This window comes from Pseudaestuariivita rosea (genome assembly GCF_017592335.1).
In the GTDB taxonomy this organism is placed as follows: Bacteria; Pseudomonadota; Alphaproteobacteria; order Rhodobacterales; family Rhodobacteraceae; genus Parasulfitobacter; species Parasulfitobacter rosea.
The window spans coordinates 1-92420 of the sequence record NZ_JACNMP010000013.1 but is presented as its reverse complement, the minus strand read 5'-3'; the positions used below and the strand labels follow the sequence as shown (position 1 = coordinate 92420).

94 protein-coding genes and 3 pseudogenes are annotated in these 92420 nt (G+C 55.5%); 44 read left to right on the top strand and 53 right to left on the bottom strand.

Annotation, left to right across the window (positions count from 1 at the left end; genetic code table 11):
- Positions 1 to 393 precede the first annotated feature (393 nt).
- Positions 394 to 2280 carry a methyl-accepting chemotaxis protein gene (locus tag H7848_RS10880; protein ID WP_208351185.1) on the top strand — a complete coding sequence of 629 codons (1887 nt, stop codon included), beginning with the start codon at positions 394 to 396 and terminating at the stop codon, positions 2278 to 2280.
- Positions 2281 to 2404: 124 nt separating this feature from the next.
- On the opposite strand, the gene H7848_RS19850 is transcribed toward H7848_RS10880, so the two are convergent.
- The 5 genes and pseudogenes from H7848_RS19850 to H7848_RS10860 form a co-directional block, all read right to left on the bottom strand.
- Complete coding sequence (locus tag H7848_RS19850; protein ID WP_237072698.1) at positions 2405 to 2941, bottom strand: hypothetical protein; 537 nt, start codon at positions 2939 to 2941, stop codon at positions 2405 to 2407.
- A 78-nt stretch (positions 2942 to 3019) separates the two neighbouring features.
- Positions 3020 to 3484: pseudogene (locus tag H7848_RS20320) on the bottom strand (TniQ family protein); the annotation flags it as partial.
- Positions 3477 to 4301 (bottom strand): TniB family NTP-binding protein, encoded by an 825-nt coding sequence (locus H7848_RS10870; RefSeq protein WP_208351181.1) that lies wholly within the window; start codon positions 4299 to 4301, stop codon positions 3477 to 3479. The gene H7848_RS10870 and the pseudogene H7848_RS20320, both read right to left, overlap by 8 nt.
- Positions 4302 to 4341: 40 nt before the next feature.
- On the bottom strand, positions 4342 to 5937 hold the full coding sequence (locus H7848_RS10865; RefSeq protein ID WP_208351177.1) for a Mu transposase C-terminal domain-containing protein: 1596 nt from the start codon (positions 5935 to 5937) through the stop codon (positions 4342 to 4344).
- Between the two features lie 157 nt (positions 5938 to 6094).
- Positions 6095 to 6316, bottom strand: coding sequence for a helix-turn-helix domain-containing protein (locus H7848_RS10860; RefSeq protein ID WP_336512086.1), 222 nt, complete (start codon positions 6314 to 6316; stop codon positions 6095 to 6097).
- Positions 6317 to 6670: 354 nt separating this feature from the next.
- On the opposite strand from H7848_RS10860, the gene H7848_RS10855 reads away from it, so the two are divergent.
- The gene (locus H7848_RS10855) at positions 6671 to 7306 is read left to right on the top strand and encodes a hypothetical protein (protein WP_208351168.1); all 636 of its coding nucleotides are present in this window, start codon (positions 6671 to 6673) and stop codon (positions 7304 to 7306) included.
- Positions 7307 to 8094: 788 nt separating this feature from the next.
- A pseudogene (locus H7848_RS10850) lies at positions 8095 to 9534 on the top strand (Tn3 family transposase); the annotation flags it as partial.
- A gap of 179 nt (positions 9535 to 9713) precedes the next feature.
- On the opposite strand, the gene H7848_RS10845 reads toward H7848_RS10850, so the two are convergent.
- The 7 genes from H7848_RS10845 to H7848_RS20315 form a co-directional block, all read right to left on the bottom strand.
- Entirely contained in the window at positions 9714 to 10025 is a 312-nt protein-coding gene (locus H7848_RS10845; protein ID WP_208351167.1) for a hypothetical protein, read from the bottom strand.
- 1 nt (position 10026) lies between these two features.
- Positions 10027 to 11118, bottom strand: a complete 1092-nt coding sequence (locus H7848_RS10840; protein ID WP_208351166.1) for a TniQ family protein — start codon at positions 11116 to 11118, stop codon at positions 10027 to 10029.
- Positions 11118 to 11267, bottom strand: coding sequence for a hypothetical protein (locus tag H7848_RS10835; RefSeq protein WP_208351157.1), 150 nt, complete (start codon positions 11265 to 11267; stop codon positions 11118 to 11120). Before H7848_RS10835 ends, H7848_RS10840 begins: the two co-directional genes overlap by 1 nt.
- A 132-nt stretch (positions 11268 to 11399) precedes the next feature.
- On the bottom strand, positions 11400 to 11984 hold the full coding sequence (locus tag H7848_RS10830; protein WP_208351156.1) for a TniB family NTP-binding protein: 585 nt from the start codon (positions 11982 to 11984) through the stop codon (positions 11400 to 11402).
- Positions 11981 to 12586, bottom strand: a complete 606-nt coding sequence (locus H7848_RS10825; protein WP_208351150.1) for a Mu transposase C-terminal domain-containing protein — start codon at positions 12584 to 12586, stop codon at positions 11981 to 11983. Before H7848_RS10825 ends, H7848_RS10830 begins: the two co-directional genes overlap by 4 nt.
- 180 nt (positions 12587 to 12766) lie before the next feature.
- The gene (locus H7848_RS10820) at positions 12767 to 13351 is read right to left on the bottom strand and encodes a hypothetical protein (RefSeq protein WP_208351143.1); all 585 of its coding nucleotides are present in this window, start codon (positions 13349 to 13351) and stop codon (positions 12767 to 12769) included.
- Positions 13352 to 13748: 397 nt separating this feature from the next.
- The gene (locus H7848_RS20315; protein WP_419555506.1) at positions 13749 to 13970 is read right to left on the bottom strand and encodes a helix-turn-helix domain-containing protein; all 222 of its coding nucleotides are present in this window, start codon (positions 13968 to 13970) and stop codon (positions 13749 to 13751) included.
- A gap of 280 nt (positions 13971 to 14250) precedes the next feature.
- On the opposite strand from H7848_RS20315, the pseudogene H7848_RS19845 reads away from it, so the two are divergent.
- Positions 14251 to 14601 (top strand): annotated as a pseudogene (locus H7848_RS19845) (recombinase family protein); the annotation flags it as partial.
- Here the strand turns inward: H7848_RS19845 and H7848_RS19840 are convergent.
- The 9 genes from H7848_RS19840 to H7848_RS10770 form a co-directional block, all read right to left on the bottom strand.
- On the bottom strand, positions 14524 to 14736 hold the full coding sequence (locus tag H7848_RS19840) for a hypothetical protein (protein WP_237072702.1): 213 nt from the start codon (positions 14734 to 14736) through the stop codon (positions 14524 to 14526). The pseudogene H7848_RS19845 and the gene H7848_RS19840 sit on opposite strands and share 78 nt — an antisense overlap.
- 429 nt (positions 14737 to 15165) lie before the next feature.
- A complete protein-coding gene (locus H7848_RS10805) occupies positions 15166 to 15756 on the bottom strand; it encodes a histidine phosphatase family protein (protein WP_237072697.1) in 591 nt (196 codons plus the stop codon).
- Between the two features lie 13 nt (positions 15757 to 15769).
- On the bottom strand, positions 15770 to 17386 hold the full coding sequence (locus H7848_RS10800) for an MFS transporter (protein ID WP_208351137.1): 1617 nt from the start codon (positions 17384 to 17386) through the stop codon (positions 15770 to 15772).
- Positions 17370 to 17669, bottom strand: coding sequence for a GNAT family N-acetyltransferase (locus tag H7848_RS10795; protein WP_208351135.1), 300 nt, complete (start codon positions 17667 to 17669; stop codon positions 17370 to 17372). Before H7848_RS10795 ends, H7848_RS10800 begins: the two co-directional genes overlap by 17 nt.
- A gap of 72 nt (positions 17670 to 17741) precedes the next feature.
- Positions 17742 to 19442 (bottom strand): amidohydrolase, encoded by a 1701-nt coding sequence (locus H7848_RS10790; RefSeq protein WP_208351132.1) that lies wholly within the window; start codon positions 19440 to 19442, stop codon positions 17742 to 17744.
- Between the two features lie 76 nt (positions 19443 to 19518).
- The gene (locus H7848_RS10785) at positions 19519 to 20226 is read right to left on the bottom strand and encodes a hydrolase (RefSeq protein ID WP_208351129.1); all 708 of its coding nucleotides are present in this window, start codon (positions 20224 to 20226) and stop codon (positions 19519 to 19521) included.
- 25 nt (positions 20227 to 20251) lie between these two features.
- On the bottom strand, positions 20252 to 20497 hold the full coding sequence (locus tag H7848_RS10780; RefSeq protein ID WP_208351126.1) for a DUF1427 family protein: 246 nt from the start codon (positions 20495 to 20497) through the stop codon (positions 20252 to 20254).
- A gap of 96 nt (positions 20498 to 20593) precedes the next feature.
- Entirely contained in the window at positions 20594 to 21220 is a 627-nt protein-coding gene (locus H7848_RS10775) for an alpha/beta hydrolase (protein WP_208351124.1), read from the bottom strand.
- Between the two features lie 4 nt (positions 21221 to 21224).
- Entirely contained in the window at positions 21225 to 22157 is a 933-nt protein-coding gene (locus H7848_RS10770) for a VOC family protein (RefSeq protein ID WP_208351122.1), read from the bottom strand.
- A 106-nt stretch (positions 22158 to 22263) separates the two neighbouring features.
- On the opposite strand from H7848_RS10770, the gene H7848_RS10765 reads away from it, so the two are divergent.
- On the top strand, positions 22264 to 23187 hold the full coding sequence (locus H7848_RS10765) for a LysR family transcriptional regulator (RefSeq protein WP_208351117.1): 924 nt from the start codon (positions 22264 to 22266) through the stop codon (positions 23185 to 23187).
- A 109-nt stretch (positions 23188 to 23296) separates the two neighbouring features.
- On the opposite strand, the gene H7848_RS10760 is transcribed toward H7848_RS10765, so the two are convergent.
- Both H7848_RS10760 and H7848_RS10755 read right to left on the bottom strand, forming a co-directional pair.
- Positions 23297 to 24184 (bottom strand): helix-turn-helix domain-containing protein, encoded by an 888-nt coding sequence (locus H7848_RS10760; protein ID WP_208351114.1) that lies wholly within the window; start codon positions 24182 to 24184, stop codon positions 23297 to 23299.
- 152 nt (positions 24185 to 24336) lie between these two features.
- The gene (locus tag H7848_RS10755) at positions 24337 to 24678 is read right to left on the bottom strand and encodes a hypothetical protein (RefSeq protein ID WP_208351112.1); all 342 of its coding nucleotides are present in this window, start codon (positions 24676 to 24678) and stop codon (positions 24337 to 24339) included.
- Positions 24679 to 25370: 692 nt separating this feature from the next.
- Here H7848_RS10755 and H7848_RS10750 point away from each other — a divergent pair.
- The 6 genes from H7848_RS10750 to H7848_RS20310 all read left to right on the top strand — a co-directional run bounded on the left by H7848_RS10750 (position 25371) and on the right by H7848_RS20310 (position 28427).
- Positions 25371 to 26048, top strand: a complete 678-nt coding sequence (locus tag H7848_RS10750; RefSeq protein WP_208351109.1) for a response regulator — start codon at positions 25371 to 25373, stop codon at positions 26046 to 26048.
- 318 nt (positions 26049 to 26366) lie between these two features.
- Entirely contained in the window at positions 26367 to 27200 is an 834-nt protein-coding gene (locus H7848_RS10745; RefSeq protein WP_237072696.1) for a sensor histidine kinase, read from the top strand.
- Between the two features lie 83 nt (positions 27201 to 27283).
- Positions 27284 to 27421, top strand: coding sequence for a hypothetical protein (locus H7848_RS10740; RefSeq protein ID WP_208351107.1), 138 nt, complete (start codon positions 27284 to 27286; stop codon positions 27419 to 27421).
- Positions 27422 to 27472: 51 nt separating this feature from the next.
- The gene (locus H7848_RS10735; protein WP_208351105.1) at positions 27473 to 27808 is read left to right on the top strand and encodes a NirD/YgiW/YdeI family stress tolerance protein; all 336 of its coding nucleotides are present in this window, start codon (positions 27473 to 27475) and stop codon (positions 27806 to 27808) included.
- A gap of 63 nt (positions 27809 to 27871) precedes the next feature.
- Complete coding sequence (locus H7848_RS20185; protein WP_208351099.1) at positions 27872 to 28087, top strand: exopolysaccharide biosynthesis protein; 216 nt, start codon at positions 27872 to 27874, stop codon at positions 28085 to 28087.
- Between the two features lie 46 nt (positions 28088 to 28133).
- Positions 28134 to 28427, top strand: a complete 294-nt coding sequence (locus tag H7848_RS20310; RefSeq protein ID WP_208351201.1) for an exopolysaccharide biosynthesis protein — start codon at positions 28134 to 28136, stop codon at positions 28425 to 28427.
- 557 nt (positions 28428 to 28984) lie between these two features.
- Here H7848_RS20310 and H7848_RS10720 read toward each other — a convergent pair.
- From H7848_RS10720 to H7848_RS10710, 3 genes are all read right to left on the bottom strand, one after another.
- Positions 28985 to 29392, bottom strand: coding sequence for a hypothetical protein (locus H7848_RS10720; protein WP_208351091.1), 408 nt, complete (start codon positions 29390 to 29392; stop codon positions 28985 to 28987).
- A 728-nt stretch (positions 29393 to 30120) separates the two neighbouring features.
- Positions 30121 to 30789, bottom strand: a complete 669-nt coding sequence (locus tag H7848_RS10715; RefSeq protein ID WP_208351089.1) for an alpha/beta hydrolase — start codon at positions 30787 to 30789, stop codon at positions 30121 to 30123.
- A complete protein-coding gene (locus tag H7848_RS10710) occupies positions 30786 to 31415 on the bottom strand; it encodes a DNA-3-methyladenine glycosylase family protein (protein WP_208351081.1) in 630 nt (209 codons plus the stop codon). Before H7848_RS10710 ends, H7848_RS10715 begins: the two co-directional genes overlap by 4 nt.
- 152 nt (positions 31416 to 31567) lie before the next feature.
- Between H7848_RS10710 and H7848_RS10705 the strand changes: the two genes are divergently transcribed.
- On the top strand, positions 31568 to 32797 hold the full coding sequence (locus H7848_RS10705) for an MFS transporter (protein WP_208351079.1): 1230 nt from the start codon (positions 31568 to 31570) through the stop codon (positions 32795 to 32797).
- A gap of 21 nt (positions 32798 to 32818) precedes the next feature.
- Positions 32819 to 33220 carry a hypothetical protein gene (locus H7848_RS10700; protein WP_208351077.1) on the top strand — a complete coding sequence of 134 codons (402 nt, stop codon included), beginning with the start codon at positions 32819 to 32821 and terminating at the stop codon, positions 33218 to 33220.
- A gap of 2 nt (positions 33221 to 33222) precedes the next feature.
- On the opposite strand, the gene H7848_RS10695 is transcribed toward H7848_RS10700, so the two are convergent.
- The 3 genes from H7848_RS10695 to cysS all read right to left on the bottom strand — a co-directional run bounded on the left by H7848_RS10695 (position 33223) and on the right by cysS (position 37328).
- Entirely contained in the window at positions 33223 to 33987 is a 765-nt protein-coding gene (locus tag H7848_RS10695) for a squalene/phytoene synthase family protein (protein ID WP_208351074.1), read from the bottom strand.
- 43 nt (positions 33988 to 34030) lie between these two features.
- Complete coding sequence (gene cimA / locus H7848_RS10690) at positions 34031 to 35647, bottom strand: citramalate synthase (protein ID WP_208351072.1); 1617 nt, start codon at positions 35645 to 35647, stop codon at positions 34031 to 34033.
- A 199-nt stretch (positions 35648 to 35846) separates the two neighbouring features.
- Complete coding sequence (gene cysS, locus H7848_RS10685; protein WP_208351070.1) at positions 35847 to 37328, bottom strand: cysteine--tRNA ligase; 1482 nt, start codon at positions 37326 to 37328, stop codon at positions 35847 to 35849.
- Between the two features lie 252 nt (positions 37329 to 37580).
- On the opposite strand from cysS, the gene H7848_RS10680 reads away from it, so the two are divergent.
- Together H7848_RS10680 and H7848_RS10675 are read left to right on the top strand one after the other, a co-directional pair.
- A complete protein-coding gene (locus tag H7848_RS10680) occupies positions 37581 to 37949 on the top strand; it encodes a DUF1428 domain-containing protein (protein WP_208351068.1) in 369 nt (122 codons plus the stop codon).
- A gap of 11 nt (positions 37950 to 37960) precedes the next feature.
- Positions 37961 to 38617: a glutathione S-transferase family protein gene (locus H7848_RS10675; RefSeq protein ID WP_208351066.1), complete on the top strand. Its 657-nt coding sequence runs from the start codon at positions 37961 to 37963 to the stop codon at positions 38615 to 38617.
- A 17-nt stretch (positions 38618 to 38634) separates the two neighbouring features.
- On the opposite strand, the gene H7848_RS10670 is transcribed toward H7848_RS10675, so the two are convergent.
- Complete coding sequence (locus tag H7848_RS10670; protein ID WP_208351064.1) at positions 38635 to 39510, bottom strand: hypothetical protein; 876 nt, start codon at positions 39508 to 39510, stop codon at positions 38635 to 38637.
- A 713-nt stretch (positions 39511 to 40223) separates the two neighbouring features.
- Positions 40224 to 42185 (bottom strand): DNA topoisomerase IV subunit B, encoded by a 1962-nt coding sequence (parE, locus tag H7848_RS10660; RefSeq protein ID WP_208351062.1) that lies wholly within the window; start codon positions 42183 to 42185, stop codon positions 40224 to 40226.
- A gap of 118 nt (positions 42186 to 42303) precedes the next feature.
- Here parE and H7848_RS10655 point away from each other — a divergent pair, with 118 nt between their 5' ends.
- From H7848_RS10655 to H7848_RS10645, 3 genes are all read left to right on the top strand, one after another.
- On the top strand, positions 42304 to 42936 hold the full coding sequence (locus H7848_RS10655; RefSeq protein WP_208351060.1) for a ribonuclease HII: 633 nt from the start codon (positions 42304 to 42306) through the stop codon (positions 42934 to 42936).
- 89 nt (positions 42937 to 43025) lie between these two features.
- Positions 43026 to 44141: a site-specific DNA-methyltransferase gene (locus H7848_RS10650; RefSeq protein WP_208351034.1), complete on the top strand. Its 1116-nt coding sequence runs from the start codon at positions 43026 to 43028 to the stop codon at positions 44139 to 44141.
- Between the two features lie 197 nt (positions 44142 to 44338).
- Entirely contained in the window at positions 44339 to 44728 is a 390-nt protein-coding gene (locus H7848_RS10645) for a hypothetical protein (RefSeq protein WP_208351031.1), read from the top strand.
- Positions 44729 to 44846: 118 nt separating this feature from the next.
- Here the strand turns inward: H7848_RS10645 and H7848_RS10640 are convergent, their stop codons facing one another.
- Positions 44847 to 45935, bottom strand: coding sequence for a Gfo/Idh/MocA family protein (locus H7848_RS10640; RefSeq protein WP_336512085.1), 1089 nt, complete (start codon positions 45933 to 45935; stop codon positions 44847 to 44849).
- Positions 45936 to 45950: 15 nt separating this feature from the next.
- Complete coding sequence (locus H7848_RS10635) at positions 45951 to 46649, bottom strand: GntR family transcriptional regulator (protein ID WP_208351026.1); 699 nt, start codon at positions 46647 to 46649, stop codon at positions 45951 to 45953.
- A gap of 99 nt (positions 46650 to 46748) precedes the next feature.
- On the opposite strand from H7848_RS10635, the gene H7848_RS10630 reads away from it, so the two are divergent.
- From H7848_RS10630 to H7848_RS10595, 8 genes are all read left to right on the top strand, one after another.
- Positions 46749 to 47906, top strand: coding sequence for an LLM class flavin-dependent oxidoreductase (locus H7848_RS10630; protein WP_208351014.1), 1158 nt, complete (start codon positions 46749 to 46751; stop codon positions 47904 to 47906).
- Positions 47906 to 48805 (top strand): aldo/keto reductase, encoded by a 900-nt coding sequence (locus H7848_RS10625; RefSeq protein ID WP_208351012.1) that lies wholly within the window; start codon positions 47906 to 47908, stop codon positions 48803 to 48805. Before H7848_RS10630 ends, H7848_RS10625 begins: the two co-directional genes overlap by 1 nt.
- Before the next feature lie 23 nt (positions 48806 to 48828).
- Positions 48829 to 49320 (top strand): flavin reductase family protein, encoded by a 492-nt coding sequence (locus H7848_RS10620; protein ID WP_208351006.1) that lies wholly within the window; start codon positions 48829 to 48831, stop codon positions 49318 to 49320.
- A 50-nt stretch (positions 49321 to 49370) separates the two neighbouring features.
- Positions 49371 to 50015, top strand: coding sequence for a TRAP transporter small permease (locus H7848_RS10615; protein ID WP_208351003.1), 645 nt, complete (start codon positions 49371 to 49373; stop codon positions 50013 to 50015).
- Positions 50015 to 51481 carry a TRAP transporter large permease gene (locus H7848_RS10610; RefSeq protein WP_208351000.1) on the top strand — a complete coding sequence of 489 codons (1467 nt, stop codon included), beginning with the start codon at positions 50015 to 50017 and terminating at the stop codon, positions 51479 to 51481. Before H7848_RS10615 ends, H7848_RS10610 begins: the two co-directional genes overlap by 1 nt.
- Before the next feature lie 23 nt (positions 51482 to 51504).
- The gene (locus H7848_RS10605; RefSeq protein ID WP_208350998.1) at positions 51505 to 52560 is read left to right on the top strand and encodes a TRAP transporter substrate-binding protein; all 1056 of its coding nucleotides are present in this window, start codon (positions 51505 to 51507) and stop codon (positions 52558 to 52560) included.
- A gap of 51 nt (positions 52561 to 52611) precedes the next feature.
- Positions 52612 to 54015: an FAD-binding oxidoreductase gene (locus H7848_RS10600; RefSeq protein ID WP_208350996.1), complete on the top strand. Its 1404-nt coding sequence runs from the start codon at positions 52612 to 52614 to the stop codon at positions 54013 to 54015.
- Between the two features lie 128 nt (positions 54016 to 54143).
- On the top strand, positions 54144 to 54716 hold the full coding sequence (locus tag H7848_RS10595; RefSeq protein WP_208350991.1) for a hypothetical protein: 573 nt from the start codon (positions 54144 to 54146) through the stop codon (positions 54714 to 54716).
- 120 nt (positions 54717 to 54836) lie between these two features.
- Here H7848_RS10595 and H7848_RS10590 read toward each other — a convergent pair whose 3' ends face one another.
- The 11 genes from H7848_RS10590 to aptA all read right to left on the bottom strand — a co-directional run bounded on the left by H7848_RS10590 (position 54837) and on the right by aptA (position 65721).
- A complete protein-coding gene (locus tag H7848_RS10590) occupies positions 54837 to 55817 on the bottom strand; it encodes an ABC transporter substrate-binding protein (protein ID WP_208350989.1) in 981 nt (326 codons plus the stop codon).
- A gap of 15 nt (positions 55818 to 55832) precedes the next feature.
- Positions 55833 to 56669 (bottom strand): ABC transporter permease, encoded by an 837-nt coding sequence (locus H7848_RS10585; protein ID WP_208350983.1) that lies wholly within the window; start codon positions 56667 to 56669, stop codon positions 55833 to 55835.
- Positions 56666 to 57583: an ABC transporter permease gene (locus H7848_RS10580; RefSeq protein WP_208350982.1), complete on the bottom strand. Its 918-nt coding sequence runs from the start codon at positions 57581 to 57583 to the stop codon at positions 56666 to 56668. Before H7848_RS10580 ends, H7848_RS10585 begins: the two co-directional genes overlap by 4 nt.
- Entirely contained in the window at positions 57580 to 58023 is a 444-nt protein-coding gene (locus tag H7848_RS10575; RefSeq protein ID WP_208350974.1) for a GNAT family N-acetyltransferase, read from the bottom strand. Before H7848_RS10575 ends, H7848_RS10580 begins: the two co-directional genes overlap by 4 nt.
- A 228-nt stretch (positions 58024 to 58251) precedes the next feature.
- Entirely contained in the window at positions 58252 to 59025 is a 774-nt protein-coding gene (locus tag H7848_RS10570) for an ABC transporter ATP-binding protein (RefSeq protein WP_208350971.1), read from the bottom strand.
- A complete protein-coding gene (locus H7848_RS10565; protein ID WP_208350970.1) occupies positions 59022 to 59255 on the bottom strand; it encodes a hypothetical protein in 234 nt (77 codons plus the stop codon). The genes H7848_RS10570 and H7848_RS10565 overlap by 4 nt, the downstream gene beginning before the upstream one ends.
- The gene (hydA, locus tag H7848_RS10560; protein ID WP_208350969.1) at positions 59255 to 60718 is read right to left on the bottom strand and encodes a dihydropyrimidinase; all 1464 of its coding nucleotides are present in this window, start codon (positions 60716 to 60718) and stop codon (positions 59255 to 59257) included. Before hydA ends, H7848_RS10565 begins: the two co-directional genes overlap by 1 nt.
- 97 nt (positions 60719 to 60815) lie before the next feature.
- Positions 60816 to 61574: a hypothetical protein gene (locus H7848_RS10555; RefSeq protein ID WP_208350968.1), complete on the bottom strand. Its 759-nt coding sequence runs from the start codon at positions 61572 to 61574 to the stop codon at positions 60816 to 60818.
- Positions 61575 to 61722: 148 nt separating this feature from the next.
- A complete protein-coding gene (locus H7848_RS10550; RefSeq protein WP_208350967.1) occupies positions 61723 to 62973 on the bottom strand; it encodes a Zn-dependent hydrolase in 1251 nt (416 codons plus the stop codon).
- Between the two features lie 18 nt (positions 62974 to 62991).
- Complete coding sequence (locus tag H7848_RS10545) at positions 62992 to 63780, bottom strand: hypothetical protein (protein WP_208350966.1); 789 nt, start codon at positions 63778 to 63780, stop codon at positions 62992 to 62994.
- A 621-nt stretch (positions 63781 to 64401) separates the two neighbouring features.
- On the bottom strand, positions 64402 to 65721 hold the full coding sequence (gene aptA / locus H7848_RS10540; RefSeq protein WP_208350963.1) for an omega-aminotransferase AptA: 1320 nt from the start codon (positions 65719 to 65721) through the stop codon (positions 64402 to 64404).
- Positions 65722 to 65849: 128 nt separating this feature from the next.
- Between aptA and H7848_RS10535 the strand changes: the two genes are divergently transcribed.
- Together H7848_RS10535 and H7848_RS10530 are read left to right on the top strand one after the other, a co-directional pair.
- Complete coding sequence (locus tag H7848_RS10535; RefSeq protein WP_237072695.1) at positions 65850 to 66461, top strand: nucleotidyltransferase family protein; 612 nt, start codon at positions 65850 to 65852, stop codon at positions 66459 to 66461.
- 242 nt (positions 66462 to 66703) lie between these two features.
- The gene (locus H7848_RS10530; RefSeq protein WP_208350959.1) at positions 66704 to 68170 is read left to right on the top strand and encodes a DUF1963 domain-containing protein; all 1467 of its coding nucleotides are present in this window, start codon (positions 66704 to 66706) and stop codon (positions 68168 to 68170) included.
- Positions 68171 to 68246: 76 nt separating this feature from the next.
- Here the strand turns inward: H7848_RS10530 and H7848_RS10525 are convergent, their stop codons facing one another.
- From H7848_RS10525 to H7848_RS10500, 6 genes are all read right to left on the bottom strand, one after another.
- On the bottom strand, positions 68247 to 68843 hold the full coding sequence (locus tag H7848_RS10525) for a hypothetical protein (protein WP_208350958.1): 597 nt from the start codon (positions 68841 to 68843) through the stop codon (positions 68247 to 68249).
- A gap of 219 nt (positions 68844 to 69062) precedes the next feature.
- Positions 69063 to 70160 carry an ABC transporter ATP-binding protein gene (locus H7848_RS10520; RefSeq protein ID WP_208350957.1) on the bottom strand — a complete coding sequence of 366 codons (1098 nt, stop codon included), beginning with the start codon at positions 70158 to 70160 and terminating at the stop codon, positions 69063 to 69065.
- 26 nt (positions 70161 to 70186) lie between these two features.
- Positions 70187 to 71833 carry a beta-galactosidase BglA gene (gene bglA / locus H7848_RS10515; protein ID WP_208350956.1) on the bottom strand — a complete coding sequence of 549 codons (1647 nt, stop codon included), beginning with the start codon at positions 71831 to 71833 and terminating at the stop codon, positions 70187 to 70189.
- A gap of 14 nt (positions 71834 to 71847) precedes the next feature.
- On the bottom strand, positions 71848 to 73068 hold the full coding sequence (locus H7848_RS10510) for a carbohydrate ABC transporter permease (protein WP_208350955.1): 1221 nt from the start codon (positions 73066 to 73068) through the stop codon (positions 71848 to 71850).
- 12 nt (positions 73069 to 73080) lie between these two features.
- Entirely contained in the window at positions 73081 to 74058 is a 978-nt protein-coding gene (locus H7848_RS10505) for a carbohydrate ABC transporter permease (RefSeq protein ID WP_208350954.1), read from the bottom strand.
- 61 nt (positions 74059 to 74119) lie between these two features.
- Positions 74120 to 75475 carry an ABC transporter substrate-binding protein gene (locus H7848_RS10500; protein ID WP_208350951.1) on the bottom strand — a complete coding sequence of 452 codons (1356 nt, stop codon included), beginning with the start codon at positions 75473 to 75475 and terminating at the stop codon, positions 74120 to 74122.
- A gap of 260 nt (positions 75476 to 75735) precedes the next feature.
- Between H7848_RS10500 and H7848_RS10495 the strand changes: the two genes are divergently transcribed.
- From H7848_RS10495 to gluQRS, 12 genes are all read left to right on the top strand, one after another.
- Positions 75736 to 76764: a LacI family DNA-binding transcriptional regulator gene (locus tag H7848_RS10495; RefSeq protein WP_208350949.1), complete on the top strand. Its 1029-nt coding sequence runs from the start codon at positions 75736 to 75738 to the stop codon at positions 76762 to 76764.
- Positions 76765 to 76766: 2 nt separating this feature from the next.
- Entirely contained in the window at positions 76767 to 77750 is a 984-nt protein-coding gene (locus tag H7848_RS10490; protein ID WP_208350941.1) for a glucokinase, read from the top strand.
- A gap of 95 nt (positions 77751 to 77845) precedes the next feature.
- Positions 77846 to 78118 carry an STAS domain-containing protein gene (locus tag H7848_RS10485; protein ID WP_208350939.1) on the top strand — a complete coding sequence of 91 codons (273 nt, stop codon included), beginning with the start codon at positions 77846 to 77848 and terminating at the stop codon, positions 78116 to 78118.
- Positions 78115 to 78483 (top strand): response regulator, encoded by a 369-nt coding sequence (locus H7848_RS10480; RefSeq protein ID WP_208350937.1) that lies wholly within the window; start codon positions 78115 to 78117, stop codon positions 78481 to 78483. The genes H7848_RS10485 and H7848_RS10480 overlap by 4 nt, the downstream gene beginning before the upstream one ends.
- A gap of 13 nt (positions 78484 to 78496) precedes the next feature.
- Positions 78497 to 80590 (top strand): chemotaxis protein CheA, encoded by a 2094-nt coding sequence (locus tag H7848_RS10475; RefSeq protein ID WP_237072694.1) that lies wholly within the window; start codon positions 78497 to 78499, stop codon positions 80588 to 80590.
- 5 nt (positions 80591 to 80595) lie between these two features.
- Entirely contained in the window at positions 80596 to 81063 is a 468-nt protein-coding gene (locus H7848_RS10470) for a chemotaxis protein CheW (RefSeq protein WP_208350935.1), read from the top strand.
- Positions 81064 to 81089: 26 nt separating this feature from the next.
- A complete protein-coding gene (locus tag H7848_RS10465; protein WP_208350933.1) occupies positions 81090 to 81929 on the top strand; it encodes a CheR family methyltransferase in 840 nt (279 codons plus the stop codon).
- A gap of 14 nt (positions 81930 to 81943) precedes the next feature.
- Positions 81944 to 82330 (top strand): response regulator, encoded by a 387-nt coding sequence (locus H7848_RS10460; RefSeq protein ID WP_208350932.1) that lies wholly within the window; start codon positions 81944 to 81946, stop codon positions 82328 to 82330.
- Positions 82330 to 82719 carry a hypothetical protein gene (locus tag H7848_RS10455; RefSeq protein WP_208350931.1) on the top strand — a complete coding sequence of 130 codons (390 nt, stop codon included), beginning with the start codon at positions 82330 to 82332 and terminating at the stop codon, positions 82717 to 82719. Before H7848_RS10460 ends, H7848_RS10455 begins: the two co-directional genes overlap by 1 nt.
- A gap of 93 nt (positions 82720 to 82812) precedes the next feature.
- Positions 82813 to 84168 carry a methylenetetrahydrofolate--tRNA-(uracil(54)-C(5))-methyltransferase (FADH(2)-oxidizing) TrmFO gene (trmFO, locus tag H7848_RS10450; protein WP_208350930.1) on the top strand — a complete coding sequence of 452 codons (1356 nt, stop codon included), beginning with the start codon at positions 82813 to 82815 and terminating at the stop codon, positions 84166 to 84168.
- A gap of 12 nt (positions 84169 to 84180) precedes the next feature.
- Positions 84181 to 84795 (top strand): class I SAM-dependent DNA methyltransferase, encoded by a 615-nt coding sequence (locus tag H7848_RS10445; protein ID WP_208350929.1) that lies wholly within the window; start codon positions 84181 to 84183, stop codon positions 84793 to 84795.
- Entirely contained in the window at positions 84782 to 85669 is an 888-nt protein-coding gene (gene gluQRS / locus H7848_RS10440) for a tRNA glutamyl-Q(34) synthetase GluQRS (protein WP_208350928.1), read from the top strand. Before H7848_RS10445 ends, gluQRS begins: the two co-directional genes overlap by 14 nt.
- On the opposite strand, the gene hisI is transcribed toward gluQRS, so the two are convergent.
- Complete coding sequence (gene hisI, locus H7848_RS10435) at positions 85659 to 86036, bottom strand: phosphoribosyl-AMP cyclohydrolase (protein WP_208350926.1); 378 nt, start codon at positions 86034 to 86036, stop codon at positions 85659 to 85661. The two genes, gluQRS and hisI, sit on opposite strands and share 11 nt — an antisense overlap.
- Before the next feature lie 48 nt (positions 86037 to 86084).
- On the opposite strand from hisI, the gene H7848_RS10430 reads away from it, so the two are divergent.
- Positions 86085 to 86537: an iron-sulfur cluster assembly scaffold protein gene (locus H7848_RS10430; RefSeq protein ID WP_208350924.1), complete on the top strand. Its 453-nt coding sequence runs from the start codon at positions 86085 to 86087 to the stop codon at positions 86535 to 86537.
- 16 nt (positions 86538 to 86553) lie between these two features.
- Here H7848_RS10430 and H7848_RS10425 read toward each other — a convergent pair whose 3' ends face one another.
- Positions 86554 to 87663 carry a DUF6456 domain-containing protein gene (locus H7848_RS10425; RefSeq protein ID WP_208350920.1) on the bottom strand — a complete coding sequence of 370 codons (1110 nt, stop codon included), beginning with the start codon at positions 87661 to 87663 and terminating at the stop codon, positions 86554 to 86556.
- A 223-nt stretch (positions 87664 to 87886) separates the two neighbouring features.
- Between H7848_RS10425 and H7848_RS10420 the strand changes: the two genes are divergently transcribed.
- Positions 87887 to 88165 (top strand): DUF6477 family protein, encoded by a 279-nt coding sequence (locus H7848_RS10420; RefSeq protein WP_208350919.1) that lies wholly within the window; start codon positions 87887 to 87889, stop codon positions 88163 to 88165.
- Here the strand turns inward: H7848_RS10420 and H7848_RS10415 are convergent.
- A complete protein-coding gene (locus H7848_RS10415) occupies positions 88162 to 89703 on the bottom strand; it encodes a trimethylamine methyltransferase family protein (protein WP_208350918.1) in 1542 nt (513 codons plus the stop codon). The two genes, H7848_RS10420 and H7848_RS10415, sit on opposite strands and share 4 nt — an antisense overlap.
- 193 nt (positions 89704 to 89896) lie before the next feature.
- Between H7848_RS10415 and guaA the strand changes: the two genes are divergently transcribed.
- Both guaA and H7848_RS10405 read left to right on the top strand, forming a co-directional pair.
- Positions 89897 to 91459 (top strand): glutamine-hydrolyzing GMP synthase, encoded by a 1563-nt coding sequence (gene guaA, locus H7848_RS10410; protein ID WP_208351195.1) that lies wholly within the window; start codon positions 89897 to 89899, stop codon positions 91457 to 91459.
- A gap of 735 nt (positions 91460 to 92194) precedes the next feature.
- A partial coding sequence (locus tag H7848_RS10405; RefSeq protein WP_208350917.1) for a transposase occupies positions 92195 to 92420 on the top strand: 226 nt, incomplete at its 3' end.

Sequence of the window (92420 nt, the reverse complement as noted above, 5' to 3'; positions counted from 1 at the left end):
AGCAGGCTGAAGCGGCCATCTTCCAGTACATCAACGGCTTCTACAATCCGCGCCGACGGCACTCAGCACTGGGCTGTCGCATTCGAACGGAAGGGGCTTAAACGAGCACTTGGGGCGGCACGAAACCAGGACAGGTCCAGTTTGAGGATGGGACGGTGTGGAACACCGCTGAGATCGCAGCACAGCTTATTGCTGAAAAACGTCTTCATTTTGGTTCCTTCGTCGATAGCGTTCGCCGATAGCTTGACGTCTAAACCCCAAATAAATTGTAAACGTAGATGGACCATTTAGTTCGAATTAAGAATATACAATTTGAATTGTTTACCTCGAATTAAATTCCACTGGCTTAGGCATAGCCTGTGTTCTCTAACTCAGCCAAGCGGGCCCTTCAAAATGCTTAAAAAAGTACAAAATCTCAGCATCTCGCAAAAACTGCTACTGCCAATTCTTACAGCGGTTTTTCTTTTTGACGCGCTTTATACTGTATTCTGGATGAACAGATATGCCAATGAAATGAATGCATCTTTCGAAACTGAACTGGTTTTGTCGAAAACTTTTGCAACAGCTCCGCTGGCGTCGGCAGTTTGGGATTACGAAGAACATCTTGCCGAACAAACCCTGGCTGGATTTGACCAGATGGAGTTCTTTGCCTTCGCCCGGGTTTTATCCGACGGAAATGCATTTGTTGAACGTCTTAAGGGTGAAAATCCGAAAGATGAATGGGAAAGCGGGCTAAGTGCACTGGCTGAGGCGGAGGAGGGTACCGACCGCCTGACCATTGGTGATTATGTCTACACCAAAACCCAGTTGAGGACCGAAGACGATCGCATGGTAGGCGAACTTCTGGTTATTTTTGATCAGACTACGATCAAAGCTGAAATTTTGCTTTCGTACATACAGGCTGCTGTGATTGGCATTGCGGTTTTCGTCGGGATCGGTGGATTGGTTTACCTGATCGCACGATCGGTCACAAAGCCGCTGAACCAAATCGTGCAGGATATTACACGGATACGTGACGGCGATCTTGAATTTTCGATCGAAAGCGCGCGTCGTAATGATGAACTGGGCAGTCTGGGTCGCTCGTTAGAGATATTCCGGGAAAACATCATCGAAAAAGGGCGTCTTCAAAAGCAGGAAGAGGCCGCGAAAAAAGAGCGCGAGGAAACCGAGCGGCGTTTGGCTGAAGAGGAAAAGGCACGTCAACAGGCCGCAATTGAACACGAGCGTGAGACACAGCGCATGAAAGAGCTGGAAGAAGCAGCTTTGGCAGCAGAGCGTCAGGCAGCCGAAGAAGAAAGAAGAGAGCGACTGGCGGAACAGACATTTGTTGTCAACGAACTGGCGAAAGGGCTGAACAAACTTGCGCAGGGTAATCTTCGTGCATGCATAAACGTGCAATTTGCTGATGCGTATGAAAATCTGCGAAACGACTATAACAATGCCGTTCAAACACTTGATAATATTATTAGTTCTATTTCTGATAGTGCTGATAAAATCACACGAAATGCAGGTGAAATATCGGCGGCGGCCAGCGATCTGTCACATCGGACTGAAGCGAGTGCTGCGACCCTAGAAGAAACAGCAAGTGCTTTGGATGAGCTGACTTCATCTGTTCAATCGGCTTCAAATGGCGCCTATGATGCGAACTCTTTGGTTCAAAATACAATTCTTGAGGCTGAAAAGGGCAATGAGATTGTTGGTCAAACGATCAACGCAATGGACAAGATCGAAAAATCGTCTACCGAAATTGCAAAGATTATCAGTGTGATTGATGACATTGCTTTCCAGACCAACCTTTTGGCCTTAAATGCGGGTGTTGAGGCGGCACGCGCAGGCGATGCTGGCCGTGGTTTTGCAGTTGTCGCATCCGAAGTTCGCGCTTTGGCGCAGCGTTCTTCCGATGCTGCCAGAGAAATCAATCAGTTGATCTCATCCAGCGGAAGCCAAGTTCAGAATGGAGTGGAACTGGTAGGGCAAGCAGGTACGGCACTTCAAACGATTGTCAGCGCGATCCGGAAAATATCAAAGAATGTGTCAAATATTGCGACCTCGTCAAAAGAACAGTCGACAGGTATTGCAGAGATAAACACAGCAATGAACCAGCTTGACCAAACGACACAAAGAAATGTCGCCATGTTCGAAGAAACGACCGCGGCAAGTCATGCACTGAACTCAGAGGCCGAAAGACTGTCCGTTCTTATTTCTAGATTTGGTGGAGAGGGTGGTGATTATAGGGGTACAAATCAAGGACCTGTCAAAACTGAAAGACTTGTAGGTTAATATTTAATTAACATAATACCAATTATGCGAAAATATTCCTATATAATTATGTGGTGTTAATGTCCCTTAAAAATGGGACTCCTATTTTGAGACTCAATTTGTAGCTCGAGAGCGATCAAGCTGCTTACGTCGGCAGCGCAAGTCTGGCGATATTGAGGATGTGTCTTTCCAAGCGATTGTAGGAATAATGACGGGACATTAGTTCTCGGATCCGATGTAGTGGCGTCGCGCCGTTCTCAAAACCAAACACATTGGATGCGTCCTCCAGAATACTGATGGCGATAGCCAGCGCTTTGCGGCGCTCGACTAGATGACAGACATGAAATGGATGCTGAAGATGGCGTGTCGCGAAGCCAAGCTTTGTTATCGATGGAAAATAAGTGCTGTTGAACATGTCGATGGGACGCAGATGATTGGGGCTCTCAGCCTGCAGCAACAAGTCGAGCAAGGCAGAGAACTCTGAGAGGATACGCTGCCCTTTTGAACGCCCTGCCCGCCCTTTGACGACATTAAGAAAGAACTGCTCATACTTTGCGATCATGTTCCAGGCCGTGTGCAGAACTGAATCTGCATTCCAATCATGTGCATGTGTGTCGGCAACAAAATCATACCCCAGACGCCCATCGAGCGGCGTATGGCAATGTGGGCAGATCAGTGCCATCTGATCCCGATATAGGGCGTAATCTGGGCTTGGCACAAAATGGTAGCATGTCTGGCAGCGCCCAATTAGTGGTCGCTGGTGAAGCTGACATATGGTGCTGCTGGCTAGCGACCATTCGAGACGCAAAAAGTGATGTCCACCTTCCGCTCTATCCTCTATCAAGCAAAGTGGACACCAGCCAAACTGCAGCTGTTCGTTCGATGTTTCTTCCTTTGTCTCAGGGTTCTTGCCTGCGGCAGTCTGTGCCACAGATCGTGCGCCGATAGATGGAAATTGGGCCTTCAGCGTCATTCCACTCAAGTCGCTCTTAGAAATGCGCAGAGACTCCGAAAGTTTCTTAAGAGCTTCGAGGTCCAATTGAACCGTCAGCCTATCGACGGGATGAGTTGCACTTGACGTGCCACCCTGCCCCCGAACGCCGAAGCAATGCTCCAAAAGCCGATTGGCCGATACCCCATAAACGCTTGCCGAACGGTGCAGAAACGATTTGAGACATTCGCCCTTAATTGGTGCGACCGTGACTGGGAGTGATCGTTCAAGCATATTCTGCGCGTGAGAAATAGTCCCGCCAGAGTTCGTAGGTGATCCGTTCTTCAGCGCTATAGATGGCAAATGCACCCAATCGGGTCAGCACATCCAGCATGTTGCGCGCAGTCCCACCTGTGCGGCGCACGAGTGCTTTGCGCAAACCGTGATCGTCGCACAGATCAGACGTTCGACGGAGCGGACACCAGTGTTGAAAAGCCTCTAAGAACCGCGTGAGTGCAGGATCGGAAGCCTTGAACGGCATGACTTCGATCAATTGCGTGCGATCTGCTAGCTGCGAGTCGTTCATGACGATCGGCCGCAACTCGGGTGGGCCAATCAGCGCAACTTGCATTCCGTATCGCGATGTAGCGGTTCTCACCAGATTCAAAACCGGGCCTTGATGCGACTTTGAAAGACAACTCAACGCTTGCATGTCTTTCAGGATCAGCATGCGGGTTCCAATTCGATCAAGCAGTTTCAGCCATCCCGTGGTATCGGGCGAGGAGCCACCAATGTGATGATGGGGCGCGCCGGTGAATTCACAGACCTCTGCACCTATCTCACGCAAGCTGCCCTTCGATGGAATATGTGCGACGACGATTGAACGTCCGGCTATGCGCTGATCGTTGGCGGGGCAAGCAGGAAAGGCGGATACTAACCGACCAACCATAGATCGAGCGCCCATTCCATTTGGAGCTAACAAGAAACTGATTGGTTTCAGTGGCCAAGCCACATGCGTCACCACTGCCTCGTGGAGCCATTTTTCAACCTGATCCATTGGCTCAATTGGAATATACGGTAACTCACGCAGGTAGGCCACGCGTTCAGACACCCCCTGCCCCGCAACTACCCGCGAACGCGGTGACAGATGCTCAAAGGTCATCGCCCTGCCCCCCAGAGCGCATCAAGTTCAGAGCATTTGGTCTCAGCGCCCCGGTTGAAGATGTACGGACACCCTGATCAGATTTTCTTTGGATACGTTTGCGGCGCTTCGCGTTACCCACAATTTCGTCGCGGAGTTGGTAGTGCCGCAGTAAATCTGCGTCGGACCATCGGTTCGTATTGGTGTCCGTCCAATCACGCAGCAGTGCGTGCTCTGTAAATGAGATTGCCCTGTGAAATCGCTTTTCGCAGGGAACGCTGTCAAACGAGCCGTTGTTACCTTCCACGTAGACCTGACGCACGTCGTCTGGATCATACTTGAAGCGCACTGATTGAACGCCACAGTCGCGCATCTTTTGGAGCGCTTTTGATCGATAGTAGAGGTGATTGAATCTCAAGCCATATTTGGCGATCTTTCGAGTCTCAGAAGGCAAAAAATGACGGTCAAAGGTTTCCATATTCTTGGGCAAGCGTGGTTGCTCTCCCACTTGTTTCCAATATCGCTGCCAACGCCGAAGCGGCGGTTCTCCTAAGCTGCTATGGTCTTCCTTATGATACACATCACATATGTAGCTGGCGAGAAGCCGACGTAGATCATCAAGTGACAGACACGCCTGCTTTCTTGGGTCTCGTGATCCTCGATCTACAACATTTGAACCGGTCGTTCCTGGCAGGCTGTGAAACAAAGAATTGCCAGTACGCATGAAACGTTCGATATGCCCGCCCCATTCAGGACGACGCACTGGACGTCTTAGATGTTCAATCCCGAAATTGGCTAGGCCATTGGTAAAAGCGTTAGATGTCAAATCACCGCCATTGTCTGTATGAACGGCCTCAGGAATGCCAAAGACGGGCCAATGGCCCCGCAGATGCAACGCCTTCAATAGGTGCGATTTTGGACGTACCGCCAAGGAAAACGCCCGCATCAGTGTCTTCGCACTCGGAGGCTCAAATCCTATCAGGAAACCACAGATGACGCGGCTGTAAACGTCGATGCAGTATGTCAGCGTTGGGCGTCCAAGCACTTCGACAACCTCGGGATCGACTGCCATTGCATCAAGACGGGTATGGTCAATCTGCATGACGGCAAGCGGACGTTCCGCAGTATAGTGTTTGTGTATGATTTCGAAGCGTTCCCGCGCAGCGCGTGCGCCTTCCCGCTTTTTGACGACGTCACGCGGCGCGATTTCATTCAGCCGTGCAATAACTGCCTTGCGCGCAACCGGGGAAAGTCCGCGTTTTTGAAATTCTACGTGCACACGGCGGATCAGCTCACCCATGCTTTGCCGTTCTCGTGTCAGAAAGTAGTGCACGATGCAGTACTCCAAAGCGTCTTCATGATCATCGGTAAGAAACCGGCTGAGTGGCTTCCTCCCCCGCTTTTTCGGAACAAGCGCCGAGGCAGACTGGGTGCGTTTCAGATCCGCCACGTATCGAAACAGTGTTGAACGGGAGCAGTTCAGTTCTCGACAAAGGTCCCGTTGCGCCGACCCAGTCAAGGGTTCTCCGCGTACGTATCTCCAGAGCGCGCCAGAGATCTTCGTTGCACGAGCAAGTTCATGTTCAGAAATGGGGTCCAGGATCATGCCAATTTCCTCCTTTGGCAAAACTCCCCTGCCCGCCAAAACAAGCGGCAGTTGACTTTTGGAAGCATTGTGAGATGATCATCCGGAACGGGAACCAACCGCTATCTGATCATCAGATGGGAAGCCTATGTTGACGCATAGGCTTTTTCTTTTGTCGCTAGGACATTTGAACATCCTCCCTTCCCTGGTAGCGCTCGGGAAAGAGTTCGCTGGCACTCTTTCCAAGCTTGTCAGCTATCGCCTGTTCAATGCGTCTGGATCGCCGATCGCCCTTGAAAACGATTGATACGGTTGCGGGGGCCACTTCTTGCTCCGCCGCTATCTGTTTAAATGTGACTCCCCGCTTGGAGAGTTCAGCCCTTATTTCCTCTTTCAGCACCGTGCCACCTCGCCGATTAGACTACTTCAATAGTCACAATTAAGGCGCTGATAATGCAACAATTTATTTCAATACTACACACCTTGCAAAAGAGCTATTTTATAAACGCAACTGATTTCAGTCCAGTCGATCTGTGTGCAATGGCAAGGCCGGCTTAAGCATCAGATTTTCCTAAGTTTCTCAAGATGTGTAGAATGCAGGCGCACGATCTGTACTTTACACAAATCATGGAAATGACGGTAAGATGAAGATGTACCGTGAAAATACGTTCAGTCAGTTGCGGAACCAATGACGCTCGTCGACTGTAACAACGTCCGAATCCTACATGAAGACCGGACCATCAGGGCTGCTTTGATGCGTTCCCGCCCTACCAGCTTGTTGGATTTTCGAGACAGGGCGTTACTTTCGGTCTGTTACGAGGCCGCCTGTCCGATAGAGAAATTGCTTGCCGTGTCGATCGGCGACAACGGCACCATCGTTGCGGCAAAGATAGGCGGTTCGGCCAGGAAGTTAACTTGTCGGAATGTCGTACATGTCGACGGCAAACCGCATATCCTATTTGAATCGTCTGCTAAGCGCCTCTTCGTGTGGCTTAAGAAGTTGCGTGCATCTGGCTGTCTTTTCGGAGCAGACGCCAAAATGTTTCCTGCGTTGCACTCAAACCGCTACGATGTGTTTGATCGATGTATTGGTAGAACAACAGCGGCAGCTATTTTCGATAAGTACTTCTCAGATACTGGAATAAAAGCGCTTGGATTCTCGGGGCTTAGGCGTGCCGGTATCGCCCGCCAGTTGGCATGGGGATTGCATCCTAAAGCAGTGTTCGCCTTGTCAGGCTACGGTCACATCCGCTCGATATATGGGATTGCAGACGAGTATGATCTGCAAATCAAAACCGACGAAGGTAATCCATTCCAAGAGATTTCACCACACTCCTACGTCCTAAATGCGCAGGGTTTTTCGACACGAATCGCGAGTAGGTTGATGTAAAATCAGACATCGAACGGCGGGAAGCGGTCATTTGTTGCGCCCGCGAACCAAAACACGCAAATACCAAAAAGAGGACAACACTGGTTATGCTGGCCGAATGTTGAGCAACGCTCAAGAAAAACTCGATCAATCAAATCTCAAAAAAGCCCTTGACTACTCCTGGATTCGGTCGAGCATCCTCTTTGCCATATGGGGCAACATCCACTCCCGTAAGCCGGTGAGTCTAGCAACGTGGCAATTGCGGAGACGTTTGCCGCTGCCACAGGGACAAGCTACATGACCTTTGACGTTTTCTCGGGCGAGCAATTTCAAATGAGATATCACCTGTCGCCGATCCACAGCAATGCCCAGCAATTCGCTAAATCCTTCGAGCACACCGAGGCTGCCATGAGAGCGATCGCCAAAAGGCCATTCACCAGTTGCTTCATACCAACATTGGCTTAGAAAGTAGTCGTGAAGTGGGCCCGTTAGAAATGAGGAAGCAGATCGATCCGGCGATTTGAATAACCACTCTTCCCAAACGCCCAAGCAACAGTTCTCGTTATCCTCAAAAACGTGCCTGTCAGCGATTTTCGGTATTCGGCCGCCAGTTTCAAAGACTACGGGCTCTTGCCATGGGAAGTCCGGTGGAATCGCAGCCTGAATTTGGTAAGCGTCGAAAGGACCATCTGGGGTCTGCTCCGGTAGAGGGCAGGATCGTACGTTAGCGTCCGCATCAACTCTCGCAGATTGATGTAAGCGACGACTCCGAGCCTATTTTCATATCTCTGAACCAGCGAGAAATATAGGCGTCTGTGCCACTGGAAGCTGCAAAAGCATCGCCGCGTCTGACTATTCCCTTTGAGCCGGAGGCTTGGCTTGCAGATCGGAAGACGCGCCTTGTTGATGGCATGAAGCGTCTCGCCAAAGCCGCCCGCACCGGTGCGATCCCAGGCGGATCAATCGAAAACGGTGTTCTCAAAGTGGACCGGTTGACGGCGGCAACACCAGAGAACGCCCAAGAGTTGGTTCTCGATCTGTACAGCCGCCAGCCTCCAGTGCGGATTACGGACCTGTTGCAGGAGGCGGACGATGATGTCGGGTTCACCGACAGCTTTACACATCTGCGTACTGGCGCGCCATGTAAGGATCGCATTGGTCTTCTGAATGTTCTCCTGGCCGAAGGCGTGAATCTCGGGCTGAGCAAGATGGCCGAAGCCACCAGCTCTCATGATTACTTCCAGCTGTCCCGCCTCTCGCGCTGGCATGTTGAAAGCGATGCCATCAATAAAGCCTTGGCAATGGTCATTGCAGCACAATCAAAACTGCCCATGGCACGGTACTGGGGCGGCGGCGTTACTGCATCGAGCGATGGGCAGTTTTTCCCAGCGGCCCGTCACGGCGAAGCGATGAACCTGATCAATGCAAAATATGGAAACGAACCGGGTTTGAAGGCCTATACCCATGTCTCCGACCAGTTTGGACCGTTTGCTACCCAGAACATTCCGGCTACCGTCAATGAAGCACCCTATATCCTCGACGGGTTGCTGATGAACGAGACGGGTCGTCGGATAAAGGAACAGTACGCCGATACCTGAGGCTTCACCGATCACGTGTTTGCCGTAACTGCATTGCTTTCCTATCGCTTCATTCCCCGCATCCGAGACCTGCCATCAAAGCGGCTCTACCACTTTGATCCAGCGTCAGCACTGCAGGAATTGCGCGGGTTGATTGGTGGCAAGATCAGGGAAAAACTGATCATCAAAAACTGGCCCGATATCTTGCGCTCCGTTGCCACAATGGCAGCAGGCGTCATGCCGCCCAGCCAACTCCTGCGAAAGTTTGCATCATATCCGCGTCAACATGAACTCGCGCTCGCTCTACGCGAGACCGGCAAAATTGAACGGACGTTGTTCATCATCGACTGGTTGCTCGATGCCGATATGCAGCGTCGCGCCCAGATCGGCCTCAACAAAGGTGAAGCGCATCACGCCTTGAAAAACGCTTTGCGCATTGGCCGTCAGGGTGAAATCCGCGACCGGACCGCCGAAGGCCAGCACTATCGCATGGCTGGACTGAACCTACTAGCTGCGATCATCATCTACTGGAATACCAAGCACCTGGGACATGCCGTAGCCGCGCGAAATCGCGCGGGCCTGGACTGCTTACCAGAGCTTCTGTCACACATCTCACCTCTCGGATGGGCACATATTTTGCTCACGGGCGAATACAGGTGGAAAATGCGATGACAATCGACGCTAACGTACGATCCTGCCCCCTACCGGATCAGACCCCTTCTATAGTGTGATCTAGACGAGTATTTTGGGTTAGCATTACGATGAAACAGGCACACTTCAGTTCCAATAAAGGGGGCGAGTTGACGGAAGCTTGCTTGGTGTATCACCATCGGTCCGTTGTTCTACCTTGATTACAAGACTTTTGAAAGACGCGCTGCGACAAGTGGCGCGAATTTAAAACCTGCACCGTTGTCCGACGTGACGATGTACACGTTACGCTCCCTCACAAACTCAGACGCGCAGTTTAGACGCGTCCAATGATTAAATGCGACACGCGAATCAAAAAGTTCGACAAAAGCGGAGTAGTGTTTAACGTAAGCTTCGATAATCTTTGTACCGATTTCCGTCGGGCTGGAAGGTGCGGTTGGGTCGGCAACCTCGTGGCTCAGTGTACCGCAGCCGAGCTTTCCAGGCTGGCCCGCAAGCGGCGGCATACCCCACATGTCACCATGTCCAAGTGATGCCCAAGCAGGCAACGCTCCGGACGATGCAGAAAACAGACGGTGTTCCGCGTACAGCACGTAGCAGCGTACGGCGCGCGGCGCAAGGTCGCGAGCTACTGCACTGAAATCTGAATTGCTCCCTACCCCACCGTTCCTGTTGTAGCCCCTTGATGGCGAACAGATTCACACGGCATTTGAACAGCGCAGCCATCAGTCCATGCGTTTTGCGTCGGACGGCAATGGAAGATGCGCGGTATGGTCTGTCCATGGATGTAATGTTGCCGGGATTGCGGCGCGCCGGGAACGCAGCACTGACGAATAAGTCGATCGGTGCATTGCGATGCCCATCAGCCTTCATCAACATGTTCGCAAAGGCGAAAGCAAAGTCATGGAACTCGCGCTTATTCTTTGCCTTTGATCGTTCCGAAAGACCTCTTTGCAGTGCGTGTTCCAACTGAACTGTGCCATTCCAAGCCACCTGTACCCGCTGGTTGTCTTTGATTTCAAGCACTGTAGTGCCGGACATATCCGGAAGGCCGAGTTGGCTGGCATAGACTGAGCCGCAAGCACTGCAAGTAAGCGATACGATGCGGCCATCAAATGCAAATGCCGGTCCAGCTTCCCGACTGTTGCAAGCTAGGCAATGCGTGGTAAGTGGCCTTCGGTGGACCGTGCAAAAGGTCCTTGTGATCAGCCGCCACGACAGACGAAGAAACTGATCATGTCCATCAAGCTGGTCTCTGAGAAGGCACCTTGGACACCATGCCAACTTCGGCTCCGCGCCAAAGTGATCGCGGCCGTCTATGTTGCACCCCCCTGCCCGCCTGAGCCACTTTGTGTGGATACCAGGCTCCGCACCCTGCAAAGTCATCATCGCCAATCGGCGTTTTTGCGGGTCGAGTGCAGCATTTAGCTGTCCCAGAAAAGGCCCGTCTGCCAGCGCATCCAGATCGGTTGGGATGTTCATGTACTGATCCGAGGATGCGGGCGAAAGCACCGTTCTCAGATATGTGCGGACATCCATTGGCTGTATGGATGCTGCACGATTTATGAACGACGATAGGCTTTCAAGTGCGTATGGCGTCACCCGCATCAGCCCAGGTCTCGGTCGCGGAACGCAACCCACGTTTCCATATCCAAACGCTCACTGCCGGAGGCGACTGCAAAAATGCCAAGACCGATCAATTCCCGCATGACTTCGCGGCAGACGCCATGGGTCTTCCAGACGATGGCCTTACGCAACTTTGGATCACTCGACAGCGCACGGCCTTTTTGAACCGGGCACCATTGCTCAAAGCCCTCAAGAAACTCTATGAAATCATCATCATGGGGCGCCCATGCCCGATACTGTAGATGTATGGATCGTCCAAGCGTTTACTCGTCATCCATTGCCCACCGCCAGATCTGTGGAGCGCCGCTGAGAACGACACGGATATCGTATTTCGAAATCAGATGATGAACGAAGTTCTGGTAAGCGACCATCTGATGTTTCTTGAAATTATAGGTCTGGTGGAAGTCCTCAAGAATGACCACTCTGGTGTTCAATGCGCCAAGCAGATGAAGTGTCTTCTGGAACGAAACCTGTCTTACCATCGGGCCATAGCCAGGGATCGCAAGAGACGCACGGAGTTCGTCGCAGTAGTCAATGATCTCTCCGCTTGGATGAATATGTTCATTAATGACTGGCGCCGAAAGAAGGCCGGTTTCTCCATGCGCCGCCAGCGGGAACTGTCCTGAAAACTCTGCGAGAAGACTGGATAACCCCATTCCTGCCGGACCTGTAAGGAAGACCAGCTTTTCGTCGCTAGGTGTGGGAGCAATCACCATGTCCTTGAGGTGATCTTTGAATGCTCGACGGGCGCTTGTCTCGAAAATCGCGCCAGCCTTGATGAAGTCCAGACGTTCCGGAACAGACGCCTGCGACATGTCCGCGAAGCGTTGCGTAGAGCGACGACTCATTGCTCACCGCCCCTGTTGAAGGCGCTGGCTCTGCGATGAAGATTCCGAATATCTACCCCGGCGCAAAACGACCGATCAAAGGGTTTCTGCGTTGCTCGACGCGGTTTGGCGGCCTCTGCCAGAATCTGCTTCTTGAAGTTGTGGGCCGTTGCCGGGTCTGGCGTTTGAAGGTTCTGATTGAGACGTTCTTTGCGGCGTCTGATTAGCTCTTTCCATTCGTGATGGGCAAGTGGGTAGCGTGGATAATGCTCGGCTCTTGCACCATAATAGATGCGATCATCCGCAGAAAAATGGACAGTTCGAATGTCGGTCGGGTCATATTTGACGGTCACTTTCCGCACACCGCAGTTCTTCATTTTTTGAAGATGTTCGGAGCGATAGAACATCCCAAAGAGTTCCAAACCTTCGCGTTGGATGCCCAAGATCTTGAACGGCAAGAAGTCGAGGCGAAAACGATCAGGTTCTTGAGGTAGTCGTGGCAATAAGCCCTGTTCATGCCAATTTGCAGTCCAAGCGTTCATCGGTGTCGTTTGGATTCGACGATTGCTCCTATGAACGTGCTGCTGCAGGATGAACAGGGTGATGAGTTTCTCAACCTGCAACAGTGTCAGCTGGGCGCGCTGTTCTGAATTGTATGTTCCCTTTTGCTGTACGTTGGAGAAAGTGGTTCCAGGCAGTGTATGGACGAATTTTTGGATCGTACCGATGAACCGCTCGACATGCCCGCCGAGATGAGGCTGGGCGACGGGCCGGAAGACATGTTCGACACCGTATAGAGCAAGTCAACGATTGAATGCTTTCGATTTCAGATCGCTTCCGTTGTCGCTGCTGATAACAAGTGGAAGCCCATGGGCAGGCCATTCCAAGTCAATGCCCATCTGGCGGAGATAGTCAGCCTTTGGAAATACGGCCCTCTGAAACGCCATCATCAGATTTACCGCCGATGGTGCGTCCATAGATAGGTAGATGCCGGTCGGCATTCGCGTAGCAATATCAAGAAGTACGGTGAGATAAGGGCGACCGATTGGATCTTTAGAGATTTGATCGACAACGATGATGTCCAACAGCGTGTGGTCGATCTGAACAACCGCCAACGAGTCCTTTACTTCGTAGCGGCCTCGAATGATCTGGAACGCTTGCCTTGCTGCCGTACTTCCGACGCGTTTTCGTTTGAGGTACCGATCCTGGATGGTTTCGATCCGTCGCTGAATGGTAGACTTGCTGACCTTGTGAAGCCCCCTGCCCTCTAGTTCGGTGTTAATGGAACCCAGAACGCCGCCGACCGATGATCCATTCCGTACCAGGAATTCTTTGCGAAGCACCTGTTGGATTACTTGCTCATGATGCTCGCTGAGCATGATACTCATCGGCTTGCGGCCAGGTTTTGACCGACGCAGAACACTTGCCCGATCATCCGTTCTCGCTAGTGCTAACCATCGATATGCGGTGGATTTTGAGCAGCGGTGATCACGGCAAAAGTCTCGCAATGCCCCGCGGGTGTTGAAACCTGTCTGTAAAAATGGTGCGAGCGCCGCCCGTAGGTCAAAGGCTCGCTGTCACTCTCGTTCTTCACAGGTCTGTATTTTTTGGGTCATGATCGTCTCCTGATGGCAAGGCACGACAAGGGGGCTCGAAAAATCGAGTGTCAGCCTTGACTTTGCGTTTGAGTTGGAGATGATCTTGTTGACGACGAGAAAACCGTCACAAGACCATCTGAAAGCCTATGTGTTACAGCACATGGGCTTTCGTCATTTTAGTGCGTCCTCATAGCATTCCTTCCATGTTCTGATATCGTTCGGGCCAAATGCTGGATGGCACCGTGCCAAGTCGTTCCGCGATGATCAGTTTAATCCGCCTTGATCGCCGCGCACCACGCGCGACATCGGTAACGGCTGTGTGCGACACGCCGACATCGCGAGAAATGGATCGCAAAGATATGCCTGCTTTGTGCAGGTCGCGTTTCAATTTAGTGTAGGCATCCGTCATTGGAACAGCTTTCAAGATTGTGGCGGTATTGAAAGCTGCCATTCAAATCGAGTCAAGTATCTGATTTTATGACAAATTTATAGATTTGTAATTGTCGTTATTCTGAAAAGAGGGCCAATTTCTCGCTATTCTTGCCAGTGCGCACTGTGTTTGTCGTCACAATGGAGTATACCCTTATGGTGCGCCGTGATGTTACATCCCGTAGTGTCACAAATAAGTGGCGCGACGGCATTTGTGACAGTATGTTCCAGATAACCACCCTATTGTTACGGAACAAGAAATGCCTCGCATCGGATATGCCCGCGTCAGTACATCGGGCCAGGACCTCGAAATTCAAATTGAGAAGTTGAAAGCTTGCGGGTGTGAAATCATCCGCTCCGAAACGGGTTCCGGCGCATCGCGCGATGGCAGAACTAAACTTGAAACGATCATGGAGTTCCTGAGAGAAGGTGACGAGCTGGTCGTACATCGTCTTGATCGCCTAGGTCGATCTACCCGCGATGTCCTCAACTTGGTTCACGATCTTGATTCCAAAGGCGCATCGTTGCGCATCCTAGAACCGGAAGTGACGACCGCTGGTGACTTGGGGCGGCTTGTCGTGACCGTTCTTGGCATGGTCGCGGACATGGAATTGAAGTTCATACGGGATCGACAACGTGCCGGCATTGATGCCGCAAGAGATAGAGGTGCCTATAAAGGTAGGAAGAAACAAGTCGACGATGATGAAATTCGGCGACTTGCCAAAGCTGGCCGACCAAAGGCCCAAGATAGCAAGAGATCTTGGTGTTTCCAGAATGACGGTTTATCGGGCGCTGGACCCACGCATAGCGCGCCTGACCACAGACATTCCTACCGCCGAAGCACAGGCCCTGATAGCCGAGCTACAACGCACCGTAGAGGACGACGGGTAGCCTGGCCGGTCAGCCTTTACTTCCACGATGCCTGCTCTCAGCTCTTCGTTTGCCTCGGATGTAATCCTCATCGCGATAGCCAAGCAATGTTTGCGTGCCATCCGGTGCTTCCCGCACAATCTCTCCATCTTCGCGTCGGAAGATAAGATGTAGTCCCGCCTTTTGCCGTGCGCGCACGCAGTGAAGAACTCGCTGCACATGCTCTATTAATGATGCGGCTTTGCGGCAGCGAGAACTGCCGTTCCCTCGAAAGCGTCACACCATCAAACCCTGGGATCAAACACCTAGCTTATTGCGGCCCACTCGTCGGGCATTGGCGTTTGCCCCACGCTGAAACCGCCCTGACCGTCGGGGTGCAGAATGACTGCCTCGCCCTCTGCCAAGCTGACCCCGGCAACGGTCGCGATGTTAGAGCGGTGGGCGATTACGATGCGATTGGTGCCATCGGTCGGGCCGTTTACCAACAGGCCCCGTAGGTAAGCGACCCGGTCCGCTCGCCCGGCATCGTCCGACAACAGGCCCAGAAGTTCCATCCGTTCCTCGACCCGGCCAAAAGCAATTTCGGCCATATCGCGGCAGCGCGCGAATGGGGAGGCGAGAACCTCACCGACCGGTATGCCCTTGGCGCGGAAGGCAGCTCCAATCACTTCCGACTGGCTGACCCCTTCTGCCGACAGCAGGCGTTGGCGGTCGCGCGGCCATTCGATGCGGTCGATGCCGGACCACGTTGTTGCGCCATGGCGAAAATAGATCACCTGACCGCCCGCGCGTAGCCTGTCCAGTGTGTCGGCGCGTGCCGTCCCCGCGACCGGTAAGGCAACAACACTGGCAAGGCCGAGCAGAGCTGTACGCCGTGAGAGTGTTCTGTTGAGCATCATGCAATTCCTTTCACTCGGCAGGGCTGACAAAATGGCGAACCACGGGACCATCGGCGCGCGTATCGAAGGCGTGCAGACGGGTTTGGATATCCGCGTCGTCCTGCGTCACACGCTGGTGCTGCTCCAGATGCTCGGACCAACTGGGCAGATGGAAGGTTTCGATCCACAGGCCCGGCGCCTCCACGCTTTCGTGCACGAACCATTGGGTTGCCCCGTCGCGCAGGCGCTCCTTGGAAAACAGATGCAGCGTCGCAAGGAATTCCGCCGTCTGATCCGCGCGCACCTGATACTCTACCGTGACCATCGCCCGCTTGTCCGCACTTTGCCCTCCGGCCAGCACAGGGGCGGCGGGCCAGAGCGCCGATGGCGTCAGGTCGGATGTTTCCGCCTGCCCCACGGTAAACCCCCGCGTGACCACGATGCCAAGCGCCAGCCCAACGGCCGCGACGATCAGGGCGACCGAAACGGAAGTGGCCGTCGCAACCTGCCCCCAGATCACCGAGCCAAGCGCCATGGAGCCGAAGAACACCATCAGAAACACGGCCAGCCCGCGCGCGCGCACCCAGTTGGGCAGCGCCATCTGCGCCGAGACGTTGAACGAGGTCAGGACTGTGATCCACGACACCCCCCCGACAAAGGCCGCCAGCATCAGCGCGAGCGGCGCCGCCGAGACCGCCATGATCAGCAGCGCGCCAATGGTGCCGAACGTGCCCACCCGCACGGCAATGTCCGAACTCAGCCGTTTTTGCAGGCGTGGCAACAGCAATGCGCCGGTGACGGCGCCGCCGCCGATCAGCGCCATCAGCGTACCATAGAGCTGCGATCCACCGCCCTCGGCCTGCCGCGCGATCAGGGGCAACAGCGACCAATAGGCCGACGCAAAGACAAAGAACGCGCCCGCGCGGATCGCCGTGGCCCGCAACGCCTCGTTGTTGCGCACGTGGCGCAATCCGGTCGCCATGTCGCCCAGGATCGGGCCATGGTACTGGGTGCCCGTCGCCACTGCGGGTTTCCACAGCAGAAGTGCTACGATGATCACGACATGGCTGGCTGCATTCAGCGCAAAGGGCGCGGCCAGACCGACGCTTGCGATCAGAATGCCCGCCACCGCAGGCCCAATGGCGCGGCTGATGTTGATGCCCATGGAATTCAGCGCAATCGCCGGTTTCAGCTTCTCGCGCGGGATCAGTTGCGGCACAATGGCCTGCCACGCGGGCGCCATGAAGGCCGCCCCCGTACCGATGGCCAACGTGAACAGGATCAGCAAAAGCGGCGTCATCGCCTCCAGCCAGACCAGCACGGCCAGCACCGAGATGACGAAGAACAGGATCACATTGATCGTGATCAGCATCCGCCGTTTGTCCAGCCGATCCGCCAACGCGCCAGCGTAGAGCGCGAACAAAAACACCGGCAGCGTTGTCGCCGCCTGCACCAATGTGACGACGGCGGGGCTGGGGCTGAGTGTTGTCATCAGCCAGCCTGCCCCGACATCGTGCATCCAGGTGCCGATATTCGAGATCAGTGTTGCCGTCCAAAGGAGCGCAAAGGCCTTATGACCGAAGGGCGAAAAGGCCCCCGGTGCGGGCGTAGCGGCGGCAGGCGCAGGGGTGCTACCACTGGATGACATCGGCCGTCTCCTCGCGACGTTTCTGGGCATAGCCACGCACAAAGGGGCAAAGTGGTACAATCCGCTGACCTGATGCGCGGGCATCGGCGAACAACCGTTCGGCCAGCGCACCGGCAACACCCATGCCGCGCATGCTGTCGGGCACGCCGGTGTGATCGGCGATGATCAGCGCGTCAGAGACCTTGGAGAGGGTCAGCTCGCCCTCCCCCTCAACACCGTCGATGATGGCGGCATAGCGTGCCTTTGTGTCGGTATCCGTGCGGGTAATGATGATATCGGCCATGGTGTTTCCTTTCAGGTATATCTGCGGGTCTGTAATGCGGCCCGCAGTGTTTATCGGGTCAGTCGTCAATAATCAGGCTGCCGCCCCCGGCGCGCCGAACACAGGCACGGGCGACCAATCCGGCAGTTCCGGTAGTGGTGCGGGCGCGTGGTCAGCAAAGGCCCCTTTGGCATGCACCACCTTGCCGCCTGTGAATGTCAGGTCGGCCTCGATGTTGATGATGTCATCCTCCGGCACGGCAAAGTAATCGCGATCTAGCACGGCGAGGTCAGCGAACTGCCCCGCCTTGATCTGGCCCTTCTTGCGCTGCTCGCGGCTGAACCACGCGCCCGCTGCGGTCCAATGGCGCAGCGCATCATGCCGATCCAGCCGGTTTGCCGCTTGCCAGATGACATCGCCGCCGCGCCCCTTGCCTGAAACGGCCCAGTGGATCGCGAGCCACGGGTTGTAGGAGGACACGCGTGTTGCATCGGTGCCCGCCGCCAGCGGCACGCCAGAGGCCATCATCTTCTTGACCGGCATCACGTCATGCAGTGCGTCCTGCCCATAACGGTCGCGATAGGAGGTGGCCTGAAACGCAATCCGGTTCTGATAGCTGATGCCACCACCCAGCCGCGCGACCCATTCCATCGTCGCCTCGGACACGGTTTCGCCGTGATCGAAGATCCAGTTCAGTTCCTCCAGCCCCTTGTCGCGGCCGACCTCTTCGACAACCTTCAGAAGGCGGTGCGCGCTTTCTTCGTAGGTGCAGTGAAAGCGGATTGGCCAGCAGTTCTCGAACAGGAATTCCAGCACCGGGCGCAGGTCGCCCTCCATCCGCTGGGACAATTCGGGGCGCGGATAGCTGAAATCCTCGAAATCATAGGCCGAGGCCACCAGCATTTCGCCAGCACCCACACATTTCAGGTAATCGTCGCCCTCATCGGGTTTCACGACATCATTCCAACGTTTGAAATCGTCCAGTTCCAGCGTGGGCCGCTGTGCAAACAGCTGATAGCCGATGCGCACGGTTTGCTCGCCGCGATTGTTCAGTTCGGTGATGACGCCATAATCATCGGGATAGTTCAGGAACCCGCCCGCACAATCCAGCGCAGAGGTCAGGCCAAGGCCATTGAGCGCGCGGAAATAGTGCTTGGTCGAGGTGACCTGCTGTTCGAAATCCAGCTTCGGCGCCATGTCCAGAAGCGCATAGAGCGGTTGCGCGTTCGGGCGCGCCATCGCAAGGCCCGTGGGATTGCCCTGATCATCACGCTCCAGACGGCCCGAAACGAAGGGCTCATAGAAATGCTTGTCGATGCCAAGCGCGCGCAAAGCGGCCTTGTTCAGCCAGGCACGGTCATACAGGTGCAGCACATAGACCGGCACATCGGGGGCCACGGCGTTGATCTCGTCAATCGTGGGCAGGCGCTTTTCGGCGAATTGATCCGCCGACCAACCGCCAACCACACGGATCCACTGACCCGCTGGCGTCCGCTGCGCCTGTTGCTTGAGCATCCGCAAACCATCGGCGAGCGAAGGCACATGATCCCACCGCAACTCCATGGCAAAGTTATTGCCTTGCCGGATGATATGCGTGTGACTGTCTATCAAGCCGGGGATCACGCGCTGACCGCCAAGATCAATAACATTTGTGTCGGCGGTCTTCAGGCGAAGGATGTCGGTGTCCGAGCCGACCTCCGCAATCAGACCCCCGTTCAGCGCGACCGCTGTCGCCTCTGGCCGGTCGGGGTCCATCGTGGTGATCTTGCCGTTGAAAAGAATGGTATCGGCCATGGCGTGCTCCGTCGTTCTGGATGAAACTGAAGGGAAACCGCGCCCGCAGGTGGGCGCGATCAAAGGTCGTGGGTGGCTATTCGGCCGCTACGGCGTTGCCTGCTGGCACGGGGGCTTGCACCTCCCCAGTGTGCGTGCTCCGCGACGGGGCCTTGTGCACCATGGTGTAGGCGTAATCGACGCCCATGCCGTAGGCACCCGAATGCTCCTGCACGAGGCCGATCACGGCGTCGTAGGTGTCGCGCCGCGCCCAGTCGCGCTGCCACTCCAGCAGCACCTGCTGCCACGTCACGGGGATCACACCCGCCTGGACCATGCGGTCCATGGCGTAGTTATGCGCGTCCAAGGACGTGCCGCCGGATGCATCGGCGACCATATAGATCTCGTAATCCGTGTCGTTCATGGCGCTGAGCGCGAAGGTCAGGTTGCAGACCTCAGTCCACAGACCGGAAACGATGATCTTTTTGCGCCCTTCCGCGGCTCCCTTGGCCAGTGCATCGCGCACTTTCTGATCGTCCCAGGAGTTCATCGAGGTGCGTTCCAGAAGCGGGGCATCGGGATGCACATCCAGCAGTTCTGGATAGGTGTGTCCCGAGAACGCCTCGGTCTCGACGGTTGTGATGATCGTCGGGATGTCGAAAATCTTGCCCGCCTTGGCCAACGCCACGGTGTTGTTCTTGAGCGTCTGACGGTCGATGGATTGCACGCCGAACGCCATCTGTGGCTGATGATCGATAAAGATCAGCTGGCTGTTTTCAGGGGTGAGGACTTCGGTTTTAGACATGGGTCAGGTCTCCTGTTTCGAGGTTTCAGGTTTTTGGGTTTGAGTCTTCGCGGCGGTGTTCCGCAGTCGAGAAGGTTTTCAGGTGCAAGGCGTCAGCCACCGCACCGCTGTGCCCGCGTAACCACTGCACCGCCGCCTCCCCGGCCAACATGCCAAGCAGGCCAAGCAGGGCGATGATCGGTGGGGCCGGGGATCGGACGGTTAGCAATCCGTAGATTACGCCGACACCGAGGCCAGCGAGCAGTGATATGACATAGGGTTGCCAAGTCATGGTCAGGTCTCCTTGCGATAAAGTCTTCTGCTTTCGTAACCTTTTGCGTTCCAAGCCGATTTCACATCCGGCCTGAAGTTTTTCACATTTGGCAGCTCAGCTACCGACGGGTGCCAGCTTGCGCCCCATCAGTGCGCCAAGGGCTGTGATCTCGGCCTGGCGTAGTTCATGCCCGCCGGGGTGAATCTCGGTCGTGACCTCCGCCCCCTGCGCCTGCGCCCAGTCGATCAGGTACTGCGTCATGGGCCAGGGACAGATCGGATCGTTCTGACCTGCGGTGATCAGAACTTGCCGCCCTTTCAGCCCCGGCTGAGGCGCCGGGTCCCAGGGGATCAGCGGATGCAGCAGGCCCACACGGTCGAACAGATCCGGGCGCGCCATCATCACCGAGGCAAGGATGTTCGCCCCGTTCGAATAGCCAAAGCCATAGACCGGCGCACCGGGGTGTCTTGCCTTCCAGTTGGTCACAAAAGCGGCCATCTTCTCGGTCCGTGCCGCAAGATCGGCCATGTCATAGACACCTTCGCCCGTGCGGCGAAAGAACCGTGCTGCGCCCATCTCGGACACATCCCCGCGGGGCGAGACGATGCCCGCCCCCGGCAACATGTCAGCGGCCAGATCGAAGAACTGGTGTTCGTCCCCGCCCGTGCCGTGAAAGGCAAAGACTAGCGGCGCGCCGGGGGCGGGCGTCTTGCTTTTGGTGATGTAGCTGTCGGTCTCCATCGTCTTATCCTTCAATCGGCTGCAACTGCTTCTCGATCCGCTCGCGGTAGGCGCGATAACGTTCGGGCAATTGCAGGGCCTGACCCAGATGGGCGGTGTCCTCATCCCGGTCGAAACCGGGCTCATTGGTAGCGATCTCGAACAGGATGCCGCCGGGCGTGCGGAAATAGATTGCCCAGAAGTAGTCGCGGTCGATCACCGGCGTGACCTGATAGCCCGTGTCCAACAGTGCCTTGCGCACCTCAAGTTGTGCTGCACGATCCTCGACCGCAAAGGCGATGTGGTGCACCGATCCGGCGCCCTGATAGGCAGAGGCCCCGCCGGGGATTTCCTCCAGATCAATGGTGTCAGCGGCATTGCCGCCCTCGATCCGGTAGCGCGTGACATTTCCGGCGGTCTCGTCCTTCTGGTAGCCCATGAAGCCCAAAAGCTCGCCCGTGGACGCCGCATCGCGCAGGCGGAACCGCGCGCCGTGAAAGCCCAGAATGCCGGTGCCCTCGGGCACATCGCTGCCAGTCCAGGGAGCACGGCCCGCCGGGTCGCTCTCGACCAGGGCAAAACCGTCCCCATCGGGGCCGTCGAACTCCAACCGCGCTTCGCCAAGGAAAGTGTCTTCGCGCAAACCGCCGACATCCAGCATCGACAGGCGGTCCTTCCAATAGGGCAAAGCACCCTTGGGCACCGCAAACTCGGTCACGCCGACCTCACCCGCGCCGCGCTTCCCTTTTGGCATCATGCCGAAGGGGAAATAGGTCATGACAGAACCGGGGGTCCCGATCTCGTCGCAGTAATACAGGTGGTAGGTGCCGGGATCGTCGAAGTTGACGGTCTTCTTGACGTGGCGCAGGCCAAGCGTTTTGGTGAAAAACGCGTTGTTTTCCCGCGCATCTGCCGCCATCGACGTGATATGATGCAAGCCTTTGATGTGCTTGTCCATTTCTTTCGCTCCATCAGATTTTATTCCTTGGACCATAAATGGGGTGCGTATTCCAAAAGAGAATGATAACAGTTAACCATAATCTGTTATAAGCAATGAAATAATTATGCTGCAAGATCTGAAAGCTATCCGCGTGTTCCTGACCGTCGCCGAACATCTGAGCTTTGCGCAAGCGGCAAAGGCATTGGATTTGACGCCCGCCACCGTAACGCGCATCATCGCGCGGCTTGAGGAGGATCTGGGTCACCAATTGCTCTTGCGGACGACCCGGCAGGTCTCTCTGACATCGCAAGGTGCCCGGATCGCAGGGCGTTACGCCCCCGTCATCGCGGAGTTCGACCGCGTTGCGGCGGAGCTGTCCGATGCCGCCAATCCGCTACGCGGCCGGCTGTCGGTCAATGTTCCCATGTCCTTTGGGATGCGGTTGATGCCAGCCCTGATCGAAAGCTTTCGACTTGCCTATCCAACGGTCGATCTTGTCATCCACCTCAGCGATGCACTCACCGACATCCTGACCGAGACCTGCGATCTTGCCGTGCGCATCTCGATGCCACCCAAGGACCAGTCAAGCATCTGGCGCAAAGTCTGCGTGATCCCGCGCACCATGGTGGCCGCGCCAAGCTTCCTTGAGGCGCACGGCCCAATCCCCGCGCCGGAGGCGCTGCCAAGGGCCCTTTGTCTCTCCTACGGGCATGGTCAGCAGGCGGAGACATGGCGGTTGAGCCGTGGCGCCGAGACCCGCCTGTTCAAGGCCGGGGAAAGCATCATCAGCAATAACGGCGAGGTGCTCTATGCCCTCGCCTGTCGTGGTCAGGGGATCACCGTTCTGCCGGACTTTCTGGTGGCCAAGGGATTACGGTCGGGCGCGGTCGTCGCGGTGCTGCCGGATTGGGAGGTGACCCCCCTGTGGCTGTCGCTGTCCTATCCGCCCTATGCGCGACTGCCGCCGCTGGTGTCTGCCTTCACGGACTTTTTTGAAGCGTTTCTCAAGGATTTCGACGGCTTCGATTTCACTGTGGATAACGCCTGACCCCCGCCCGGCCGCCCGCATCTCGTGTCGCTGACACCGTATTCTTTGGGGGTAATCCGGCCAAACAGGGACACGGAGGGTGTCTATGACATGCCTGTCCCCTCAGACCCTAGTTCCGCATCGCCGCAGGTGTCACGCCAAAAACACGGCGGATCACCACGGTCATATGCGCCTGGCTGGAAAAGCCTGCGTCATAGGCGATCTGCGACAGTGGCTCGCGGGTGCCGATGATCAGGTCGCGCGCAAACTCCGCGCGGCGGCGCAGGATGAAGGCGTAGGGCGACTCTCCGATCATGGAGCGGAATACGGATGAAAAGCGCGATGAGGACAGGCAGGCTGTGTCGGCGAGGTCCGCGATGGAGAGGTCGGAGTCGCACAGTCGAGCCTCAATCAGGTCGATAGCGCGGTTGATCTCCATGCGCCGTGCATAGCGCGACCATCGAGCGACTTCGGCGTCAATGTCGCCATCGCGGACCGTCATTTGCGCCATCCCGCGTGCGGCAATGCCCAGAGCGAGCGCCTCAACCGTTAGTCTATCAGTCGGAACGCCGGAGTGGGCAGCCCGCATCAGATGACGAATTCCGGATCTTGCCAATTCAGCCGATACGCCATCTTTACGCCAAAAGTAGGCGGTAAGACGCTCTCTTGGGATTTCTCCCTCTTCCAGCCAACCGTTCCACCGCCTTTCATTCACCTCAACGAGGCAGCCAGGCAGTGGGTTCTGAACGGTCAGACGGTACTCTGTTCCTGCGGGTGCAAACGCTATAGTTTCACCGCTTATGAACTCCGATCTAGTGCGATCTGAGTTGAACGAGAACTCATGCATAGCACCAGCAAGATTAACATCAAGGTGATTGACAGACGTCCTGTTATGCGTGTCGATCGAACCGGGCGGCAGCAGGATCAGCCGGATATCCCCCAAATCGTGCTCATGCGGCATGTTTGGAAAGCCATTCATATACTTCGGTAAAACAGTCTGATCGAATTGGGTCGACATATCGCTCTCTCTCAATTTCGTGTCGCCGCTGGTGTCATTCTCGATAAGCGATCTTCACTGCCAGTTTCCATGACGGTGATACACCCCTCCGATTGGGAGTTGCGAGCGATCCACCACAGCTTTTGCGTGTTTAGTTAACCCCGCCACATCAGCTACAGATTTGTTTCGGCTTCGATATGGTCAGCATACGCCTCTATTTCCTCTGCCAATGTAGTATCGACATGCCTTTCTGCCAAATCCGCAGTATCACGCAGCCCGTGAATAAGGTCAGTGGCCCCCGCGCGAAGCTGGCTTGCGACATCGATTCTGTTGGTATTGGGTTCAGCAAGCGCACAGAGTTTACGCGCGGTATCATGCAGCGCCCCGTGCCATGCGAAGAACCGCGGATCCTGGGCGCGCGCGTCGATCACCAGAAGACGAAAATACAACGACGCACATAGCACAAAATTGCAGTTCAGGTGTTCGCCAAGCGTGGTGGAATAGTCTCCTGGCATGATGGGGGCACTCCGACCTAAGCAGTTTTTTTTAGAATGCAGCGATCAACCGGCGGTTTCTTTCACAATCCTCTCGAAATCACGGTTATTCACAACGTAACGTCACAGACAGCCGTTGCTTGGATCCTATGACCCGATGCAAAGATCTACGCTAACGAGCGCTGGATTGAGATGACGAACAACAATCCAGCCATGAATCTGCTCGACCTATGTCGTTCTGACCAGACACGCGAGGCTATATTGCGCGGATGTTCCATACCCCGGTCCAAACAGCAGGATTGTCCGCCGACGACAAGCGTCACATCGACGTTCACGATATCGCCTCCATCCAGCCTCTTCTCGTTTGGGAAGCCGTGACAGACAACTTGATTGACCGACGTTGGTCTGGCCGCCACATGCAACAAAACCACTGTGTGTGCCGCATAGGTTTTGACAACGGATTTCTGTCCGATCTCACCCATTCGTCGCCTTTCAGGCGGGCAATGGACGAAGCGCTACGCATCACATTCTGCGCACACTCCGATTTGACTTCGGCTTTACATCGTCAAGCTTTGGTCAGGTTACGCAACGACAAAAGCCTTAACTTGTCTCATATCAGCGCGGAACCGTATCCTGGCCTAGCAATCATGCCATCCACAGTTGCCTCGCACTATACAGCTACTGTACCAATTTGTTTGAAGGATCATTTCAAGATGCGCGTCTTGCTTGTTGAAGACCACATGCCTTTGGCGGATGCTGTCAAGGATGCTTTGCAACGTGCTGGCTTCACGGTTGATCATGTCGGCACGGCTGAAGACGCGCGCGAAATAGCAAGATTGGCAGATTACGCTCTGGTGCTTTTGGATCTCGGCCTGCCCGATGACGACGGGTTGCAGCTGTTGCCGGATTTGCGCCGCGATGGGCGGGTGCCGGTCATCGTGCTGACGGCACGGGATCAGTTGACAGACCGTCTGGCGGGCCTGCATGGAGGGGCTGATGATTACGTGGTCAAACCGGTCGAGATGCAGGAACTCGTGGCGCGCTGTCGGGCGGTGTTGCGACGACCGGGAGATCGGTCTGACAGGCTGCTCCGGATCGGGATGCTGGAATTGGATACGGCTGCCCGCAGTGTCACTATGAACGATACGCCCGTGACCCTCGGGCGCCGAGAGGTGGCCGTGTTGGAGCACTTGATGCGGGCGACGGGTCAGGTTGTCGCGCGGCGTGTCCTCGAAGAAGCGATCTATGGCTTCGACGATGAGGTAAGCCCGAATGCACTGGATGCTGCGGTGTCGCGGTTGCGACGCGGTCTTGAAACAGTACAGGGCACACCCCCGATTGTCACGGTGCGAGGGATTGGATGGATGCTTCCGCGAGAAGCCACATCATGAACAAGGACGCGCCCTCCCTCGCGCAACGCCTGACCCGGCGGCTGACGATGATCGCCGCGGCTGTTGTCGTTCTGAATATCGCGATTGTCGGACTCTACTACGGCTCCGACCAGCGGGAATTGGAAAATGAGGCCCTTATCCACGAGATCGAACGGTTGCAGGTATCTATGGACGGCACGTCCGTCCCGCCAGATGCAGACCTGCGATCTCTTTATGCGGACCACCCCGCCGCCTATGCGTTTGCAGTGGTGGATCGCGGCGGCGCGGTTTTGGAGACGACGAATGCCGACCTGATCCCGCCCTTTGCCCGTGATGTCCATGGCGCTGGTTCTGATCATCGCCAGCGCGGTCTTTCTGCGGCGCGGTCTGGTGCCGGTGGCCGCGGCCGCAAGGTGGGCCCGCTCCATAAAGCCCGGTACAGACGTGCCGCCGCCCACCATCGAAAATGCCCCTGCCGAGGTCGCCGATCTGGTGGATGCGACCCAGAGGGCGCTCAACCGGCTGGACCAGGCCCTCGCCAGTGAAAAGCGCAATGCGGCTGAGGCCGCCCACGCCTTGCGCACCCCTGTTGCAGTTCTTGTGGCCCGACTGGACGCGTTGCCACCGGGCGAGACAACAGACCGCCTTCGCTCAGACCTCCTCACCTTGTCACGCACGGTCCAGCAGGTTCTGGCCGCGTCGCGCACGGAGGCCGTGGACGTACCGCAGGACGCAGCGATTGACCTATCCGAAGTGGCCGAAACGGTTGTCGCGGGTCTTGCGCCGTTTGCCCACGCTAGGGGCGTTGATCTTGCGTTGTCATTGCCCGAAAGCCAGGCTCTAGCCAATGCAGACGCAGAAAGCGTCGAGGTCGCGCTGTCAAACCTTGTCGAGAACGCCATTCTGCATGGCGGTCCGGGACCGGTTGAGATCACGGTCGGGCCGGCTCCCGTTATTGTCGTGCGCGATCACGGTCCGGGCGTCTCTAGGGCGTCCACGACCGAGCTGTTCAAACCGTTCTGGCGCGGGCCGGATGCGGCGCCTGGCGGGGCGGGTCTCGGTCTGGCAATCGTGGATCGCCTCCAGCGGGCGCAGGGTGGCAAGATCAAGGTGCAGACCCTGGTAGATGGCGGATGCGCGTTCATTTTGACCTTTCAAGAATTGAACATCTGACAGCCCGTCAGATTGCCGTCAGACGGACCATCCATATCTTCTCTCAGCGGGTCACTAAGACCCATTGAAACAGGAGAAATACAATGAATGATTCTTACAAAGTCGACCTGCGTAAAGCTGGTGCGTGGCTCTCAGGAGAGGTTGAAATCCGCATGCCAAAGGCTTGGCTGGCCATCGCAGGCATTGCCATCGTGGTCCTGTTGATTGTCGCCCTCGATTAGTCACAACGCGACGCCGACCGAACACACCATCTGGAATTCAGGAGAAAAAGAATGAAGCTCTTCGCAAGAACCGCACTGCTTGCAGCCCTTGCAACCACCCCGGCTCTGGCCAATCAGGTCACCGCCATCGCCGATGCGCAACGCGGCACCATGGTGACGGTGCAAGGCACGGTCGAGCGTATTACCGATGAGGACGAATTCCGTCTCGCCGACGCAACCGGCTCTATCCGCATATACGTGGGGCCCAACTGGGTGCCAGCGGACGTGGGCGAGAAGATCACCGTAAACGGGTTTGTCGATGACGACCTTGGCCCCCGTGAAATCTATGCCCGGACGCTCACGCGCGCCGACGGAACGGAGATCACCTTGGACCGCCGCTACGAATAACCAAAAGGGCGGACCATCCATCCGCCGGGCCCGATCCTGTGCGCAGCCACGCACTGGCGCGCAATGGTACGGTTGAACCGTGGCCGAGAGCTGAAGAGGCAGATGTCGGTCGGTGAGATATCCGACCGGCTGAGTCGGCTTGGGCCACTCTCCCTTCTGATGGCGGCAGCCTGTGTCGCCGTCAGCCCCTTTTGGGGCATCCCTTTCGTGACGACGGCCTGCGGGTTGTCGATTGCAGCATTATCGATGCAGCTTTTGCTAGGGCGGCGGACCACATAGTTACCAGCACGCGTCCGTCGCCAGGTGGTTCACATTCAGCGGTTGAATACCGGGTGCGACGCGTCGACGGGGTGGAAGGGTCATCGAAACCGTCTTCAGCCGCCTCTGGGTTTGGCTCACACGCTGCCCGGCGCGCGCCTTACTGCTTTGCACCTGCGTTGCCCTCGGCCTGACAATGTCGTTTCTGGAAATTGTCCCGTTTGCGGGGATGACTTTGGCAGCCGTCGTTCTAATGATAGCAATGGCCCTCACCGCACGCGACGGTCTTGCGGCACTAATTCCAGGGCTAATGGTCTGCGCAATCGCTGGGACAACAGGTACAATGATCGTAGGGAGCTAACGGCAACCTGAACTCAGCAGCTATCTTACAAATAGGTCTGACCCAATCTTGCGGCTTGAAAAAGCACAGATAGGTTGAGCTGAAACGCCATCTGGAGAGCTCAGAGCAGCTCCGCGGCTGAGAAAGAGAAGGTCAAAACTTAGTCGTTTCTCTCACAGGCCAAAACGCCGGTTTCCGGCAAACCCACATAAAGCAGTCGCTGGCGCGAACGCAGCGAAGGTTAGCTTCGTCCCGCATGTAAGACGGCGATCGCCTCATTCTGAAGATCGGCTTTTGAACGCAGAACTGGAAAACGTCCTCTACGCGGAATCTCATCAACAAAAAATACTAAGTTGTTGATTTTGCGAACACTGCGATCTCAACATTAGAGAACTCCGACATATGGCAAGGATACGATACAGACACAACATATGGATTTCAACCCCAAATATGCCCAAACGCCTTTCTGTCACCCTAGCGGACGGTCGTTGGCACCTCAAGCGCACCATCAAGGCGCTTGAGGTGGCCCTTGCCGCCCACCGCCAAACCCTTGCTGTCGCGCGCCAGAAGCTGCGCGGTCAGGCCAGTTGGACACGCGGGTTCTTTTTGATTTCAAGCAACTTAGAGGCGCACATATCAGGAAGTGCGCGGGCCAGCAAAATGCCCCCGGCTGAGAGGGCAATAACTGTCATTGCGTTTCTGACTTTGGCCTTTGACATGGGGTCTCCTCTTGAGTGAGGCCCATACGCTGGCAGATCGGGAAGGGGTTTGTCAACCGGGCCGAAAATGGCCCAAAAGCTGCGCGGCAGGAATTTGGCGATTTTCCTGCCGCGCAGGAAATGGCGGCGAAAATTAAAATTTGCGCGTGCGCATTTTTTCACTTCGCCGTTTCGCTCAACAAAAATATTGAATTTTTTCAATGCCTTGATTTCGTCATTTGACATATTTACCAATTCTGCCGCCGCCGTCGTATCGGCCTTGCCCATCTGCCGCAGCACGTAGGCCGCACCCAGATTACGCCGAAAGCGGGTCGATACCTCACTCACGCCCTGAGAACATCCGACCAGCTCTACGCCGAATGCTTGCCGCGCGAACACAGGTCGGCCAGCGCAGGCACCTTCTTGACGTCATGCAGCCCGAAATAAAGGTTTGTCTCATCCATGGCGACCATGATCGGCCTGCGATGCCGCTCATAGCCGGTCCTTGGACGCGCGGGCTTGTAAGTGCCTCGTACTCAAGACAGTGCAGCAGGGCCATTAGCACAAGCCGTTCGCTGTTGCGTGCGCTGGACGCTTCTAGCACGGCTTTGGTGTAGGTTCTGGGATCGACCTGCATCACGACCCAAACAAATCGAGTTGGCCAACCAGATCTGGTTGGCCATGTCGATCGATCGGCAGGTTTCGATCAGGAACTTGGCAAAGTCGGCCGGCGTATGCTCGCGGGCCGCACGTCCAAGGCGTGTGACCGTCCGTGTGGGCTTTCGGTAGCGGCCAGCGGCGCAGGATGCGACGGCGCACCATGTCGGCCAGTATCTCGTCGATTTGGCTGGGGGTCAGGATGCCCGCCCCACACGATATGTGGATCACTGTATGGATCGCATAGTCTGGCAGGCAGGTCTGATGGACGTGTTTGCGGGCGGTACATGCCAACGGTCTGAACAAGGACGGCCGGCGTGAAATCAAACTGGCCAATCCCGCTGGCTGACCCGCGTTTTCTAAAGATATCCCAGTCTGTCGCGCATGAATGCCAGCGCGACAGACAAACCATCGGGCGCTATTCCGTGCCCAGTTCCCTTCATGATATGGGCGTAAACATCTGAAAAATCGGCGTTTTGCAGGGCTTGGGCGGCCTGAGGCAGGCTTTGTGGCGGAACAACATCGTCCTGGTCGCCATGGACCAGCAGGATCGGCATGCGCACAGTTGTTTCTTCGGGTAATGCTTCAGGATCCAGCAAGCGACCCGAAAACGCCACCAGGCCCGCAATCGCGTCATCACGACGTGGCGCAACATGCAGGGCCATCATTGTGCCCTGGGAAAAGCCGAACAACAGCAGTTGTTCGGGCAGGATATCTTCATCCACCATCACACCATCCAGGAAAGCGTTCAGATCGTCGATTGCGTTGGCCATGCCGGCCTCGGAATCCTCTTGCGACGACCCGTCGATCCAGGGAATGGGAAACCACTGATACCCCATTGGCGCCCCCAGACAGCTTTCCGGCGCATCGGGTGCAATAAAAAGCGTATCAGGCATATGCTCGGCCAATGGATCGGCCAGACCCAAAAGATCGGCACCATTCGCCCCGTATCCGTGTAGAAAGACAACCACAGACCTGATCTGTCCCGACAAAGGCTCACGACGGCCCGATTGCAAAACCCGTGTCATCTGATCCCTTCCCTATTCTTTGCCACGCGGTAGTACGACCAGAGCAAGCGCGCTGCAACCGATCTCCAGGGTGACCAATCCTGCGCCATCTGACGCAGCTCTTTTTCCGTTGGCCGTTCGTCCAGATCGAAAAGCAGACGCGCAGATTCCTGCAGTGCCAGATCACCGGGGGCAAATACGTCAGCATGGCCAAGCGAAAACATCGCATAGATTTCGGCCGTCCAGCGCCCGATCCCGGGGACCTCTATCAGAGTTTTCACAACCTCGTCTGTTTCCCGATGACGTAATTCCTTAAAATCAATGCCGGCTTCAGCCAAGGCTTTGGCATATCGGATTTTTTGCCGACTTAAACCACAGGCCCGCAGATCATCCTCAGACGCCCACATGACCTTGCGGGGACCGGTCAACCGCGCGGCCTTGAGACGGGACCAGATCGCAGTGGCCGCAGCGACTGAGACCTGCTGACTGACAATCGCGCTCAGCAACTGCTGATACCCATCGCTTCGCCGCCTTAGGGGTAAGGGACCGGTTTTTTCCAGGGCGTGCGCAAAACGATCATCGGCTGTCGCCAGCCACTTAGTCCCAAGCGCTACGTCTTCTTCTGTTTCTATGATGTGCAGTGCCATGCAATTCCAACAAAATACCTTTGTTGAATGACTATGGAGAACAAAGGCATGTTACAAGTCTCGCTGCGATAACGATGCGACATTATCGCAAAAACGCGCGTGGTCTGGGACGCAATCTTGTCAATACATCATGAACCTTATACCGGTTTGGCATGTCGACGACCCCATCATCCACCGATCGCCGCGCCTGGCAGAATGTCATAACGCTGGTTGCAGCCCAAGCCATTCTGGGCAGCCAGATCACGATGATATTCGTCATCGGTGGCCTGGCTGGTCAATTGCTGGCACCAAACCCATGTTTGGCAACCTTGCCGATTTCACTGATCGTTTTCGGGTCAATGACCACAGCACCCTGGCTCAGCCAGGTGATGCAGGTCCGCGGCAGACGCACAGGCTTCTTGATTGGCGCAGCCGGTGGCCTGATCGGCAGCGCCGTTTCGGCCTATGGTATTGTGCTGGAGAATTTCTGGATTTTCCTGATCGGCAGTTACATGACCGGCATATATATGTCCGCGCAGGGATTTTATCGCTTTGCCGCTGCTGACACCGCATCAGAAAGCTTTAGACCCAAGGCAATATCCTATGTCATGGCGGGCGGGCTGGTGTCTGCAATCATTGGCCCGCAGATTGTCAGCCTGCTGACCGAAGGGAATGCCGACGCAACACATATGCGCTATTTCAACGTTTACCTGGTGGCCATCCTTTTCAATGCCGTCGGCCTGGTCATTTTCTTCGGTCTTGATATCCCGACGCCACCAAAACCCACATCATCAACACGAGCCGGACGCAGTATTGGCATGCTGCTGCAGGATCCCAAGATTGTTGTCGCTGTGATCTGCGCAATGGTGTCCTTTGCCCTGATGAATCTGGTCATGACGTCGACTCCGTTGGCCGTCGTCGGCTGCGGTTTCACGGAATCTGCGGCGTCGAACGTTGTCATGGGACACGTCCTGGCCATGTTCGCCCCGTCGTTTTTCACAGGTCACCTGATCGCACGCTTTGGGGTGGAAAAGATCATTGCGACGGGGCTGATTATTTTGGCGGCCGCAGGCGCCGTGGCCTTGCAGGGTGTGGAACTGGGCAACTTCTACATTGCGCTGTTTCTCTTGGGGATCGGTTGGAATTTCGGCTTTATTGGCGCGACGGCTATGCTGGCTGATGCACACACCGCCGAAGAACGCGGTCGTGTGCAGGGTATGAATGACATGATCGTGTTTGGATGTGTGACCTTGGCATCGTTATCATCCGGTGGCTTGATGAACTGTTCAGGCGGCGATGTTGTGCAGGGCTGGACAGCAGTTAATCTTGCGATGATCCCGTTTCTGGTATTGGCGGGCGGTGCCTTGATCTGGCTGGTGATGCGCCCCAAGGAAGTGACCTGATTATAAAGCATGGTGGGTTGAATGGAAATATATAGCAAACGATGGATCGCCTGGCTCTGCATCGTCATTGGCAGCGGCATTCTGATCTTCGCATTCTTTGCCCTATCGACCGGCTTTATGAACTTCGGCATGTTTTTCGGATCAGCCGCCGCTTTGCTGGTCGGCATACTTTCTTTGAACAAACCTCTGGTACGCTACGGAAACAAGCAGCTTGAATTCTACAATCTTTACGGAATGCGTATGAGATCCTGGTCGATCGACGATCTGACGGTCGAAGACCAGGGCAAAGACAAAACAATCGTTCTGGTGCGTAAGAAAAACGGTAAAATGAAACGCGTGCTGTCATCGACAAACATCAACTACAATCGGGATCAAGCACGCGATCTGATCAATGCAATCCGCGCCGAAAAGGCCTTTGCCTAAGCTCACCAACGCCCCGTCAAAACCGTCATCAGCAACCGCAGACGGGCAGAAAAATCACTGGACTGCAGTTCCCCCCTGCCAACAACGCCGGGATCCCGTGCAACCTTTGACAAGATAAAATCAGATTTCCATCCGGCATAAAGCGAAGGCCGCGCAGATTTTCCGACAAGAGACCGATTTTGCCGAGCGGTCTTAAGCTTCTGCAGCCCCTTCACGGCAAGCGCCTTCACCGCTTCAGGCCGTCCATCGACCAGCGGCATACGGCCCAATTTCTCAAGCTGCGGTATCGCGACAAACCAGTTCGCCAGCCCGGCGGCATAGGCATAATCGCGCACGACGGTTTCATCCCCCTGCCCCAAAGCCCGTGCGGCCACCCACATCAAATGACCCGAGGTGGCATGGATGTAATCGTCAAAATGCTTCTTGTCTTCAAAGGCATCTTTATAGATGTCCCACCGACGGCCCATGATCAGTTCGTCCAGCAATCCAACAGCTTGGGCGTCCAGTGCAGGTGCCAGCGCATCGACGACCTCGTGCCGCCGGATGGCACCCCCCTGCCCGATTTCTTCCAGTGCGTCGCGCCACCACTGCAAGCGCATCTCGGCGATCATCGGTTCAGCCGTCACCCAAGGCGCGCGCGACACCTCGACATTAAACGCATATAACGGGAACAAGACCCGCCGCGCTGAAACCGGAGCAGCCATTGTTGCCAGAAACCGATCCGGGTCCGCCCGCTCGACCAGCGCAGCGCAGGCTTCAAAGCTCATGCGTCACCTTTATTGTTCCCCAAATACTCAAAATCCGATTGTCTCAACCGGCGCTATCGCGTACCAGCTTCCAGTTGATCGCATCCAACAAAGCCTCAAAAGACGCATCAACGATGTTCGGCGACACACCCACCGTCGACCATCGCCGCCCGGCACTGTCTTCGCTATCAATGATCACCCGCGTCACCGCTTCGGTCCCGCCATCGGTGATCCGCACTTTAAAGTCCACCAGCCGCATGTCATCGATAACATCCTGGTAAGGCCCCAGATCCTTGGCAAGCGCCTTGGCCAGCGCGTTGACGGGTCCCCGATCACTGCCGATCTCATCCATGCTCTCACTGACTGACAGCATCTTTTCGTCGCCAATCTTTACGACAACAACCGCCTCAGAAAGTGACACCATCTGGTCGTATTTGTTTTTCCGCCGCTCGACCGTCACCTTATAGCGCTTGACCTCGAAGAATTGCGGCAACAATTCCAGTTCTTCACGCGCGATCAACTCAAAGGACGCCTGCGCGGTATCATAGCTGTAACCCAAGGCCTCTCGTTCCTTGATCCGCTCTAGAATGCGCGGCAAAGCGGGATGATCTTTGGCGACCTCCAAACCTGCCTCGGCCAGACGCTGGCGCAGGTTCGATTGCCCCGCCTGATTTGACATCGGGATAATGCGGGAATTTCCCACCAATGCAGGGTCGACATGTTCGTATGTTGCCGGGTCTTTCACAATCGCACTGGCGTGCAGACCGGCCTTATGGGCAAAAGCGCTGGCACCAACAAAAGCCGATTGCTTTTGCGGCACGCGGTTCAGGATATCGTCCAGCAGACGCGAGGCACGCGTCAGGCCCTGCAACGCGTCCAAAGTCACGCCGGTCTCAAACTGGCTGGCATAGGGTTCTTTCAGCAATAACAAAGGGATAAGCGTCGTCAGATTGGCATTGCCGCAGCGTTCACCAAGCCCGTTCAACGTGCCCTGGATGTGCCGCACACCCGCATCAACGGCGGCCAGAGTATTGGCAACAGCATTTTCTGTGTCGTTGTGGGTATGAATTCCAAGGTCGGCACCAAGGATGCCATCTGCAATAACTTCGCGGGTTATCTGTTTGATTTCATGGGGTAATGTGCCGCCATTTGTGTCGCACAAGACAACCCATCTAGCGCCAGCGATGTGGGCCGCATTCACACATTCCAAAGCGTATTGCGGATTGGACTTGTAGCCGTCGAAAAAATGCTCGGCATCAAAGATCGCCTCGCGGCCCTGACTGCGGATATGGTGGATCGAGGCCTGAATATTGTCGATATTTTCGTCGAGCGTGATTCCAAGGGCGTCTGTGACGTGAAAATCATGGGTCTTACCGACCAGACAGATGCTGTCGGTGCCCGCGTTCATAACTGCGGCCAGAACATCGTCATTCTCAGCCGACCGCCCTGCCCGTTTGGTCATACCAAAGGCGGTCATTCGGGCGTTCGTCTTTGGTGGGCTGGCGAAAAATTCGCTGTCCGTCGGGTTCGCCCCGGGCCAACCGCCTTCGATATAGTCGATGCCAAGCTGATCCAGCACCTGCGCGATCTGAGCCTTCTCGGCCGTTGAAAACTGCACCCCCTGCGTCTGCTGCCCATCGCGCAACGTGGTGTCGTAGAGATAGAGCCGTTCTTTCGTCATGCTCTGTCCCCCTGCCGCAGCCCCGGCCACTCAAACTCCATGAGGTCGCGGATCAAGTCTGGGACTGCGCAGAATAAGACATATGCTTTCCGAATATCCATGACGCATGCGTCATAGATAGCGCCCGACCCGCCCCTCCACGGGGCGGGCGCTTCTCGCCCTTCCCGTGCGTGTCGGACGCTGGACAAAGCTGCGACTGTCATTCCAAGGCCTCTAGCTTGGTAGGATTGAAGTTTGGCCCAGCATTTAAATCGACGCCTTCCTTGGACATTCGGACCTCTACGCCTGCCTCCACCAAAACTGATTTAAAGTTATCGACCAAAGAAAAATCTTTGGTTTCCATTGCCTGAGTATGAAGTTCTCTCAGACGTTTGCTCAACTCCCTCAGCCTGTACAATTGATGCGAACGCGTTGACGAACCGAACGACCGGCCACTATTCGAAGTAACACCATAGTCCGTAGTTCTAATCTGAACGTGAGGATTGCAAAATCTCGCGACAAGTGCATCCGGGTTAAAATCCAAGAAAATGAGCGATGATGCAAGCTCGAAAACCTTAGCTTTTTTGGCGAACTCATTGAGTTTAGTCAGCACAAGTGATGTGTTGAGATCGTTGGCAAGTGCATCGACGATTTCTTTAGGCGGTTTAGCTATTGGGCCTCCGGTCCAAGGCCTGCCAATATTTAACATTGGGTCTTCGAATAGCTCTGCCCATTTCCGTAACCTTCGTTCCGCCTCTTCCCGCTTCTTCTCCGTCCAATCCATCGGCTTACTATAATGCGTGCTTAACATCACGAACCGGATCACCTCACCCGGTACGCCTTGATCCAGCAGATCGCGGACGGTGAAGAAATTGCCCAGGCTCTTGGACATCTTCTTGCCTTCGACCTGCAGCATCTCGTTATGCAGCCAGTAGCGGGCGAAATCGCCCTTGGGGTGGGCGCACATGGATTGGGCGATTTCGTTTTCATGGTGCGGGAATTGCAGGTCGATCCCGCCGCCGTGGATGTCGAAGGTCTCGCCCAACAGATCATCCGCCATGGCAGAACACTCAATATGCCAACCGGGCCGCCCCCTGCCCCACGGGCTGTCCCACCCTGGCAGATCATCGGTCGAGGGCTTCCACAGCACAAAATCCATAGGGTTGCGCTTGTAGGGTGCGACCTCGACCCGTGCGCCAGCGATCATGTCATCGATCGACCGACCTGACAATTTGCCATAGTTTTCATAGCTTTCGACGGCGAACAGAACGTGGCCCTCGGCCTCATACGCGTGTCCCTTTTCGATCAACCCCTCAATCATCGCGACCATCTGCGGGATGTACTGCGTGGCGCGGGGCATATGCGTGGGTTCCATCGCACCAATGGCGGCCATGTCGTCCAGATACCATTGGGCCGTCTCAGCCGTGATATCCTCGATAGCACGACCGGTTTCAGCCGCACGGGCGTTGATCTTGTCATCCACATCCGTGAAGTTACGCACATATGTCACGTGATCCGCGCCATAGACGTGGCGCAGCAACCGGAACAGAACGTCAAACACCACCACAGGCCGCGCGTTGCCCAGATGCGCACGATCGTAAACCGTCGGCCCACAGACATACATGCGCACGTTTTTGGGGTCGAGCGGCTCAAAGACCTCTTTCTGGCGGGTCTTCGTGTTAGTCAGTTTGATCGTTGTCATAGGGTCCTCACACGCGGGGTCGCGGCGGACTTAGCAACTTCGATGGATAGATGGAATAGAAGAACGGCCCGCCTGACGATGTCAGATAGTAATGCAAATGCAGATGATGCAGGTTCCGTTCATAACCATACGATACGCGCGGCAGCGCCCCAGAGCAAGACAGAAACGCGGTTTCCTGCAGCTAAGCGCTGTTGAGCATGGTAAGCTCTTACCACTTTATATGCCGAGCGATTCCAATAAAGGAGAGCGGTTATGTCTTACTACCAAGGATTTTTACTGGCCGTACCGAACCAGAACAAGGCCACCTATAAAAAGCATGCCGAGGCGTGTTGGCCGATTTTCGAAGAATACGGATGCCTGTCGTGCAATGAAAACTGGGGCGTGGATGTGCCCGATGGCAAAGTCACGTCTTTTCCCATGGCGGTTCAGAAGAAAGACGACGAAACCGTCGTGTTTTCCTGGATGGAATGGCCGGATAAAGAAACCTGCGACACGGCCTGGGACAAGATTATGCAGGACCCCCGCATGCAAGAGATGGGCGAGATGCCCTTTGACGGAATGCGCATGATGTGGGGCGGCTTCGAACCGCTGGTCGACATGCGCGCCAAAGTGTCAGCATAGGTACAGATGCCATGACCATTACAATCAGCGCATTTGCCTGGGTGCCCCCGTTTGCGCAGGGCTATGTGAAAGACATCCGCGCCCGTTGGGCGCTTGAGGAAGCCGGTCTGCCCTACGAACTTCACCTGCTGCGTGGGGATGATCAGAACAGCGTGGACTACCGGTCATGGCAGCCCTTCGGGCAGGTGCCCGCCTATCGCGATGATGAGGTTGAGCTGTTCGAAAGCGGCGCGATTGTTCTGCATATCGCAGCAAAATCCGATGCCCTGCGCCCGCGTGATGCGGCCGAGGCGGCAAGTGTGCAGTCCTGGGTCTTTGCCGGTTTGAACTCAATCGAACCGATCAAAGAACGCTACACGCTGCCCGATATTTTCCATGCGGGTGAGCCCTGGGTTGATCAGGCGCGACCGCATTCTGAGCACCTGCTGGACAAGCGCCTGAAATCCCTTTCCAACTGGCTGGAAGACCGCGACTGGTTGACCGGTCGGTTCAGCGTGGCCGATATCATCATGGCAACAACCTTGCGCGGGATTGAAGACCGACCGGTCTTTACCCAATATACCAACCTGCCCCAATATCTGACACGATGCCTGGAACGGCCCGCTTTTGAAAGGGCCCTGCAGGCGCAGCTGAAAACCTTCGCGCAGAATGAACCAGCGCCTGCATGATATTACTGTTTCCTGATTTAATTTAGTTTGGGAAAACAGCGTTCACCAAAACCATATGGTGTTTGAGGACGCGGAGGCCGTAATCCCTCGCATGTTTTTGATGTACAGGTCTGTGGTGTATCAGGCGTTAAATTGAAAAAGATTGTTGCATCGGCGAACATTATCGCAGTTGGACTGTCTTGAATATAAACTGGTATGCATGACAACGTCGCGCGAAACTGTGCTGCAGTATATCCTACCTCTGAAGACTGATAACTCATCTTGAAGTTGGCAGGATTGTAATAAAGAGTTGCCCATGTCGGAACGTCAAGGTCCAAATAGTGTAGCGTCGACCAAATTGGAATGTTCAGTATGGGGGTGTTATCGGGTGTGGCGATGTCTTGTCCATCTAAGTTTCGATTGTATTGGGGGTGCGCCGTCCAATCGTCAGGCACTTCAGCAAAAGTCCCTTCTTCGGTTGTGCGCTTCTCGCTCGTTACAATTGCCGTTTGCCAATTTGAGTCCAGTATCGTTAAGTCGTGCAATGTTTTACAGACCGTGATCTCGCCCTTGAGGCCAAAGCTGGATTCGTTTTCCATGATTTTTTGCAATGCCGGGACACGTGGGCGTGTCTGACCATCCGAGCACGGAATTTCAATCCGCATATGCTCGCTGCCACGGCGCAAAATTTGAAAACATCTTTTGAAATTAGACTGAACGTAGCTGGGGTCTTTGCCCCGCGCGATAGTGACAAAGTCACGTGTTTCCACGTCATAAATCCGAAAATTGACATCCTCGGCCGTTAACTGCGCGCGGAATGCTATCTTATCAGGGCCATTGCACTGCGGATGATCTGGAATGATCTCATAGGGTGCATAGAACAGATTTCCGTTATAATCTTTGTAGACAGGCACCGAAGTTTGCCTGTGCATGGGACATTATGAAAATGGCAGAGAGCGATAATAAGGTTTTGTTAATATGATTATTCATTGAGACCCCGATTTTTTTCACAAGCCTGATATGGCAAGCAATGCCGATCCATTAAGAAAGTATACTAAAGTATGACCGAGTCAGTAATGACTTACAACTCAATCACCCGGCGCTCAATCGCGGATTGTTGCGCAGCCAGACCCATGGCAACCGCTTTGGCGCCATCGTCCAGGGTGACTTCCACCCTGCACTGTCCGCGCACGACATCAAGGAAACCGCTTTGTATTGCAAGGTGCTTAGGGCCACGCCCAGAACCCGACATGGGCGCCGTTCAATCTCACGCAAAAGCCGCAGAATATCTTCGTCCGAATAACGTTTCCACGCCATCAATACTATCACCAAAAACTAAGCAAATTTTGGCACAGGTTTAGGGGGCCAAGACAGTAAACTCTGCTACATAATTCCGGACCATCGACGGAACGAGGATCAACCAAATCCATATCATGCTTCACAAGTTACCACGCAAATGGCCCGTTGCGTCATCCAAGCCGAATGAATGTCAGAGAAGATTTTTAGAATGGATATTGAGACTTAGTCAGAACCGCGGAAATCATTCATGTGCGACTTCTTTGCTATGCTGGGGGCACCATTTGCAATAGTTTTGACAATTACCCCGTACAGTTTCGCTGAGAGTGCATCACACATCCAATTCCTCAACGAACTTCGCGTTTTCCTGGATATATTGGAACCGCAGCTCAGGCTTTTTGCCCATCAGGCGTTCGACAAGGTCGCTGGTTTCGCCGGGTTCGTCTTCGTCAATGCTGACGCGGATCAGTTTGCGGGTGGCGGGGTCCATCGTGGTTTCTTTCAGATCCTTTGCGTCCATTTCCCCCAGCCCCTTGAACCGGCTGACCTGCATTTTCGCGTTGCCGCCCAACCCTTTCGCCAAAACCTCATCCCGTTCAGCTTCGTCAAGGCAATAGGCGCGGCGTGAGCCTTGGGTGACGCGGAACAGCGGCGGACAGGCCAGATACAGGTGCCCCTTGTCGATCATCGGGCGCATTTGGGTAAAGAAAAACGTCATCAGAAGCGACGCGATATGGGCGCCATCAACATCGGCATCGGTCATGATGATGATCTTGTCATAGCGCAGATCGTCGACGTTGAACCGGCTGCCAAGCCCCACACCAAGCGCCTGGGTCAGATCGCTGATCTCGTTATTTGTCGACAGCTTGTTCGACGCCGCCCCCAACACGTTCAGGATTTTGCCACGCAAAGGCAGCAGCGCCTGTGTTTTGCGATCCCTTGCCATCTTGGCCGATCCACCGGCGCTGTCGCCTTCGACGATGAACAATTCCGTGCCTTCACGCGATGTGGCGGAACAATCGGTCAGCTTGCCCGGAAGGCGCAGTTTCTTGGTGGCCGACTTACGTGCTGTTTCTTTTTCCTGCTTGCGGCGCAGGCGCTCTTCGGCGCGGATAATCAGAAAATCAAGGATCGCACCGGCTGATTTCGTATCGGCGGCCAGCCAGGTGTCGAACCGGTCGCGCACGGCAGCTTCGCACATTTTATGCGCAGCCTCGGTCGACAAACGGTCCTTGGTCTGGCCCACAAAGGCCGGGTCGCGGATAAAGCAACTGACCAGTGCGCATCCCCCCGTTATCAGATCGTCGCGCGTGATCAGGCTTGCTTTTTTATTGCTGATGCGTTCCCCATAGGCACGAATGCCCTTCAGGATCGCAGCCCAGAAGCCCGTGACATGGGTGCCGCCTTCGGGCGTCGGGACTGTGTTACAATAGGATTGGATAAAACCATCGCGTGCAGGCGTCCAATTGATCGCCCATTCGACTGACCCCGGTTCGCCGAATTTTTCCTGAAACTCGACCTTTCCTGCAAAAGGCGCGTCGGCATAAGCCGTGGCGTTGCCAAGCGTTTCCGACAGATAGTCCGACAGACCACCAGGGAAGTGGAATGTGGCCTCTTGTGGGGTTTCACCATCGCTGATCGCGGATTTCCAACGGATTTCGACACCCGAAAACAGATAGGCCTTGGACCGGATCGATTTGAACAGACGCGCAGGCTTGAACCGGTGCTGCCCGAAGATTTCAGGATCGGCATGGAATGTCACTGTCGTGCCGCGCCGATTTGGCGCTTGACCGATCTTTTCGATAGGCCCAAGGGGCACACCGCGGGAAAACCGCTGTTCGTACAGTTCCTTGTTGCGGGCGACCTGAACCGTCATACTGTCTGACAGCGCGTTGACGACCGATGCCCCTACCCCGTGTAGCCCCCCTGATGTCTGATAAGCCTTGCCGCTGAACTTCCCGCCCGCGTGCAGCGTGCACAAGATCACTTCAAGCGCGGATTTGTCGGGAAATTTCGGATGCGGATCAATCGGAATGCCGCGACCGTTGTCGCGGATCGTGATCGCATAGTCATCGTGCAGCTCAACCTCGATCCGGTTGGCGTGGCCCGCGACGGCCTCGTCCATCGAGTTGTCCAGCACCTCGGCCACCATATGATGCAGCGCACGTTCATCCGTGCCACCAATATACATGCCGGGTCGCTTGCGCACGGGCTCCAGCCCTTCAAGCACCTCGATTGAGGATGCGTTGTAATCCTGAGACTCCGGCTGCGCGGAGAAGAAATCATTGGCCATGGGCTGCTCATATTCTCTAGGTTTTGTCAGCAACCTACCCTAGACCACATCATATCGGCAATAGGAACCACAAGGAATGTGCTTGCCGTGGCCACATCATCCCGCATATCACGCGATCATGACCGGCCCCAACTTCAGTTTTGAACAAGATGCCTGCAAAAATGGCTTTCGGCGCATTGTTGGCGTTGACGAGGTCGGTCGTGGCCCGCTGGCAGGGCCGGTTGTGGCCGCTGCCGTCTGGCTGAACCCAGACGATCTGCCCAAAGGCTTGGATGACAGCAAGAAACTGACCGCGAAACAACGCGCTGCTTTGAAAACGCTGATTGAAGACAAAGGCGACATCGGTATTGGCCAGGCCAGTGTCGCCGAGATCGACCAGATCAATATTCTACGCGCGTCGCATCTGGCCATGGAACGTGCCATTGCCGCGTTATCCATTCCACCGGATTATGTTCTGATTGACGGCAATATGATCCCGCGCGGACTGACCATTTCGACCGAAGCAATCGTAAAAGGGGACAGCAAATCACTATCGATTGCCGCCGCTTCGATTGTCGCCAAGCAGTATCGCGACAAACTGATGGTGGATTTAGCGCAACAGCACCCCGGCTATGGATGGGAAAAAAACGCAGGATACCCAACAAAAGCGCATCTGGACGCGCTTCAAAATCTTGGGGTCACCCCCGTTCATAGACGTTCGTTCAAGCCCGTCCACAATATCTTGTATCAAGCAAAAATTGCAAGTCATTGATTCAAAAAAGAATTTGACGCCGAATCATCTTTGACTCATGTTTGTTTCAACAACTGAGCGTGAAAACACGCCGGGGACACGAGGCAGATATGACGACGACCAAGACCGAAAAGGGCGCAACGGCGCTTCCTTTGAACACGATCCTTGACGGGGATTGCATTGACCAAATGAACGCCCTGCCGGCAGGGTCAATTGATCTGATTTTCGCAGACCCCCCTTATAATCTGCAATTGAAGGGTGATCTGCATCGACCCGACAATTCCCGCGTGGATGCGGTTGACGATGCCTGGGATCAGTTTTCAAGTTTTTCCGCTTATGACAAGTTTACACAAGATTGGCTTGCGGCCGCACGTCGGTTGCTGAAACCCAACGGGGCGATCTGGGTGATCGGCTCATACCATAACATTTTTCGGGTGGGGGCTGCCCTGCAGGATGCGGGCTATTGGATCCTGAATGATGTGGTGTGGCGCAAGTCAAATCCCATGCCGAATTTCCGCGGCAAACGTCTGACCAACGCACATGAAACGCTGATCTGGGCGTCGCGGGAAGAGGCCAGCAAGTACACCTTTAACTATGAGGCGCTGAAAGCGCTGAACGAGGGCGTGCAGATGAGAAGTGACTGGGTGCTTCCCATCTGCACGGGCCACGAACGGTTGAAGAATGACGCGGGCGAAAAGGCGCATCCGACGCAAAAGCCCGAAAGCCTGCTGCACCGCGTTCTGGTGGCGACGACCAATCCGGGCGACGTGGTGCTGGACCCGTTCTTTGGAACAGGCACAACGGGCGCTGTGGCAAAGATGCTTGGGCGCGATTACATCGGAATTGAGCGCGAAGCGGCTTATCGTAACATCGCTGAAAAGCGTCTGTCAAAGATCCGCAAGTTCGATAAAGAAGCGCTGCAGGTCACGACCTCCAAACGTGCCGAACCCCGTGTACCCTTTGGCCAACTGGTGGAACGCGGGATGCTTAGCCCAGGGGAAGAACTGCTCAGCATGAATGGTCGGCACAAAGCCAAAATCCGCGCCGACGGTACGCTGATTGGCGATGATGTCAAAGGATCCATCCATCAGGTCGGCGCTAAACTGGAAGGCGCCCCAAGCTGCAATGGCTGGACGTACTGGTGTTTCAAGCGCGATGGCAAGATGGTCCCGATTGATCTGCTGCGTCAACAAATCCGGGCGGAAATGACGGAAAGACCCAACTAGATTTCTCCTGTTACGAGTTCGTAATCAAGGTTACCGCCGGTGCCTGTGGCCAAACACATGGCACTCACTTACCCCGCCGCTTCGTACGGCGGGGTTTTTTCTTGGTATAATTACCCCCTGCTCGCTAAGCAGGCGAATTTCATTATTTTCTGCTCCGGCTTCAATTTAACGCGTCCCTATCCTCCCGGAGTATGCAGTTGTTCGCAGGCGATCTCGAATCATTGGCGTTTGCTTACTCAATCTCGCCGCTCCGCGACCGAGGCCAACATATGTTCGACAAGGCGCGAGTCGTAGTCTTCGCCAAACTCAATCGACGGAATTTCCAGAATGCGCCCTGCATCGGCCACCCGAGCCGCAATCGCCTGCGCCACGCGCAGATCGTATTAGCCTATGTGGAAATTACAGTGCAAAGTGATTGGTTCACGGTAAATCCGCCGCACAATCAAACCAAACAGATAAGCAAATTCGTCTCGGTAGCTCAGGATATCGTCTTTCCTGAAATCGTTGATAATTGGCATAGTTTTTTAGACAGGCACCGAAGTTTCGGCCTGTGCATGGGACATTATGAAAATAGCAGAGAGCGATAATAAGGTTTTCTTAATACGATTATTCATTGAGACCCCGAATTTTTTCACAAGCCTGATATGGCAAGCAATGCCGATCCATTAAGAACGTATACTAAAGTATGACCGAGGCAGTAATGACTTACAACTCAATCACCCGGCGCTCGATCGCGGATTGTTGCGCAGCCAGACCCATGGCAACCGCTTTGGCGCCATCGTCCAGGGTGACTTCCACCCTGCACTGTCCGCGCACGACATCAAGGAAACGCAGGTGCTGATAAAAGGTCGATCCATTATGATCCCCTGCCTCAAGCAGATTTGGATCGACGCGAATTTCGCGCACCTCGGGGCCTTTGGGGCTGCGGGGGCTGACGATCAGTTTCGGCACGGGCGGTGCGCCCAGTTTGTCGGGCCAGAAGCGCGTTGGACCGGGCACCAGCGCCTCGATCTTACCTTTCGGCCCTACGGCGCTGATTTCTTCCTGATAGCGAGATCCTTCGGCGAACATGCATAATTCCAGCATCGCCCGGGCGCCGTTTTCGAAATCGACAATGACATAGCCGTTGTCCCAGATGTCGGGCACCTGACCGTCATAGACTTCATTCGTATGGTTCACCGATTGTCCGGCGCTGGCCATCACACGTACCGGTTCGGACCCAAGTGTCAGCCGCATCAGGTCAAAGAAATGGCAGCATTTTTCGACCAGAGTCCCACCTGTTTGCGCGTTGAAGCGGTTCCAGTTGCCAACCTTTTGCAGGAACGGAAAGCGGTGTTCGCGGATCGTCAGCATCTTGATCCCGCCGGTGATCTGGTCCGCCTCGGTCAGCAGTGCAGCGATGGGCGGCATATAGCGATACTCCATCGCGACCCAGACCGGCGCGGGGTAGGTCTGACCAAAGGCCTGCAACACAGGCGCATCAGTTGGATCGGTATAAAGTGGCTTTTCACATAGGATCGGCAGCGGGCGTTTATCCGCGATGGCCTGCAGTTGCGTGACATGAAGATTATTTGGACTGACGATCACCAAGGCATCCAGCGCGTCATGGGCCAGCAGATCGTCCAATGTGCCCATCACAGCTGCCCCCCCTGCCAGATCGGCCGCCGATTGCGCCAGATCAACGACGGGATCATAGACCACCGACACCTTGGCCCCGTCCAGAAGCGCGATGTTCTGAATATGCTCTCGCCCCATCATCCCGCATCCGATGATGCCGTATCTGACTGTATTCACTGCTGTCCTCATGTTTTACAGGCGGTTGATATAACGCGCTTTTTCAGGGTTGAACCAGGTGCGCGAAAATTCACATGGCTGGCCGGTTTGGGATCGGCTGATACGTTCGATAAAGCCCGCAGGCGCATTAGCTGACATGCCGAACTTATCGGGCACCCAATCGGGCACGGGGGCCACGCCAATGCGGTCTTCGACCTGTGTTACGATCAAACCAAGCTGGCCTTTATAGAAAAGATAAAGCGATTCAAGCAGGTCCGCTGCGTCAATCTTGCGGGCATAACTGGCATCCAGCCAGATTTCCTCAAGGGCCGCGGGCACACCACTCAGACTGCGCAGGCGACGAATGCGATGTGCCTCATCACTGGTGCCAAAATGTGGCAAATCCACCGGTTTCACCAACCTGTCGACACTGATCACACAGGCCGTGGGTAAACCTCCGCCCTGGGTCAGCTCGAGCCGGAAAAAAGAATAAATACTATCCGTAACCGGTTGAACTGTAATATAATTGCCAGATCCCTGAATACGATGCAGAAGCCCCTTTTGTTCAAGATCGCCAAGCGCCTTGCGCAGCGTTCCGACAGATATACCATGCTGTTCTGCCATCTGACGTTCCGGCGGCAGCCGGGTGCCCTCGGGCAGATGGCCTGCCGCGATTTCACGGATCAGCATTTCGCTGATCTGCAGATACTTCGGCAACGCTGAAGAAGTGGTCATCGGGCACGCCTCCCTCTCGCGGCCGAAAATTGATATAGTATTGATGCATATCAAAGTGGATGCTACGCAAGGTAAAAATCGAAGCCGGGAGGAGATTCGATGACCGTTGTGCCCATAACGTCACCCGACCTGAATGCGGCCGAGGTATCGTGGTTTTCGGCGCTGTGTTCCGATGACTATGAATTTCTGGGCGTGCCCAATGGGGCTTTGCGGTCAAGTTGGGACCATTGCCGCGATATTCTGCTTGAGGCCGAGGCACAGGGGTTTCGCAATATACTTTGCCCATCGTCCTATCAGGTGGGTCAGGATACCTTGAGCTTTGTGGCCGGTTGCGCCCCTTTGACCAGCAAAATCAACATGTTGGCCGCAATTCGTTGCGGTGAAATGCAGCCCATCATGCTGGCCCGCACGGTGGCCACGCTGGATCATATGCTGAAAGGTCGCCTGACTCTGAACGTGATCAGTTCCGACTTTCCGGGTGAGGTGGCTGAAAGCAATTATCGCTATCAACGGTCCCGCGAAGTCGTTGAAATTTTGAAACAGGCCTGGACGCAGGATGAAATCAACTACAACGGCGAAATCTATGATTTCAAAGGTATAAATACCGACCCAGCCCGTCCCTATCAGCAGAATGGCGGTCCGCTTTTGTATTTCGGTGGCTATTCCCCTGCGGCGTTGGAGCTGTGCGGCCAGCACTGCGACGTCTATCTGATGTGGCCTGAGCCTAAGGAACAATTGGCCGAACGTATGAAGGCCGTGAACGAGGTTGCAACAAGGTACAATCGTACACTGGATTACGGTCTGCGTGTGCATATGATCGTGCGCGATACCGAGGTCGAGGCCAAAGAATACGCCGAACATCTGGTCAGCAAGCTGAATGACGAATATGGCCAGCTGATCCGCGACCGTGCCCATGATAGCATCAGTCTGGGCGTTGCGCATCAGGCCAAGGCCCGCGAGCTGGCGGATAAGTTCGGATATGTGGAAGCGCATCTTTGGACGGGCGTCGGGCGCGCACGGTCGGGATGCGGCGCGGCGCTGGTGGGGTCAACCGATCAGATCATGACACAGATCGAAGAGTACCAGAAGATGGGCATTCGCGCCTTTATCTTCTCGGGTTATCCGCATATCGATGAGTGCAAATCATTTGGACAACGGGTCTTGCCGAACCTGAAAACTTGTTCCCTGCCCGAGGTTTACGGCAGGATCCCATCCCAAACACCAGCCACGCCACTGGGCGTAGGAGAGCGCCGCTAATGGAACGTATCAAGCTGACCGATGATCTGGAATTTAGCCGTATTGTCTATGGGATGTGGCGCTTGGCCTATGACAGCGATACCTCGTCTGCCCATGTGCAGGCCAAGATTGAGGCCTGTCTGGAACAGGGCCTGACGACCTTTGATCAGGCTGACATCTATGGCGATTACGGGGCCGAGGCGTTGCTGGGCGCTGCGCTGAAAGCCGCGCCGCATCTGCGCGACCAGATGGAGATCGTGACGAAATGCGATATCATTGCACCCATTGGTAAATACGCGGGACGTCGTGTGAAATACTATGATACGTCACGCGAACATATCTTAGCTTCGGTCGATAACTCGCTAGAATATATGAATATTGAGCAGATCGATTGCCTGCTGATCCACCGGCCCGATCCGTTGATGGACCACCACGAAACGGGCGCGGCGCTGGACGAAGTCGTGGCCAGCGGCAAGGTGCGGACGGTGGGCGTGTCGAACTTCAAGCTGCACGACTGGACGTTGTTACAATCGGCGATGAAAAATCAGTTGGTCACCAATCAGATCGAAATCAGTCTGGCCCAACACAGCCCCTTCACCAACGGCGATATCGCGTATCTGCAGGAACGTGGCGTGCCGCCGATGGCCTGGTCGCCCTTGGGCGGTGGCAGCCTGATGCGGGGCACCGATGCCGATCCTGCCCTGCGGACCAAGCTGGCCGACGTCGCGCAAAGCAACAGCACCGATATCGCATCCGTCGCGGTGGCCTGGCTGCTGGCGCATCCTGCGCGGATCATCCCGGTGATGGGCACAAACAATCTGGACCGGATCAAACAGTTTTCCGACGCCTTCACCGTGCAGATGGACCGCGAAACCTGGTTTGATCTTTACACCGCGGCCCTAGGTAACGAGGTACCGTAGTGGACGGCGGTCAGGGGGGATTTATGCAGATATTTCAGCCGGATGCAGATCAACGCGCCTTTCGCGACGCGCTTGGACGGTTTGCAACCGGTGTTACAATCGTCACGGTTCCCTCAGGTGACGGCCCCATCGGCATCACCGCAAACAGCTTTGCCAGTGTATCGCTGGACCCGCCGTTGGTGCTGTGGTCGCCTGCCAAATCATCGCGCAGGTTCAAGTATTTCGAAACCGCGCCGCATTTCGCCATCCATGTTCTGGGTCAGGAACAGCAGCCCATTTGCGGCGGTTTTGCGAAATCTCTTTCAGCCTTTGACGGCCTGCAGGTCACCCAAAACGAACACAACGTGCCGCTGATCGGTGGCTGCCTGGCGCGCTTTGAATGCCAGCTTGAAACGACCCATGACGCGGGCGATCACCTGATCATCCTGGGCCGTGTCACACGGGCCGCCCTGCGCGACGGCGCGCCATTGGTTTTTTCCGGCGGCGAATATGGCTGCTTTACGAACGGGCTGTAACGCCCGATAGTTAAAAGGTCCACCAAAGGACCACTATGGGAGGACGCGCCATGGCGCTGTTGTTTGGGCTGTTAACGCCCTTGCAACTGTTTAACGACTTCATCCTGCGCATCAGCAAGGCGTTGGCGGCTTTGGCATTGCTGACAATGGTCTTTGCCATACTGGCGCAGGTCTTCTTTCGCTACCTTGGTCAAAGCTGGCTGTTTGATCAGATCAGAACATATATCTGGGCCGGCATGCCAAACGGGGCATTGTCCTGGTCAGAAGGAGCGGCCCTTTTTCTGATGGTCTGGATGATAGGTCTGATTGCACCCATGGCGTATCGCTACGGCGGTTTTGTGTCCGTTGATATTCTGGAACGCATATTGCCGCGCCTCTTTTCGGCGATATTGACTTTGATCCTGATGTGTCTTGCGATGGTCGTCATCATTTACGGCATCAGGTTGGGATGGGACAACATCAACTCATTGATGGGCCGTGGTACGCTGTCTTCGATGTCCTCGCTGCGCATTCCGCTGGATTGGGTCGGCGGCGAGTCACTGCGGTTTCGCAACTGGTGGGCGTTCTTATCGCTCTTTATTGGCTTCTGTCTGATGTTCATCGTTAACCTTGAACTAATCCTGCGCCAGATCATCACGATCTTGGGTGGGCAGGACCGGCTGAAACCCCTTGCTATGGCGGAAGGGGCCGACTGATGCTGCTATGGCTGGTTCCGGTATTTCTGGTTCTGATTGCTTTGGGCGTTCCGATCGTTTTTGCGATGCTGGCCTCATCGGGCGCGTTGATCATTGCAGACGGGTCAACACGCGATCTTGGATTGCTTTATCGGAATGTTTTCAATGGTGTGAATGGCTCGCCTTTGATGGCCCTGCCCTTTTTCATGCTGGCCGGTGAGATTATGAACCGCGGCGGCATCACAACGCGCCTGATCGAATTCAGCCAGGCCTTCATGGGCCATCTGCGCGGCGGGTTGGCCCATGTGAACATCCTGTCGTCGATCCTGTTTGCAGGTATGTCAGGCAGTGCGGTCGCCGATACCTCGGCTTTGGGTTCAACGTTGATCCCCGCGATGGAGAGAAACGGATACACTCGCAAATTCGCCGCCGCCGTCACCGCCGCGTCATCCGTCATTGGCCCGATCATCCCGCCGTCGGGCATCATGATCATTTATGCGTATGTGATGGGCGAAAGCGTGGCGGCGCTGTTTCTGGCAGGGGTCGGGCTGATGGCAGTCGTCAACCTGATGGCTGACAAGTATGATCTGCCCAAGGCCGAACGGATCGTCACCAAAGATCAGCAGATCAGCACGGTCGAATATTGGATTTCCCTGTTGCTGCTGCGTTTGAATTTCGGCGGCATCCTTTATGCCCTGACAATCCCCTTGCGCAATCTGGCGGGGTATCAACTGGACGGCTTGGGCAAATTCATCCTGTTCCTGCTGATGCTGGCCATAGCCCATGTGTTGCTGATGCGCTATCGACAGGCGGTCAGCCATGATTTCCGCCTGATCTGCAAAAAGGCCGTCGCGCCGCTGCAAACCCCGATCATCATTCTGGGCGGTATCCTGGTGGGCGTTTTCACCCCGACCGAGGCCTCGGCCATTGCCGTTGCCTATGCGCTGGTAGTCAGCTTTTTCGTATTACGGTCGATGCGGATGAATGATCTTTACAGCGTGTTGGCACGGTCTGCCATGGCATCCTCGGCCGTGTTGTTGCTGGTGGGCGCGGCGGTGGCGTTCAAGACTGTCGTATCGCTGTCCTTCGCCCCGCAGATCCTGACCGACTTCATTCTGACGCTTAGCGAAAACCCACTGATCCTGCTGTTCCTGATCAACATCCTGCTGTTCATCGTCGGCATGTTCCTGGATGCTGGCCCTGCGATCATCATCTTGGGTCCGATCCTGGCGCCGATCTTTACCGAACTGGGGGTGCATCCGGTCCATTTCGCGATCATCATGTCGGTCAACCTGACGGTCGGTCTGGCTACGCCGCCCATGGGGCTGGTGCTGTTTGTGGCGTCGACCGTCAGTCGGGAAAAGGTCGAAACCATCGCCAAGGCCATTTTGCCATTTCTTGCCGTTGAAATATTCGTCATTTTCCTGATCACATATTTCCCGGCAATATCCATGACAGTTCCGCGTCTGACGGGATTCGTCGATTAATCAGCGTCACGAGGGAGGACAACATGCTGAAAACCCTAACAAAATCGCTTCTGGTTGCGGGGCTTCTGGCCGCACCATTTGCCGCCCATGCGCAGGAATATACCCTGCGGGCCACTGCGAATTCGAATGAGAATGACGAAGACTATGACGGTCTGGTTGTTTTCAAGAACTATGTCGAATCCGCCTCGAACGGCGCCATTGAGGTTGAGATTTTCATGGGCACTCAACTGTGCGCCAATGGCACCGAGTGTCTGCAGGGCGTGGCGGATGGATCGATTGACATCTATGTGTCGACCTCGGGCGGTGCTGCGGGAATTTTCCCTTATGTTCAGGTACTTGACCTGCCCTATTTGATGGCCGACGACCGCATTGCAGAACATGTTCTATCGGGCGATTTCGTCCGCACCATGCGCGAGATGGCGATGGCGGATTCCGGCGATGCGATCCGTCTGATGACCATCGGTAACACCGGCGGCTGGCGCAATTTTGCCAACACCGAACGCCGTATCGCGCAGCCGTCAGATATGGAAGGTCTGAAAATCCGCACCGTCGTCGCCGACCTGCCGCAGGAACTGGTGCGCGCCCTTGGTGCCTCGCCCACGCCGATCCCATGGCCCGAACTGTTCACATCCCTGCAAACCGGCGTTGTCGAGGGGTCGAAAAACGGCATCACCGACATCATGGGCATGAAATTCCCCGATGCCGGTCTGCAATACATCACGCTGGACGGCCACGCCTATATGGGCGCGCTGTGGTGGATGTCGAATGAAAAGTTCACAGACATGCCAGAAGATATGCGTCGAGTTGTCGTCGATGGTTTCTATGCGCTTCAGCAGGCCACGTTCGCGTCGCCCAAGCGGAAATCCATTCAGGCTTATGAGGATTTCGTCGCCGGTGGCGGCGATCTTTATGTGCCCACGCCCGAAGAAAAAGCCGCATTCCGCGAAGCTGCCGCACCCGTCTTTGACTGGTTCAAAGCCAATGTTGATGGCGGTGAGCGGATCTTTGAGGCGATGACAACCGCCGTGGCCGAGGCAGAGGCCGAGATCAACGATGCACGCATGAAAGACCTGCAATAACAAAGGCTTGGCGCGCATCATTTCAGGTGCGCGCCAGTTTCGGAGGATACCTTGGCCCAAGTCACCACCCTGCCCCGGAACCAGACCGCGATCGAAACTGCGACCGCGATCCTGAAGCAACGTTTCGGTAACCGGCTGCAGTTGGGTCAGGCGATCCGCGATCAGCACGGGCATACCACAACCTGGCTGACCAATCAGGCGCCTGATGCTGTGGTTTTTGCGCATAGTACCCAGGAAGTCTCTGATATCATTCAGATTTGCGCCGAACATCGCGTGCCGGTCATTCCCTTCGGCACGGGCACATCGCTGGAAGGTCACGTGAATGCACCGGGCGGCGGCGTGTCGGTGGACCTGAGCCAGATGAACCAGATATTGGCGGTCAACGCGCAGGATCTGGACTGTGTCGTGCAACCGGGCGTGACGCGCAGCCAGCTTAATACCTACTTGCGCGATCAGGGGTTGTTTTTTCCGATTGATCCGGGCGCGAATGCCAGCTTGGGGGGTATGGCCTCGACCCGGGCGTCGGGGACGAATGCGGTGCGCTATGGCACGATGCGCGATAATATCCTTTCGCTTCAAGCGGTTATGCCCGATGGGCAGATCATCCGCACGGGCGGCCGTGCCCGCAAGTCTTCGGCAGGCTATGACCTGACCCGGCTTTTGATCGGGTCCGAGGGCACGCTTGGGGTGATCACGGAATTAACCTTGAAACTCAACGGGATACCCGAGGCCATGTCCTCGGCCATGTGCAGCTTTCCTGACATAGACGCGGCGTGTCAGGCGGTGATTGCGACGATCCAGTATGGCGTGCCGGTGGCGCGGATTGAGCTGCTCGATCAGTTGACCATTCAGGCCGTCAATGCGTATTCCAAGCTAAGCCTGCCGGATACCCCATTGTTATTGCTGGAATTTCATGGATCCGAGGCATCGGTCGCGGAACAAGCCGCCATTTTCGGTGAAATCGCCGAAGACATGGGCGGCCACGGCTTTGAATGGACCGTAAGTGCCGAAGAACGCACGAAAATCTGGCAGGCACGGCATGATGCCTATTGGGCCTGTATGCAGTTGCGGCCGGACGCACAGGGGCTGGCAACGGATGTCTGCGTGCCGATTTCGCGGCTGGCCGAATGTGTGACGGCGACGCAAGAAAAGCTAAATGAAATGAATATCTTAGCGCCAATCGTGGGACATGCCGGGGACGGAAATTTCCATACGCTGCTGCTGATCGATAAGGACAACGCGGATGAGGTCGCGAAGGCCGATGAGTTCATCGGCTGGCTGAACGACCTGGCGATCTCGATGCAGGGCACCTGCACCGGCGAACACGGCATTGGTCAGGGTAAGATGTTGTATCTAAAGAAAGAATTAGGCCCCGCAACAGATATCATGGCCACAATTAAACGCAGCCTGGACCCGCACAACATCATGAACCCGGGCAAGATCGTAGCCCTTTGAGGCGAATGTACAATTTGCACATTTTCCAGAAAATAAGCCCCAATAAATGTGTAAAATGCACATTTTCAAGCAAATGGATCAAACTAAATGTGTAATTTACACATTTTGCATATAAAAAAGGAACAAGCATGTCTCTGAATTATAACTTCCACATTGAAGATATATTTCCGCAACAGATCTACAACGACGCGAAATTTGCAGATTTGCTCAATACCGCAGGACTGGCGTTCCAGTCCAAAGGAAACAAAATGTCTCTTTACGAAGACATTCAGACTGTGGCTGCACTTCGCGCCGCGCCCGACAGTGTCAAACAGACCGCTTTGGGAAGCGGATTTGGGCTGTCACCCCTCTGCGCCAGTGTCGAGGGAGCATTGGAAGGGAAACTGAATTTCCTTATTCCTCAACTGACGGATATCCGTAACAAACTGGATCAGAAACTGTATACACGAGAGAACGCCAAACTGGCGGTGTTTCATCTTCATATGCATAGCACCGCCATTACCAGAAGTGCCGGAGAGGTCACCGACCCACAGGGAAACGACATGTGGTGGTTACAGATTGACTGGTCGCAGATTCCCGTCACAGAACCATATGACGTTTCACAAGCCATCGATGCGATGATGGCGGACCTGCAAGCCCGCGCGGCGTCTTCCAGACCAAAATCTCGTGGCCTGTTTGGACTATTTAAAAAGAACAGCTGACAGGTATGGCAGCGAATTTGCTGGAAATATTTTCGAGATGTAGCGGTTAGGTCCCGGATCAAGTCCGGGATGCGCAGGATGGTCCGGAGCTTTCGAACTGCTTCCGGACCATATTTTGTTCTAATTCAACGCCTGATCCGTGATGGCGTGGGTCCAGGCCCCTTCGGGTTCCTGAGTGATCACCGGATCTGAACCACCGGCCAGCAAGGTCTGCACCGTGCGGTCGAAGTCGGCCGGATCCAGCGCGCCGTTCGAACCCGCAGTCAGTTTGGCGATCTCAGTCATCATGCGTTTCTGGTGGGCCTCGGTCTGGGCACCGGTGGCGTCGTTGTCCAGCACGATCTCGGCGGCCTCATCTGGGTTTCCCTCGGCGTACTTCCAGCCACGCATACTGGCGCGGACGAAGCGGACCATTTTGTCGACAAAGGCGGGGTCATCCAGCCTGTCCTCCAGCACATACATGCCGTCTTCCAGCGTCGCGACGCCCTGATCTTCGTATTTGAAGGTCACCAGTTCGTCTTCGCCCACGCCCGCATCCAGTACCTGGCCGTATTCGTTATAGGTCATCGTGCTGATGCAATCGGCCTGGCGTTGCAGCAGCGGGTCAACGTTGAAGCCCTGTTTCAGGACGGTCACGCCGTCTTCACCGCCTTCGGTCGGAATGCCCTCTTGGCTCATCCAGCTTAGGAACGGGTATTCATTGCCAAAGAACCAGACGCCGATGGTCTTGCCGCGGAAATCCTGGGGCGATGTGATGCCGGTGTCTTTCCAGCAGGTCAGCATCAGGCCCGAGGTCTTGAAGGGCTGCGCGATGTTCACGACCGGCAGCCCACGTTCGCGCGCAGCCAGGGCCGAGGGCATCCAGTTCAGCATCACGTCCGCGCCGCCACCGGCCAGCACTTGCGGCGGGGCGATATCGGGGCCGCCGGGCAGGATGGTAACATCGAGGTTTTCTTCCTCATAAAACCCTTTGTCCAGCGCCACATAGTAACCTGCGAATTGCGCCTGTGTGACCCATTGCAGTTGCAGGCGAACCTCGTCCTGGGCCGCGGCCGCCGTGGCGCAAAGCGCGCAAGCGACTGTCATCAGTAGTTTTTTCATTATTGTACCTCCTTGTTATTCCCGTTGTGAGGGGTGCCAGAACGTGACCCCCTTTTCTATTGCCGCGATCACCCCGTAAAAGGCCGAGCCGGCCAAAGCGGCCATCACAATTTCTGCCCAGACCATATCAAGCGCAAGCTGGCCGACGGATGTAGATATGCGAAAGCCCATACCAACAGTGGGTGAGCCGAAAAATTCAGCAACAATCGCCCCCACAAGTGCCAGAGTTGTTGAAATTTTAAGCCCATTGAAGATGAAGGGCATGGCAGCAGGCAGGCGCAGTTTGATCAGGGTTTGGGTGTAGCTGGCCGAATAGGTCGCCATCAGGTCGCGCTGCATGGGCGTCGTTTCCTGCAGTCCGGCGACGGTGTTGATCAGCATGGGGAAGAAGACCATGATTGTGACGACGGCGGCTTTTGATTCCCAGTCAAAGCCAAACCACATGACCAAAATGGGCGCGGTGCCGACGATCGGCAGGGCGGCGATAAAATTGCCCACGGGCAGCAGCCCATGCTGCAGAAAGCCTGATCGGTCCACAGCGATGGCGGTCAGAAACGCCGCGCCGCAGCCGATGGCATAGCCCGACAGCGCGCCTTTGAAGAAGGTTTGCACAAGATCGGCCCACAGGATCGGCAGGCTGGTCGCGAACCGCGCCGCGATGTCCGAGGGCGCAGGCAGGATGACCCCCGGCACGTTGAAGCCGCGGACGGCGATCTCCCATAGTATCAATAGAGTGACGCCAAAGATTACCGGCACCAGCGGTCTGGCCACCGGGTGGCCCGAGCGTGACAAGGCCACATTGCCGCCCCATCCAATGGCCCAGACGATCAGAAGTTGCAGGGTGACCGTCACGCCGTGACCCCCATGCGCCGCAAGGTCAGCCTTTGGATCAGGCCGATCAATCCGACCAGCGCAGCTGCGACGATAGCTGCAGCAAACAGCGCCGACCAAATCTGGATCGTCTGGCCATAGTAGCTGCCCGTCAGCATCCGCGCGCCCAGGCCGCTTTGGGCGCCGGTCGGCAGTTCACCCACGATGGCCCCGACCAGCGACGCCGCGATGCCGATCTTCAGCGAGGCGAACAGGTATGGCATCGAGGCGGGCAGGCGCAGCTTGAAAAAGCTTTGGGTTTTCGTGGCACTATAGGTGCGCAATAAATCAAGCTGCATCGCATCGGGGCTGCGCAGACCCTTGACCATGCCGACGACCACGGGGAAGAAACTAAGATAGGCGCTGATGATCGCCTTGGGCAGCAACCCCTGCACTCCGATGGAATACAGAACGACGATGATCATGGGCGCAATGGCGATGATCGGGATCGTCTGGCTGACAATGGCCCAGGGCATGACGCTAAGGTCCATCACCCGGCTGTGCACGATCCCCACAGCCAGCAGGATGCCAAGACCGGTGCCGATGGCAAAGCCCAGCGAAGTCGCGCTTAGTGTCACCCACGCGTGAAAGACTAGGGACCGCCTGCTGGTGATGCGTTTGTCAATCGTAGTGTCCCACAGTTCGGCCATGACCTGATGCGGCGCTGGCAAACGGGGGCGATCCTGATCAAAGGTCGCGCCGATGGCAAAGCTGTTCTGCATGACCAGCCCCAGGGCCGCAGCATCCCGCCGGTCGCGGGCCGATGCTGGCGTCACCTCGGCCCCTGCCCGTTCGGCCTGCATCAAGGCTTCCTTGATGTTCATCGGGATCACGGCCGCGTACCACAGCCCGATGATCGCGGCGACAACGGTCAGAACGGGTACGATCGACCTCATTCGCGGCTCCATTCATATAGAATGTCGGGCAGTTTTTCCTCGTTATCACCGTCTGTGCGGCGGGTTTCACTGAAACCTTCCCTTAAATAAAACCGCTGCGCAGCTTGGTTCTGTTCAAAAGTCCAAAGCCGCAGCCGCACGCGCATGCTTTTACAATGCGACAACAGTTTGCGTCCCAGCCCCTGCCCCGGCTTCGAGACATAAAGCGCCGCAATCAGATCATCGGCCGTCAGCGCCAGAAAACCGCTGACCGGGCGCCCGATCACAAAAATCTGCTGCTGCGGAAACATGATATCCTGAAAATACTGCCGAACCCCCTGATGCGTATGTATGCGCGGCATCCAGGGGGTCGCGTCGATCCAATCGTTCAGGATCCTGGCACAAGACACCGCATCCCGCGCCCGCCCTGCCCGCACCCGCTCTGACCGCATCAACAGCATTGGCCACCCCGCACAGTTCTTAGCTTTATTGTTCCATAAATACTCAAATCCAGGGGCCAGAAAAATAGACTGATGTCAGATTTTTTTCGCCTCCGGCGGGAGTATTTTAAGAACAATAAAAGGTTTGGGGGCTTATAGTGATTCTGCGGTACAGGCTGGAGAGCCGATGACCGTGAACGATAAAGGCACCTTGTTCTCATAGAAGAGCAAGGTGCTATTTTTCTCAAATCAATCATAGGAATGTCCCGCGCGCAGGCCCTCGCGCACGCGATGGGCAAGGGCTGCGAATTCTGGGGTGTCGCGGATATCAAGGGGGCGGTCCTTGGGCAGCGGGCTTTCGATGACGTCGGTGATGCGGCCGGGGCGCGGGCTCATGACGACGATTTTTGTCGACAGATAAACGGCCTCGGAAATCGAATGGGTCACGAAACCGATCGTCTTTCCCGTCCGTGCCCAAAGCGCCAGAAGCTGTTCGTTCAGATGGTCGCGCACAATTTCATCCAGCGCGCCAAAGGGTTCATCCATCAGCAGGATATCGGCGTCAAAGGCCAGTGCGCGGGCGATGCTGGCCCGTTGCTGCATGCCGCCGGAGAGCTGCCAGGGGTATTTCCGCTCAAATCCTTCCAGATCAACCAGTTGCAGAACGTTCTTCATACGATCGGCCTGTTCAGATTTCGGATACCCCATTATTTCCAAAGGCAGGCGGATATTGCCCCCAATCGTGCGCCAGGGGTAAAGCCCTGCGGCCTGAAAAACATAGCCATAGGCCCGCGCCTGCCGCGCCTGATCCGGGGTCATGCCATTCACCGTGACCGTCCCGCCCGTCGGATGCTCCAACGCCGCAATCACGCGCAGAAAGGTTGTTTTGCCACAGCCCGAGGGGCCGATGAAGCTGACAAAATCGCCCTGATTTATCTGAAGGTTAACGTCTTTCAGCGCCTGAATTGGTCCGTCCGCGGTCTGGAAAGTCAGATCGAGGGATTGGGCATTGATAACGGTCATTGGGACTCCGCATCAAATTCGTCCACCAATCGATCCAGCCAGCGCTGTCGCTTTGCAGCATAGTCTGGATGCACCTTTTGCATGACGATTTCGACAAGAATTTTCGTTTGTTTATAGCTATATCCGTTATGCCTTAGCACTCTGCCCGCGTCCATAAACCTCTTCTCATCAATCAAACGCAAAAAACTCTGACGGTCAATTTCATCCAATTTCAGTTCTGGCAAGCTCATCAAACCCCCGCCGGGATGTTCATCGGGTCGCGTTCGATTTTGCGGGGGGTGTTGAGGGATTTCCATTTGCTCAAAGCTTTGGATGCGCTTGCGAAGGCGGGGCGGCGGATGAATTTACCGCGGCCGGGTTGGGGTTGGCTGTTTTGGCCGTAGGCCCAAACCACATCGCCACGTGACAGGGTATAGCGGGGTTGCGCGGTGACCTGCATCCCCTCGAACACATTGTAATCCAAAACAGATTTATGGCTGGACACGCTGAGCGTCTTTGTAATCGTTGGGTCCCAGACGACGATATCGGCATCAGCGCCGGGCACCAGCGCACCCTTCATGGGATAGATGTTCAGGATTTTGGCGATGTTTGTCGAGGTCACGGCCACGAATTCCTCGGGCGTCAGGCGGCCGGTGTCGACGCCGCGGGTCCAGAGCATCGACATTCGCTCCTCAAGCCCGCCGGTGCCGTTCGGGATCGTGGTGAAGTTATTGACCCCCATCCGCTTTTGTTCATCGGTAAAGGCCGCATGATCCGTCGCCACGACCTGCAGTGATCCAGCGGCCAGGCCGTTCCACAGGCTGTCCTGATGATCTTTCGACCGGAAGGGCGGCGACATCACGCGGCGGGCGGCGTATTGCCAGTCTTTGTTGAAATACTCGGTTTCGTCCAGCGTCAGGTGCTGGATCAGCGGTTCGCCATAGACACGCATCCCCTTTTGGCGCGCACGTCGGATCGCCTCATGCGCCTGTTCGCAGCTGACGTGCACGATATAAAGCGGGGTGCCCGCGGCGTCGGCGATCATGATGGCGCGGTTCGCGGCTTCGCCCTCGACCTCGGGCGGGCGGGAATAGGCGTGACCTTCGGGGCCAGTGATGCCCTCTGCCAGATATTTTTGCTGCAGCTCTTGCACGATGTCACCGTTTTCAGCATGTACCAGCGGCAGCGCGCCCAGTTCGGCGCAGCGTTTGAAAGACGCGAACATCTCGTCATCCTCGACCATCAACGCACCTTTGTAGGCCATGAAGTGCTTGAAAGTGTTGATGCCGCGCTCCTTCACGACCGCTTCCATCTCATTGAAAATGCGCTCGTTCCAGCCGGTGACAGCCATGTGGTACGAGATATCTGTGCAGATCTGGTCCTTGGATTTGCGGTCCCAGTCGTCGACGGCATTCAGAAGGCTGCCATCTTCGCCAGGCAGGACGAAATCGACCAGCATCGTGGTGCCACCGGCGGCAGCGGCAAAGGTGCCGGATTCGAAGGTCTCGGCCGCCGTGGTGCCCATGAATGGCATTTCCAGATGCGTGTGCGGATCGATGCCACCGGGGATGACGTAGGCGTCGGTGGCGTCAATTGTTTCGTCGCCGGTCAGGTTTTCACCGATCTCGGTGATCTTTTCCCCGTCAATCAGCACATCCGCCTTAAACTGCCGATCCGCCGTGACAACCGTGCCGCCTTTGATGACTTTGGTCATGTGTATTTCTCCTGCGCATTATTGCTATTCATTGCGCGCCTCGTAGCTGGTGGGCTTGCGCATATAATCAGAGCAGACTGGCTATATTTAAGCATTTCTACGACAAGGCCTTTTGTTGAACAAACAATGCTTTGGGCAAACGAACAAGGCCCACAACTAAGCCAATAGAAATCTGCAAAAGAAAAAGTATTAGAAGGATACCAATGAAGTCATTCATATAATCATTTATTTCACTCGCCCATTCAGGGCGAGATACACTGACTAGGGTGCTAACTCCGTCAATTTCGCGGTACTGTCGTACGGTATAATGCTCAACGACCAGAAACCATATGAACGGGACTGCCAATGAAAGACTTGACGCAGACAACCACATCCAGCTTCTGATTGGAAAGATAAATAAAAACAAGAAAGCATATAATGGCCAAAGCTTGGCAAAATAGCCTGTCCAGCCAATAATAGGTTTTCGGGCATCTACAACATCGGCAATTGCGTCAGTCATATCATCGACTGCATGAACAAAACTAAAGCTATTGAAAATCCAGAATAGTAGGGCAAAAATTGTCAAACAAATAAGCGGCACAAATAATGTGCTTGATATTAGGTGCCTGAAGCGGCGCTGTCGGTTTTTTCTTATAACCCTTCTGACAAAAATGCTGATGCCTAGCGAAAAGGAAAGAATATGAGCGGGTGGAAGTAGCGCTATCACATAGAAATGTGGCTTAACAAATATTGACCAACGATATGGGCCGCCGAACTTGGGATCCATATTCCAAAACACAAACCCTACAAATGCAATCCAAGCAACTGATAATATAAACAGTAACGGGAACAGTATCCTTTCAGTGCGATTTATCAAATTATACACCTTGTTGTTTTCACGGCGCGATATCTATCACAGGCCGGGCCAGCGGCGCGGCCAGCGCCCGACCTCCCCACGGAGGGCGCTTTCGCACCCTCCAGGTCGGGCGATGGCCTTGGGTCAGTGCATAATGGGTTCATTCTACTCACCCCACAATCTCCGCCGTCTCTACCACCGCGTGGAACAGAACATTGGCGCCGGCTGCGGCCCATTCGGGGGTGATCTCTTCGGCCTCGTTATGGCTAAGGCCGTCGACGCAGGGGCACATGACCATGGCGGTGGGGGCGACGCGGTTGATCCAGCAGGCGTCGTGGCCCGCGCCTGAGATGATGTTCATGTGGCTATAACCCAGACGCTCAGCCGCGGTGCGCACAGCCGTCACACAACCGTCGTCAAAGGTGACGGGGTCGAAGTGGCCGACGTCTTCGATCTCAAAACCCAACCCCAGATCGGTGGCGATTTTCGGGGCCTCGGCCTCAAGCCGGGTTTTCATACCGTCCAGTTTGGCCAGATCGGGCGACCGGAAGTCGATGGTAAAGACCACCTTGCCGGGGATCACGTTGCGCGAGTTGGGATGGACATCGCAGTGGCCGATGGCACCCACGGCACCCGGTTGGTTGTCCATCGCGATCTGATGGACCAGTTCGGTGATCCGCGCCATGCCAAGGCCCGCGTTCACGCGCATGTTCATGGGGGTCGAGCCGGTGTGGCTTTCCTTACCCGTCAGCGTCACCTGCAGCCACCATAGCCCCTGCCCGTGGGTGACGACGCCGATGTCCTTACCCTCAGCCTCCAATATCGGGCCTTGTTCGATATGCAGCTCAAAGAAGGCGTGCATCTGGCGGGCGCCGACCGCTTCATCGCCCTTCCAGCCGATGCGGGTCAGTTCGTCGCCAAAGCGCTTGCCCTCGGCATCAACCCGGTCGTAAGCCCAATCCTGCGTATGCATCCCGGCAAAAACACCCGAGGCCAGCATCGCGGGGGCAAAGCGTGTGCCTTCCTCATTCGTCCAGTTCGTCACGACGATGGGGTGTTTGGTTTTGATGTCGAGGTCGTTGAGGGTGCGGATGATTTCCAACCCACCCAGCACGCCCAGAACGCCATCGTATTTGCCGCCCGTTGGTTGCGTGTCCAGATGGCTGCCGACATAAACGGGCAAGGCATCAGGGTCGGTGCCGTCGCGGCGGGCAAACATGGTGCCCATCTGGTCGACGCCCATGGTCATGCCAGCCTTTTCACACCATTGCTGAAATAAAATACGACCTTCGGCATCGTCATCAGTCAAAGTCTGGCGATTATTACCGCCCGCCACACCGGGGCCAATTTTGGCCATATCCATCAAGCTGTCCCACAGACGTTCGCCGTTGATCTTCAGGTTTTCGCCCGGTGCGGTCATGGGGACTCCTTCTGGATGTTATGTGGTCTGCCTTCCGAAGAACTCTCGCATTAAATTGGTCTCAATTTCAATGGGGTAGTCCTGACGGGTTTTGGGCCCCTCCTCCAGTTTGGCCCCTGTCAGCATTCGACCAATCTTGGCAATGCCGCGTTCTATCATACCAGGCTTTTTCAGACTTATGCCATCGGCGGTCAGCCGCTGCACATCGCTCTGCGAGGCATTGCTGTGCCCCAGTCTATAAATGGCTCCGTGAAAGGGCAGGTGTCGAAATGTCAGCTTGTTGCGATGCGCGCTGTCAACCACAGCGCGATGGCCACCCAGTTCCTGAATACTATCGCGTATACTGCCCTGTTTTCGAACATATGCATAGTAATGTGCCGGAACGACGATGCTGGTGCCACAAAGCCGGTGGAAGCCTTCAACTTCATACACATGGTTGGACCCAGAAATCCAGGAATACCCCTTTTTAACCAGCCAGCCGGTTTTCTCACCTTCCTGAGACAGCACGAATTCAACGAGCCGTGAACTGACAAAGTCATCATCATCGACAACCATGACATACGCATTTTCATCATTGATTACGTCAAGGGCCGCCGCGATCCGCTGACCCTTGTCATTGCGTATCATGTCGTAGAGTTCTTCCATCGTCTTCGCTTTGGTCAACTGTGTATTTGGCGGAAGATCGATGTCGACACGGTGCACATAAGGTTCGTGCGGGGGCAGAACCTGTTCAGGGTTGCAGGCCACGTAAACGGCAAAGCGCCGGTCGGTCTGGGCGTCGATTGATCGCAAAAGGTCAATCAGCACGCGTTGCTGCTCTCTCAGGTTGCTCACCGTTTCAGGGTGTCGAATTGGAATGATGAAGTTGAATGGCGCGCTGGTTCGCATTTCTTTTTCAACCGTTGAAGCGGTTCCGGTGTCAGGCGTCATGTGGCAGATACTTTCTTCAACTCAAACTCGAATAAAAGCGATTGGATTCACGCCGACGTGGCTTGATACCGTTCGACGTCCACATCGTGCCAAAAGCATCAGCGTCCAAGATTTTAATATCGCGCGGTGTTCCACTGTCATCGGTGCACAGCGAACATAAAACCAGCGTGATAGTAATATAAATATGCACTTGCAGATGTAATCTATTGGCACCTGAAGTGAAAAGAAATTTGCCGCTTTAAGTTGTTTCATATCAATCTATTTTGTAGCTACCGCATGTATAAATACCATAATTTCTTACCCCAAATATGCGTTACTTTTTCGTCAAATAATCTCGATCACAGGTCTAAGACAGCGTCAAGAAAAATCGCAAAACGAACTGTTAATCGGCAATCCAGCACAAGAATGCGCACATTCTTTTGGCACCGAATTGTCGAAACTTTGACGTAGGGCTTTACTTTGAATTTGTGGTGCAGGCAGCGGAAAAGCCGCCCGCGATCAGGCTGCTTTTAGCACATCGCGCAACGTTCCAAAAAGCTGATCTATGTGGCTTTTCTCAATGATCAGCGGTGGCGACAGCGCGATGATATCACTGGTGGTGCGGATCAGGCTGCCTTTGTCATAGCAATCCAGAAACGCCTGAAACGCACGGCGGGTGGGTTGGCCTGCGATCGGTTCCAGTTCAATTGCGCCGATCAAGCCCATGTTGCGGATGTCGATAACATGGGGGCAGTCGCGCAGGCTGTGCACGCCGTCTTGCCAATAGTCGGCCATGTCAGCTGCCCGCTGGAACAGGTCATCTTCGCGATAGGTTTCAAGCGTGGCCAGACCCGCGGCACTGGCGATCGGATTGCCGGAATAGGTGTAGCCATGGAACAGCTCAATCATATGTTCGGGGCCGTGCATGAAGGCATCGTGGACCTCGGCCGTGGCCAGAACGGCGCCCATGGGTATCACGCCGTTGGTCAGGCCCTTGGCGCAGGTGATCAGGTCGGGCATCACGTCGAAATGCTCGGCGGCAAAGGCGGACCCGATGCGCCCGAACCCTGTGATGACCTCATCAAAAATCAGCAGAATGCCATGTTTGGCGGTGATCTCGCGCAGACGTTTCAGATAGCCCTTGGGTGGGATCAGAACACCGGTCGAGCCTGCAACGGGTTCGACGATAACAGCCGCGATGGTCTCGGGCCCATGCAGGGTGACGATGCGTTCCAACTCATCAGCTAAGTGGGCGCCATGGTCGGGCTGGCCCTTGGTGAAGGCGTTTTCCGGCAGGTGCGTGTGCGGCAGATGGTCGACGCCGGTCAGCAGGCTGCCGAAGAATTTGCGGTTGTTGACGATGCCACCCACCGAGATGCCGCCGAAGTTCACGCCGTGATAGCCGCGTTCGCGCCCGATCAGTCGCGTGCGTGCGCCATCGCCTTTGGCCCGATGATAGGCCAGCGCCAGTTTCAATGCCGTTTCAACACTTTCCGAGCCGGAGTTGGTGAAAAACACATGCTCAAACGGTTCGGGCGCAAGGTCCCGGAGGCGGTTGGCCAGCTCGAACGCTTTGGGGTGGCCCATCTGGAAGGCGGGGGCGTAGTCCAGCTCGGCCGCCTGTTTCTGAATGGCCTCGGTGATCCGCGGGCGTGCGTGACCAGCGTTGCAGCACCACAGGCCGGCCGTGCCGTCCAGCACATCGCGGCCGTCCGAGGTTTTGTAGAACATGCCATCGGCCGAAACGAACATGCGCGGATTTTTCTTGAACTGCCGGTTCGCTGTGAATGGCATCCAGAAGGCCGACAGATCATTCGGCTGGTTGCGGTCAAGTGCCATGGTGTTCCTTTCCTGCGCCGATTGGCGCTGCTTTTGACCCCAAGGTCAACTTCACGCTATCAAACGGCTTGGGCCAGTCAAGAAATAGCGCTGATGTTTTAGGCAAAATGCCGGATGAGGACCAGAATTTGAACAAAGATCGGATGGATGTGGTGATCTTTATCCCCGCCGCGGGGCAATCATCGCGGATGCGAGGGGCGGATAAACTGCTGGAACTTGTGGACGGCGTGCCGCTAATCCGCGCACAGGTGGATAAGGCGCTGGCGACGGGAAAGCGCGTGGTTGTGGCCGTGCCTGCGCTGGATCATCCGCGGGCTGCGGCTTTGAGCGGGCTGGATATCACATTGATTTCATTACCGGAAAGCGCCGAGGGGTTGGGCGGCACCCTGCGCGGTGCGGTGGCGCACCTGCAGGGCCAGACGGATCGGCTGATGATCCTGCTGGCGGATTTGCCGGACCTGACAACACGGGATATCAATACGGTTCTGGATGGGATAAATCAGGCGCCCGAGGCGCAGGTTTGGCGTGGTGTGACACAGGACGGGCAGCCGGGACATCCGATTGTGTTTGACCGCAGCCTGTTCCCGCTTTTTGCTGAAATTAAGGGCGATGATGGCGGGCAAGCGGTTGTGAAGGCAGCAAAGACCGTGCACCTGATCCCCCTGCCCGACCAGCGCGCCCGCTGCGATCTGGACACACCCGAGGACTGGGCCGCATGGCGCGAAAGAACCGGGCGCTAGGTGTGAATTGTGATGAGTGTTGACCCCCCGCGCGGGACTAGACGGCGCCCTTCAGGCCACGGAAAAGGTTACAATTCGTACGTTTTGCACGCAGCTTTTGTACGAAACATTTTACCACCATTGTACGAGTCGCGCCGCGATTTTGTACGATACTACCCCAGTTAATGCGCGCGGGGTGGTCAGGGGATGTTAAAGGCCGAAAAACCGTTAACTTTTGACATAATCCTGGGATTTGATACCGGTTGTTCCGAGGTCCCGGATCAAGTCCGGGACTGCATCATCAATATATGGAGACATATTTGTTTAAGTTTATACGTTCGATATTTGGAAAGAAAAGCTCGTCAGAAGATACCGCAGAAGCGCCGAAGCCAGCCTTAAAAGATTCTTCCTCCGAGTTTGATTTGAGCACTCAGGAAGGTAGATGGGCCGCCGTCGCACATCTGGATATTGACGCGCAACTGGCGATTATGTTTCCAGAGTGGCTTGATGATCCGTTGCCACAAGTCACACTTCGACGACTTGCCCCTGCGAAAGATGGCAGTTGGCCGATATCGGAAAGCTGGCTGGGCGGTTTGCCATGGCTTGGTGATCAGCCGTGGCCTATCGACAAGTGTGGCGTTCCCATGCACCACCTGGCGTCGATCTCGCTAACAGAGTTGGCCCGGTTGACAACAGACGGACTTTTTCCGAACACGGGGCGTTTGTCGTTTTTCACAGGCAGGCGGCCCGACGACTATCCCGACTTACAGATTTTGCACACAGACGGCGCAGAAGATACCAAACCGCCTGCTGGTTTGCGACCACTTGACAACGAATTTGGCAGCTCCGAACGGACTGGACCAGAGGCTGTTCTGGATCGATACCCTGTCCAGCTTAGCACTGAGCCATGGCCCCAAAACACAAAGCGCCAAGATGATGGGCGGATGGAAGCCTATCGAATATGGAAAGAGGAATATGAGGCCGATCGGACGCCCTTCTATTGGAACATGGGGTATCGGCTGCTGCATGGTTTGAAGAAAGCTACCGCTAACGACAATGTTGAAAGAGCGATTGCGAACAAAGCGCCATATTTGAAAGAAGCTGAAGAAAGAGCAAAGAATGCGTCGACTGAAGGGGATCGGGCCAGAGCGCAAAAACTACTTCAGGCGCAGAATTTTGAACTTGAAGCATATACAACGAAACTGGACGATTACCGTGCCTTCATCGATGCTGTTGAACAAAAGGTTTTGGCACATGATCGGTGGAGCGTCATGACTGGCGATTATATCGAATGGTTTCGTGACGCTTTAGCAGCAGTTCGATATAATGAATACGATACGCCGGATCAGCATACTCATTTCGGCGCGATCTATCGGCTTTCGTTTGACAGGTTGCATAGCCTTGATGATGCGGCGTCAGACACGTACAGCACTATCGTCAATCAACCTGCACCTGTCATTGCCGATCTGCCGCCGAAATGTCTTGAGTCTCTGGACTACAGGCCCGGCTTTGCACCAAATCAGGGGCAGCATCAGATGTTTGGGATCGGATTGGATATTCAGGGGCAATTGGCTGAATTTGCTGATCACTATCTGCTTTTGCAGTTACACTACGACAAAGGCGCCGGTTTGCAGATCGGAGATGTGGGCGTGATCCAGTTTATGATCAAACCAGACGATCTTGCCGCACGGAATTGGGATGCTGTTCGGATCACAATGGCGGGCAACTAACAGATTACATTGATTTGCGAGGTCCCGGACTGCGTTGGTTGATAAGCCAGTCAAAAAGTGCGCGGCAGTCTGTTCGTCAGAACAGTCGAAAGAAACGTTTGTCATCACTCCGGACTGAAACCTTGTTGGACGTGATCTGAATAAAGGATCGCTGCGCGAGCGCTTTATTCAGGCTTTCAAACCCACAGTCGAATAAAAAACCGTGGGCAGTTACGTCAAGCGTTGTAAATGGTGGTACGGGCCTTACGATTCTGTTTTTGCTATTGATGAACTCGGGATAATCGAATGTCTCAAATATCACCGTTGAAGTGAACTGTTCGCCGGGTTCGATTAAGATCGGCTGACCGACATAATGAACATTCGGCGGTGTGGGCGGTGCATTCGGGTCAGGTAAAAATATACCTTCATCGGCGGGCAAGACATTGTAGCCTGTTTTAGGATCTTTGACTTCGAACCAGAAGTAATCTTCAAACTTCGGACCCGCACAGAGTGTTTGGTCAGTGTTGTTTTCGAAGCGGATATCAAATGCCGCTTTGCCGTGTTCGGTGGTCGTTGGCTTGGAAAGTCTCAGATCCAGTGATCCGGCCGACTGTCGTTTCGGTTCGGTTTCAGAACAATTGAGCAGCCCGGCAGCAACCACTGTCAGCAAGATAAATCTAAACAACAAATACAAGAAACCGTCCTTAAAGCAGCTGATTAACATTTGTCACTAAAACATCGTCCTAAAAACCTGCAACATTATATTCCCTTATCCCGCCCGGTGGGCACCACCGGGCAACGCCCGACCCGCCCCCCAGGGCGGGCGCTGCCCTCGGTTCTCATCAAGTCTATTACAGGTTTTTGGGACGATGCTTTGAGGCGAAGCTCAGTTTCGAATGTCATACCTGAGCCCCTACCGGTACATCAGTGACTCGCCGTTGTGGAACAGTTGGATTTTGTCGGGTTGGGCTGTCATGCGCAGGGTTTTGCCTCGGACGCCGGTGTGGATGCCCGGCAGTTTGGCGATGACGGGGTCGTGTTCGGGGGCGGATTTGCGGAAGTAGATCAGGGTGACTTCGCCAAGGGCCTCTTTATAATCGACCAGCCCTTCGAAGGCGTAATCTTCCCCGTCAGTCGCGATCATGTCTTCGGGGCGGATGCCGATGTTTACCTTGGCCCCCGCCAGATCAGCGCTTGTGGGGATGTTAACGGTCAGAGTGCCACCGCCTTCGGGCAGGCGGATCACGGTCTGTTCGCCCGGCGTTACGATTTCACCCGCCAGCAGGTTCATCTGGGGGGAGCCGATGAATTGCGCCACAAATTCATTCTGGGGCCTTTCGTAAAGATCCAGCGGGCTGCCGACCTGAGCGATGCCTTTGTTGGCCAGCACGACGATGCGGCTGGCCAGTGTCATTGCCTCGACCTGGTCGTGGGTGACGTAGATCATGGTGCTGTCGGGCATCGCCTCTTTCAATTGCGCGATCTCGATCCGGGTGGCCACGCGCAGGGCGGCGTCGAGGTTCGACAGGGGTTCGTCGAACAGATAGACCTTGGGGTCGCGGACGATGGCACGACCGATGGCGACGCGCTGGCGCTGACCGCCGGATAGCGCTTTGGGCAGGCGATCCAGATATTCGCCAAGTTGCAGCGCATTGGCCGCTTTTTCGACGGCCTCATTAATCTCGGCCTTTGATTTACCCGCCAGTTTTAGCGCAAAGGCCATGTTGTCACGCACGGTCATGTGAGGATAAAGCGCATAGGACTGGAACACCATCGCGATGCCACGTTGGGACGGCGGCACATCGTTGACGACCAGATCGTCGATTTCCAGCGTACCCGCGGTGATGCTTTCCAGCCCCGCGATCATCCGCAGCAGCGTGGACTTGCCGCAGCCCGAGGGGCCCACGAAGACGATCAACTCACCCTGTTTGATATCGAGGTTGATGTTTTTCAGCACCTCGACCGTGCCGCCGTAGGTCTTGCCCACGTCGGTTAGTTTCAGATCAGACATCGTCCCCTCCTCCCCTTTTGGTCTTGTTATTGTTTCAGTGCGATGTAGGGCTGCCATGGCCCCAGATGCAGTTTGCCGTCCGCGCCCGGCCCCGCGCTGCCCAGTTCGGCGCCGACGGTGGTCCAGTTGCCTTTGGGCAGGTCCAGATTGGATGGTGTATCGCTTAAGTTAAAGGCGCAGAACAGAACGTCGTTCCCGTGACTGCGGGTGAAATACAGCACGTCGCCCTCGGCCTGGACGGTGGTCTGGGCGCCCTTGATCAGCGCGGGATGGGCGCGGCGGAAGGCGATGGCGCGGCGATAGTGGTGCAGGATGGCGGCGGGGTCCTGTTCCTGGGCGGTGACGGACCGGTTCAGGTGTTCGTGGCTGACGGGCAGCCACGGCGTGCCGCTGGTGGTAAAGCCGCCGTTCTGGTTCGACGGTTCCCAGACCATTGGCGTGCGGCAGCCGTCGCGCCCCTTGAATTCAGGCCAGAATTCGATGCCATAGGGATCCTGCAGATCGTCGAAGGGCACGTCTGCTTCGGGCAGGCCCAGCTCTTCACCCTGATAGAGGCAAGCCGATCCACGCAGGCACATCAGCAAGGTCGCGAACAGTCGCTGCGCGGCGGGCGACAGATCCCACCGGCTGGCGTGGCGCATGACGTCGTGGTTGGAAAAGGCCCAACAGGCCCACCCGGTGGCGGCGACCTCGTCAAAGCGGGCAAAGACCTGGGCGACACGGGTTGCGGTCAGTTTATCTTTGGCCAGAAATTCAAAGGCATAGCACATATGCATCAGGTCATCGCCTGCGGTGTACTGGCCCAGAATTTCCAACCCGTATTGCGCGTCGCCGACCTCACCCACGGTTGTTGCGCCGGGGTATTCGTTCAGCAGCGTCCGAAATTTTGCAAGAAATTCAAGATTTTCCGGCTGGTTTTTCGAGTAAACGTGCCGTTGATGATTATAGGGGTTCACGGATGGCGCGATGGTGGCGTTACGTTCTTCGGGTGGTAAGGCCGGGTTGTCGCGCAGTTCTTTATCGGCGAAATAGAAGTTGATGGTATCCAGCCGGAACCCATCCACCCCGCGATCCAGCCAGAACCGGGCGACGTCCAGAACGGCCTGCTGCACATCGGGGCTGTGGAAATTCAGATCAGGTTGAGACACAAGGAAATTGTGCAGGTAATATTGTTCGCGCCGCGTGTCCCAGTGCCAGGCTGATCCGCCAAAGATCGACAGCCAGTTGTTGGGCGGCGTGCCGTCGGGCTTGGGGTCGGCCCAGACGTACCAGTCCGATTTTGGATTATCGCGGCTTTGACGTGACGTGGCGAACCAAGCGTGCTGATCTGATGTGTGACTGATGACCAGATCGATGATCACCTTGATCCCCAGCTTGTGGGCGGTGTCAACGATGGCATCAAAATCGGCCAGGGACCCGAACATCGGATCGACGTCGCAATAGTCGCTGACGTCATAGCCGAAATCCTTCATGGGCGATGTAAAGAACGGCGAAATCCAGATCGCATCCACGCCAAGCGACGCGATATACGGCAGACGCTGGACAATGCCCAACAGATCACCGACACCATCGCCGTTGCTGTCCTGAAAACTGCGCGGGTAGATCTGATAGATGACGGCCCCGCGCCACCAGTCTGTATCCTGCTGTGCCTTGACGTCGGCGATTGCGTTCATGGTTCAGTGATCCTCTATTTAACCGAGCCGGCCAGCAGACCGCGCACAAGGTACCGTTGCATTGTGAAAAAGACGACCAAGGGCACCGCGATTGACACGAAAGCAGCCGTGGCCAGAATATCCCAGTCTCCACCACGCGACCCAAGCAGGTCATCGGCAATTTTGACTGTCATCACCTTGGTTTCATCGGTGGCGGGCAAAAAGACCTTGGCCACCAGAAGGTCATTCCATGTCCATAGAAACCGGAAAATCGCAAAGCTGGCCAGCGCCGGAAACGACAGCGGCAGGACGATCTTGGTAAAGACCTGAAAATCTGTGGCCCCGTCGACCTTGGCAGATTCGATGATATCGCGCGGCAAGCCGACCATGTAGTTACGCAGAAGATAAATCGCCAGCGGCAGGCCAAAGCCGGTATGCGCCAGCCATATGCCAACAAAACTTTGACCAATTCCAATCTGATTGTGCAGGTTCAACAACGGCACCAGCGCCAGTTGCAGCGGCACGACCAGCAGGCCCACGACCGCCGCGATCAGCAGGCCCCGGCCCGGAAATTCCATCCAGGCCAGGGCATAGGCGGCAAAAGCCGCAATCAGGATCGGGATGATCGTTGCTGGAATTGTGACCGTGAAGGTGTTGATAAAGTTGATGAAAAGCCCATCTTCGTCCATCAGCATATCAAGCGTGCTGTCCCCCCTCGCGCGGGCGGCCTGTCGTTCGTCGGCCGGTTTGCCGGTTAGCACGGTGGCATAGTTGTTCAGGGTCAGCTCGGGCGGCGTTTCGGCCAGGATATAGATGCGGGGGCCGCGCCCGGAGAATTCTTCGGTGTTTTCGGCGCGGAAGCTGCCATCGGCGTTCACGGTCAGGGTGCCGCCCCGGCGCAGTTCGGCGACCTCGCCCGGCTGGAACTGTGTGGGCGCCGCGCCGCGCGTACCAAAGGCCTGTACCAGACCTTCACCCTCGGGGAAGCTGGGCGCCACTTCGGGGTCTTCAAAGATATTACCTTCGATCACAAACAGCCCGTTCTGCATGACCATATCGTCGACCGACGCCCGCCCGCGGAACGTCAGATCGACCGCAAAAGGCGCCTGCCACCAGCCCGACGTCACGATCTGATCCCGGTCGCGGAAGGACGACACCAGAAGACCTACGGTCGGGATCAGCCACAAGAAAACCAGCAGAAAGACCGAGATATTGACGGCCCATCCAAGGCGAGAGCTTTGACCTGCAATCTGCATTCGTCGGTCCCCCTATCGCATTTCTTTTCGGGCCTGGATGATGTTCCACACCATCACCGGCAGCACGATAATCATGATGACAAAGGCCACAGCGGTTGCGCGGCCATCGTCGCGGAACATGTAACTCATCATATAACTGGGCAGGATCTGCGTGCCAAAATTGCCAAGGGTCATCGTGTAAACGATGTCAAAGACCTTCAGCACAAGAATGGTGATCGTCGTCCAGACCACGACAATGGTGCCCATGATCTGGGGCACTTTGATCTTGAAGAAGATCTGGAAAGGGTTGGCGCCGTCGATAATCGCCGCCTCGACCGTTTCTTCGGGGATGCCGCGCAGGGCGGCCGACAGGATGACCATGGCAAACCCCGTCTGGATCCAGATCAGGATGACCATCAGGAAAAAGTTGTTCCAGAAGGCGACTTGCAGCAAGTCAACTGGGTCTGCCCCGAAAAACACCCGCAGCGCATTGATGACGCCGATATCGGGGTTGTTGGCATAGACCATGCGCCAAATCAGAGACGCCCCCACAAAGGAAATCGCCATTGGCATAAAGATCAGCGATTTCGCGATATTGCCCCAGCTTAGCCGGTCAGTCAGTTGCGCGATCAGCAGGCCAAAGAATGTGGCAGCGGCGGGCACAACCAGCACCCAAAGGAAGTTATTGACCAGTGACGTACGAAATTCGGCATCGCCAAACATGGTGATGTAGTTGCCGAACCAGATGAACTCGGTCCCGTCACGGTTGAACAGGGATCGATAGAACGACCCGATCACCGGATAGACCAGGTAAAGGCCAAGCGCCAGAACGGCGGGCAGCAGGAACAGCCAGGGGCGGATCGCATTGGCGCGGTTGATGTTTCGGCCCGCCTTGGGACCTGATGCCGGAAAGATTACCTTATCCAGGATCAGGTTTGATGCGTAGAAATATCCGACACAGCCGCCGACGCCGATCAGAATTGTCATTAAGCCCTGCAAAAGTGGCGACATGACAGACCCCCCGTTTTTTCAGTTGCCCCTGCCCCGTTCGCGGGACAGGGGCGGCTTTATCCTAGCGGATCGCGTTCCAGCGGTTCTGGATTTCCTGCGCGACCTGGCCCGCGTCAGCGCCGGTGCTGTAATTCACCATGCCGCGCCAGAAGGCCCCTGCCCCGATTTCACCGGGCATCAGGTCGGATCCGTCAAAGCGGAATGTCGTGGCTTCCAGAAGGATGTCGCCCATCGCTTTGCTGGTTTCCGTCGCATAAAGATCGGTGTTCACGCCGGTATGCGGTGTCAGAAAGCCCGACAGCGCCATCCAGGTTTCATGCGCGATGGGTGTTTTCAGGTATTCGATCAGCGCGCGCGCCGCTTCGCTATCTTCTGTGATTGACCACATGGTGCCCGCGCCCAGAACCGGACGACCCAGATCTTTTTCCTCATAAGCCGGGAAGTAGAAGAAATCGACGTCAACGCCCATTTCGCTGCCTTCGGGGAAGAAAGTCGGGATGAATGACGCCTGGCGGTGCATGTAGCATTTTGGTGGGATCGCGAATAGGCCTGCGGGGCTTTCGCGGAAATCGACGTTGGCGATGGATGACGCGTTGCCGTCGACATAATCGTCATTGCGGGCGAAATAGCCGAATTCCTCGATCGCGGCCACGACACGTTCGTCGTTGAACGGGATTTCGTTGCTGACCCATTGGTCGTAGACTTCGGGCGGTTGGGTGCGCAGCATCATGTCCTCAACCCAGTCGGTCGCGGGCCAGCCCTTGGCCGCGCCGGAATCCAGCCCGATGCACCATGGTGTGCCGCCATCTTCGACGATCAGGTCGGTCAGCTCTTTCAGCTCTTCCATGGTTTCGGGCACGTCATAGCCCGCTTCGTCAAACTGTTCGGGCGAATACCAGACCAGCGATTTCAGATCGACCTTGTAGAAGAAACCATAAAGCTGTTCTTCACCGTCCTGCCCGGCGAAAGTCGCCAGATCGACCCAGGATTCGCCCGCGGCATAGTTTTCTGCAATCCAATCGCCCGTTTCCGCATCCAGCGGGGCCACAAAGCCCTGACGCGCCATGTCGGCGGCCAATCCGGGCTGGGGGAACACGGCGATATTGGGGGCCGAGTTCGTGCGGGCCGAAATCACGATGTCATTTTCAAAGCTGTCCGATCCGGAATAATTGACCGTCGCCCCTGTCGCTTCTTCGAAATAGGCAAGAACCTGTGTGACAAGGTCGTCATCTTCGCCAATCCAGGGGCCAGTGATGCTGATGGTCTGACCGCTTAGATCATAGGCATCCGCGAAGGCGTTATAGCTGTCCCAGTTAAAGTCACCTTCGCCGATGGTAAATGGCAATTCTGTATCGGCGTGTGCCAGACCCGCTGTCAAAGCAATGGCCGCTGCACCCAAGCAGAGCGTGTATTTCATTGATGTCCTCCCAGCCAGCGGGGTCGCCCCCGCCCCAATTTTCAGTCTCAATGCACTGGAATCAATTTGAAAGCGCTTTGAGTCTAACCCAAAGTGACGTGACTTCCCCCATGGTGTCAATGCCTTCGTTATCATCTATTGAAATCGTTGATTTCTTCGCATCTGCAGAAAAACAAAACGAATTCAATTAGGTTTTGACCGATAAGCATCCTGTTGCTAGCATCTTGACGTGACTTAAAGCGCTTTGAAGAATGATGACGATGAACCTGAAACAGCTTGCCGAAAACCTGGGGTTGTCCCAGACCACTGTCAGCCGTGCTTTGAACGGCTACCCCGAGGTTAGTGAATCGACCCGTATGCGGGTGATGCAGGCGGCCGAGCAATTCAATTATCGCCCCAACACCAAGGCCAAGGGGCTGGCCACAGGCCGCGCCATGGCAATCGGGCATGTCATTGCGACTTCGGGTCAGAACGAACTGGTCAACCCGGTTTTCGCCGACTTCCTGGCCGGTGCGGGCGAAACCTATTCGCGCAATGGATACGATCTGTTTCTGTCGATCATAGCAGATGAGGAAGAGGCCCGCGTTTACCGCGATCTGAAGGCCAAGGGTACGATTGACGGCATCATCATTCACGCCCCCCGCATGAATGACCTGCGCATTCCGCTGTTGCAACAGCTTGAGATGCCCTTTCTGGTGCACGGCCGGTCATCGCGCGAGGCGAATAATTATGCCTGGGTCGATGTGAACAATCGTCAGGCCTTTGAACGCGCGACCGAGTTTCTGCTGGACCTTGGCCATCGCGACATCGCCCTGGTCAACGGGCATGAATACATGGATTTTGCGCAACAACGGCGAACCGGCTATCTAAACGCGCTGAAATCCCGTGGCGTTTCCCCAAATGGCGACATCATGGCGTCCGACGAAATGACCGAAGCGCATGGATATAACAGCGCCAAACGGATGCTGTCCGATAAAAACCGCCCCACGGCGTTTCTGGTGTCATCCATGATTATCGCGTTCGGGGTGCGGCGGGCCATACAGGAAGCCGGACTGACGATGGGGCGCGATATCTCGGTCGTGACGCATGATGACGTTCTCAGTTACTTTGGTACGAAAGATGACGTTCCGGTCTTTACCGCGACACGGTCATCGGTCAAAGAGGCGGGACGGATTTCGGCGGAAAGTTTGCTTGATATGATCAACACACCCGGCATGGAACTGCCCCAACGCCTGCTTGAGGCGCAACTGGTCATTGGCCGGTCGACGGCCCCTGCCCCCGCATCGTGAACATGTGCCCCCCGATCGATACGCACTGCTGGCTGGTGGCGGATATCGGCGGCACGAACACCCGCACGGCGATTGTGCGCGACGGTCGGGTCGATGGTGATACGGTGACGCGCTTCCGCAACGCTGAATATAACTGTCTGGAAGATGTACTGTCACAGTATCAGGCCGATCAGGGTCAGAATTTCACAGCGCTTTGTGTGGCTGCAGCCGGTCCGGTCGAGGATGGCCGGGTCAAGATGACCAATCTGGACTGGCTGATTGACAGCCGGTCGCTGGCCGATGCTGTGCAGGTGCAGCACGCTTTTGTTCTGAATGACCTGCAGGCACAGGGCTATGCGCTGGATGACCTCAGCCCTGATCATATTGTCCCGGTGTTGGGCGGCCCGTCGGACGGCCCTAAACTGGTTGTGGGCGTTGGCACCGGATTTAATGCGACATTCGTGCAGGATGTGCCTGGTGGCAAGCAGGTCACAGCGTCGGAATGCGGGCATATGTCTTTGCCCGTCCAGACCATAGATGAGCTTGAGATGAGCCTGTTTATCCGCGACTATCACGGGTTTTGTTCCGTCGAAGATGTGGTGTCGGGGCGCGGTCTAGAGCTGGTGCACCAGTGGCTGGTGCGGGATCTCCCCGATGCTGCCCCGGCCAAGGCGGCTGATATTCTGGGGGGTTGCAGCACGGCTGGCAGTATCGAAGAAAGGGCGGCACAGATGTTTTGTCATATGCTGGGCCGGGTCTGCGGGGATCTGGCTTTGGTGCATTTGCCGCGCGGCGGTCTGTTTCTGGTGGGCGGTGTGGCGCGTGCATTTGCGGCGCATTTTAGTCAATTTGGTTTTGCCAAAGGCTTCCGCGACAAGGGTCGGTTCGGTGACTTTATGGCTCAATTCCCTGTTTTTATTGTAAAAGATGACTATGCCGCCCTAATCGGGTCGGCACGTTTTCTTGAACAAAAAATAAATCAAACGACCGCAAAGATTAGTTCTTAGAAACCTTTTCTTAAATCTCATGCCCCTAGACCTGTCGTCACAAAGACGAACAAGGGGATTCCAAATGCTGATTTTTGATCCGACAGGTGGCGGCGATGGCTGATACGATATTGCTGCCCGCCCGCATGGATATGAAAGCAGCGCCAGGACTGTTTGAAACGCTGAAAGCCGTTGAAGGCGATGTGGCCTTGGATGCATCCAGTGTGACGCATGTCAGCACGCCCTGCCTGCAGATCCTTTTGGCCACGCGGAAAAAACTTGCCGTTCAAGACACCGCATTTCGCATCGAGAATCCTTCGACTGAATTTTCGGATCAACTTGCGCTTTTCGGTATAGATCCCACAACAATGACGGAGGTCGTGACATGACTCTCAGCGTCCTGGCAGTAGACGACAGTCGCACCATGCGCGACATGATCAAGATTGCCCTTACACAAGCCGGTTTCACTTCGACCCTGGCCGAAGATGGCGAACACGGGCTTGAAGTGTTGGATGATATGACGCCCCCGGATGTCATTATCACCGATATCAATATGCCCAAGCTGGACGGTTTCGGCTTTATCGATGCAGTCCGCGCACAGGAAAAGCATCGTGGCATTCCGATATTGGTTTTGACGACCGAAAGTGCTGACACGCTGAAGGCGCGCGCCCGAAAAGCCGGTGCGACGGGCTGGATTGTAAAACCGTTTGATCCTGCAAAGCTTGTACGCGCCCTGAAAATGGTCGCAGGATAGGGAAGGACGCGCAATGACCAGCCCAGATCCTATGGCCGAAATCAAGGCATCGTTCTTCATCGAATGCGAAGAGCTGCTCGAATCCCTGCAAGACGGGTTGGAAGCACTCAGCAACGGTGAAACCGACTCAGAAACGATCAACGTCGTTTTCCGCGCCGTCCACTCGATCAAGGGGGGCGCCGGTGCATTCGGGCTGGATCAGCTGGTCGAATTTGCACATACATATGAAACTGTTCTGGATTCGATCCGGTCGGGCGATCTTGCGGTCGACCCCAACATCATGCGGGTTCTGTTCCAGGCTGGCGATATTCTGTCAGATCTTGTCCGGCTGTCCCGCGATGGCGAGGTCATCGAACCATCCCTGACCCAGGATACGTACAAAGCCTTGCAGGACATCGTGGGCGAAACCTCCGATGGCGACAGTGGCGCGGATGATGACATCGATTTTCAGCCGATGGGCCTGGCGCTGGATCTGGACTTTGCAGATGACGCTAAGTCAGTTTTCACCGTCATGTTCAAACCATCTAGCGAACTGTTCGAAAGCGGGAACGAACCACTTCATTTGCTAAAGGCGCTCAGTGAACTGGGTGAAGCGACCGTGGCGTGCGACACGAAGGAATTGCCGGTCGTTGACGAACTTGACTTCGAAACCGGTTATCTGCAGTGGACGATCAGGCTGGAAACTGAAGCGGACAAATCTGCGATCGAGGAAGTATTCGAATTTGTCGACGGCCTTTGTCAGCTTACAATCACCGAAGGTGAAGATCTGCCGGCGACGGATCTGCCTGAAATCGAGGAAGATGAAACGCCCGAACCACAGGCCGTGACGCCAGTAGCAGCAGTAGCCACCAGTGCACAGCAGGCCACAGCCCCGGCACCCGGTCAGCCCACTGCTGCGCCACGTGCGACCGTTCGCGTCGATCTTGAACGGGTCGACCGTTTGGTCAATCTGGTCGGTGAGTTGGTGATCAATCAGGCGATGTTGTCGCAAAGCATCTCGGCCATTGGTGTTCAGCCGAGTTCTGAGGTGTCGTCAGGACTGGAAGAATTCATGCGCCTGACACGTGACATTCAGGACAGCGTGATGATGATCCGCGCGCAGCCGATCAAGTCGCTTTTCCAACGGATGTCCCGAATTGTCCGCGAAGCATCTGCCGATGTTGGCAAAACAGTACGCTTCGTGACCGAGGGCGAAGGTACTGAAATCGATAAAACGGTGATCGAACGCCTGTCGGACCCGCTAACCCACATGATCCGTAATGCGGTCGATCACGGGCTTGAAAAAGGCGACGCGCGACGGGCCAATGGCAAACCCGAAGAAGGTATCGTCAAACTCAGCGCAGCCCATAGATCTGGCCGCGTTGTGATCGAAATCAGCGACGATGGTGCCGGAATTAACAGGCCTCGGGTTCATCAGATCGCGGTTGAAAAGGGCTTGATCGCGCCGGATACACAGCTGACAGACACTGAAATCGACAATCTGCTGTTTGCCCCGGGTTTCTCGACCGCCAGCGAGATTTCAAATCTGTCTGGGCGGGGCGTCGGCATGGATGTCGTTCGCAGCGCCATACAAGCGCTGGGTGGGCGAATTTCGATCAGCTCGACACCAGGTGCGGGCACATCATTCACGATCAGTCTACCCCTAACCTTGGCCGTTCTGGACGGCATGGTCGTACATGTTGCGGGCGAAGCCATGGTTGTGCCTTTGAATTCCATTGCCGAGACACTTGCGCTGACCACGAAAGAGCTAGAACAACTGGGATCTAACAAATTCCTTGTCCGCATCCGGGACCAGTTCGTTCCGCTTCTTGATCTGGGTGTTGAACTTGGATATCGCGCCCCGCTGGACCGCTACGAAGGTGCGGTCGTCCTGCTAATTTCACAAGAGGATGGCAGCCGTGCTGCCTTGGTTGTCGATAGCATTCAGGACCAGCGCCAGGTTGTGATCAAAGGGCTTGAAGAAAGCTACGGCCGCGTGCCCGGGGTCGCGGCAGCCACCATTCTGGGTGATGGACAGATCGCACTGATTCTGGATCCCACCGATATCATCACAAACGCGTCGGGCCGGGTTTCGTCAGACGATACCTTATTTGATCTTGCGGGGTAAATGAAATGTCAGAAATCGAAAATATGAAAGATGCAGGCAATGTTGAACTGTTGTCGTTTCGGATCAGCGATCAGGAATATTCGGTCGACATAATGTCGGTCCGCGAAATTCGCAGTTGGACCAAAGCAACACCCTTGCCGCATTCGCCCACTTACGTCAAAGGCGTGATCAATCTCCGCGGGACAGTGTTGCCGATCATCGACCTCAGCGCACGTTTGGGGCTTGAGAAAGAGGAACAATCCGAGCGGGATGTCATCATCGTTGTACAACTCATGGGTCAGACTGTTGGCCTGCTTGTCGATGCCGTGATCGATATTCTGGCTGTTCCGCAGAGTGAAATGCAATCCCCGCCCGAGATTGGCAATGATGCCGGACCCAGCTTTGTCAGCGCATTGACACTGGTCGATGGTCGTATGATCCGCCTGTTGGATTTGCAGGCTGTCATGCCGTCGATCGAAGCACAGGTTGCCTGACCCAACCATTTAGCCCTGAGGCCGTGATGACCCAGCATTTTTCCGATGCACATTTTATGAAGCTTGCCAGCCTTGCGCATCGGGAAGCGGGCCTGTTGATCCCGCCCGGGAAAAAATCGATGATCCACTCGCGATTGTCGAACAGATTGAGGGCGCTGAAGCTGGCTGATTTTGGCGAGTACCACGATTTTGTCACGTCACCCAAGGGAGCGGACGAACGCAAAAAGATGATCTCGGCGCTGACAACCAATGTGACCAGCTTTTTTCGTGAGCAGCATCATTTTGATCTGCTAAAGGAAGATGTCATTCCCGAATTGGTCAAGCAGGCGAAGGCCGGGCATCCGGTTCGGCTTTGGTCGGCGGGTTGTTCAAGCGGCCCCGAACCGTTTTCGATTGCGATGTCGCTGATTGAAAACATAGCTGACATTGATCGGCTGGATATTCGCATTCTGGCGACAGATATCGATACCAACATGATCCAAACCGCAAAGCGCGGATTTTACAACGAACGTGAAATATCCGGAGTCGATGAAGGCCGCAAAAAACGCTTTTTGACCCCTGCAAACATGGACGGTCAGAGCGGATATCTGATGCATGACAATCTGCGAAAGCTTATCGCGTTTCGTGAACTGAACCTGCTGTCAAAATGGCCAATGAAGGGCACATTTGACGTCATCTTTTGTCGAAATGTCGTGATTTATTTCGATGAACAGACGCAAGACAACCTTTGGTCAAGGTTCAAAAAAATCATGAAACCGGGAGGATGGCTGATTGTTGGCCACTCTGAGCGGCTGGGTGAAGGCCAGATGCAGGACATACAAAGCGCTGGTGTAACAACTTACAGAAAAACTGCCGCTAAGGCATAAATTGAGGATAGAAAATGGCACTTCGAGATAAGATCAGGATCCTTGTGGTGGATGACATGGCGACAAGCCGTGGGTTGATCACTCAGGCATTGGACAGCTTCGGCGTTCAGAACGTGTCGACCGCAAGCGACGGCCCAAGCGCATTGGAATCGCTGTCGAAGTCGCCAGTGCATCTGGTGATCTCGGATTACAACATGCCGAATATGGATGGCCTGCATTTGTTGCACGCTATTCGTCAGAATGCAGCCACCAAGGGTGTTGGTTTCATCCTGATCACAGGTCGGGCAGAAAAGGAAATCATAGAGCATGGCAAAAAGCTGGGTATGAATAACTGCTTGAAAAAACCCTTCGAACCCAAGCAATTGCTGCAATGCATTGAAGCCGTTGTCGGGCGTTTGTAATGCCGGATGGTGGAAACACAGTTCTATCGCATCAAATTGCCGAGGTTTCGCTGTCTCGTCTGCTGGAACACATTGCAGACGAGTTACAGGATCTGGTGGGCGTTACGCGAAAACTCGAAAACGCCCTGCTGGATACGACCAAGACCGCAGATCCTGTTTACATCGAGGCGATGCAATCCCTAGATTTTCTTCAGCAGACACTTGGTGATCTGTCGGCCTGTCAGACGGTGATCGGCGCCAAAGTCGGTCATGATCTGCTGGAACGCTGTGTTGGCTCAGACGATCTGACGGGTCTGAAATTGGACAGCCTTAAACGGCGCCTTCTGGATGTCACCCCAGCCAGCAGCGCCGAAAGTGCATTCAATGATGATGAGATTGACTGGTTCTAGGCCCCGCTGAAAGCCAGCAATCAGATGCTGCAAAGACCTGCTTTTAGCCGGTTTGATCTTTAAAAGACCATCAATCCGAAGTAGATGAGTGTGATGGACAACACGCTTCACATCATCGGTGGCGGCATGGCCGGATCTGAGGCCGCCTGGCAGGCTGCACATATGGGTGCACATGTCGTAATTCATGAAATGCGCCCCAAGACCGGGACCTTCGCACATCAAACCGGCCATCTGGCTGAGATGGTCTGTTCAAATTCCTTCCGATCAGATGATCACGAATACAATGCCGTCGGCTTGCTGCATTGGGAAATGCGGCAGGCCAGTGGATTGATTATGCAAATGGCCGACAAACACCGCCTGCCTGCGGGTGGTGCGTTGGCCGTGGATCGAGACCCCTTTGCACAAAGCGTCACCGAAGCGCTGCGAAAATTGCCCAACGTTACCGTTTCGAACGATGAAGTAACCCACCTGCCGCAGCATGGACATTGGATTATTGCAACGGGCCCGCTGACATCGGGGGGCTTGGCCAGCGCTGTGCAGGCGGAAACGGGCAGCGAGGCATTGGCCTTTTTCGACGCCATCGCCCCGATCGTTTATGCCGACAGCATCGATATGTCGAAGGCCTGGATGCAGTCGCGCTATGACAAAGGCGAAACCGAAGAGGAGCGGACAGCCTATCTGAATTGCCCCATGGATCGCGATCAGTACGAGGCTTTCATTGATGCGTTGCTCAATGCGGACAAAACCGAATTCAAAGAGGGTGAAATAGCCGGTTATTTCGATGGATGCCTGCCGATTGAGGTCATGGCAGAACGTGGTCGCGACACCCCGCGTTTCGGCCCAATGAAGCCGGTGGGGCTAACCAATCCACATCAACCAGAAGTCAAACCTTATGCGGTTGTGCAACTGAGGCGTGACAACGCCCTTGGTACTTTGTTTAACATCGTCGGCTTCCAGACCAAGATGAAATACGGCGCCCAGACGGATGTGTTCCGTATGATCCCCGGGCTTGAAAACGCCCGGTTTGCGCGACTAGGCGGTATTCACAGGAACACCTTCATCAACTCGCCTACTCTGCTGGACGATCAAATGCGTCTTAAGTCCAAGCCGCATATTCGTTTCGCGGGTCAAATCACCGGGGTCGAGGGCTATGTCGAAAGTGCCGCGATGGGTTTGCTGGCCGGGCGCATGGCCGCAAGTCAGATCTTAGGCCAGCATACGCCAGCGCCCCCGCCCGAAACCGCAATGGGTGCATTGATTAACCACATAACGGGCGGCGCGGATGCCAAGACATTCCAACCGATGAATGTGAACTTTGGCCTGTTCCCGCCGGTCGATGGTGTCAAAGGTGGCCGAAAAGGTCGAAAAGACAGATACAAGGCCTATACGGACCGGGCGAAACAGCTTTGGATAAACTGGCTGTCGCAAACCAACCGCGACGCGGCTTAGGGGGTGGCCAAGATGTCGGACAAGTATCTGGACAAAGCCTATGATGCCCGAACGTCAGACGAAACCAAGGTTCTCTATGACAAATGGTCGACATCCTATGATGCTGAGGTTGCTGAAAATGGATATGCAACCCCTGTCCGGGCAGCCGATGCTTTGGCGAAGCTACTGACAGATAAATCCGCACCTGTCCTTGATTTCGGATGCGGGACCGGGCTTTTTGGCGAAGAACTGAACAGTCGTGGCTTTCGCACGGTCGATGGCGTCGATTTATCGCCCGATATGCTGGCCGAAGCGAAGGACAAAGGCGTTTATCGCGATGTCTGGCAGATCGAGGCTGGAGCGAACTTAAAGACAAACCCCGGCGATTATGCGGCAATTGCGGCGGTGGGCGTCATTGGTGTCGGCGCGGCCCCGCCCGAGACGCTTGATATCATGTTTGCGGCGCTTGCGACCAAAGGTTTGATGGCCTTTTCGCTGAACGATCACGCGATGGCGAATGCTCAGTTCAAAGGAAAGGTCGATGATTACCTGAACAATAATCTGGCGATTGGCAGGTTCTACGAATACGGCGATCATTTGCTTGGAATTAGCCTTAAATCGGCGATCTATATCTTTGAAAAGAGATGATTTTCGCACACGGTTTGCCCCTTCGCCGACCGGGCCACTGCATTTGGGGCATGCCTATTCTGCGATGTTGGCCCATGATTTAGCGACGTCGGCTGGCGGCGCGTTTCTGCTGCGGATCGAAGACATCGACCAGTCCCGCGCGCGAAAGGAGTGGGAAGACTGGATATTTCGGGATTTAAAGGCACTTGGCCTAAGCTGGCCTGAACCCGTTCTGCGTCAATCCGAAAGGTCGCATGCATACCGCGAGGCGATTCAGGATTTGTGGAACCGGCAGTTGATCTTTCCGTGCACCTGTAATCGCCGCGACATCCTGGCCGCGGCAAGTGCCCCGCAAGAGGGGGTCGATCCCACCGTCGGGCCGGACGGAGTTGTCTATCCCGGCACCTGTCGAAATTATCAGCACGGTCAATTTCGGGTGCCACCGGTGGCCACATTGCGTCTTGATATGCGTAAGGCGATGAAAAGCCTAGGAAATCCGACCACCTTTTCGTTTCAGGAACAAGGCCAAGGCCCGAACGGCGAAAGCGGCCTGATCGCGTTCACGCCAGATGAGATCATTGATCAGATTGGTGATATCGTTGTTGCGCGGGCTGGTATGGGGACCTCATACCATCTTTCGGTGGTTTTGGACGATGCATTTCAGGGGATCACCCATGTCGTGCGGGGGCAGGACTTGTTTGAGGCAACAAAGATTCATGTTGTTTTGCAGAAGCTATTTGATCTGCCAACGCCGGTTTACCATCACCACCGCCTGATCCGCGATGCGCAAGGCAAACGGCTAGCAAAGCGGCATGATGCCGAGGCTATTCGCAAGTATCTGGATCACGGCGCAACGGTTGATGACATTCGTCAGCGTGTCGGGCTTAGACCATAGGCCCCATCAATTCGACTTCAACATCATCACGTATCGCACTGTAAAAACATGTTTTTCTGTTAGTATGGCACGCCGGACCCGTTTGACGCACAATCGCCAAAAGGCAATCCCGATCACAATCCACACGCAGATCAACCAAGTCCTGCACGTGTCCGCTGCTTTCGCCCTTGATCCAGAACGACTGTCGCGACCGGCTCCAATACGTCATCCGCCCGGTGCTGAGCGTTTTCGCGACAGCCTCGGCATTCATCCAGGCCATCATCAGCACGTCGCCTGTGCCCTCTTCCTGCGCAATCACCGGGATCAGACCGACCTGATCATACTTTAGGCTAAGTGGATCGAACCCCATGTCGAAAACCTTTTGCATCTGCGAACCAGCGCTTTATTTATGGGGAACGCGACCAAAGGAAAAGCCATGACTGCCGAAAAGGACATGATCAAACTGTACTCGGGCCGTATTCGGGCCCTGGCGGTTGATATTCCGCACACAACGCGGCTTGAAAGCCCGACGGCCACCGCCAAGCGGCGCTCACCGCTGTGTGGGTCGACTGTGACTGTGGATGTTCAGGTCGAAGATGGTCGGATCGTCGATTTTGGTCAGGATGTGAAAGCCTGCGCTTTGGGGCAAGCCGCGGCATCAGTGGTCGGGCAGAATGTCATTGGCTGCACGCCGGATGACATTGAAAAAGCGCGCGATCAGCTGAACAGCATGCTGAAGGCGGGTGGCCCCGCCCCCGATGCGCCGTTCCACGACCTTGAGGTCCTGATGCCCGCGCGTGATTACAAAAACCGTCATGCGTCGATCCTTCTGTCGCTTGAGGCGCTGTCTGACGCGCTGGCCTCAGCCCAGAAATCCGAATGCGCATGACGGCACGGGTTTTGCGTTAACCAATCATCGGTCCATAGGGGCCATAGCGTTCTTCGTAATGGCGTTGCAGCCGTTGAAGGGCGATGCGCAGAACAATTTTTCCCGACCGCGCAGACCAGCCCATGCGTTTTTCGGTCGTTTCCATACCTTCCAGAAAACAGCATGTCCGCAAGACCACATCGCCCAATCCAGGCCCCAGATCATGCAGTGCCTCGGCCACCCGATCACGCGCATCTGCCGGGCCGTTGCCAATGCTGCTGCCAGGCTTAAACCCACCACGATCACCGCCGGTCAGGAATTTATCCCAGTTCTGGGCAACACGCGGGCCCATCTGGGCCAGTTCAAAATCTTCACGCAGGCGTTCACCCGCAGCCACCAGGTCTTCGCTTAGAAACGGCTGCCCGTTTTTGTCTTTGCGGCGCGCCAGACCGGCCAGGGGCGATTCAGCCATGTTGTAGCGAATGCGTTCAGCGTGACCGGCAACTGATTTTTCGCCCCACTCGCGATGCTGGTCGGCATAGGGCTGATCGTCATCGTCGCCGGCGTCTTCGCTTTCTTCCATCAGCCGCTTCAGGGCATTGCGGCCAACGGTCGTGATCTCATACTGCGAAATGCGCCCGGCCTTGTTGCAGACAATCCATTCCTTCAGCGCCATGGCCTGGGCGATCGTGCGATCGACAACGGCTGTGCGGGTGCAGCTGCCATCGGGTGCGGTGCGCATGACGACCGCTTTTTCCATATCCGCCGCCACGGCCAGAACCGAACCCGTTTCGCACAAACGGCGCAATATGCGGCGGCCTTCCTGATTGATGGTGTCGTCGTCGGTTGCCAGATCAGAGGGTTTGAATTGAGCAGTCATACTGTTTTGATCCTTCTCATCGGGGCATGATGTTCCCCTGAAATGCGCGGCACCCAGCCTGCGCAGTGCTTCATCAATGAGCGGATCGTCACGACGGTTTTCGAACCGGCGCACCTGTCTTAGAACGGTCGAGGCATGGCACCCTGCCCCACGCGCCAGGGCGCGAATGGAATGTCCTGTCTCCGTATGGAGCAGGTAAAGCTGGGCCGCTTCAGGAACCCAATTGGGCAAAGCATTATGACCGTTTTGGCCAATAACCTGCAGCATACTTTCCTCCGAGGGTCATTCAGGAGCAATCGTAGGGCTCCTAATTTTTGCCACAACCTAAGAGTGCGTTTCTTACCAGACAGTTAAAATCCGCTACGGGGCGATCATGGTTCGTAAATAATAACTAATCTTAATACCTGCGTACGCTGACTCAGCGATTACGCAACACGTCTTAAAGTTGTGAAACGATGTTCGTCGGACTTCAAAAAACCGGGGAATACAAATGACCGATCTTATGACATTTCTTCAAAACCTGCGGCGGCCTTCGTTGCTGATCGATGCGGCCCGTTTCGGCGTAAAGCACTATAAACGCGGCAAATACCTGCGCCAGGTCTTGCGTTCAGACGCTGTCCTGTCCCATGGCGCCGCGCTGGCAAAACTGATCAGCGCCGAGGCAGAACTGGAAGATCAGCGCAAAACGGGCGATGTCGCCTACAACTGCCGACGCCATCTTGAGGTGCTGATCGCGATGATGGGCGAAGCTGAGTTAATGCAAAATTAAGTTAATGCGTCGGGCATCGAGGCCTTTTTGCGATCAACATAGTCGATCAAAGCCTCTTCCGTGCCGGGATCAATCGGCGGCTTTTGGTATGTGTCCAACAGTTTGTTAACCCTTTGCGCAGCCAGGGCGACTGTATCCCGTTCGCCCTCTTCGGCCCAGGTTTCAAAGGTTTTGTAATCCAGCAAATCGGTGCGCCAGAACGCATCCTTGAAATGGCTTTGCGTATGGGCGCAGCCCAGGTAATGCCCGCCTGGCCCGACCTCACGAATGGCATCCATCGCCTGACCTTGTTCGTCGGTTCGGATGCCTGACGCCACACGGTGCAACGCGCCCAATTGATCGGCATCGATCACGAATTTTTCGGGGCTGGCCACCAAACCGCCCTCAAGCCAACCGCAGGAATGCAGCATGAAATTCACCCCCCCGAACAGGGCCGCGTTCAGGGTATTGGCGCTTTCATAAGCCGCCTGCGCATCGGGCAGTTTCGATCCGCAAAGCGCCCCACCCGATCTGAACGGCAGATTCATACGGCGCGCCAACTGCCCTGCCCCATACAAAATCTGGCTGGCTTCGGGTGTTCCGAATGTCGGCGCCCCCGAGTTCATGTCGATCGAGGTCACAAATGTTCCGAAAATCACGGGCGCGCCGGGCCGGATCAGCTGGCTATAGGCGATGCCTGCCAGAACCTCTGCCAAAACCTGCGTCAGGGTGCCCATTACAGTGACCGGAGCCATCGCGCCCCCGACGATAAAAGGTGATATGATGCAGGCCTGCCCGGCCTTTGCATAAACCTCAAGCGCGCCCATCATCGTGGCATCAAACGTCAGCGGCGAATTGATATTGATCAGAGATGTCAAAACCGTGTTTTGCTGGACAAAATCGCGGCCAAATAGCAGTTCACACATCTCAACACTATCCGCGGCCCGCGCAGGATCGGTAACCGATCCCATAAAGGGCTTATCGCTTAGCGTCATATGCGCAAACAGCATATCAAGATGTCGTTTATTCACCGCCACATCCGTTGGTTCGCACAGGGTACCGCCAGAATGGTGCAGCCATTTTGACATATAGGCCAGCTTTACGAAGGTTCTAAAATCCTCCATTACGGCATATCGACGCCCACCCAGGCTGTCGCGGACAAACGGTGGGCCGTACACCGGTGCGGTGACCAAAGTGTTGCTGCCAATGACAACCGATTTGTCCGGGTTGCGGGCGTGCTGCATATAACTTTGCGGTGCTGTTTGGCAAAGAGAGCGGGCCAAACCCTTGGGCAAACGAACACGTTCACCGGACACATCGGCGCCCGCGTCTTTCCATCTTGCCAAGGCGGACGGATTATCTGTGAAGGCCACGCCAATTTCTTCAAGAACTGTTTCGGCATTGGCTTCGACGATTTCCAACGCTTCCTGGTTGAGGATGTCGATCAGCGGTATGTTGCGTTCGATATAACGCGCCGTTTCGATGCGGATCGCAGTCCGCTCGGCCCGGCGTGCAGCCCCGCCCCCCCGTGTTCTTTTCCGCGCAGCCGTATCTGACATTATGATCTCCGCCCTGGTTTTGAATTATAATACTGTCAGATATGTCTGACCCGTGATCTTTTTTCGTCCTTTCCGGTGGGAAAGCGACATTTCACGGGATGTGCCCCACGAAACTGACCTGTTTTTCGTCAATGATGCACAAGATGCAGTGTTAAGGCTTGCGCCCAAGCATGTGAAATTCTACCACGCAGGCATGACAGAACCCAATCATGACCGCCTGCTTATCATTGATTTCGGCAGTCAGGTGACGCAGCTGATCGCGCGGCGCCTGCGTGAGTTGAACATCTACTGCGAAATTCACCCTTATCAGAACGTGACCGAACAATTCCTTCGGGATTACAAACCCAAAGCAATCATCTTTTCGGGCGGCCCGGCCAGTGTATTGGATGACGCATCGCCACGGCCACCGCAAATGGTGTTTGACATGTGCGTACCCATTCTGGGGATCTGTTATGGTCAACAGGTCATGATGCAGATGCTGGGCGGGCGGGTTGAGCGTGGCCAGGGCACGGCCGAATTTGGCCGGGCTTACGTGACGCCATCTGACAGTCGCATCGATCTGCTAAACGGCTGGTTTCTGGAGGACCGCGAACAGGTCTGGATGTCACATGGCGATCATGTCAGCCAGATTGCGGATGGATTTGCGGTCTACGGCACGTCGCCGAACGCGCCCTATGCGATAACCGCGGACCTGTCGCGTCATTTCTACGCTGTTCAGTTCCACCCCGAGGTTCACCATACACCCAACGGCAAAACGCTATATGAAAACTTCGTTCGCATGGCCGGTTTCACGGGCGATTGGACAATGGACGCCTATCGCGAAGAGGCCATTCGCAAGATACGCGATCAGGTTGGTGACAAGAAAGTCATCTGTGCCCTTTCCGGCGGTGTGGACAGTTCTGTCGCTGCGGTTCTGATACACGAAGCGATTGGCGATCAGCTGACCTGTGTTTTTGTCGATCATGGACTGATGCGCCAGAACGAAGCCGAAGAAGTCGTCGGTATGTTCAGGCAGCATTACAATTTGCCTTTAATACATGCCGACGAAAGTGAATTGTTTCTGAATTCCCTCGAAGGTGTGTCTGACCCGGAAACAAAACGTAAGATCATCGGGAAGCTATTCATTGATGTCTTCCAAAAATACGCAAACGACATCGAAGGGGCCGAATTTCTGGCCCAAGGCACCCTTTATCCGGATGTCATCGAGTCGGTCAGCTTTTCCGGCGGGCCCTCGGTGACGATAAAATCCCACCACAACGTCGGGGGACTTCCTGAAAAAATGGGGCTCAAGCTGGTCGAGCCGCTGCGTGAGCTTTTCAAAGACGAAGTACGTGCCCTGGGGCATGAACTTGGACTGCCCATCAGCTTTATTGGCCGCCATCCTTTTCCTGGCCCAGGTCTTGCGATCCGATGTCCGGGCGAAATCACGCGCGAAAAGCTCGATATTCTTCGCAAGGCTGACGCTGTTTATATCGATCAGATCAGGAAACATAGCCTTTATGATGAAATCTGGCAGGCCTTTGTCGCTATACTTCCCGTGCGGACGGTTGGTGTTATGGGGGATGGGCGGACATATGACTATGCCTGCGCTTTACGCGCGGTAACATCGGTAGACGGAATGACGGCCGACTATTATCCCTTTACCCATGACTTTCTGGGCGAAACGGCAACGCGCATCATAAACGAAGTCCCCGGTATCAACCGTGTGACCTATGACATCACATCGAAGCCGCCCGGAACCATTGAGTGGGAATGATTTCCAAGCACTGAAGACGTTCGGCAGCTTTCGGATATCGACCCATAAATTACTGATTTATTGACTTATTTCTCTCACTATCATTCGATAGCTATGCTCAGCAGCGAATTGTGCTGATGGACTGGATGACGAGATCCGATAGGCTTGCCATCGGTCTGCCAGCGCCCGTTCGGTCAGGTTGTTTTGTCGCAGAACTCATCGGCCGCGCAGATCACCACATTGTCTGGTGCCGTTATCAGGTCTTCGGCCTTGATGCGATAGCCGATCCGGCGGCCTGTTGGCTTATCCTTCATCACCGGCCCAGTGAACCTGTCCTGGAATTGTTCCGCTCCTATGACTTGGTATTTTGCTACAAAGGAGAATGAACCGCCCCGGTTTTCCTGGAGGCTGATTACTCCGTTTCAGGCGACTATATCGAACTCATTGCACTGTTCATAGAACTTCTCTTGGGCTTCTGCTGGGGGGATATCACCCCCAAACCTAGGGCAAGATCAAGCGATGGCATCAACCCTCAAGAACCGTATCCTGCTGGAAAACTACTAGCTGCCCGGTGATCTCAGGCAACAGATCGACGCCTTTTTCGATCATTACAACCATCATCAGCACTGGCCTGCTTCACCCAATCATGGATTGTGGCAGCGCAGGGTTCATACTCCCGCGCAAGGCATTCAACTGAGGTGCCCCTAGATTTGTAGACGCTTTGCTTGGTAATTTTGGAAGCAAAGGACGACGTATATGTCAGGTCAAATTCGTTACTCAGACGAGTTCAAGATCGACGCGGTGGCGCAGGTCACGGAGCGCGGATATTCGGTCAAGGATGTGGCTGAACGGCTCGGGATCAGCACCAAGTCTTTGTACACTTGGATGGCGCAGTTTTCGAAGCCACAGCGTGTGACTGATCAGGAAGCCGAGGTCAGGCGGCTTAAGAAAGAACTGGCCCGCGTGACCGAGGAGCGTGACA

Excerpts from the sequence above, each read along its gene's own strand:
- H7848_RS10880 (WP_208351185.1), top strand. The coding sequence starts at position 394 with ATGCTTAAAAAAGTACAAAATCTCAGCATCTCGCAAAAACTGCTACTG.
- H7848_RS19850 (WP_237072698.1), bottom strand. The coding sequence starts at position 2,941 with ATGGCACTGATCTGCCCACATTGCCATACGCCGCTCGATGGGCGTCTG.
- H7848_RS10865 (WP_208351177.1), bottom strand. The coding sequence starts at position 5,937 with ATGATCCTGGACCCCATTTCTGAACATGAACTTGCTCGTGCAACGAAG.
- H7848_RS10855 (WP_208351168.1), top strand. The coding sequence starts at position 6,671 with ATGCGTTCCCGCCCTACCAGCTTGTTGGATTTTCGAGACAGGGCGTTA.
- H7848_RS10845 (WP_208351167.1), bottom strand. The coding sequence starts at position 10,025 with ATGTGGGGTATGCCGCCGCTTGCGGGCCAGCCTGGAAAGCTCGGCTGC.
- H7848_RS10840 (WP_208351166.1), bottom strand. The coding sequence starts at position 11,118 with ATGCGGGTGACGCCATACGCACTTGAAAGCCTATCGTCGTTCATAAAT.
- H7848_RS10830 (WP_208351156.1), bottom strand. The coding sequence starts at position 11,984 with ATGAGTCGTCGCTCTACGCAACGCTTCGCGGACATGTCGCAGGCGTCT.
- H7848_RS10820 (WP_208351143.1), bottom strand. The coding sequence starts at position 13,351 with ATGAGTATCATGCTCAGCGAGCATCATGAGCAAGTAATCCAACAGGTG.
- H7848_RS20315 (WP_419555506.1), bottom strand. The coding sequence starts at position 13,970 with ATGACGGATGCCTACACTAAATTGAAACGCGACCTGCACAAAGCAGGC.
- H7848_RS10805 (WP_237072697.1), bottom strand. The coding sequence starts at position 15,756 with ATGCTCAACAGAACACTCTCACGGCGTACAGCTCTGCTCGGCCTTGCC.
- H7848_RS10800 (WP_208351137.1), bottom strand. The coding sequence starts at position 17,386 with ATGTCATCCAGTGGTAGCACCCCTGCGCCTGCCGCCGCTACGCCCGCA.
- H7848_RS10795 (WP_208351135.1), bottom strand. The coding sequence starts at position 17,669 with ATGGCCGATATCATCATTACCCGCACGGATACCGACACAAAGGCACGC.
- H7848_RS10790 (WP_208351132.1), bottom strand. The coding sequence starts at position 19,442 with ATGGCCGATACCATTCTTTTCAACGGCAAGATCACCACGATGGACCCC.
- H7848_RS10785 (WP_208351129.1), bottom strand. The coding sequence starts at position 20,226 with ATGTCTAAAACCGAAGTCCTCACCCCTGAAAACAGCCAGCTGATCTTT.
- H7848_RS10780 (WP_208351126.1), bottom strand. The coding sequence starts at position 20,497 with ATGACTTGGCAACCCTATGTCATATCACTGCTCGCTGGCCTCGGTGTC.
- H7848_RS10775 (WP_208351124.1), bottom strand. The coding sequence starts at position 21,220 with ATGGAGACCGACAGCTACATCACCAAAAGCAAGACGCCCGCCCCCGGC.
- H7848_RS10770 (WP_208351122.1), bottom strand. The coding sequence starts at position 22,157 with ATGGACAAGCACATCAAAGGCTTGCATCATATCACGTCGATGGCGGCA.
- H7848_RS10765 (WP_208351117.1), top strand. The coding sequence starts at position 22,264 with ATGCTGCAAGATCTGAAAGCTATCCGCGTGTTCCTGACCGTCGCCGAA.
- H7848_RS10760 (WP_208351114.1), bottom strand. The coding sequence starts at position 24,184 with ATGTCGACCCAATTCGATCAGACTGTTTTACCGAAGTATATGAATGGC.
- H7848_RS10755 (WP_208351112.1), bottom strand. The coding sequence starts at position 24,678 with ATGCCAGGAGACTATTCCACCACGCTTGGCGAACACCTGAACTGCAAT.
- H7848_RS10750 (WP_208351109.1), top strand. The coding sequence starts at position 25,371 with ATGCGCGTCTTGCTTGTTGAAGACCACATGCCTTTGGCGGATGCTGTC.
- H7848_RS10745 (WP_237072696.1), top strand. The coding sequence starts at position 26,367 with ATGGCGCTGGTTCTGATCATCGCCAGCGCGGTCTTTCTGCGGCGCGGT.
- H7848_RS10740 (WP_208351107.1), top strand. The coding sequence starts at position 27,284 with ATGAATGATTCTTACAAAGTCGACCTGCGTAAAGCTGGTGCGTGGCTC.
- H7848_RS10735 (WP_208351105.1), top strand. The coding sequence starts at position 27,473 with ATGAAGCTCTTCGCAAGAACCGCACTGCTTGCAGCCCTTGCAACCACC.
- H7848_RS20185 (WP_208351099.1), top strand. The coding sequence starts at position 27,872 with ATGGTACGGTTGAACCGTGGCCGAGAGCTGAAGAGGCAGATGTCGGTC.
- H7848_RS10720 (WP_208351091.1), bottom strand. The coding sequence starts at position 29,392 with ATGGGCAAGGCCGATACGACGGCGGCGGCAGAATTGGTAAATATGTCA.
- H7848_RS10715 (WP_208351089.1), bottom strand. The coding sequence starts at position 30,789 with ATGACACGGGTTTTGCAATCGGGCCGTCGTGAGCCTTTGTCGGGACAG.
- H7848_RS10710 (WP_208351081.1), bottom strand. The coding sequence starts at position 31,415 with ATGGCACTGCACATCATAGAAACAGAAGAAGACGTAGCGCTTGGGACT.
- H7848_RS10705 (WP_208351079.1), top strand. The coding sequence starts at position 31,568 with ATGTCGACGACCCCATCATCCACCGATCGCCGCGCCTGGCAGAATGTC.
- H7848_RS10700 (WP_208351077.1), top strand. The coding sequence starts at position 32,819 with ATGGAAATATATAGCAAACGATGGATCGCCTGGCTCTGCATCGTCATT.
- H7848_RS10695 (WP_208351074.1), bottom strand. The coding sequence starts at position 33,987 with ATGAGCTTTGAAGCCTGCGCTGCGCTGGTCGAGCGGGCGGACCCGGAT.
- cimA (WP_208351072.1), bottom strand. The coding sequence starts at position 35,647 with ATGACGAAAGAACGGCTCTATCTCTACGACACCACGTTGCGCGATGGG.
- cysS (WP_208351070.1), bottom strand. The coding sequence starts at position 37,328 with ATGACAACGATCAAACTGACTAACACGAAGACCCGCCAGAAAGAGGTC.
- H7848_RS10680 (WP_208351068.1), top strand. The coding sequence starts at position 37,581 with ATGTCTTACTACCAAGGATTTTTACTGGCCGTACCGAACCAGAACAAG.
- H7848_RS10675 (WP_208351066.1), top strand. The coding sequence starts at position 37,961 with ATGACCATTACAATCAGCGCATTTGCCTGGGTGCCCCCGTTTGCGCAG.
- parE (WP_208351062.1), bottom strand. The coding sequence starts at position 42,185 with ATGGCCAATGATTTCTTCTCCGCGCAGCCGGAGTCTCAGGATTACAAC.
- H7848_RS10655 (WP_208351060.1), top strand. The coding sequence starts at position 42,304 with ATGACCGGCCCCAACTTCAGTTTTGAACAAGATGCCTGCAAAAATGGC.
- H7848_RS10650 (WP_208351034.1), top strand. The coding sequence starts at position 43,026 with ATGACGACGACCAAGACCGAAAAGGGCGCAACGGCGCTTCCTTTGAAC.
- H7848_RS10635 (WP_208351026.1), bottom strand. The coding sequence starts at position 46,649 with ATGACCACTTCTTCAGCGTTGCCGAAGTATCTGCAGATCAGCGAAATG.
- H7848_RS10630 (WP_208351014.1), top strand. The coding sequence starts at position 46,749 with ATGACCGTTGTGCCCATAACGTCACCCGACCTGAATGCGGCCGAGGTA.
- H7848_RS10625 (WP_208351012.1), top strand. The coding sequence starts at position 47,906 with ATGGAACGTATCAAGCTGACCGATGATCTGGAATTTAGCCGTATTGTC.
- H7848_RS10620 (WP_208351006.1), top strand. The coding sequence starts at position 48,829 with ATGCAGATATTTCAGCCGGATGCAGATCAACGCGCCTTTCGCGACGCG.
- H7848_RS10615 (WP_208351003.1), top strand. The coding sequence starts at position 49,371 with ATGGCGCTGTTGTTTGGGCTGTTAACGCCCTTGCAACTGTTTAACGAC.
- H7848_RS10610 (WP_208351000.1), top strand. The coding sequence starts at position 50,015 with ATGCTGCTATGGCTGGTTCCGGTATTTCTGGTTCTGATTGCTTTGGGC.
- H7848_RS10605 (WP_208350998.1), top strand. The coding sequence starts at position 51,505 with ATGCTGAAAACCCTAACAAAATCGCTTCTGGTTGCGGGGCTTCTGGCC.
- H7848_RS10595 (WP_208350991.1), top strand. The coding sequence starts at position 54,144 with ATGTCTCTGAATTATAACTTCCACATTGAAGATATATTTCCGCAACAG.
- H7848_RS10590 (WP_208350989.1), bottom strand. The coding sequence starts at position 55,817 with ATGAAAAAACTACTGATGACAGTCGCTTGCGCGCTTTGCGCCACGGCG.
- H7848_RS10580 (WP_208350982.1), bottom strand. The coding sequence starts at position 57,583 with ATGAGGTCGATCGTACCCGTTCTGACCGTTGTCGCCGCGATCATCGGG.
- H7848_RS10575 (WP_208350974.1), bottom strand. The coding sequence starts at position 58,023 with ATGCTGTTGATGCGGTCAGAGCGGGTGCGGGCAGGGCGGGCGCGGGAT.
- H7848_RS10570 (WP_208350971.1), bottom strand. The coding sequence starts at position 59,025 with ATGACCGTTATCAATGCCCAATCCCTCGATCTGACTTTCCAGACCGCG.
- H7848_RS10565 (WP_208350970.1), bottom strand. The coding sequence starts at position 59,255 with ATGAGCTTGCCAGAACTGAAATTGGATGAAATTGACCGTCAGAGTTTT.
- hydA (WP_208350969.1), bottom strand. The coding sequence starts at position 60,718 with ATGACCAAAGTCATCAAAGGCGGCACGGTTGTCACGGCGGATCGGCAG.
- H7848_RS10550 (WP_208350967.1), bottom strand. The coding sequence starts at position 62,973 with ATGACCGCACCGGGCGAAAACCTGAAGATCAACGGCGAACGTCTGTGG.
- aptA (WP_208350963.1), bottom strand. The coding sequence starts at position 65,721 with ATGGCACTTGACCGCAACCAGCCGAATGATCTGTCGGCCTTCTGGATG.
- H7848_RS10520 (WP_208350957.1), bottom strand. The coding sequence starts at position 70,160 with ATGTCTGATCTGAAACTAACCGACGTGGGCAAGACCTACGGCGGCACG.
- bglA (WP_208350956.1), bottom strand. The coding sequence starts at position 71,833 with ATGAACGCAATCGCCGACGTCAAGGCACAGCAGGATACAGACTGGTGG.
- H7848_RS10510 (WP_208350955.1), bottom strand. The coding sequence starts at position 73,068 with ATGCAGATTGCAGGTCAAAGCTCTCGCCTTGGATGGGCCGTCAATATC.
- H7848_RS10505 (WP_208350954.1), bottom strand. The coding sequence starts at position 74,058 with ATGTCGCCACTTTTGCAGGGCTTAATGACAATTCTGATCGGCGTCGGC.
- H7848_RS10500 (WP_208350951.1), bottom strand. The coding sequence starts at position 75,475 with ATGAAATACACGCTCTGCTTGGGTGCAGCGGCCATTGCTTTGACAGCG.
- H7848_RS10495 (WP_208350949.1), top strand. The coding sequence starts at position 75,736 with ATGAACCTGAAACAGCTTGCCGAAAACCTGGGGTTGTCCCAGACCACT.
- H7848_RS10490 (WP_208350941.1), top strand. The coding sequence starts at position 76,767 with ATGTGCCCCCCGATCGATACGCACTGCTGGCTGGTGGCGGATATCGGC.
- H7848_RS10485 (WP_208350939.1), top strand. The coding sequence starts at position 77,846 with ATGGCTGATACGATATTGCTGCCCGCCCGCATGGATATGAAAGCAGCG.
- H7848_RS10480 (WP_208350937.1), top strand. The coding sequence starts at position 78,115 with ATGACTCTCAGCGTCCTGGCAGTAGACGACAGTCGCACCATGCGCGAC.
- H7848_RS10475 (WP_237072694.1), top strand. The coding sequence starts at position 78,497 with ATGACCAGCCCAGATCCTATGGCCGAAATCAAGGCATCGTTCTTCATC.
- H7848_RS10470 (WP_208350935.1), top strand. The coding sequence starts at position 80,596 with ATGTCAGAAATCGAAAATATGAAAGATGCAGGCAATGTTGAACTGTTG.
- H7848_RS10465 (WP_208350933.1), top strand. The coding sequence starts at position 81,090 with ATGACCCAGCATTTTTCCGATGCACATTTTATGAAGCTTGCCAGCCTT.
- H7848_RS10460 (WP_208350932.1), top strand. The coding sequence starts at position 81,944 with ATGGCACTTCGAGATAAGATCAGGATCCTTGTGGTGGATGACATGGCG.
- H7848_RS10455 (WP_208350931.1), top strand. The coding sequence starts at position 82,330 with ATGCCGGATGGTGGAAACACAGTTCTATCGCATCAAATTGCCGAGGTT.
- trmFO (WP_208350930.1), top strand. The coding sequence starts at position 82,813 with ATGGACAACACGCTTCACATCATCGGTGGCGGCATGGCCGGATCTGAG.
- H7848_RS10445 (WP_208350929.1), top strand. The coding sequence starts at position 84,181 with ATGTCGGACAAGTATCTGGACAAAGCCTATGATGCCCGAACGTCAGAC.
- hisI (WP_208350926.1), bottom strand. The coding sequence starts at position 86,036 with ATGCAAAAGGTTTTCGACATGGGGTTCGATCCACTTAGCCTAAAGTAT.
- H7848_RS10430 (WP_208350924.1), top strand. The coding sequence starts at position 86,085 with ATGACTGCCGAAAAGGACATGATCAAACTGTACTCGGGCCGTATTCGG.
- H7848_RS10425 (WP_208350920.1), bottom strand. The coding sequence starts at position 87,663 with ATGCTGCAGGTTATTGGCCAAAACGGTCATAATGCTTTGCCCAATTGG.
- H7848_RS10420 (WP_208350919.1), top strand. The coding sequence starts at position 87,887 with ATGACCGATCTTATGACATTTCTTCAAAACCTGCGGCGGCCTTCGTTG.
- H7848_RS10415 (WP_208350918.1), bottom strand. The coding sequence starts at position 89,703 with ATGTCAGATACGGCTGCGCGGAAAAGAACACGGGGGGGCGGGGCTGCA.
- guaA (WP_208351195.1), top strand. The coding sequence starts at position 89,897 with ATGACAGAACCCAATCATGACCGCCTGCTTATCATTGATTTCGGCAGT.